The organism is Chryseobacterium sp. AG363 (genome assembly GCF_003610675.1).
GTDB lineage: Bacteria > Bacteroidota > Bacteroidia > Flavobacteriales > Weeksellaceae > Chryseobacterium > Chryseobacterium cucumeris.
Map to the genome: position 1 here is coordinate 634,386 of NZ_RAQF01000003.1, position 97,643 is coordinate 732,028.

The window sequence follows — 97,643 nt, forward strand, 5'->3', positions numbered from 1 at the left end:
TCAGGGACGGATTTTTTTATAACTATGACTTTTAAAACTCAATTAATAGAAGAGCCGGTTTGTATTTTATCAAATCGGCTTTTTTTGCATTGTACTTTCTATAATGATAAAAGATCTTCATGGGTTTTGTCTTAATAATACAGATAATCCATTCGGGGATCTTAAAGAGTCTGTGAACTAGGTTAATAATCTGATATTGGCTGGGCTTTTCATGGTGACATATGTCACATTGCTTTATTTATTTAGAATTAATAAAAACAATAATTTTGCAAAAAATTATCAGATGAATAAAGTAGTATCCTTTTCTCTGCTTGTATTGGGTGGGGTTTTTGTAAATGCACAGAAAGTTAACGATTCTATCAAAAAGTCGAAAGAAATTGATGAAGTAGAATTATTCGGTGAAAGAAAAAAGCAACCGCAAGGTTTGGAAGCAATCACAAGATTGCCTTTAAAAACCAGAGACCAGATTCAGAGTATTTCCGTAATCTCGCATAAAGTAATTGAAGACCTTGGAGGGCTGACGGTTACTGATGTAGCAAAGAATGTTCCGGGAGTAACTCAGTTCGGCAGCTATGGAGGGACCAGAGAAAGTATGTCTATCAGAGGATACAGAGGAGTACCCGTTTTAAAAAATGGAGTCCAGATGGATTCTGATTTCCGTACTGCAGGAATGCTTACCGATATGCAGGGAATAGAAAGTATTCAGATAATTAAAGGTTCTGCTGCCGTTACACAAGGAATAGGGGATGGTCTAGGCTCTGCAGGTGGAGTGATAAATGTGGTAACTAAAGTACCCAAATTTATCAACCAGACTAATGTAGGTTTCAGATATGGAAGCTGGGATTTCTATAGACCAACAGTCGATTTTCAGAGAGTACTAGATTCTCAGGGGAAAGTTGCAGTGAGACTAAATGCTGCTTACCAAAATAATAACAGCTTCAGAAGATTTATTAATACAGAACGTATTTATGTAAATCCATCTATTGCCATTCGTCCGGATGATAAAACGGAGATTGTAGTGGAAATGGATTATATGCATAACAATACAACACCAGATAGAGGAACTGTAAACCTTGCTAAAGGAGATACAGAAGCAATATACAGAATGCCAGGTAGAAAATTCCTTGGTTTTTCTACAGATAAAGCAAAGACTGAAACATTCAACTTTTCAACAACTGTTACACGAAAACTGACTGAAAAATTGAAGGTAAGAGCGGCTTATATGAGCTCATCCTATCAGACCGAAATTGTAGGTGCAGCACTGGCACCTCTAAAGAGAGATAATCCGACAGAATTCCGTAACAGAACATTAACAAGATCTGACAGGGAAGATTTAAATAAGGTATTTCAATTTGATTTTATTGGTGCTGATGTAATGACAGGGTTCATGAAACATACTTTCCAGGTAGGTTTTGACTGGAAAGAATCTAACGTTACTACAACTTCATATAAAGCAAAAGATGTTGACCAGATCAATGTTCTGAATGAAATCAACAATATCCTGCCTGCCGGAGTTAATATAGACTTATCAACAGCTAATGCAATCAATACGGTAGCTCCTACTATGGGATTAATGGCACAGGATGTTATTACGTTCAACAAATATATAAAGGCTCATTTAGGAGTTCGTTATAGCAGACTCATCGGTTCGGATAAAGAAAAAGACTACGCATGGAACCCTTCATTGGGAATTATGATTTCTCCGATTGAAAATATGAACATCTTTGGTTCCTATACAAGTACTACAGCGTTGAGAAGTTCCAATAACGTATTGTTTACCGGTGGAACTGTTGGAGCTTCCACTACAAAACAATGGGAGGCTGGAATTAAGTCCGACTGGCTGAATGAAAGATTGAGATTTAATGTAACCGTTTTTGATATCAATACGGATAATTTATCATATGAACTTCTTGATGGTGGAAACCCTACAGGGAAATATGCACTTGCAGGTAACCTAAAAAGACAAGGTGTAGAAGTGGAGTTGATAGGTAAAATTCTTCCCAACCTACAGGTAATGACCGGATGGGCCTATGTAGATGCACAGTATAAAGACAGTCCTTCATTTGTGAACGGTTCAGCACCTATTAATACTCCTAAACATTCTGCTAATGCATGGTTGAATTATAAATTCGATAAGGGGATTCTTACAGGTCTTGACGTAGGAGCCGGAATTTATTTTGTTGGAGAAAGACCGGTAGATGATTATAAACAGAAATATACCAATACAGAAAACGGTCATGTGAATGGAACCCAGCCTGGAGAAAAACCTTTTTTCATGCCGCAGTATACTACGGTAGATGCCCAAATAGGATATTCCTTCAAAAATGGATTAGGATTAAGAGGATTCTTCAATAATATTTTTGATTCCGTAGGATATAACTCTTATTTCAGAGGCGGATATATTGATCAGATCCAGCCAAGAAACTTTGCTGTACAGGTAAACTATAAATTCTAACACAAAAATTATGAAAATTAGCAGAACAGTATTCTTATTATTAATTGCCGTTGCCGGTTTAAGCTCATGTTCCGAAGAACATTTATCCGAAGAAGAACTGAAAACAGCCAGGGAAAATATTGAAAAACATTACACAAATCCCAGAAGCATATACTCATGGGGTAACATTTCTCCCTGGAAGGATCATTGGAATAATACATTTTATCCAAAACCATTTTCATCTGCTCAAATCGGAAAGAGTATGATAGCGGAAGGAAAACAAAACCTTGAAAACCGTTTTTCAGGAAAAATCAAATAATATATTTCAAACATTCATATCAATTTTAATTAGAAAACATTAAGACAGTACTATTGTCTTAATGTTTTTGTTTGTATTTATGATTCCTGATTCCTGTTAATTTTATACATTTAATCAATCTATAAGATGATCACCATGGAAAAAATGAACCATAGCTTTTTTGAGAAATTTTCAAACTGGGCTGTAAAATTTACAGGAAGTCCATATGCTTTTATAGGAGCCTTTATTATTGTAGTAATATGGGCAGTAACAGGACCTTTTTTTAATTATTCTGAAACCTGGCAGCTGGTAATCAACACCGGAACTACAATCATTACTTTTCTGATGGTATTCCTCATTCAGAAAGCTCAAAACAAAGACTCCAAAGCCATACAGATTAAACTCAATGAGCTTATTGCGGCTCACGAAAAAGCAAGCAATCGCATTGTGGATATTGAAGATCTTACAGAAGCAGAGCTGGATCAGCTTCATGTCTACTATGAAAAACTCGGTGAGCTGGCCAAAAAAGATGCGGATATCCATACGTCTCATTCCATTGATGCAGCACAGAGGAACCATGATTACAAATATGAGTTCTTTAAAAGAAAACATGAAGAATGGATACAGAAACAGGGACATAAAAAACAGAATTAAAAATTTTCTAAATATTTTTGAATATTATGGTTTTTTTTAATTCTCTTATTGGTGTTATTATGGATTTCAGTGGTTGTTTTTAATTTTTAATCTTGTTTTTAGTGTTTGTTTTAATAAATATTTACTTTTATTGAAAAAACATATGAAAGTAAAATTATTTTGTTTGCCGATATTCCTGTTAGCAATATCCGCGAATGCCCAATGGAGCAGAGGATTGCCTCAGCAGAAAATAATAAAAAAAAGTGATCATTCTGTTTATTACAAGCTTGATATTAACCAGATAAGAACACAGCTGCTAAGAGCTCCTAAAATAGGTGAAGGTTCTCCCATCACTATTAATATTCCAACTCTTGAAGGCAAAATTGAGAAATTTACAGTCAGTAGTTTTCCGGTAATGGATGAAACTTTGGCTAACAAATACCAGCTGGGATCCTATGTTGGAATTGGCGTTGATGATCCTACTAAATATATTAGATTCAGTGTTGCTCCCCATGATTTTCAGTCTATGATTATTGGTGCTGAGGGTCAATATGAATTTATAGAACCTGCAACATCTGATAAGTCTTATTATTCCGTACATGGAAAGACTAATAAAAGCGGACATGCATTTGCCTGCTCTACCAAAGAAGATAAAGAAGCTGTGGCTAATCTTGAAAAGCTTAAGAATTCTGGAGCAGCAGCAAAATCAAATAATAAAACCTTCCATACCTTAAGATTGGCCATGTCTGTTACAGGTGAGTATACTGCCTATTTTGGTGGTGTTGCTGGCGCACTGACACAGATCAATGCTACTTTATCAAGAGTAAACGGTGTATTTGAAAAAGAATTTAATCTTCATGTCAATGCGATTGATGCACCTAACCTGATATTTACTAACGCAGCTACCGATCCTTACAGTGATTCCAGCCAGATGTGTAAATGGAATTATGAGCTGATGAATACATTGCATGGAGGAGCTTATGGGGTTACAGATGCTAATTTTGATATAGGTCACTTGTTCGGAGCTTCCGGAGGAGGTGGAAATGCAGGCTGTATAGGCTGTATAGGAAGCAATGATATATCTACCACTATTGATCCAGATTGTAATAACTCCCCCTCTCCAAGTAACTATAAAGGAAGTGGGTTTACCTCGCCAGCAAATAGTGTCCCAATGGGAGATACTTTTGACATAGATTATGTAGCTCATGAAATAGGGCATCAATTGGGAGACAATCATACCTACAGTTTTAATGAAGGAACAGGCGTATGTGTGGAACCAGGATCGGGATCTACAATTATGGGCTATGCCGGAATTACAGGTAACAATACAGATGTTCAGCAAAATTCTGATGCTTATTTCCATACTGTAAGTATTGATCAGGTACAGACTAATCTTGCTGCAGTAACTGTTGATGTAGAAACACCAATCACCAATAATCCTCCTGTTGTAACCGCAATGAATACAACCTATACCATTCCTAAATCCACAGCATTTGTCTTGACAGCATCAGCAACGGATCCTGATGGAGATGCAATGACTTATTGCTGGGAACAGGTCAATTCCAGTTTATTAGCTGATGGTATTGGTAAAGCGGCAGGTACAGGTAATGGCGCTTCAGCTATAGGTAGTACATCATCTGGAGCAAACTTTAGATCCTGGGCGCCTACCACAAGTCCTACCAGATATTTCCCTAAGCTGGCAACCGTATTGGGAGGAGCTGTAAAAAATACAACAGATTTTGAAGCTGCAAGTACGGTAGCAAGAACGACTAACTTCCGCGTGACAGTAAGAGATAACAAACCAGGAGGACAGGCTCAGACTGCTTATGCTACACAAACTGTTGTAGTAGGTTCTGCAGCGGCATTTACTGTAAACACAACATCATTGACACCTAATGTGAACTCTGCAATTGCATGGACTGTTTCCGGAACAACAGCTGCTCCATATAATGTAGCTAATGTAAAAATTGATTATACAGAAGATGCGGGAGCATCCTGGAATGTCCTTGCTGCATCAGTTCCGAATAGCGGATCGGCAAACGTTTTCATCCCTGCATCTTTAGCCGGAAAAACAATTCACTTGAGAGTTTCAGCAATCGGAAATGTTTTCTATGCCGTGAAGCAGGCTACCGTGTCCAGTCTACTGGCAGTTTCTGAAGGAGAAAATGTGAAATCTGTTAAAATCTATCCAAACCCTGTAGAAGATGTATTGAATGTGATGAATGTCTCTTCCAGTGCTTCTTATGAAATTTTTAATGCTCCAGGCCAGTTGATTGCAAAAGGAACAATAGGAGAAGGCAAAATTAATGTAAGAACTCTTGTGAAAGGAATCTACTTTATTACTATTACCAATAAAGAAGAAAAGAGTACCACTAAGTTTGTAAAAAAATAATCCGGTTAACAATCAAATAAAAACCTCTGATCACTCAGAGGTTTTTTTATGGTTTATACTATCTCATAAAATAGTTGAAATAACTACAGCTTCCCATTAAGTTCTTCGTCGTTTCAGTATCAGAATACTGAGCTTTCAACTGAGCAAAATAGGTTCTGTATTTTTGGTTTTTAAGGTTGTCCATTTCCTTTTGTCTGGCATCTTCTTTTTCAGACCATTTTGGATCAGAATAATCAAAGTCTTTTGGTGCTTTCGCTTCATACTGGTAATACTTGCCCTGTTCAGCACTTGCCATCTGGAATAAGATTCTTGCTTTTTCCTCTTTATTACTGGAAAGCTTAAGTGCTTTTTGATAATAGTTTATTGACAGGTCAAAATTATCAGGTTCAATATAAGAAGTATCAAGGAAGTTTTTGTAGTAATACTTGTAAGGATTCTTTCTGTCTGTATTCCAGAAATCATATTTACCTCCGTTGCTGTTGTCGATATCCATAACAAATAATTGACGATAATATCCTAAAATAGAAGTATTGTACAATAAGTTTCCGATAAGCTGATTGGCTTTTGCCGCTTTTTCACCCGTACCGTTTCCGATCTTTTTCAATTGAATCAATGCATCTGCCAGCTCAAGTTTGTCCATTCTTGTTTTGATGAAAGGGAAATCAGTATAGTTTTCTGCTTTCATACTTTCAGTGTCAGCACTTCCGAAACTTTCCCACACATTATGTCCGAATACGAGATTTGAAATATTTTTAAATCCATTATATTCTGAAGGAGCATATTGTTTTGGAGTGATGGTTTGCCCATTCTTTTCTGTCCATTCATAATTTTGTCTTGGAATACCCGCAAAACTTTTTGCTTTTTCATAATACGCTTTTGCTTTTTCAAAATCGGCAAGTCTCATGGCTCTGTCTCCATAAATGGTATTAAAGAAGGCATCAATATTACCTACGCTGTCCATATTTTTGGCAATAATGTGCTGCTCAAATTGGGTTTTATCAGGCTTTCTGTAAAACTCTTCCACGCTTTTTACCAAACTGGAATTCGGATTGTACTGCAGATCTGAAAGTTTATTGTTCATCAGGAATGACTTTCCATCCTCTCCCTGGAGAAAATAACGGTTCGCAATGACATCTTTAAGGAAATCTGCTGTAGAAGGTACTTCACCATAATAATCGAAATTATCTGTAGTGGCTGTATCTTTCTCTACCTTTTTCTCTACAAAGTATTCTGCATAATCTTTCATCAGATGGTCTTCATAGTCTGCATCAATTTTCGGCTGGGAAACGATATCATTCAGAACTTTCATCCTTTTGATTTCCTCCAGATATTCCGGATTGGCCGTTTTAATGCCATTAAGAATTTCAGAACTTTCTTTATAGTCTTTCTTTAAAAACTTAAGATAAGCATCTGCAATCTGCCAGTATTCATCCTTAGACTTTTCTTTTGTTTTGTTTGTGAATTTTTCCAGGTCGTTAAGGAAGTCCTGTGTTTTTTCATCGTAATAATACCCTGTTCTGTTATAGAATGGAATTCTGTCCGGATTGCTGAACAGCTCATCATCACTTTGGTCTGCCTTGGCATTGTCACCTTTTTTATCAGATTTGGAACCACCGAAAAGATTTTTGAAGAACCTTACAATTTTCTGCCAGAAAGAAAGCTTTTCTTCTTTCACCTCAGTTTTGGTTGAATCTGCAGATGTACCTTTTGAGGTGTTATCCGTTGAATTTTCCTTCGTTGTTGCTTTTTGAGCCTCTGAAGTGTAGTAATAGGTAGGCAGATAGCTTCTTTCAAGCTCGTTGATACTTCTGGCAGCCATTACCTTCAGAATCTCGGAATCTGGATTGATTTCATACATCTTTTCCATCATCGGAATAGGATTGTTGAAGTCTTCATAGCCTAAAAGGAAGTAAGCCATATTTTTTTCTTCATTCGTATTGGCTCTTTTCATGATATTGCTGAAAGAGGCCGTGTCGGAAAGCTTCATCGAAACAAATGCAGATTCCTTACGGTCTTTGCTGTTCATGAATACCTGGAAGAAGTTCCAGTTGGCATCACTGTTCATTTCCAGTCCTCTTTGTGCTCCTGCCAATTGGTCCAGAGACATGAAGTACACCGTTCCTTTTAATTTGATAGGCTCTACATACGTTTTGAAAGCCTGTACTGCAGAATCGTAATTTCTTGTATAATGATTCAGACGTACCAGCTGATATCCGTAACGCTGTTTGATTTCCGGATTTCTTGCTGCATTGTACAGAGAGGTTAAGGCTGCAATTGTTTTATGGTAATCAAGAGCAGTAGCATTTTTTCTGTTGGCATCCCTGTCGTAATAGAATGAGTTTTCACTTTCTATATAATTGATGCTCATATAAGGCTCAAGATATTTGGCTTCAATCAAATAATCAATACCTTCCTTATATTTCTGGTAAAATCCGGTGCCTAGTTTTTGTAAAAGAGGGTTGGTTGGATTTCCGTTCTTTAAAGCATTCAGGTCGTTCATACTCATCTTATACACCAGATTCTGAGTTTCAGAATAGCTCAGCTGATTGTTGAAAAACTTCTTCCAGGTTTCCACATTGTCATCAGGAATCAATGCTGAGTTATATCCTCCATAAAATCTGCTTGAATAATTGTGCAGGAAGGGAAGATAAGCCTTGTCTTTGATGATGGTTTGCGTAAAAAGGTTGAAGTAATCATAATCAGGATCTGACCACGCACAGGCGTCAGATTGTGTATAGAAAAGTGATACGACCGCAAGTGAAAGAATATACTTTTTCATAGGGTGTGTAGTGTTTTTTTAGTTTTAATATTGTATGATGGTAGTGCTCTGGCAAGTATGCCTCTATCTCTAAGAGATTAAAATTTCCGGTCTGAAACAAATTTACTATCTAATTGATAATAAATAATATTAAAATGCGGGATTTTTTTCTGTAAAAATACAATGACATCGTTAAGCTGTTCTTCGGAGATTTCTTCTGCCTTTATTTTGAAACCTTTATTCAAATAACTTCCGAAGTAGAATCCGTCTTTCATGACTTCAATTTCGTGATCTGAAATTTTTTTGAAACTGGAGTTTTCCAGATCTCTTTTCGATAAGGCATTAATAAGTCTGTGTTTTCCTAAATGATTGGTAACAATTCCCCATGAATAAATGGGAAGTGCCACTTCAACATTTTTGATCGGATAATCTTCTATTTTCGAAAGATAACTTTTCAGAATATTCACATCCAGGATAGAATTTTTATCGGAGTTTTCAAGAGGTGATGAAGTAGAGTAGCACATCAGATATACTTTTCCTACGGGAGGAATTCCGGTCTGCTTTTTATCTTTCACCTGATGAAGACGAAGGGTGCAGGTAATTTCTTTTCCGGAAATTCTTTTGAGTTCTTTCAGAAATTTAAAATAATCATTTCGTGTACCGGCGGTCCAGTCACAGTCAATTTGAATTTCATTGTTGGTTTTCAGTTGATATTCTTCTGCTTTCTTCTGAATTAAAAGATAAATGCTTTCTGCCAGAAATCTGATCTCATCTGCAGAAATGCCCAGCAATGTCTGGTTGGTAATGAAAACCGTAGGAACAATCTGTTTGTTTGTCTGAAAACTTGGGGCTTTGGTGATTACTGCAACAGGTTGAAATTTCCCATTCACCTTATCTACATCAAAGAATCTGGTGTACAAATAAGGAACTGTTGCTTTATCTAATGCTTTCTTTTCTGTATTGTCAAGATTCAGTCTGGTTTTCCAGTAATAAAATGTGTAAGGATGATTCTCTTTCCTGCTGCATGATACAATAAGGAAAAGAAGAAATAGAAATAAAATTTTTAAATGTTTCATTGGTGCAAATCACCCTTCAAAATTAAAGATATTTTGGCAGAATATAAACCGTAAAATCCCGGTGATTGAACAAATGAAAGCCAATGATGTGAAGGTGAGGCGTTACAAATGTATAAAGTTTTTGCTCACGGCAAATTACAGTAGTACCTTTTTACAATTACGTGGTGGTCTCCCAACAACAAGAAAACCACCCCTGATGGAGTGGCTTCTCTCTATATATTATTGTACTACTTAAAAAATTCGCTTTCGCAGGTACAGGTTTCTTTATTGATGCTGTCAGAAGATGAGCAGCAGCCTTCAAGGTTTTTAACATTTCCCTTTTCATCGGTAAGGTAGATTTTATCTTTATCAAATTTCAGGAAAAACGTTTCCTCATATTTTTTAAAGACCACTTTCATGACCTTATTAGGAGCATATTTCCCTGCATTGATTTCTTCCGTGGTTTCTTCTCCGCTAGCCTGATTGATCTGGACATATCCAAAATATACATCACCATTATTTTTTACATCCAGATAATAATGAGGAGTACCTGTGCCGCTATATCCTTTCATGATATCAAAAGCTCTGTATCCGATAAAAGGAAGTTCTGTCTGCTGTGCCCACGTAAAAATACTGATGCACAGAATCATTATACTGAAAAACTTTTTCATAGATATTTTTTTCAAAAGTAAAGATTTTTAAGCAAAAACATTCACCGTAAAAACACGGTTGTTTAAAAGATGTGTTGTACAAAATCTCTTTCACTGAAAGTTTTTTATAACAATAAAGCCACTTCTTTTGGGAGTGGCTTTCTATAATGAGTTAAAATCAGATTAAAAAACGGTTGCCGCAAGCTGAATCCTTGCAAACTTATTGGATGGATTCCACATCGCCATCATGGATACCTGAAGGCTGTAATAATCGGTAATCTTAACAACCTTTCCGGCCTTTAGGCCTACGTTTACAATGTCAAAGCTGTTTTTGCCATTGCCATACAAAAAGGTTTTGTCGTTGAGGGCAAACCCGGCTCCTACAAATGCATCCAGATTGACTTTCTGTCCCTTAATAACAGGATAACTTGCCTGTACATAAGTAGAATATCTGTTCTTTTTGTAACTTCCATCAGCTTCCAGAATTACTTCTCCTGCATTGGCACCTCCATACAGCATGATATCAGCCTCAATATTGATTGGGAATGATGGTCCGAAAGTATAGTTGGTCCTTAAATCAATAATATGAGCAGTTCTTCTTTGTGAATAGCTGAAGATATCATCAGCAGCCACTGCAGTATTGATGTTTCGGGAGTTGTAAAGATCCCATAGCCCGATATAAAAACGTCCGTCAGAATATTGAATATAATAATTGATCTCTTTATAATGAGTGTTGTCTTTGTCATCCGCCAGTGCAGATGCTCCCCAGATTCCTACCTTCCATTTTTTCTCTGCATCCAGGGCATACGACAGATTTCCCATTACAACAGGTTTATCAGTAATGATAAGACCTCTCCATAAATGATTATTCTGAATGTTGGCTGTAAAATCAAGTCTTCCTTCTTTGGATTCCTTGGCTTCAGCACTTTCCTGTGAAAGTAGTTTTCCTGTTCCTAAAACAAGAAAGAAGATCCCTTTTAAGATTTTTCTCATCATGTGTTTTATTTTAAAAATCCATATAATATTGCTGCGATAATAGCTCCGGTAATCGGACCTACTACAGGAATCCACGCATAGCTCCAGTCACTGCTGCCTTTTACAGGCAAAATGGCATGCATAATTCTTGGGGCAAGATCTCTTGCCGGGTTAATGGCATAGCCTGTAGTTCCTCCAAGAGATAAACCAATTGCCCACACTACAAACGTAACGGGAATGGCTCCAATAGAACCTAATCCTACTTTAGCTGTTGGGTCTGCCTGTAAAGAAATACTTGGATCTGCAAAGTAGAAGACACAGAATACCAGTACAAACGTTCCGATGATCTCACTGATAAGGTTGGAAGATGTTTTTCTGATAGCCGGGCCTGTACTGAAACATGCCAGTTTTGCTCCTTCATCTTCTGTAATGGCAAAATGATCTTTATGAAACAGCCACACTAAAAATGCACCCAGCATTCCTCCAATCATTTGGGCTGCAATATAAGAGGGAACCAGGTCCCACGAAAACTTTCCTGCTGTCGCAAGACCAATGGTTACAGCCGGATTCAGATGGGCCCCACTTATTGGCCCTGCAACGGTTACTCCCACAAATACGGCCAGTGCCCATGCGGTAGTAATAACAATCCATCCGGAATTATTTCCTTTCGTATCTTTTAAGACAACATTGGCTACAACACCGTTGCCTAACAATATAAGAAGCATCGTTCCGATAACTTCTGCAATAAATGGGGTCATATAAGTTTTTTTTGATGGGTGAATTAATCTTCTATCCAGCTTTGAGCGCTTTTTACCGCTTTCTTCCAGAAGTGGGTCATTTTATCCACTTGTTCTCTGTTTAATTGAGGGTGGAAGTCTTTGTCTACAATCCATTGCTCCTGGATTTCGTCAATACTTTTCCAGTATCCTACTGCAAGTCCTGCAAGGTAGGCTGCTCCAAGAGCGGTAGTTTCCAATGTCTTTGGTCTTGTTATTTTAAATCCAAATAAGTCAGACTGGATCTGCATCAGAAGATCACTTGCAGAAGCACCACCGTCTACTCTTAATTCAAGACTTGCTCTTCCTGAATCTGCTTCCATTGCTTTTACAATTTCATATACCTGAAATGCAATCCCCTCCAATGTTGCTCTTGCAATGTGTGCATCGGTAGTTCCTCTGGTAATTCCTACAATGGTTCCGCGGGCATACTGATCCCAGTAAGGCGCGCCAAGACCTGTCAGTGCAGGTACGAAGTAAACACCACCATTATCTGGTACAGAAGCTGCCAGTTTGTTTACTTCTTCAGAAGAACGTATAAGCTTAAGACCATCTCTTAGCCATTGAATAGCAGCGCCTCCTACGAATACACTTCCTTCCAGTGCATAATTTACTTCTCCATTGATCTTCCACGCCACAGTAGTGAGAAGATTGTTCTTAGAAGAAACAGCTTCCGTTCCTGTGTTCATTAATAAGAAACATCCTGTTCCGTAAGTATTTTTCACCATTCCCGGAGTGGTACACATCTGTCCGAATAAGGCAGCCTGCTGATCGCCGGCAATACCCGCGATTGGAATTTTGGTAGAGAAAAGGGTAGTTGCTGTTTCTCCATATATTTCACTGCTTTGCTTGACTTCAGGGAGAATGTTTTTAGGAATGTCAAATAATTCTAATAAATCATTATCCCATTCTAAAGTATGAATATTAAGAAGCATTGTTCTGCTGGCATTGGAAACATCTGTGATAAACATTTTTCCACGAGTCAGTTTCCATACAAGCCATGTATCAACAGTTCCGAAACATAATTTTCCCTCTTCGGCTTTCTGTCTTGCTCCTTCTATATTATCAAGAATCCATTTCAGCTTGGTCGCTGAAAAGTAAGCGTCCAGAACCAATCCTGTTTTTTCCTTGATGGTTTCTGCATGTCCCTGATCTTTCAGTTCGTCGCAGTATTTTGAAGTTCTTCGGTCCTGCCATACAATAGCATTGTAGATAGGTTCGCCGGTTTCCTTATCCCAAACAATGGTAGTTTCACGTTGGTTGGTAATCCCGATAGCGGCAACTTCCAATCCGGAGATTCCGGCTTTTGCAATAACTTCGGCTGCTACAGAGATCTGTGAAGACCAGATTTCGTTTGGATCGTGTTCTACCCAACCCGGAGTAGGAAATATTTGTCTGAAATCTTTTTGAGATACATATTCTATTTCTCCACTGTGATTGAAGAGAATCGCTCTGGAGGAAGTTGTTCCCTGGTCTAGAGCGAGAATTAGTTTTTCATTCATGTATATAATGCTAATTTAGGTTGATAACTTTAGGTGAATAAGGAGTCAGTAAATATCCTCTTGCCAGTTCAATGAATTCATTTTCCTGCTGCTGCGCCCATTCTTCAGAATATCCTTTTTCTTCAGCAATGATTCTTGCTACGTTATGAGCGCTGTCTATCGCTGCTCTGGCATCCAGGAAAAGCAGACGTACTCTTCTTGCCAGGATATCTTCAATGGTTTCTGCCATTTCAGCTCTTACGGCCCATACCACTTCTGCTACAGTAAAGGGATGATCAGGATGGATTTTTTGAGCATAGCGCGGATTACTTTCCTGTAATTTTTTGATAGCCGGAATATCAGATCCGTACACATACAGATGATTGGTTCTGTCTACCTGTTCTGGTTTTACATTTCCGTGGATGGACATATGCTCTGTTTTTGATGGGCTATTTCCCAATCTGTGAACTTTCATGGCTTCGTTTACAGTATCTTCTGCCATTTTACGGTAAGTAGTCCATTTTCCTCCGATAATAGAAACTAATCCGGTTTCTGAAGTAATAACTTTATGGCTACGGGAAACTTCTTTGGTGCTTTTGCTTCCATCTTTAGGAGCGGCAAGCGGACGAAGACCTGCGAAAACTGATTTCACATCTTCACGGGTTGGTTTTTTAGCCAGATATTGTCTTGCTGTATTTAAAACAAAGCTGATTTCTTCTTCCAGTGCACGAGGCTCAAAGCTTTCATCCTTTAAAAGAGTATCGGTGGTTCCCACCAAGGCTCTGTCGTGCCACGGCACAACAAATAAAACCCTGCCGTCTGATGTTTTTGGAATCATGATGGCATCATCGCTTTTCAGGAAAGATTTATCCAGTACCAGGTGAATTCCCTGGCTTGGTACCACCAATTTACCATGCTTAGGGTTGTTCATATTAAGAATGTCATTCGTAAATACACCAGTGGCATTGATGACTACTTTACCATGGATCTGATATTGCTGTTTAGAAAACTGGTCTTCAGCAACTACGCCTACTACTTTATCAGAAGCATCTTTCAAAAGGTTGATTACTTTCACATAGTTAACAGCACTTCCTCCTTTTTCAATAATCGTCTGGGTAAGATTAATGGCAAGTCTGGCGTCGTCAAACTGTCCATCCTGGTAAACAACACCACTCATTAAGTGATTTTGTTCAATAGTAGGAAGCTTTTCAACGGTTTTCGCTTTGCTGATGTATTTCGTTTTACCCAAACTTAGTTTTCCCGCAAGGAAATCATAAACAGATAAACCTATCTTATAGTAGATTCCTCCCCACCATGTGTAGTTCGGAATAATGAAAGACTGATTTTTTACAATATGTGCTGCGTTCTTTGCTAAGAGTCCTCTTTCTTTTAATGCTTCTTTTACCAATCCGACATCTCCCTGAGCGAGATATCTAACTCCGCCGTGTACCAATTTGGTACTTCTGCTGGATGTTGCTTTTGCGAAGTCATGAGATTCAAGCAATAAAGTTTTGAATCCCCTGCTTACCGCATCTAATGCTGAACCTAAACCACTGGCTCCTCCTCCTATGACAATAAAGTCCCATTCTTTTACATTGGTTAACTTACTGAGTTCTTCGTTTCGTTTCATAAATGTTTCGTTTATGTTTCGTTTTCAAATATATAAATTAAAAATGAAAGCAAAAAGAAAATAAATGAAATTTTAAAATATCGGAAAAAATCGGTAATTTTGATGAAACGAATAAAATGGAAAAGGTATTACCAAGGCAGGATGAAATACTTAAAGAGCTGGATGAGAAAGGGCATGTACTTGTTCAGGATCTGTGTGAAAAGCTCAATGTTTCTTCAGTTACGATCCGAAAGGATCTGAATTATCTCGAAAGCCTGGGGCTTCTTTTCAGAAATCATGGAGGAGCAAGTAAGCAGGTAAGATATGCTTATGAAAAAAATGTGGGTGAAAAAGAAAATATCAATGTGGAAGCGAAGCAGGTTATTGCCAAAGCTGCATTATCATTGATTCACGAAAACGACTGTATTATATTGGCATCCGGGACAACCATGCATTATCTTGCCAGAATGCTTGTGAATTTCAATTCGCTTACTGTTTTAACGTCCTCACTAAGGGTGGCTATTGAGCTTTGTAACAATCCTAATATTAATGTGATCCAACTGGGAGGGGAGGTGAGGAAAAGTTCAACTTCAATCGTAGGATCCATTTCGGAAGGAATTCTCAAACAGTTTTCCTGTAATAAACTTTTTCTGGGGGTAGACGGTATTGATCTTGAATTTGGAATCAGTACCTCCAATGCGGCGGAGGCACATCTTAATCAGGTAATGATTGAGTGTGCGGATAAGACAGTCGTTTTGGCAGATTCGTCCAAACTGAATAAGAAGGGGTTTGGTAAAATTGCCTCATTGGACGAAGTGGATTATCTGATCACAGATAATGGTATCGGTGAAGAAGACCGGTCTGCGTTGGAAGAGAGAGGGGTTACGGTTATTGTAAAATAGGCTGTATTCAGCTTAATTAAATAGTTAAAAATAGAGACCGTCTGACTTCAGGCGGTCTCTATTTTAAAATAGAAATCATTTGACTTATACTTTCCAGAAAAATCTCTTTTTGTTTTTTCTTTCCGCTCCAAGTACAGTGTAGAACTTAATGGCTCTTGTATTAAAATCCGGGGTTTGCCATTGAATCATCGAGCAGCCTTCTTCTTTTGAGTGGATTTTTATTAATTCCATTATTTGTTTTCCTGTTCCGTTTCCCCTTGCATTCTCTTTTAGGAATAAGCAGTCAATATACATATAGTAACCTACATCCCAGGTGGAGAACTGTTTGAAAAATGTTGCATATCCTGTTATTTCAGTATCAGATTCTGCAACCAGACATTTTATATGGGAATCCGGATCAAGGAGGTGTTTAGCGAGCTGTTCCTTTTTGTTTTCTTCCTTAAAAAAGTTTCTTTCATAGTACGCATGGGCTTTACACAATTCAATAATGGAACTTATGTCTTTTTCTTCGGCGAATCTTATTTTCATATCTTTATGTTGCTGAATTAGCAGTCGCATGCAAAAGCGGAACCATTGGTAGGATCTGTTCCTTCTGTGGCATAGCCATCAAATTTCCACCATTCCATTCCTCCTATTAATTCCATCACCTTAAATCCTAATTGGGTCATTTTTAAAGCTCCTTTTGTGGAAGCATTACAGCCTATCCCGTCGCAGTAGCAGACATATATTTTTGACTTATCAAGGTGCCGGGTGCTTTCTTCTGTCATTTCCCGATGGGGCAGATTAATTGCAGATGGGATGTGTTCTTTGCTATAGCCATTTGGTCTTCTGGTATCTACTGCAATGTAATCTGTGCTGTTCTGAAATCCATCATATAAATCTAAAGGATCCATTTCATACATTAATTTTTTCTGGTAGAATTCAATTTGTTCTTGCATAATGTTAAATTGTTTGTAGTGCAAAGCTATGATCGGGTTTATTCTTTTCCTAAGATTGAAATTGAATGTTCTGCAGTGTTAAATGAAATATTTTCAGATAGTGTTTTTTGTTATATGATTAACTTTGCGCTATGGAAATCAAGTTTTTAAAACTTATTAAAACAATTGCGGAGGAAGGGAGTATTGCAGGTTCTTCTGAAAAACTTTTTTTGACACAGTCAGCCTTAAGCCATCAGCTTAAAGATCTGGAAATCCAGCTTGGGTTTAAAGTGTTTTACAGGGCAAGGAACAAATGGGAGCTTACTGAAGAGGGAAGTGTGCTCTACAAAACTGCATGTACGGTAATAGATAGTATCGGGAATGGTCTGAATGAGATTCAACAGATAAGAGCAGGAGCAGCGGGTACCATAAAAATCAGTACAGAATGTTACTCATTCTATCAGGGACTGCCGTTATTTATTCAGAAAATGAAAGTATTATATCCGGAGATTGAAGTGGATCTGGTATTGGAAGCGACTCATAAGCCTGTGGAAAAAATCATATCCAATGAAATTGATATTGCAGTGGTCACTTCAAAACCTGCCGGTAATAATGAATTGATCTGCATTGAGATTTTTGAGGATGAAGTTTTTGCAGTAATTCATCAGGAAAACCTTTTAAATGATACTGAATATCTTAGTGCTGAGGATTTTCGGGATGCTCATTTAATCATTCATTCTTTTCCTTTAGAAACCGTTTCTGTTTACGATCGGTTCCTTAATCCCAGCGGAATGATGCCTGTGAAGATTTCAGCAGTTCCGTTAACAGAAGTTACTTTGGAAATGGTGCAGGCCAATATGGGCATTACCTGTATGCCGAAATGGGCATTGCATTCATTCAGGCTGTCTGATGAGCTGAAATTTAAAAAAATCGGAAGTAAGGGTTTGAAAAGAAAACATTATCTGGTGGTAAGAAAATCGGATGCCGGAAAAAAATATATTAACGACTTTCTTTTAAACTTCAAAGAATATTTTCAAAATTTTGGATAGTTTTTTTTCTGAAACTGCTAAATGATTAAAAATCAAAATATTTTAGTCTAAATATTTGTCAGTTACAAAATTATTCATAAATTTGCACACTCATTTTAGGGGCGTAGTATGCCTATATCAAAAGTAGAAATTACTTCAGACTTCCGAAAAATGGTGATAAATAAAGGATAAATTTTATTATAATATAAACAATGTCAGGTATTATTGGTAAAAAAATCGGTATGACGTCTTTGTTTAACGAAGAAGGAAAAAACATTCCTTGTACAGTTATTCAAGCTGGTCCATGCTCGGTTTTACAGGTCAGAACCTTAGAAAAAGACGGTTATAAAGCTGTTCAGTTAGGTTTCGATGACAAGAGTGAGAAGAACGTTGGTAAAGCGTTAGCTGGTCATTTTAAAAAGGCTGGTTCTGCTCCTAAAGCTAAATTAGTAGAATTCTACAGAGAATTCGTTGATGAAGTAAAAGTAGGAGAAGAAGTAAAAGTTGATCTATTCGCTGAAGGTGAATATGTTGACGTAACAGGAACTTCAAAAGGTAAAGGCTTCCAGGGTGTTGTTAAGAGACACGGATTTGGAGGTGTAATGCAGGCAACTCATGGTCAGCACAACAGACTTAGAGCTCCAGGTTCTATCGGTGCTGGTTCAGACCCTTCAAGAGTATTCAAAGGGATGAGAATGGCTGGAAGAATGGGAGGTAAGCAGGTAACTGTTCAAAACCTTCAAGTGTTAAAAGTTGATCAAGAACAAAATCTTTTAGTAGTAAAAGGTGCTGTTCCGGGAGCTAAAAATTCTTATGTAATTATCAGAAAATGGAACTAGTAGTATTAAATACATCAGGAAAAGAGACCGGAAGAAAAGTAACTCTAGACGAAACAGTATTCGGAATTGAGCCAAATCAGCACGCGGTTTACTTAGAAGTTAAGCAGTATCTTGCTGCTCAAAGACAAGGTACTCATAAAGCAAAAGAAAGAAGCGAAATTACTGCTTCTACTAAAAAGCTTAAGAAGCAAAAAGGATCAGGATCTGCTAGATACGGTGATATCAAATCTCCAGTATTCAGAGGTGGAGGTAGAGTATTCGGACCAAAACCAAGAGACTACAGATTCAAATTGAACAAAGCTCTTAAGAGGTTAGCTAAGAAATCTGTTTTATCTCAGAAAATGAGAGACAACAGCATTAAAGTTTTAGAAGATGTGAGCTTTGACGCTCCTAAGACTAAAGATTTCATCAATGTATTAAATGCATTGGAACTTAACGGTAAAAAATCTTTATTCGTTCTTCCTGAAGCTAATAAGAATGTGTATTTATCTTCAAGAAACTTACCTAAAACTAAAGTAATGAACTTCAACGAGATCAGTTCTTACGATTTAGTAAACGCTGGTGAGATCATTTTCTTCGAAGGTGCAGTTGAAAAATTCCAGGAAAATTTAAAGAAATAAATCATGTCAGTTATTATTAAACCAGTTATTTCAGAAAAGGCTAATTACCTTACAGATTTAAGAGGTTCTTATTCTTTCTTAGTGAATCCTAAGGCGAATAAAATCGAGATCAAAAAAGCTGTTGAAGCAGCTTACGGTGTAAAAGTAGCAGACGTTAACACAATGATTTATGCTCCGAAGGTTTCTTCAAAATACACTAAAAAAGGTCTTCAAGTAGGAAAGACAAATAAATTGAAAAAAGCGGTAATCAAACTTGCTGAAGGTGAGGTTATCGATATTTTTGCTGTAAATTAATTATTAATTATAAATAATAGTAATGTCTGTTAGAAAATTAAAACCTATCACCCCGGGACAGAGATTCAGAATTGTAAACAATTTTGAGGAAATTACTACCAACAAACCAGAGAAATCTCTAACAGTTGGTATTAAAAAGTCAGGTGGACGTAACCAAACAGGTAAAATGACCATGCGTTACACCGGAGGTGGACACAAAAAGAAATACAGAATTATTGACTTCAAAAGAAACAAAGCAAACGTTGAAGCAACTGTAAAATCTGTAGAATACGATCCAAACAGAACTGCATTTATCGCTTTATTAGAGTACGCAGACGGAGAGAAGAGATATATCATCGCTCCAAACGGTATCAAAGTTGATCAGAAAGTAGTATCAGGAGAAAGCGTTGAACCAAACGTAGGTAACGCAATGAAATTGAAAAATATTCCATTGGGTACTGTAATCTCTTGTGTTGAAATGAAGCCTGGACAAGGTGCAATTTTAGCAAGAAGTGCTGGTTCTTCAGCTCAATTAACTTCCAGAGATGGTAAATATGCAATCATCAAGTTACCTTCAGGAGAATCAAGAATGATCCTTACTGAATGTATGGCAATGATTGGTTCTGTTTCCAACTCAGATCACCAATTAACTGTATCAGGTAAGGCTGGTAGAAGCAGATGGTTAGGTAGAAGACCAAGAACAAGAGCGGTTGTAATGAACCCAGTAGATCACCCAATGGGTGGTGGTGAAGGACGTTCTTCAGGAGGTCACCCAAGATCTAGAAACGGTAAACCGGCTAAAGGTTACAAAACTAGAAAGAAAAACAAAGTGTCTAACCGTTACATCGTATCTAAAAGAAAATAATTATGGCAAGATCACTTAAAAAAGGACCGTTCATTCATCATACTTTAGATAAGAAGGTTCAGGCAAATATAGAGTCTGGTAAGAAGACAGTTATCAAAACTTGGTCTAGAGCATCTATGATCTCTCCGGACTTCGTAGGACAAACTATTGCTGTACACAACGGGAAATCTTTTATCCCTGTTTACGTTACAGAAAACATGGTTGGTCACAAGTTAGGCGAATTTTCTCCAACAAGATCTTTCAGAGGTCATGGTGGTAACAAAAACAAAGGAAGCAGATAATCATGGGATCAAGAAAACAAGATAGTTCAATCGCAAGAAAAGAAGCTAACAAAGACGTTGTAAAAGCTTCATTAAATAATTGCCCGTCTTCTCCAAGAAAAATGAGATTAGTTGCTGATATCATTAGAGGAGAGCAGGTAGACAAAGCACTTTATATCCTAAAATATTCTAAGAAGGATGCTTCTAACAAGTTAGAGAAATTACTTCTTTCTGCTATGGCTAACTGGCAAGTGAAAAACGAAGGTGCTGACATCGAGGAAGCAAACCTTATCGTTAAAGAAATATTTGTGGATAGTGCAAGACAATTGAAGAGACTAAGACCAGCTCCACAAGGTAGAGGGTATAGAATCAGAAAAAGATCTAACCACGTTACATTAATCTTAGGTAACAAAGAAAATTAATCAAGGTATGGGACAGAAGACAAATCCAATTGGTAACAGATTAGGTATCATCAGAGGATGGGATTCTAACTGGTTTGGTGGAAACGATTATGGAGACAGAATCGCTGAAGACTACAAAATCAGAAGATACCTTGAAGCTAGATTATCTAAAGGTGGTATTTCAAAAATTTATATTGAAAGAACTTTAAAATTAGTTACAGTAACTATTACTACTGCTAGACCGGGACTTATTATCGGTAAAGGAGGTCAGGAAGTTGATAAATTGAAAGAAGAGTTGAAGAAATTGACTGGTAAGGATATTCAAATCAACATTTTCGAAATCAAAAGACCTGAATTAGATGCTGTACTAGTTGCTGATAGTATTTCTAAGCAAATTGAAAACAGAATTTCTTACAGAAGAGCTGTTAAAATGGCAATGGCAAGTACTATGAGAATGGGTGCTGAAGGTATCAAAGTTCAAATCTCTGGTAGATTAAACGGAGCTGAAATGGCAAGATCAGAATCTTTCAAAGAAGGAAGAATTCCATTGTCAACTTTCAGAGCTGATATCGATTACCACTGGGCAGAAGCTCACACTACTTACGGTAGACTAGGGGTTAAAGTTTGGATCATGAAAGGTGAAGTTTACGGTAAAAGAGAACTTTCTCCACTAGTGGGACAACAGAAAAAAGGAGGTCAGTCAGACAGAGGAAACAGAGGAGGAGACAGAGACAACAGAAGACCTAGAAAAAACAACAACAATAACAATAATAATTAAAATTTTAGATTAGAAATTTTGAATTTTAAATTACCGTTACTTTTTTAAAATTAAAAAAAATCTAAAATCTAAAATCTAAAATCTAAAATTTAGAAATTATGTTACAACCAAAAAGAACCAAATTCCGTAGAGTTCACAAGATGAAGATGAAGGGGAATGCCCAGAGAGGTAGTCAACTTGCTTACGGAACTTTTGGGATCAAAGCAACGGAAGGAGCTTGGATCACTGCAAGACAGATTGAAGCGGCTCGTATCGCTGCGACAAGATATATGAAGAGAGAAGGTCAACTATGGATCAAAATCTTCCCAGATAAGCCAATTACTAAGAAACCAGCGGAAGTACGTATGGGTAAAGGTAAGGGTGCTGTTGAATATTGGGTAGCTGTAGTAAAACCAGGTAAAATTATGTTCGAAGTTGGAGGAGTTCCTTACGAAATTGCGAAAGAAGCTCTTAGACTTGCTGCACAAAAATTACCAGTAGTTACTAAATTCATCGTTGCTAACGATTTTGTTAAACCTCTATAATCTTTGAATACAATGAAAAATGCTGATATTAAAAATTTAAGCGCGGGTGATATTCAAGCTCAATTAACTGAAGCAAAAGCTCAATATTCTAAATTGAAATTGGCTCATGCAATCAGCCCAATTGAAAACCCGATTCAAATCAGAGATTTGAGAAAAACAATCGCAAGACTAAACACTGAGTTAACTAACAAACAATAATTTCATTTTACAATGGATAGAAATTTAAGAAAAGAAAGAATCGGAGTGGTTTCCAGCAATAAAATGGAAAAAACTATTGTTGTTAGTGAAACTACAAGAGTAAAGCACCCGATGTACGGTAAATTCGTTTTGAAAACGAAAAAATATACTGCACACGACGAGAACAACGAATGCACAGAAGGTGATACAGTTTTGATCCAAGAAACTAGACCTTTGAGCAAGAGCAAGAGATGGAGATTAGTAAGAATCATTGAAAAAGCTAAGTAATAATGTTACAAACAGAATCAAGATTAAAAGTTGCTGATAACACAGGTGCTAAAGAAGTACTAGTGATCAGAGTTCTGGGAGGAACCAGAAGAAGATATGCTTCAGTTGGTGATAAAATCGTTGTTACGATCAAGGATTCTACACCATCCGGAAATGCTAAAAAAGGTCAGGTATCTAAAGCTGTAGTAGTAAGAACTAAAAAAGCAGTAAGAAGAAAAGATGGTTCATACATCAAATTCGACGACAATGCTTGTGTATTACTAAATGCAGCGGGAGAAATGAGAGGAACGCGTGTTTTCGGACCAGTTGCTCGTGAGTTGAGAGACAAAGAATATATGAAAATCATTTCATTAGCTCCTGAAGTACTTTAATTTTAAAAATTTTTAAAAGAAATGTCAAAGTTAAAAATAAAAAGAGGAGATAACGTAATCATTACTACTGGTAAGAAAGATATCAAGGGTAAGACTGGTGAAGTTATTGAAGTGATCAAGAAAGAAGGTAGAGACCCAAGAGTAATCGTTGCAGGACTTAACATCGTTAAAAAACACGTTAAGCCTTCAGCTTCTAATCCTCAAGGAGGAATTACTGAGAAGGAAGCTTCTATTCATATCTCAAACGTAGCTTTAGTTGGTAAAGACGGAAAAGCTATCAAAGTAGGTTACAAAATCGAAGGAGATAAGAAAGTAAGAATCAACAAAAAAACGGGTGAAACTTTATAATTTTAAATAACACATGGAATATATAGCAAGACCCAAAAAAGCATATAAAGAGACAATTGTTCCTGCAATGATGGAAGAATTCGGGTATAAGTCAGTAATGCAAGTACCTAAATTAGAGAAAATCGTTGTATCACAAGGTTTAGGTGATGCTACTGCAGACAAGAAAATCATTGATTATGCTGTAGAAGAGCTTACAAATATCACTGGTCAAAAGGCTGTTGGTACAATCTCTAAAAAAGACGAAGCTGCTTTCAAATTGAGAAAAGGAATGCCGGTAGGTGCTAAAGTAACATTGAGAGCTGACAGAATGTATGAATTCTTAGACAGACTTACTGCTTCTGCTTTGCCTCGTATCAGAGATTTCTCTGGAATCAAAGCTGATGGTTTCGATGGTAGAGGTAACTACAACTTAGGTATTACTGAGCAGATTATCTTCCCTGAAATCGTAATTGACAAAGTGAAAAAAATCCAAGGGATGGACATCACTTTCGTTACTACTGCGAAAACAGATAAAGAAGCTAAAGCATTATTAACTCACTTCGGTTTACCATTTAAAAAGAACTAAGAAATGGCTAAAGAATCAATGAAAGCGCGTGAGCGCAAAAGAGAAGCACTAGTTGCTAAATACGCTGCTAAAAGACAAGCTCTTAAAGAAGCTGGTGATTACGAAGGACTTCAAAAATTGCCTAAAAATGCTTCTCCTGTAAGATTACACAACAGATGTAAACTAACAGGTAGACCAAGAGGATACATGAGAACGTTTGGTATTTCCAGAGTAACTTTCAGAGAAATGGCTAACAACGGTCTTATCCCAGGAGTAAGAAAAGCTAGCTGGTAATAATCACTAGATAAAAAATCGGAACAATTAAGTTGTTCAGATACTAAAGATAAAAATATCAGACTGAAGATTTCTGACGTCTGATATTTTACTCTTCAAGTCTTTGCAAAACTGATTGTTCTTTAACCAATAATTATAAAAGAAAAATGGTAACAGATCCAATTTCAGATTTCCTAACTAGAGTAAGGAACGCACAAAGCGCAGGCCACAAAGTGGTGGAAATTCCTGCATCGAAAATCAAAAAGGAGATTACTAAGATCTTATTTGATCAAGGGTATATCTTAAACTACAAGTTTGAAGATAACGCTGTTCAAGGAGTGATCAAAATCGCTTTAAAGTATGATAAGCAAACTAACAAACCGGCTATCAAGTCTATCCAAAGAGCTTCTAGACCAGGTTTGAGACAGTACAAAGGTTCAGCTGAGCTTCCAAGAGTACTAAACGGTTTGGGTATTTCTATCATCTCTACTTCTAAAGGAGTAATGACTGACAAGAAAGCTAGAGAAGAGAAAGTAGGCGGTGAAGTAATCTGCTATGTTTATTAATTTTTAATCAGAGGAAAATGTCAAGAATTGGTAAAGCAATTATAACAATTCCAGCTGGAGTTACAATCACTGAAAATAATGGTGTAGTAACTGTAAAAGGAGCTAAAGGAGAACTTTCTCAGGAGCTTACGGCAGGAATTACTATAGAACAGAAAGATGGTGAACTTAACGTAAACAGACCATCTGATTCTAAACAACACAAAGCACTTCACGGTCTATACAGAGCGTTAATCAACAACATGATTGTTGGTGTAAGTGCAGGTTTCGAAAAGAAACTTGAACTAGTAGGGGTAGGATATAGAGCTTCACACGCAGGTCAAAAACTTGAGTTAGCTTTAGGATTCTCTCACGGTATCGTATTAGAACTTCCAGGTGAAGTAAAAGTTGATACATTGACTGAAAAAGGTAAAAACCCAATTATTACTTTAACGTCTCACGACAACCAACTTCTAGGAATGGTAGCTGCAAAGATCCGTTCTTTCAGAAAGCCTGAGCCATACAAAGGAAAAGGTGTAAGATTCGTAGGAGAAATTGTTAGACGTAAAGCTGGTAAATCTGCTTAATAAATTATAAGTATTATGGCATTAAGTAAATTAGAAAAAAGAATAAGAATCAAAAGAAGAGTAAGAGGGAAAATCTCTGGATCTTCTGAATTGCCAAGATTATCTGTATACAAAAGTAATAAGGAAATTTACGCTCAGTTAATCGACGATAAAAATGGTAAAACTTTAGCATCAGCTTCTTCAAGAGAGAAAGGTGTAGACGCTAAAGGTACTAAGACTGAAGTTTCTGCTGCTGTTGGTAAAGCTATCGCTGCTAAAGCTATCGCTGCAGGAATCGAAAGTATTGTATTTGACAGAAACGGATTCGTTTACCACGGTAGAGTGAAAGCTCTAGCTGATGGTGCAAGAGAAGGTGGACTTAAATTCTAATCATTAAATTTCGGAAAATATGTTAGGACTAGATAATATAGAAAGAGTAAAACCGGGAGGATTAGAATTAAAAGATCGTCTCGTAGCTGTTAACAGAGTAACAAAAGTAACAAAAGGAGGTAGAGCTTTCGGATTTTCTGCTATTGTTGTAGTAGGTAACGAAGAAGGTGTTATCGGTTTCGGTTTAGGAAAATCTAAAGAGGTTGCTTCTGCAATTGCTAAAGCAGTTGAAGACGCTAAGAAAAACCTTGTGAAAGTTCCTGTAATGAACCATACTATCCCTCACCAAACTACTGCAAGATACGGTGGTGCAGATATCTTCTTAAGACCTGCTTCTCACGGTACTGGATTGATCGCCGGAGGTGCGGTAAGAGCGGTATTGGAATCTGCTGGTATTCACGATATCCTTTCAAAATCTAAAGGATCTTCTAACCCTCACAACGTAGTGAAAGCTACTTTCAAAGCGTTATTAGACATCAGAAGACCTGAAGAAATCGCTAGAATGAGAGGAATTTCTCTAAGTAAAGTGTTTAACGGTTAATAATTAAAGCAATGGCAACAATTAAAGTAAAGCAAGTAAGAAGCGCTATTGGTAGAACAAAAACCCAAAAGAGAACGCTTGAAGCATTAGGATTAAAAAAACTTCACCAAGTTGTAGAGCATGAAGCTACTCCTTCCATCTTAGGAATGATCGCTGCTGTAGGACACTTACTTGAAGTTCAAAAATAATTTTATAAAAGAGAAATTAAAATGAATTTAAATAACATAAAACCTGCTGCAGGATCTACTTTCAACTCAAAGAGAATTGGTAGAGGTCAAGGTAGCGGAAAAGGAGGTACTTCAACAAAAGGTCACAAAGGTCAGAAAGCGAGAGCTGGTTATTCTCAAAAAATCGGTTTCGAAGGTGGACAGATGCCTTTACAAAGAAGATTACCTAAATTCGGATTCAAAAACGTAAACAGAAAAGAGTTTAGAGGAATTAACCTTGATACTATTCAAACTTTAATCGAGAACAAATCCATCACTGGAGATATCACGAAAGAAGTTTTAGTAGCAAACGGGATAGTTTCTAAAAACGAATTAGTGAAAATTATGGGTAGAGGAGAATTGAAATCTGCGGTTTCAATCTCTGCTGACAAATTCACTAAATCTGCTGAAGAGCTTATTGCTAAAGCAGGTGGAAAAGCAATTACCTTATAATACTTACTAATGAAAGAATTTATACAAACACTTAAAAATATTTGGAGTCTTAAAGAACTTAGAGATAAAATTCTCTTTACTTTAGGTATTATCCTTGTGTATAGATTCGCATCTTATATCTCGCTTCCTGCGATTAACCTTGCAGAGGTGGGAGATCTCTTAGAGCATTATAAAAATCAAGGCGGTAACAAGCAAGGAGCAGGTCTCCTTGGCTTGCTTTCGTCGTTTACGGGGGGAGCTTTCAGCCACGCTTCCGTAATGGCGTTAGGAATCATGCCTTATATTTCTGCTTCTATTATTGTTCAGTTGATGGGGATGGCTATTCCTTATCTTCAGAAGCTTCAGAAAGATGGAGAGTCAGGTAGAAATACATTGAACCAAATTACAAGATGGTTAACGATTGGAGTTTGTCTGGTACAGGCACCTTCTTACTTAACTTCTATTACTCAATTATTCTTACCATATGCTCAGTTCCAGTCTGCATACTATGTAGAGCCAAATTCAATTATGTTCTGGTTACCAAGTATTGTTATTTTGGTTGCCGGTTCAGTATTTGCAATGTGGCTAGGTGAAAAGATTACCGATAAAGGAATCGGAAATGGTATCTCTATCCTTATTATGGTGGGGATCCTTTCAAGATTACCTGAGGCATTCGTACAGGAGATGGCCGTGCAGAACGGAAAAGGAGGAATGGGATCTATCATGATCCTTATTGAAGTATTATTCTGGATGTTGGTTGTTCTTTTAGCAGTAATCTTATCAGTAGCTGTTAGAAAAATTCCAATTCAGTATGTAAGCAGAGCTCAAGCAAGAGGAGGTGTAAACAGAAATCTTATGCAGGGAGCAAGACAATGGATTCCATTGAAAGTAAATGCTGCTGGTGTAATGCCGATTATCTTTGCTCAGGCATTGATGTTCGTACCAGGATTATTAACAAAATTCGATGAGTCTAATACTTTTCTTGCAGGTTTCAAGAATGTTTTTAGCTGGCAGTACAACGTATTGTTTGCGCTATTAATTATTATCTTCTCATTTTTCTATACTGCGATTACAATTCCGGTAAACCAGATGGCTGATGATTTGAAGAGAAATGGAGGTTTAGTACCAAAAGTAAGACCAGGAAAAGAGACCGCTGATTATTTAGATGATATTTTATCAAAAATTACCTTGCCAGGTGCAATATTTTTATCTATCTTTGCAATCCTTCCGGCAATTGTGCATGGAACCTTTGTTCAGACAGATGCGTTTGCCCTATTTTTTGGGGGAACGTCCCTATTAATTATGGTGGGTGTAATTTTAGATACAGTTCAACAGATTAATACATATCTGCTGAACCATCATTATGATGGCTTAATGCAGTCTAAATTATCAAGAACGACTGGATATTAATTTATGGCAAAACAAAAACATATTGAACAAGACGGCGTTATAACGGAAGCACTTTCGAACGCTCAGTTCCGTGTAGAACTAGAAAATGGGCATATTCTTATCGCTCATATTTCTGGTAAAATGAGAATGCATTATATTAAACTTTTACCTGGTGATAAGGTAAAACTAGAAATGTCTCCTTATGATTTATCAAAAGGGAGAATCACATTTAGATATTAAACAAACGCCAAATGGAATCTTTAGATCTCCATTTGGCTCTTGTTAAAAAATAAATACTATCAAAATGAAAGTAAGAGCATCAATTAAAAAAAGAAGCGCTGATTGCAAAATCGTACGCAGAAAAGGTGTACTGTTCGTAATCAACAAGAAGAACCCAAAATTTAAACAAAGACAAGGTTAATTAAATTATGGCGAGAATTGCAGGTATTGATTTACCAAAAAACAAAAGAGGAGTTATCGGTTTAACTTACATTTATGGTGTTGGAAGAAGTACTTCTTCTGAAATCCTTAAAGCTGCCGGTATCAGCGAAGACAAAAAAGTCAACGAATGGAATGACGATGAATTGGCTGCCATCAGAACTTATATCTTAGAAAACGTAAAAGTTGAAGGAGAATTAAGATCTGAAGTGCAATTGAACATCAAGAGATTGATGGACATAGGATGCCAACGAGGAATACGTCACAGACTTGGATTACCTTTAAGAGGCCAGAGAACGAAAAACAACTCTAGAACCAGAAAAGGAAAGAGAAAAACTGTTGCTAACAAGAAAAAAGCTAGTAAATAATCGTTAGGAATTATGGCAAAACAAACTAAAGTAGTTAAGAAGAGAAAAGTAAAAGTTGAAGCTATTGGAGAAGCACATATTCAGGCTTCTTTCAATAACATCATCATTTCTTTAACAAATAAAAACGGAGAGGTTATCTCTTGGGCTTCTGCCGGTAAAATGGGTTTCAGAGGTTCTAAAAAGAATACTCCATTTGCTGCTCAGATGGCAGCTGAAAATTGCTCTGCTGTAGCTCACGAAGCTGGTTTAAGAAGAGTAAAGGTGTTTGTGAAAGGTCCAGGTGCAGGTAGAGAATCTGCTATCAGATCTATTCACAATTCAGGAATTGAAGTTAGCGAAATCGTTGATGTGACTCCAATGCCACACAACGGATGTAGACCACCAAAAAGAAGAAGAGTTTAATTTTTAGAATTTACCCATTATGGCAAGATATATTGGACCTAAAACTAAGATTGCTAGAAAGTTTGGTGCTGCAATCTACGGAGATGATAAAAACTTCGAAAAGAGAAAAAACCAACCGCCAGGACAACACGGTCCTAACAAAAGAAGAGGTGCTAAGAAATCAGAATATGCAGTTCAGTTAGCTGAAAAACAAAAAGCTAAATATACTTACGGTATTTTAGAAAGACAGTTTGCTAACTTATTTGACAAAGCACACAGAAGTAAAGGGGTAACAGGGGAAGTTCTATTACAACTTTGTGAATCAAGATTGGATAACGTAGTATTCAGATTAGGTTTCGCTAAAACAAGATCTGGAGCTAGACAATTAGTTTCTCACAGACACATCACTGTGAACGGAGAGATTCTTAATATCCCTTCTTACTTGGTAAAAGCTGGTGATGTAATCGCTGTAAGAGAAAAGTCTAAGTCTCTTGAAGTTGTTACCAATGCATTGGCTTCTAAGTCAAACTATGAGTGGTTACAATTCAACGATGAGAAGAAAGAAGGTACCTTCATTTCTGCTCCTGAAAGAATCCAGATTCCGGAGGACATTAAGGAGAACCTTATCGTCGAACTTTACTCTAAATAATTTTTTAATCAAATTTTTGCTCAACCCAATAATATGGCAATTTTACAATTCATAAAACCCGATAAAGTAATTTTACTTAACTCTGATGAATTTAAAGGTCAATTTGAATTCAGACCTTTAGAACCAGGTTTCGGGCTTACAATCGGTAATGCTTTGAGAAGAGTGTTGCTTTCTTCTCTGGAAGGATACGCTATTTCATCTATCAAAATAGAAGGTGTAGAGCACGAATTTTCAACTATTCCAGGAGTAATCGAAGACGTTACCGAAATTATTCTTAACCTTAAGCAGGTAAGATTAAAAGCTGCAGCAGAAGGCCAGGCTAACGAGCAGGTTGTTGCTAAAGTTTCAGGTCAAACGGTTATTACTGCTGGTGATTTAGGAAAGTCTATCAACGGATTTGAGGTTCTGAACCCAGATTTAGTGATCTGCAACCTAAACAGTGATGTAACTTTCGAAATTACTTTCAATATTGAAAAAGGAAGAGGGTATGTTCCTTCTGAACAAAATAAGTCAAACAATGCTCCTATTGGAACTATTGCTATTGACTCTATTTTCACGCCGATCAAGAAAGTACAATACAGCATTGAAAATTATCGTGTAGAGCAAAAAACAGACTACGAAAAACTTGTATTAGATATAGAAACTGATGGGTCTATCAGCCCTCAGAATGCTTTAACTGAAGCTTCTAAGATATTAATTTATCACTTCATGTTATTCTCCGATGAGAGAATCACTCTTGAAACTGAAGCTGTAAAAGCATCTATCCAGTACGATGAAGAAACTCTTCACACAAGACAACTTCTTAAGTCTAAATTAGCAGATATGGATCTTTCTGTAAGAGCCCTTAACTGTCTAAAAGCAGCTGAAGTAGAAACTCTTGGAGAACTGGTTTCTTACAGTAAGTCTGATTTGATGAAATTCAGAAATTTTGGTAAAAAATCTTTGACAGAACTAGAAGAATTAGTGCATTCAAAAGGTCTTAACTTCGGTTTCGACGTTGCAAAATATAAGTTAGACGCTGATAAATAATTAATAATGAGACACGGTAAAAAATTCAATCACTTAGGAAGAACAGCTTCTCACAGAAGTGCTTTACTTTCTAATATGGCTTGTTCTCTAATTGAGCATAAAAGAATCAACACTACTGTAGCTAAAGCTAAAGCTTTAAGAGTATATGTTGAGCCTCTATTAACAAAAGCAAAAGAAGATACTACACACAACAGAAGAGTAGTATTCTCTTACCTTCAAAATAAATTTGCGGTTGCTGAATTATTCAGAACTGTAGCTCCTAAAATCGCTGAAAGAAACGGTGGTTATACAAGAATCATCAAGACAGGATTCAGACCAGGTGATGCTGCTGATACTGCTCTTATCGAACTAGTAGATTTCAACGAGCTTTACAACCCTAATGCTGAAGAGAAAAAAGCTACAAGAAGAAGCAGAAGATCAACTGCTACTACTAAAAAAGCTGAAGCAGTAGTTGCTGATGCTCCTGTAGTAGAAGAAAAAGTAGAAGAAGCTAAAGCTGATACTACTGAAGAAAAAACTGAAGAATAATATTCATTCAGATATATATATAAACCATCCGTTTTCGGATGGTTTTTTATTTCCATAATATACTTGGATTATCCAGGGTATGATGAAAAGCATTGGTAAAGTACCCAAAAAATGTCCCTCAATTTTGAAGGACATTTTTTTTATTTAAATCTTTGTTCTTTTCAGTTCAATAATATTATTCCCTTGTTCAAGGTGAAGACTATCTCCTTTTACCCTTGCCGTCATATCATCTTTTTTGTAAATCGTTTCATCCCCTTTGGTTTCCGATTTAGGTAACGTAAATGTTTTCTTATTGCTGGTAATGGCTACTGTACTTTCCTTCGGATCATTTTTAAATACAACTTTTACTAATGTTCCGTCTGTAGCTTTATAAACAAAATCGGTTTTCTCAATTTTCTTTCCGTTGATATCTACAGTCGAAGAACTTTGTGTCACCGAATCTATTTTTCCATTATGGTCTGTAACAACAGTTTCTGAACTGTCTGTTTTGATAACGATTTTATTTCCGCTTTCACTTTTTTTACAGCTGACTACAGTTAATGCAAGCAAAGCACTTAGTGCTAAAAGACTTTTTTTCATGATTATATTATTTGATATTCAATATGATTTTATAATTTAATTTTACAAAAATCATGCCTTACAATATGAGAAAATTTAACGATTATTCATGCATATTTCTATTGTTTTTCTCTTTGAATACTAGGCTTAGCAAAAAGAAAATTTTGAAATTAAAGAGAGGCAGCACTTCTTGTCAAATGAAAAAATTCCGGAATATAGTGGAATATTGTAGCAGGTCATCAGCAGCTACTTTACATTCCTGCAATATGGCTTTAGAAAGGTAAGAACCTGATTCAGATCTTTGAGTGGATCAAATTCCATATTACAGTACGCCGAAATGATCCGTAGATTTTTAATCAGATTATGAAATAATTGTTAATTTTAAATGATTTATTGTTGTTTATTTGTTTTTATTTTTAATTTATTGTGAAATATTTAGTCGTATATTGTTTTTGGAATCAAAAATTGATTAAATTTAATAAAAACTAAAAGACTGAATCACAACTTCAAACTCAAACATTAATATTACACAAAGGTGTAATTGATTTCAAATTGTTTTCTGTTGAAATTTGCTTCAAACAAATAAAGTCATGAGCATTTCCATAGCCATAGTAGAAGACGAGAAAAACTACAACAATGCGTTGAAGAAGGTCATCGATTATCAAAAAGATATGAAAGTGATTGCTCAGTTCTTTGATGGTAATGATGCCATAACAAATCTACCCGATATTTCTCCTGACGTTGTGATGATGGATATCCAATTACAGGATATGCTGGGAATTGAAATCATAGAAAAATTACGAAAAGAAATGCCCAATACACAGTTTATCATGTGTACTAGTTTTGATGATGATGAAAAGATTTTTAATTCTTTAAAGGCAGGAGCCATGGGATATCTTGTAAAAGGAGAAAGCATGGATAAAATTCTTTCTTCCATCCGCGATGTATACAACGGCGGTGCACCTATGAGTTTTTCTATTGCAAGAAGGGTATTGAACCATTTCGAGAAAAAACTTCCGGAAATAAAAGGCTTTGATGAACTTACAGAGCGGGAAAAGGAAATCCTTGAACTTCTTTCCCAGGGACTTCTCTACAAAGAGATTGCAGATCAGAAATTCATCAGCATTGATACCGTGAAAAAACACGTCGGAAATATCTACAGAAAACTCCACGTAAACAATAAGGTGGAGGCAGTCAATAAATTTAATCAATCAAAAAACTAAGAAATCATGGAGAATTTAAATCAAACAAATCAAGAAGTACTTGATGACAATTTATCGTACAGAGAAGGCCCAATCGGGAATAAACTTGAGCAGTTAGTTGATGGGTCGGAAATGATGCCTATCAGTGAGATCCTGGCAAAAAGTTTTATTAGTAGTGCCCAAAAAGGCGTTCTGGAATTTATGGAAAATCAAGATGTGAATTTCAATGTTGGAGGTATTTACGCCGTAAAATATTCACTTTTGAAAGATATTTGCGAAATTATGAAAGAAATTAAGGCTACCTATTTAACATTCACTTTCGTACAGATAGATCCCCAGGATTACAGAGTAAGACTTACACCGTATTCTGAAAACAGGATGATATATATGGTGGCCTCTTTGCAAACACAAGGTAAAAATACTATTGATGAGAATAATTACTTTATCATTAATGTAAATCAGGAACTTTCTCTCAGTGAGCTAAAAATTTCAAATGGAAGTTTAAAAGTGTTTACAGATTTTTATCTTGAGAATGGACACAAAGTATTGACTAATTATTTAGGGCGAAACAATACATGGTATATTAGTTATCATATTGTTGATTTGATAGATACCTTGTCAAAAGATGTTTCTGATACATTTATCATCAACCTTTGCGAGATCAGTGATGTGAAGAAAGTAATTTTTGAAAATAATCTAGGGGATAGATTTCTGGAAGATCAATATAAAAAACACTTTGAAACACACGAAAAACAAATGACACTTGTTTTTAGCACTGAAAAAGGATATTACGATATGGGTTCATTATATCCGTAAAATGCTAATTCAAATAGTATATATTGCAGTACTCTTAGCGGCTACTGTAAAGTCCATAGTTTTAGCTGGAAAGAGAGGTCTTTCCAGCCAAAACTATTTTGCTGTTTTCTTATTCCTTTCACTTTGTCTGGAGCTATACGGACATTATAAAATATTTAATAAAGAATTTGACTTTGCTTATCTGTTTAATTATTACAGCATTTTTCTGATTATATTTTTTAATATATACTATGCTAAAGTCTTCCCTCAAAAGCTTAAAGTATTTTTCCTCTACGTTCTGATGGCTATACTTGTATTTATAATTCTGTTTGTAAAGTTTTATAGTGATAACTATGAAAATATATTAGGAATTTTGGTTTGCTTTTATTTTATAATTAATGTACTGGTGTGGTTTTATATCAGATTAAAAAACTTTGATGAAATAAAAATTCTAAATGACCCATATTTTTGGGTTTCCTGTGGGTTACTTTTTTGGAGCATTTTCTTTATTTTTAGATCTATCCCAATGTTTTTTCTTCAAGATAATGACCCTGGACTTTTACAAATTTTAAAAGTTATGCAGTATTGTGTTAATATCATTATGTATGGAATGTTTTATATTGCTTTAAGAAAATTTGAAAATAAAAACACGATATGAAGCAACTTCCGGATACAATAAGATTGGCCTATATTATTGCGGTTATTTTGTTAATAACCTTTGTCATCTTTATTGTTTTAATAGTTGTTCTGTATAATAAAAGACAGCTTTTTTTTATTCAACAGCAACAACTCAAAGAATCCGAACACCAAAACCAGCTTCTCCAGAAAGAACTCGAAAAACAAAAAGTGCTGGAGCAGGAGCGGGAACGTATCTCACACGATATGCATGATGATCTGGGAGCAGGAATTTCTGCATTGAAACTTCAGGCAGAATTTCTGAAACAGAAGGCTGAGAATGATGATCTGCAAAGCGATATCAATGAGCTTCTGAAAACCTCTGAAGAAATGAATATCTCCATGAGAGAAATGCTATGGAGTCTGAATTCAGGAAATGACACCTTAGGAAGCTTTATCGATTATGCCATCCTTTATAACGGAAACTTTTTGAAGAAAACAAAAATAATGATGTATTCAGAATGTGAAGATATTATAGCAGAAACACCTATTTCCACAGAAATGAGACGCAATCTTTTTCTCTGCTTAAAAGAAGCGGTCAATAACGTGTACAAACACAGTCAGGCAAATACTGTAAAACTTTCATTTTGGCAGGATGAAAATAACTTCTTTATGAAAATTTCCGATAACGGAAACGGAATTCCCGATGGACAGAAAGAAGGTAATGGCCTTAGAAATATGAAACGAAGAATGAATGAACTATCTGGTGAATGTTCTATCATATCCGAAAACCCTGGAACCTGTATTGTGTTTAAAATAGTCCTATAAATAAATTACCCTTTTGTGTAATTGACTGGTCCGTTTTTTAGAGGGAAATTTGATAGATAAAATTAAAAGCCATGAAAACTCTTATTAACGACAGTATTGGAGATTTGGAAGCTGCTTTAAAAAACAACACTGATCTTCAGGAGAAGTTCAAAACCAATCCGATAGAGGCTATTAAAAATGTAGAAATAAAAAACCCGAAAGACACAGACTATTGGATCTACAGAATTATTGTACTTATGCTCGGGTTGGCAGTCATTACCATTATAGCAGGACTTATTCTCATTGCTTACTGGAATGATGGTGCCGCTAAAGATAATCAGTTGGTTACTATTTTTGCAACTATTTCTTCGGGTGCAATAGGTGCCTTAGCCGGACTTTTATCGCCTACACCGAGAAAATAATAAAAAACTTAAAAAACGAAATGTCATGAAAGCTAAAAAAGAACTGAAATCAAGAATTGATGCAAAAGAATTATTGAGGGAGAAATTAGATGTTGTTACTGTTAAAAGTAGCGGAATGGATGTTGAATATAGAAGTAATGGTGAACCGGAAGATTTAATTTATTTAAGCGCTGCTCTTACAGGAGAAATTGTTCCAGGAAAAGTTTATGCTAAAATAGGAACAAATCGTTTCATTCTTAAAACAACGCCTACAAGTGTTGGTGTTGTTAAAGATTTAAAAGGAACGATGATAGTTATTAATTGTTCTTGTAAGGGAAAAGCAAATGTCTCTTGTATATTTACTGTGGTAATTCAGGATAGGGTTTACCATTTATCTTCCCAAACAGACAATAATGGACTTGTTGATTTTATTGTAATTATCCATTTTAATTAAACTGAGATCATGAAAACATTTTATATAGTAATATTGGTAATGCTCTCAAGCTGGTTATTGGGGCAAGAGAAAGTAAATACTGATATTTTAAGAGGGCCTGCATCTCCTGCATCAAATATCCTGAATATTGCAACCACAGAGATAAGTAAGCCTACAGATGTTTCCGATTTAATGATTGGAATTAGAAACTTTCCTATTAATTTTATAAATAATGGAGGATACTCGATAGAGGTTGCTCCTTATTGGATCTTTCCAAATAAAACAAAAAATAAGACGATTGAACAAATGTTGAATGATGATATTAAATATACTTTACCTCAAACCTTTGTTTTTTCATTTGCTGCAAGAAATGTTGATGAGTCTAAATCTTCAGATTTGCCTTCTAATGCAGTGTATACATCAATAGGAATAAAATTTTCACTTTTTAGAGGGAAGCCTGATGATAAAACGAAAGCAGATTTTAAAATTATTCAAACAAAATTAGATGAGCGTGGGGAATATATTAATCAAAATTTTGGTGAATTTCTTGCTGCTGACGACGAATATCAAAAAGCAGTTCAGTTAAGAAAGAGCTTACAGATGAATACCCCACAATACAAAGAAGCAGATGACAGGGTAAACGCAAGACTTAAAGTACTTAAGGAAGAATTTCCTAAAAAAGATAAATATCTCATTCAAAGTACGGAAGAGTTAGGTAAAACAACTTTAAAAATAACCCGTACTGGTTTCCTTTGGGACTTCGCAGGCGGAACAAGTATTCAGTTTAAAGAAAAGCAATTTGATAATTCAAGAGTTTACAATGCAGGTTTATGGACTGTTTTAGGATATGCAACTGAAAAAGCAGGAACGCCTCTTTTCCTTTTACGCTACATGTATAATCCTAAAAATGATTGGATGACTGTAGATGATTTTAAACCACAAGGTAACTTCTCAACATTTGATGCGGGCGTGAAATATGAGTATTCACCAAAAGATTCAAAATTTACAGGCAGTTTTGAGGGGCTTTACAGAAGTTTTATCTCAGGCTCCGATTTGAAACCTACATGGAAATGCGTTTTGAATTTGGATTATGCAATATTTCCTAACCAGCACCTGACACTATCTCTGGGCAAAGATTTTGACAATAGCTTCATTAAAAAAGGTAATGTTATTGCAGGTCTTTCTTTTTTAAGCGGTATCGGTACAAAACGTAAGATACAGTAATTATACAATAATATAAACAATTCTAAAGCTCCAGCATTTTATAGTGTCTGGAGTTTTTTCGTAAGATTGTTTTACCATTTTAAAAACCTGGTTCTTCACAAAGAATTTGTAGAATTATCATAATATAAATTAACTAAAATTTAACTCGGATTTATCTCAAAAAAATCCCGTGAAATGCCCCTGAAAGTTAAATTTTGATTAAATTTGTCTAAACTAAAAAAAATAAAAAATGAGTGCAATTTCTTACATAGAAGCAAGACAGATTTTAGATTCCAGAGGAAATCCTACCATTGAAGTAGATGTATTTACAGAAAGCGGGGCAATGGGCCGTGCAGCTGTACCTTCAGGAGCATCTACAGGAGAACACGAAGCGGTAGAATTACGTGACGGTGGTTCAGAATATCAGGGGAAAGGAGTTCTGAAAGCTGTTGAAAATGTAAAAGAAGTAATTGCAGAGAATTTAGTTGGACAACCGGTTTTTGAACAAAACTATATCGATCAGATTATGATTGATCTTGACGGAACGCCTAACAAAGGAAATCTTGGTGCTAATGCTATTCTTGGTGTTTCTCTAGCGGTAGCCAGAGCTGCTGCTGCTGAATTGGGAATGCCTCTTTATAAATATGTTGGTGGAGTGAATGCCAATACACTTCCGGTTCCAATGATGAATGTAATTAACGGTGGTTCTCACTCAGATGCTCCTATCGCATTCCAGGAATTTATGATTATGCCGGTAAAAGCAGATTCTTTCTCTCACGCTTTGAGAAAAGGAACTGAAATTTTCCACAACCTAAAATCGATCCTTAAAGGAAGAGGTCTTTCTACAGCAGTAGGAGACGAAGGAGGTTTTGCTCCTACTTTCAACGGAACAGAAGATGCTTTGGATACATTACTTCAGGCGATCGAAAAAGCTGGATACAAGCCTGGTGACGACATCATGTTGGCATTAGACTGTGCCGCTTCAGAATTCTACAAAGACGGAACATACGATTACAGAAAATTCGAAGGAGACAAAGGCGCTCACAGATCAAGAGAAGAGCAGGTTTCTTACCTTGCAGAATTGGCTGCTAAATATCCGATTATCTCTATCGAAGATGGTATGCAGGAAGATGACTGGGAAGGATGGAAAATGCTTACAGATAAAATTGGTGACAGAGTACAGTTGGTAGGTGACGATTTATTCGTAACAAACGTAGACAGATTATCAAGAGGAGTAAAAGAAGGTATTGCCAACTCAATCCTTGTAAAAGTAAATCAGATCGGTTCTCTTTCTGAAACAATGGCTGCTGTACAAATGGCTCAGAATAATAAATTCACTTCAGTAATGTCTCACAGATCAGGAGAAACTGAAGATTCTACAATTGCTGATTTGGCGGTAGCAATGAACTGTGGACAGATCAAAACAGGTTCAGCGTCAAGATCAGATAGAATGGCAAAATACAACCAGCTATTGAGAATTGAAGAAGCTTTAGGTGAAACTGCAATTTTCCCAGGGTTGGAAGCTTTTAAAATCAAAAGATAATTAATCGAATTTATAAATAACGGCAAGCGAAATTTTTAGTTTGCCGTATTTTATGGAAAGTGGTATATTTAAAAAAAATAAATAAATAATGTCAGACAACAAAGTAATATTGAATTACGACGGTAATTCATATGAATATCCAATCGTGGATAGTACTATCGGAGACAGAGGGATTGATATTTCAAAATTAAGAGACCAGACAGGTTTAATCACTCTGGATTTAGGTTACAAAAATACAGGAGCTACTATTAGCGACATCACTTACTTAGACGGAGATAAAGGAGAATTATTCTACAGAGGTTATCCAATCGAGCAGATTGCTGAGAAATCTAACTTCACTGAAGTAATGTATCTTTTATTACATGGAGAATTACCTACTCAGGATCAGTTTACTTCATTCGACAACAATATTAAAAAATATAACTTCATCGCAGACGAAATGAAAAAGATCATTGATGTTTTTCCTCGTTCTGCTCACCCTATGGGAGTTTTATCTTCTTTAACTTCTGCATTGACAGCTTTCAACCCGAAAGCAGTGAACGTAAACTCTAAAGAAGAAATGGATCACGCAGCTGAGCTGATGATCGCTAAATTCTCTCATCTTTGTGCCTGGACTTACAGAAAAACTCAGGGCTTACCATTAAACCACGGTGATAACAACCTGAACTACGTAGAGAACTTCTACAAAATGGCATTCAGATTACCAAACGCTGATTTCGAAATCGATCCGGTAGTAGTAAATGCTTTAGATAAATTATTAATCCTTCACGCAGACCACGAACAAAACTGTTCTACTTCTACAGTAAGAATGGTGGGTTCTGCTCACACAGGTCTTTTTGCTTCTATCTCTGCTGGGGTATCTGCACTTTGGGGCCCACTTCACGGTGGTGCTAACCAGGCGGTAATCGAAATGCTTGAACTAATCGAAAAAGATGGTGGTGATGTATCTAAATATGTTGCTAAAGCTAAAGATAAGGCTGATAATTTCCGTCTAATGGGATTCGGACACAGAGTTTACAAAAACTTCGACCCAAGAGCGAAAATCATCAAGAAAGCTGCTGACGATATCCTTACTGCATTAGGTATTCAGGATAAAGCTCTTGACATTGCAATGCAGTTAGAAAGAGTTGCCCTTGAAGACGAGTACTTCGTAGAAAGAAAACTATATCCAAACGTAGACTTCTACTCAGGTATCATCTACAGAGCATTAGGAATTCCTACAGAAATGTTTACTGTAATGTTTGCGTTAGGAAGACTTCCAGGATGGATTTCTCAGTGGAAAGAAATGAGACTGAAAGGAGACCCGATTGGAAGACCAAGACAGGTGTACCAAGGTGCTCAGGAAAGAAACTACATCGACATCGCAAGCAGATAATATTTGCTTACAATATAAAAGAATCCCAAAGCAAGCTTTGGGATTCTTTATTTTTACAACTTATTCAGTAATAGCTAAAGCCGTAATAAGATCATTCTTCGTTCGGAAATGAAAATTCAGCATTACCGGACTTCCATCAAAAGAACCTGAAATATTAATTCTTAAAACAGTTGTATTATCATTCACCGAAAAATCTTTTACCTCAAACAAGGTTTTGTATTCACTATTGGATTTTTCATTCCATTGTCTTATTTCTTCTTTTCCCGTGTATATTTTTCCTTCATCAAATACGGATGCCTGTTCAGAAAAACAGTTAGAGAAAGAAATACTGTCAAAAAGTTCCTGTGCCTTCAAGAATTCCTGTAAAATGTTAGGTAAGTTCATACTGTTATTTTTAAATGATTAAACAGTTGGAATAGTGCCGCCATCTATTACATATTCGGTTCCGGTTAGATATTGTGCCCGTGGAGAAACTAAAAACCCAACAAACTCTGCAATATCTTCTGGCTGGGCGGGTTTACCAATGGGAATTCCACCCAACGCATCCATGACACTTTGAGTAGCCTCTTCTATTGACGTTTCTGAACTTTCAGCAATACGTTCCATCATTCGGATGGCAGATGAGGTCATGATCCAACCTGGAGAAACAGTAAGAACACGAACTCCCTTTGGAGAAACTTCTTTTGATAAACCTTTACTATAGTTGATCAGTCCGGCTTTGGCAGCAGCATACGGTAATGTAGAATCAAATAAAGGCAGCCTTCCCTGAATGGAGGCAATATGAATAATCACTCCCGTTTTTCGTTCCAGCATTTGCGGCAGAAACCCTCTGTCTAAACGAACGGGTGCCAATAAATTGGTCTGAATTGTATTTTCCCAGTCTTCATCACTCAAAACAGAGAAGCCGCCACCAGGCGTCTCTGAACCACCCAATGTATTAATTAAAATATCAAGCTTGCCAAAAGTAGACAGTACTTCTCTTACCAGCTTTTCAGTACCTTTTGCCAGGCTGAGATCTCCTGAAATAAAATGAAATTGATTATTCATCTCTTCAGGCTGATTTCGTGCAGTGATAATTACAGTAGCACCAGCAGTAAGTAATCTTTCGGCAATAGCTTTTCCGGTTCCTTTTGTTCCTCCGGTCACCAAAGCAATTTTACCTGATAATTCGTTGTTGAAATGAAATGATTCTGTCATGATTTCTTTTTTGTACAAATTTCAGGAGTATGACCGGCTCTTACAAGTACGGTCTTACGAATCACATAGGGATAAATTAATCCCCTATTGAGATCTCATCTCATTGTGTTACATTTGTTTTATGTACGAAAGAAAAATCTTACCCAATCTGAATTGCGGTCTTGATCTGATTGCTGAAGTGCTCTATGGCAAATGGAAGATTCGTTTGCTGTGGTTTATCAATGAAGGATTTCAAAGGCCAAGTGAATTACAACGGAAAATTCCTGATGCTTCCCGCAGAGTATTGAATGTTCAGTTAAAAGAACTTGAAGAACATGATCTTGTCACTAAGAAAATTTATCCTGTTGTGCCGCCAAAAGTAGAATACAGGCTTACGGAATTCGGACAGACGTTGATTCCGGTAATTGCCACATTAGGGAAATGGGGTGATGATCATGAAGAACGCTTACGGATATTGATATTGAGAAGGCTTGAAAACTTGTCACAAAGTGAGAGAAACAATACCTGATATTAGCTTTTTTGATTTAACATCAGGTGAAAAAGTCTATACAATAGGAGAAGAAAACCTGCTTTCAAAAGCAGGTTTTCGTTTTTTTATTATGGACATTGGCATCTGTCACATGTCCAGATATAACAGTTTCCTGCATCATCCCATTCGCAGCATCTTCTGCCAGTGGAAATCGGAGCGCCTCCCATTACAGATTTTTGTTGATCTCTTCCTAATTTTTGTGCGTTTTTCAGCACCGGATTGTTTTTGTTCATGACTTTGATTTTTGGTGTTAATAGTTAAGTTTTATGATCTATAATTTCGCGAAAATTATATCACTAATATAGGAAATTAAATAATATAATTATCTGTTTTTTTGTTCTTATGTAGATGGAAAATAGTAAGTTGTAGATGTTTTTGGGACTATTCACTGCAGTTGGCTGAACTGACAAGGAAATTTTGTTGAAGGGTGTTGATTTTAGAAATCAAATTTAATACATAAAATAATCCAAAAGTTTTACAGGTAGAGACCTTTACTTATATTTGTAGTATTGCATAAATCTTTATGAGACTAAATATTAAAAACGAAACGGGCAGGCTGAAGTCAGTAGTTTTAGGCCAGCCTAATTCATTGGGACCAGTTCCCACACTAGAGGAAAGTTATGACGCAAAGTCATATTACTCAATCGAACACAACATTTATCCTAAAGAAGAGGATATTATCAATGAAATGAACGCTTTTGAAGCGGTTTTAAAAAAGTATGATGTTGAAGTTCTGCGTCCTAGTATCATCAAAGACTACAATCAGGTTTTTTCAAGAGATGTAGCCTTTGTCATTGATGACAAGATGATCATTTCCAATGTGATTGCAGACAGAGCAGACGAACAGGAAGCCTACAAAAGTGTTTTTGAAAAAGTAGCATGGAGAAAAATTATTAATCTTCCCGAAACCGCGCATATTGAAGGCGGAGATGTAATTGTATGGAATGACTTTATTTTCATCGGAACCTGCTTCAGCGAAGATTACAGAAACTATAAAACGGCAAGAACCAACGAGTATGCCATAGAAATCTTAAAAGAATATTTTCCTAAGAAAAGAATTATCGATCTGGAATTGAAGAAAAACGATAAAGTTCCGTTTGAAGGGATTCTGCATCTGGATTGTACATTTAATCCTGTGGGAGAAGACAAATGTATCATTTATAAAAACGGCTTCGTAGACGAAAGTGATTACCGTTTAATCATCGATATTTTTGGAGAAGAAAACTGCTTCCACATCAATGATGAAGAAATGTTTGAAATGTTTCCGAATATTTTCTCTATTTCTCCTGATGTAGTAGTTTCAGACAAAGCATTCACAAGAATGAATGACCATTTAAGAAACGAGTGGGGAATGACCGTTGAAGAAATTCCTTACAGAGAAATTTCCAAAATGGGAGGTTTATTGAGATGCTCTACAATGCCGCTTGTGAGAGAATAATGGAGTGGGAGAGTTTTAGTGTTTAAGAGTGGAGGAGTTTTAGAGTCTGAGCGTTAGAGTGTTGGTGGGTTTGAATATTTGTTTAAATTTAAAAAAATATTTGGGTATGTCGACAATTAAATTTCATCAGGACTTAAAAGTTTATCAACAATCATTTGAAACAGCACAGTTGATTTATGAACTCTCAAAATCCTTTCCAAAAGAAGAACTTTACTCACTTACAGATCAGATAAGAAGATCATCAAGATCTGTAACGTCAAATATTAGTGAGGCTTGGGGGAAAAGAAAATATGAAAAATCCTTCATCGCTAAGCTTACAGATTCGGAGGGAGAAGCGAGAGAAACCCAAACATGGCTTCAGTTTGCCTTTGCCTGCCATTATATGAATGAAGAGCAATATAATAATTTGCACAACAAGTATAACCAAATAATAGGGATGTTAGTTAAAATGATGAGCCAGTCAGAAAAGTGGTGTTCATTTTCTTCGGTGAATAAAGAAGATAATAATTTGTAAAACGCTGTTCAGACTCTCAAACTCTTATACGCTAATACCCTCAAACTTATAAAAAATGCAGACAACAGATACCGTATTAATGATAGAACCGATTGCATTCGGTTACAACGCTGAGACAGCAAAAAATAATTATTTCCAGGTTGAGCAGACCGGTTCTGATATCCAGTCAAAAGCGTTGGCTGAGTTCAACACCTTTGTTGGAAAACTAAGAGAAAAAGGAATCAATGTGATCACCATAAAAGATACATTAGATCCCCATACTCCAGATTCTATATTCCCAAACAACTGGGTAAGCTTCCATAAAGATGGGAAGGTGGTTTTATATCCGATGTTCGCCTCCAACAGAAGAGTGGAAAGAAGAGAAGATATTATTGAAAGTATCCAGGAGCAGGGATTTGAAGTAGTTGAGGTGGATGACTGGTCTTTTTCTGAAACTCAGGGACATTTCCTGGAAGGAACAGGAAGCATGATTTTCGATCATGATAATAAAATTGCATATGGTTCTGTTTCTTTGAGACTGGATGAAAAACTGTTCAGAGAATTCTGTACCAAATACGGATTTGCTCCCGTTGTTTTCCATTCTTTCCAGACGGTAGGAACAGAAAGACTTCCTATCTATCATACCAATGTAATGATGTGTGTAGCAGACCGATTTGTGGTAATCTGCCTTGACTGTATCGATGATGAACTGGAAAGAGAAAAAGTAGTGGAAACGATTAAAGGCTCAGGAAAAGAAATCATCGAAATTTCTGAAGAGCAGATGCAGCAGTTTGCAGGAAATATGCTTCAGGTTCAAAACAAAGAAGGCGAGAAGTTCCTGGTGATGAGCCAGACAGCCTATCAGTCTTTATCTTCAGAACAGGTAGCCGCTATTGAAAAATACTGCGAAATTATCTATTCAGACCTGAATACTATTGAAGTAAATGGTGGAGGAAGCGCAAGATGTATGCTTGCTGAGGTTTTTCTTCCAAAAAAATAATATATTTACCAAAAAAATTAATTGAACCCATTATCAAGTAAAGGTTTACATATTCTTCTGACTTTGGAAACAGAGTCAGAAGATTTGTTATTAGACAGCAAAGGTTTTCTGACGTTTACAGAAGATATTCTGAAAACTAAAGATGTAGAAATTGTAGGAGTAACCAATCATATTTTTGAAAATGAGAGTTTTACTTCTGCAGTAATCCTGAAAGAGTCTCACCTTTGTATCCACACGTGGCCGGAATTTAAACAGCTTACTTTTGATGTTTTCCTTTGTAATTATACGCAGGACAATACCAAAAAAGTAGAGCAGATTGCAGATGAAGTAGTTCAGTATTTTAAAGCTAATACCATTCAGAAACACAAAATTTACAGATAAAATGCACTATGTCTGCCCAGCATGCGAATCAGAAAATACATTAGATCTTAATTTTCCTATCGAGGAATATGTTTGTAAAACCTGCTCTCACCTCATTGATGTAGCAGGAAATAAAAAGATTAAACATTTGAAAGTACCTACAGAAAATGTTGTCTTGGATGTAGGACAGAAAGGAAATATTGATGGAGTAGAGTATACAGTCGTTGCAATTACTGTCAAAAAATACGGAAACAGTATTTTCTGGCGGGAGTATTCTTTAAAAGACAGCAAAGGAAATGATGCTTTCCTGAGTGAGAGTGATGGACATTGGGTTTTCCTGATCTCTATGCATCCTGATGATTTTAAAGGCAAAGATTCTAAATTACCTACCTATGCCGGGCGAACATATCGCTGGTACGAAAATACTCCATGCACTATTTATGCTGCTGCCGGCTTTTTTGACGAACACATTGATTTCAGCGTTGCGACCTACAAAGAATATGTCAACGGAACCCGTATGATCTCTCAGGAAAAGACCGCTAAGAAAAGCCAGTATTTTTATGGAGTTCACATTTCAAAACATGATGTTAAAAGAGCTTTTAAAATAGCTCACATGCCGTATTATACAGGAGTCGGAATTGTCCAGCCTTATTATTTTGATATGAAACAGGCGGTGAACATTTTTTGCGTGGGCGCATTAATGATATGTCTGCTTCAGCTCTACGTGTATATCTCACGAACTAACGAAACTGTTTTTGCGGAGACCATCAATTTTGCTGATGTAAAAGACAAAGAAATGGTCAGCAAAAGTTTTACCCTTTCAGGAGGTTCTGCACCATTAAAAGTGAATGCATTTTCAGGTGTTGATAATTCCTGGGCTAATGTTCAGTTGAGTCTTGTGAATGAAAAGACTAATGAAATTGTCTATACCTCAAAAGATATCGAACAATATCATGGGTACGAAGATGGAGAAAGTTGGTCAGAAGGAAGTCAGTCTGAAGAATTTAACCTTTGTGGAGTAAGCTCGGGACAATATCACTTTCTTATTTCAGCAGAAAAGGAAGGATCTTTATTACCTGTATTTTCCGGTCTTCAGTCACCGGATTCAAGGATATTAATCTCCAGGGATAAATCAGGAACAGTAGAGGTAACCGATATCTATAAAGGGCAACCTATCACTTTCATAGACGGAAAGACTTTAGAAAAAGATACAACAGAATTAGGTAAACTGGTGAAAGCTTCCTTTGGAACTTCAAAAATAGATTCTCTTATCAATACAGAAGGGTTAAGACTCACTACAGATCCTATTTCAAACAATACCTATATACAGCTCAAAGCGACCTGGCTTCCTGTTTCATTCTGGAACTTCGGATTCATTTTATTCATAATGATTGCAATCTTTGTCGCCATGTGGATAGGAAAACATTTCTTTAATGTGAATAAATGGAAGAATAGTTCAAACACCCCTTATCCTGCAAATGATAACTAATATTACCAATTACATAAGACAAAACTGGATACTCTGCTTGATCGGAGGGTTTTTCATGACCTGGTTTGTATACCTTACCTATCAGGGAAATGAGGTCTGCGACTGTGCCAAAACAGAAACATACCGCGACGGAACTACAAGAAGTCATTCCAGAGTGGGATTTTACAGATACTATCACAAATAAAAATATAAAAACTATGGACAACATCAATTTCTTACCCATACTAAACTCGGTTCTTTACTCATTTTTAGGAATCGCTATTCTGCTGGTGTGCTATTTCGTTATTGAAAAGCTTACCCCGGAAAAAACATGGCATGAGATCGCTCAGAATAAAAATATAGCACTGGCTATTGTTTTCGGAGCATTTATCATCGGAATTTCAATGATTATAAGCGCGGCAATTCATGGATAAGAAGAGGATTCCTCTTGAGCTGCTTTTATTGTTTTCAGTATTCGTCATTGCTACATGTGGATTGATTTATGAGCTGGTGGCAGGAGCTCTGGCGAGCTATCTTTTAGGAGACTCTGTAAAGCAGTTTTCTTTCATTATCGGAGTGTATCTCTTTTCAATGGGAGTAGGTTCCTATCTTGCGAAATTCATCAAAGGAAATCTTATTGATAAATTCATTGAGATCGAAATCCTGGTGGGAATCGTAGGGGGAATCAGCTCTGTAGTGCTGTTTATTTTATTTAATACACTCGCACACTTTGAAAGCGTTTTATATCTTTTCGTCTTTTTCACGGGATGTCTCGTCGGAGTAGAAATTCCGCTTTTGATGAACATTTTGAAAGACAGAGTTCAGTTTAAAGATTTAGTTTCAAACGTCTTTGCGTTCGATTATATCGGAGCTTTATTGGCATCGATTCTTTTTCCATTGGTTTTGATTCCGAAATTAGGAATTGTAAAGACACCTTTGTTTTTTGGATTGATCAATATCTCTATTGCGATATTCCTGTGCTATTATCTTACAAAGGAATTATCAAAACCCCTTTCCCTCAAAGTAAAATCTATCGCGGCATTTGCATTCTTGCTGGGACTTTTCTTTTTTTCAGATACGATTCTGTCTTATTCTGAAGAAAAACTATATGGCGAAAATGTGGTTTATACTAAAAGTTCACCTTATCAAAGAATCGTTTTAACGAGGAATACGCACGAATTCCGTTTATATTTAAATAATAACTTACAGTTTTCTTCAACGGATGAATACCGTTACCATGAAGCTTTAGTACATCCTGCTATGTCGATGGCAAAAAACATTGATAATGTCCTGATTTTGGGAGGAGGTGACGGCTTCGCAGCCAGAGAAGTATTGAAATACAAAGACGTTAAAAAAGTAACCCTGGTGGATCTTGATGGTGAAATGACTCAGTTTTTCAAGACCAATGAAACCATGCGCAGGCTGAACCAGAATTCTTTTTCCAATCCAAAAGTAGAAATCATCAATAAAGACGCTTACATATGGGTAAAAGACAGTAAAAAGAAATTTGACGTTATCATCATAGACTTTCCTGATCCGTCCAATTATAGCTTAGGAAAACTCTATTCCCTGCAGTTTTATAAAGAACTGGAGAAGCTGACAACGCTTGATACGAAAATTGTGGTTCAGACCACATCTCCATATTTTGCTCCGAAATCTTTCTGGTGTATTGAGAAAACAATCAATCAGATTTTTCCTTTCACAGCAGCGTATCATACCTATGTTCCGTCTTTTGGAGAATGGGGATTTTCGATGGCTTCATTTGAGCCCGTCAACAACAGAGTTTACAGAAAGCTTCCCGGCTTAAAATACTATGATTATAACTTTTCACAGATGTCTTATTTTAATAAAGATATGAAAGTGAAAGATGTAGAAGTTAACCGTCTGGACAACCAGATATTAGTCCGTTATTTCGATGAAGAGTGGGGGAAAGTACAGTAGAAAGGATTTTCTTACAACTATATTTTTAGGTAGCCTTATGCTTCCCTTTTTGCAGTATTGCGGAAAGAAAGTAAAAGTTTTGCTGTTGAAAATTACCGGGACAAACCATGTTCTTGGTCACAAGTTATGGGCAAAAGATTTTCCACAGTTTTCAGAAGTTATCCACACAAAATATCTTATAGTGGGTGGTGGGATTTCCGGACTTTCTGCATGTAGATTTTTTAACCAGAATAATGAACAGGATTATCTTCTCCTTGAAATGGAAAACCATCTGGGAGGAAATTCTTCCAACGGACAGAATTTATTTTCAAAATTTCCTTTAGGTGCCCATTATTTACCTTTACCTAATAAGGAAAACGTAGAAATAATAGATTTCCTGAAAGAATGTAAAATCTGTCTGGGAACAGAACAAAACGGGGAACCCATTCTTGATGAATACCAAATGACTTTTCCACAGCAGGAAAGACTTTTCTATAAAAACTCATGGCAGAATGATATTGTGCCTCAGAGAGGTATTTCAAAAACAACACAACAAGAGCTTACCCGTTTTTTTAAGCTGATGGATGAGCTTCGTGTAAAGAAAGACACTGAAGGAAGATATTGGTTCGCCATTCCCGTACATGATTCCAGTAGAGATGATGAGGTGGTAAAACTTGAAAAAGTAATATTCAAAGATTGGCTCAAAGAAAATAACTATCATTCAGAGGAACTTCTCTGGCTGTTGGATTATTCCTGCAGAGACGATTTCGGATTGGGAATTGACTATGTTTCAGCATGGGCAGGTATCCATTACTTTGCCGGAAGAAAAAACAACTGGAGCACGAAATATAAAGATCAGGTATTCACATGGCCGGAAGGAAATGCAAGACTGGCAAACCATTTTTCAAAATATACAGAGGGAAAACACATGCCAGAAAACTTAGTTTTTGATGTGAAAATCAATGATAGAGTTGAAGTATTGAGTTTTGATAATGCTCAAAAGAAAACTAAAAAGATCATTGCAGATAAAGTACTGTTTGCAACCCCGCAATTTGTGAATGAAAGAATTTTTAATCAAAAAAGAGCATCATCATTCCATTATGTGCCGTGGCTTTTAACAACGATTACGTTAAAGAATGAATTTGGAGGAGATGAAGAGCTGGCCTGGGATAATGTGATCTACGGGACTTCCGGATTGGGGTATATTTTTGACCAGCATCAGAATCTGAACCAGATTATAGGTGAAAAAGTAATTACCCACTATAAGAGTTTTTCAACTGCAGATTGCAAAAAAGCGAGGAAAAAGCTGTATGCCATGAAAGAATCTGAACTTAAAACTTTAGTTTTGGATGATTTGAAGAAAGCCCATCCATTGATAGAAGATTTCATTCTGGAAATCCAGTTTCATAAAATAGGACATGCAATGATTGCTCCGGTTCCCAATCAGATTTTTGGTGAAGAAACTCAAAAAGCGAAAGGGTCCATAGAAGGGAAAATTTTCTTTTCCCACTCTGATCTTTCCGGAATATCCATTTTTGAAGAAGCCTTTTATCAGGGAATCCGGACTGCAGGACAAATGATACAATGATACAATGAAACAGCCGTGGATACATAACGTAAAAACAGACTGGTGGTTTATTCTATCACCACCTTTCCTTGTATTGCTTGTTATTTTTCTTTTTCAGAAACAGATTCAGGGGCTGGAAAATCATTATTCCTTTTACACATGGCTTTTTCTGATCGTTTTTGTGGATGTAGCTCACGTATATTCTACGCTGTTCAAAACGTATTTCGTAAAGGGAGAAATACAGAAAAATAAATGGCTTTATCTCGGAATTCCTGCGGTAAGCTGGATTTTAGGGATTATCCTTTTTCAATTTGGAAGTCTTACATTCTGGTCGGTACTGGCATTGGTAGCCGTTTTTCATTTTATACGCCAGCAATATGGTTTTATGAGAATTTACGCCCGCTTTGAACCGAATAACTGGAGCAAAAGAATAGATGAGGTGGCTGTTTATTCTGCTACCATTTATCCGATGTTATACTGGTTTAAAACTCCTCGTGCCTTTACGTGGTTTGTCGATAACGAATTTGACTGGCTTCAAAATCTTCCGGATTATATTCCGTTCATTACAATAACCTATTTTGCCATTCTGATCATCTGGATTATTAAAACTGTAATTGAAGCTTTTAAAACAAAGAATATTAACGTTCCGAAAACAGCACTGATCACCGGAACTTTTCTTTCCTGGTATTTTGGGATTGTCTATTTTAACAATGATCTTTTGTTTACTTTTCTGAATGTGATTTCTCACGGAATTCCCTATATCGCATTGATCTACATCCGGGAAATACAACAAAAAGAAAATCATCAGCTGAACAGGATGCAGATTTTTAAATCTTTTTCAGGAATCTTTTTGTTTATAGGAGTTCTTTTAAGCTTTGCTTTCATGGAAGAATTTTTGTGGGAAACTCTGGTATGGAATGAACATTTTTCCTTGAATGTGATTATTTCAGAAAAATTATTACAGTTCCTTGTTCCGTTGTTAGTTGTTCCGCAGCTTACCCATTATCTTCTGGATGGCTTTATTTGGAGAAAACCCAAAAAAGTTGCCTAACTTTGTCTTAATCTTTAAAATCTAAAAATGAGACAATATTTTCTGTCACTGGCAATTTTTCTAGGAATGATTGTAGGTGCTCAGCAGAAAACATTCTGCAATCCCATCAATATTGATTATGGGTATACTCCGTTTGAAGTCTTTTCAAAACAAGGGAAACATCGTGCTACAGCAGATCCGGTAATTGTTAATTTTAAAAATAAACTGTTTCTTTTTTCTACCAACCAGGAAGGATACTGGTATAGTGATGATATGCTGGACTGGAAGTTTGTGAAAAGAAAGTTTTTAAGAGATAATAAATACATCCATGATCTTAATGCTCCTGCGGTATGGGCGATGAAAGACACTCTATATGTATATGGTTCTACCTGGGAACAGGATTTTCCGATCTGGAAAAGTACAAACCCCACCAAGGATGATTGGAAAATTGCAGTGGATACTTTAAAAGTGGGAGCTTGGGATCCGGCGTTCCATTATGATGAAGATAAAAATAAACTCTATCTGTACTGGGGTTCAAGTAATGAATGGCCATTGCTGGGAACAGAGATGAAAGTAAAAAATCTTCAGTCTGAAGGTTTCGTTAAGCCCATTATTAAACTAAAACCTGAAGATCACGGCTGGGAACGCTTCGGAGAATACAATGACAACGTTTTTCTTCAGCCTTTTGTAGAAGGGGCATGGATGACAAAACACAACGGAAAATATTATATGCAGTATGGCGCTCCGGCAACAGAATTCAGTGGATACTCGGATGGAGTGTATGTGAGCAAAAGTCCTTTGGAAGGGTTCGAGTATCAACAACATAATCCATTCTCTTATAAACCGGGAGGTTTTGCCAGAGGAGCAGGCCATGGAGCTACGTTTGAGGACAATTACAAGAACTGGTGGCACGTTTCCACAATTTTTATTTCTACTAAAAATAATTTTGAAAGAAGGCTGGGAATATGGCCGGCCGGCTTTGATAAAGATGATGTGATGTACTGTAATACGGCATATGGCGATTATCCTACTTACCTTCCGCAATATGCACAGGGCAAAGATTTTACGAAAGGTCTTTTTGCCGGATGGATGCTGTTGAATTATAATAAACCGGTTCAGGTTTCATCTACTTTGGGAGGGTATCAGCCCAACTATGCTGTAGATGAAGATATCAAAACGTACTGGAGTGCCAAAACCGGAAATTCCGGAGAATGGTTTCAGACAGATCTGGGAGAAGTTTCTACCATCAATGCCATTCAGATCAATTATGCAGATCAGGATGCCGAGTTTATGGGGAAAACCTTTGGGAAAATGCATCAGTACAAAATCTATGGTTCCAATGACGGGAAAAAATGGAGTGTGATTGTGGATAAAAGCAAAAACACTAAAGATGTTCCTCACGATTATGTAGAACTTGAACAACCTGCAAAAGCCCGTTTCCTTAAAATGGAAAATCTGAAGATGCCAACAGGAAAATTTGCATTAAGCGGCTTCAGAGTGTTTGGAAAAGGAGCAGGGAAACAGCCTGCTAAAGTGGAAGGGTTTGTTCCTCTGAGAGCTGATCCAAAGAAATATGGTGAAAGAAGAAGTATCTGGATGAAATGGCAGCAAAACCCTGAAGCGGATGGTTATGTAATCTATTTTGGAAAGACTCCCGATAAATTGTATGGAAGTATTATGGTCTACGGAAAGAATGAGTATTTCTTTACAGGGGCAGACAGAACAGATGCATACTATTTCCAGATTGAAGCTTTTAATGCGAATGGCGTTTCTGAAAGAACGACTGTTGTAAAATCAGAATAGATTAAAGTAAAATATAAAAAATGACACGTTTTGAAAAATCAGGACGTGTTATTTTTTGTCTGTTTTCTTGAGAAATGTTTCTATTTTATTGATAAGAAATTGATCATTTGGGTGTTTATCCCAGTCCAGATGTCCGCCATTGAATGAATAAGACTCACGGAAGATATGTTTTTTATTTAAAACAGAATCTAAGATTTTCTCTTGTGAAGACGGGATAACACGATCCGAATTTCCATAGTAAGATAAAGTAGGAGGAGAGTTTTCATTGATCCATTTCACAGGGCTTGCGAAATCTATTCTGGAAGTTTCAGAATCCACTACACGAGGATCTACAAGTCTTCTTTCCACAAAGGAATATTCCTGATAGTTTTTAAAACCCCGATCTGAAAGGTCTGCAGGACCAACAATATTAATTACAGCTTTTACTTTTTTATCTGTATCCAATTTATAAGCATACAGCATGGATAAATGGGCTCCGGCACTGTTTCCCAATAATATCAGCTTGGGACTGTACCCAAGCTTTTTTTCTAGGAAGGCGGAAACATATTTAATATCATTTATCTGATTGGGTAAGCCATAATGAGTTTCTGATGTCAGTCTGTAATTCATATTGACAAAAATATGATCAGGAAATTTCTGCATCATAGAGAGTGTGAAAAAGGTAAGCTGCGATTTATCTCCAGCCCTCCAGCCTCCACCATGAATTATAATAAAAACATCCTTTTCTTTGTTTGTTCGTGTAGATGGAATATAAAGATCCATAACCTGCTCTGGATTGTTTCCATAGTGAATATTTTCCTCCTTATCAAAGTGGATATCTTTGCCAAGCTTTATCTTTTTTTCTTTGCAGGCCGTCCACAGAAAAAGGAGGCTAAGGCAAATTAAAATAACTCGTATGTGTTTTTTCATAGCTATTAAATATAAAAAAATCCGCTGAAAAAAATCAGCGGATATCGTAAGAATAATTGAATATGAAGAAAGATAATTCTTTATCTGGTTCTGCTTTTAATAGCATCTGAAGCACCCTCGATATCTCTTACCTTTTTGATTTTCTGATTTCCGAAATTATACGTAAGACTTACGATTAAGCTTCTGTTGTAGCGGTTTTGGTGGACATAATTATAATTTCCGTTTTCCTGAAAGTCCTCAATTTTAACGATGTTGGTATTCAATACATCATTTACATTCACTGCAAACGTCCAGTCGTTCCACATTTTCTTAAGGCTAAGATCTAAACTCATCAGGTTTTTCAATGAACCAAGCTCAATCTGTTGCTTATCTACGAAGAAGTAATTAAGTCCGAAGAACCATGTTTTCTTTTTATCAAGACGAACGGTGTTGTTGGTTTGGATCAAAAGACTGGTAGAATTGGTTTTATTGGTGTATGTAATAAATTTTCCACTGGGCCCTTTTTCATCTTTGAATCTGTCTCCTGTTGTAGGATCAGTATCAAGGCTTCCATTGTTAATATTATGCTGTACACCGATATTGAAATTGGTTGTCCAGTATTGCTTGAAAAATGACTTTTGAACACCTACCATTGCGGACATTTCCTGTTTATTCCCAAAATTGGTTCTGATATATCTTAATGCCGGGTTTTCGCCTTCCTTTCCAGCCGGTGATACCGGATATCCCTGAAGTGGTACCTGCGTAATTACATCCTGAATGTAGGAATGGTTTAAAATCAGGAAATAGGAATTTTTGAACATATAAGTAAGCTCCTGATTATAGGTAGAAGATGCCTTTACGAACGGGTCATTCTGAGTATAATTATCATCTGTAAGAATGTTCCTTACCGGATTAAGTTCCCAGAAACTAGGTCTTCTCATTCTGCTGGAGAAGGAATAAGAGATATTGTTTTTATCATTAATTGCATAATTCAGACTTAGATAGGGAAGAAGGTTTTTATAATTTCTTTCAATTCTTCTAAGAGCTTCTGTGGGAGCGTTGTCAGAAGTTCCAAGACTGTTGGTGATCTCATATCGGGCACCTATTTTTCCGGAAAGTTTGTCGGAAATCTTTTTCTCAACGGTAAGATAAATTCCGTAGATGTTTTCATCATAGATAAAATGGTTGGGTCTTGAATCCGGAGCTTTTACAGGATTAAAAGAATATGTTATGTTTTTAGAATCGTTATCTGTCTTAGTCTTATTATAATTTCCGCCTATAGATACAGTCAGATCATTTTTAAACTTTTGATTATAATCCACCATTCCGGAGAAATTATTAATAATCTGAGGAAGATCCTGGAATACCTGTGTTTTTATTTTTCCTACTTTTCTGTTGATATCCGAAGCAAAGGTCTGGTTATCTGTGGACTGGAATCTTCTGTAGTTGAGGTAGGCTGCATTTACATTCAGTTTACTTCCCAATGAATCTGTTTTTAATTCATAATTTAAATTCACAGAATTGTTATAAGATCTTGAATCTTCCCGGTTTTTAGACCACGTATATTCCGTATTTGTTTTTTTTATGGTATTAAATAAATCTACCGTTGAATTATAACTTTTATTAGCCCATGTATTCCATGATAATGCGAGATTGCTTTTATCATTCAGTTGATAATCAATATTCAGATAGCCACCGATGTTTTTATTCGGATCATCAACATCTCCTACGGATTCATTAGAAGTTTTGGCAGTACCATTTCTTAAAGTATAGGTCTGTGGTTCAATATTTTCACCCCCGCTAAGACTGGCACTTACTCCCAGTTTATTTTTTCTGTAGTTAGCCGAGAAACTCGCCTGGCTCCCATTATACTTATTGGTAGTGTTAGACATTCTCATATTTCCATTGAGACCATCACTCATTTTTTTCTTTAAAACGATATTGATGATTCCATCAGATGATTCTACCTGATACTCACTTCCCGGAACGGTAATCACTTCAATTTTCTGGATATTTTCTGCCGGAGTATTTTTCAGAAACTGAACTAAAGATTCAGAGTCCATATTGCTTTTTCTTCCGTTGATATAAATGAGGGCATTATTTTTCCCTGCTATTTTCAATGTTTTATCATCCGTTGAAGATAATAATGGGGTCTGCTTCAAAAGATCAAAAGTGGTATTTCCCTTTGCAACAGGAGATGCTGCTACATCATATACAAAACGATCGCTTTGCTTTTTGAAAACCTGTTTTGTGATGGTAACTCCTTCTATGTTTTTTGTTTTTGCCGTATCAGCTTTCTTTTCCTGCGCAAATGCACAAGTACTGAATACAATGGCCATTGACAAAATTATACGTTTCATGTTGTTTTTATTTAAGAGTGGATTTAGTGTATAAGTTTTATAAATTAGGTTCTGGATTTCACAGCATCGTTAGCTGATTTCATTTCCCTTGCTTTTTTCAGTTTCTGATTTCCGAAATTATAAGTAACTCCGATGCTCATTAACCTTGGATAATTGAAGTTGGTGATATTATTATATTTTCCGTTAGGCTGTACTCCTTTAATACTGTAGAAGCTTTGATTGAATAAGTCACTCACTTCCGCTACAATCGTCCAGTCTCCAGCGATTTTTTTCAGACTGAGATCGAAGCTTTGTCTTGCACCTATCATTCCTCCTTCCATTGCAGTCTGGCTGGCAAAGAAGTAATTCACTCCCAGGAACCAGTCTTTTTTAGAAGAAAGTCTGATGATATTATTGAGGGTTGCAGACATATTGTAGTTTTTGACATCAATGATGTAAGGATCTACTACTTCAGTTTCTCCCGGAACGGGCATAGAAGTTGGGTCTTCAAATACTCCGCCTTTGTAGGTAACATAACCTAAATTGACAGAATAGTTGGTTGTCCATATATCTTTAAACCAGGATTTGTTCATTCCAAGAGTTAGAGCAATCTCCCTGTTTTTTCCATAATTGGTTCTGATATATCTTAAGAATCTGGTAGTTTCCATAATCGGATTTCCTTTGATGTCCTTTATGATTTTCCCCTCAGAATCTTTTTTAGGAGCTGTTACAGTTCCTTGTAATGGAATCAGGTCTGAGGCTGCTGCATCCTCCACCATATTAAAACTAAGATTGGCATAGAATGCATTTTTGTACATATAATTGATTTCCTGATTATAGTATTTGGAAGCGAGTATAAATGGATTGTTCTGCGTATAATTGGTTGGAGTAAAGTAGGTTCTTGAAGGATTCAGTTCCCAGAATCTGGGTCTTCTAATTCTGCTGGAAAAAGTATAGCTCAGATTATGATCGGAATTGATGGCGTAATTTAAATTCAGATAAGGCAGAAGGTTGTTGTAATTTCTTTCAAATCCTGTTTTATCCACAATATCGCCTGTACTTCTGGTCATTTCGTAACGGGCTCCTATTTTTCCGGATATCTTCTCCGTTAATTTTCTTTCATAATTCAGGTAAATCCCAAGTATATTTTCTTTATAAATGAAGTGATTGGTCTGGTTGGGATCGATGATAAATTGTCCGTTTTTTAATTTATCCTGTTTGGTGTCGTTATCTGTATTGGTGTGGTTATAACTGATTCCCATTAACCATGTTGCTCCTTTAGCCGTTTTTTTCAGATAATCAATATTGGCAGCGTAGTTGTTGATGATTTGGGGTACTGCCTGATGTAATGCTGAATATTTGTTGATTGTATCATTCGTTAAAGGAAAACTTTCATTGAAACTTACTTTATCCCTGTTGAACCATAAGTAAGAAATGTTGGATGTAAGTTTACTTCCCAGAGAATCTGTTTTCATCTCATAATTCAAATTGAAAGAATGATTTCTTGTTTGTGCATCCTCGTTGTTGACAGTTCTGTTATTTAATACTCCGTTTTGCCAGTTGGTAATATCCAGTACAGAATTGAAACTTTTATTGTATCTCATGTTGTAGGAAAATCCAAGACTGTGTTTTTTATTGATTTCATAATCAACATTGAATCCTCCACCAAAATTTTTGTTAGGATCATCATTAAACCCAAAAGACTCATTTCTGAAAGTAGGATCACCGTTGGACAGCGTATATCTTTGTCTGTCTGTCCAGCTTCCCGTTCTGAAATTAGAATTACCGGACCATTTTCCCTGTCTGAAATTAAAAGAAGCTCCCGCATTGGGATTATTGTAATAAGCCTGCTCGTTCTGCATTTTCAACGTTCCGTTATAGCCGTTGTTTTTGCTTTTTTTCATGACAATATTAATAACGCCTTCTTTAGATTCAACCTGAAATTCACTTCCGGGAACTGTAATGACTTCAATTTTCTGGATGTCTTCAGACGGAGTAGACTTGAGCATTTCAATCAATGCCTCAGAATCCATATTGGTTTTTTTATTGTTGATATAAATGACTGCATCATTTTTTCCCAAAATCTTCAGCGTTTTTCCGTCTATGCTGGAAATCATCGGTGTTTGTTTCAAAAGATTAAAGGTGTTGGTTCCTTTAGCGATAGATGAAGAAGCTACATCGTATACCAAACGGTCACCCTGCTTTTTGAAAACCTGCTTCTTGAGATTCACTGCATCAATAGCATTGACTTTCAAACTATCTTTTTTCTGCTGGGCAGTGATAAGTCCACCGAAAAATAGTGCTGCAATAAGAATTTGAGTCTTCATGATTATTCTTTTTTAATTAATAGCTTGTATGGTTTGTTATTTAACATTACAAAGATATATAATAAATTTAGTATTATGCAATACAAAGTACTTAAAAATATTTTTTAATCATCGCAATTGATTGATTGTCAGTTGATAAAAATTTAGTTTAAAATATTGATTGCTTGATCTTTCTGTATAATAAGACAAATAAATGATGCTAAATGTTACATCAATGAAAGAAATTATGAGAGATTTTTAATTAATACCTGGAATTTATTCCCATTAGTTCAGGAGTTATGCTTCACACAAAGGCATATGTGAATCGGGGTTGTAATAGCTGTAAAAATAAAAAAGGACCGAAAAGGTCCTTCATTATATTGTTTATTCTCTGTCGAATCGGGCAAGCTTTTTATCTACCCAAACCGTTGCAAAGGGGAAGAATGCAGATAATAAGGCAAAAACAAAATCTTCATCATCCCAATTATAAATTTTTCTGGCAGGAAGGCAGAGTAAAAGGTAAAGGGTAAAAAATAAACCATGTAAACTACCAATAACACTGATGAAGATGATAGAGTACAAATTTTCATCATACCGGATCCAGATCATCGCAACACCATACAACAAAAGACATGAAATGGCCTCCGCAAGACAAATTTGCTTAAACCATCTGATGATTTTTTCCTGAGAATATTTTGAGAATATTTTTTCGATGAAGTCCATTTCTTAAATTATGAGGTGAGAGATAAAAGGTAAGAGTCTTTCTCTTGCTTTTAATTTTAGCCTCTCATTTCCAATATGCAAAATTACTTATAAAAACTACTACCATCCAAATAGTCAAAAACTTCTGGTGGCAGCATAGGTCTTACATTTTTACCATCCTTTATCATATTACGGATTTCTGTAGCTGAAAGCTCTATTATCGGTGCTTTTACCAGAGAGATATTTTCATGCTGTAAATATTCGGAATCTTTTTTCTCACCTTCAAATACTCTTGGGTAAACAATAATATGATGATTTTTGATCAGGATATCAGCATTTTTCCATTTGTGAAGGCTTTTCAGATTATCTTCTCCCATGATCAGACTGAAAGAATAATCAGGATATTTCTCATGCAGATACGTTAAGGTATCAATAGTATAACTTGGTTTCGGAAGAGAAAACTCCACATTGGAAGCTCTCATATTAGGATAATTCTTTACCGCAAGCTGTACCATATCAAGTCTGTTATGGTCATTGAGTAAAGATTTTTTGTCTTTAAAAGGATTTTGAGGACTTACTACAAACCAAAGTTCATCCATATCAGAATTTTCCAGAATATAATTAGCCAGAATAAGATGCCCGATATGAATAGGATTGAATGATCCGAAAAATAAACCGATTTTTTTCATGTGCTATTAAGAAGCTAGGTCGTAGGAATTAGGGGTTAGGGAGTTTGAAGTTTTGTGATTATAGCATTCAACATTTTTGATATTTCGGAGGTTTTTTCAATTAGAATTTTAAATTTTTCAGAACTAAGGTAACTTAAATTTTTTGAAATAATCAATTGGGTTTCCAGCTCAGCACAGCTACCTCTTGCAATTTTCAAAAACTGAAGATAATCGCTGGTAGATCTTCTGGAATGTCCTTCAGCAATATTGGACGGAACTGAAATTGACGCTCTTCGAATCTGGCTAGTAAGTCCATATAGTTCTTCTTTTGGAAAAATAGTGGTCACTGAATAGATTTCAGTAACGAGATCTACAGATTTGTTCCAGACAATTAATTCCATATAATTTCCCATATGTATTTCCCTATTCGTTGATTACTAAATCGTAATCACTATTTCTTACTCTCTAAATTTTACATCCTTGATATTAAGATAATGAGTGACATTGCCTTTCCAGTGATTTTCTTCCAGGGTAAAAGCAAGATCAAAGTTTTTATTTTTAAAATCGTCAACAAACTGTCCCAGCTTGAACCCGACACATTCAATATTTCGTCCTGTAGATTCCTGTTTGATATAAAACTTCAGATGATTATTATCTTTTCCCATTGTTTTTACATAGCCGGAAAGTTTCTGATCCGTTAGTGTAAAAATAGGTTTCATATTATGCGGTCCAAATGGAGCCAGTTTTCTGTGGAAATTGATAAACTCTCTGTTGATTTCATCTACTTTAATCTCTGTATCAATCGTAATAGAAGGTTCTTTCTGATGATCTTTGATTTTTTCCGAAACAATTCTTTCAAATTTTTCCTTGAAAGCATCAAATTTATCCTTCTCCATCGAAAGTCCGGCCGCAGCATGGTGTCCCCCGAATTTAAGAAAATATTCAGAACACATATCAAGAGCTTCGTGTACGTCAAAATCAGAAACAGATCTTGCGGAAGCTACCATTTCCCCGTTATTACCATCAGTAAAAACAAGTGTAGGTTTATAATAGGTTTCAATAAGCCTTGAGGCTACAATACCAATTACTCCTTTATTCCATTCAGGATGATAAACGATCGTAGTATGCTTGGTTTCCTGCTGGGATTCTATGATCTGATTCAGGGCAGAAAGAGTGGAATTCATATCCAGTTCACGCCTTTCATCGTTGAGGTTCATGATATCATTCACAATCTGATTGGCATGTTTCAGATTATCAGAAACCATAAGCTCTACAGCTGCCTTACCATGGGAAATTCTTCCGGCAGCATTAATTTTAGGAGCGATTTCAAAAACAATATTGGAAATTTCAAAATGAGAAAGCTTATCCTCAGGAATCAATAATCTTAAACCAAGATTTCTGGTCTTTCTGAGGGTTTTTAATCCCATTTTAGCCAGAACCCTGTTTTCTCCTGTCATCGAAACAATATCTGCAGCAATGGAGATTGCCAGAAGATCTGTCAGCTCAAATAATTCTGCTTCCGGTAATTTATAAATGGTATTAAGTCCCTGACAAAGTTTAAAACCAACGCCACATCCTGACAATTCCTTGAAAGGATATCTGCAGTCACTTCTTTTAGGATCAAGTACAGCCGCAGCATTAGGAATCTCTTCACCCGGAAGGTGATGGTCACAGATAATAAAATCGATGTCCAGATTACGGGCATAGTTGATCATATCAAGGGCTTTGATTCCACAGTCCAGAGCAATGATTAACGAAAAACCATTTTCTTTGGCGAAATCAATTCCTTCGGTGGAAATTCCATATCCTTCAGAATTTCTATCCGGAATATAATAATCCAGATATTTTTTCTCAACAATTTTGCTGAGATAAAGGTACATCAAAGCAACAGCTGTGGTTCCGTCCACATCATAGTCACCATATACCAATATTTTTTCTCCATTTTCAATGGCGGTGGCAATACGCTCTACAGCCTTTTGCATGTCTGCCATTAAAAACGGATTGTGTATATCGTTAAGGTTAGGTTTGAAGAATTCTCTGGCCTTTTGATAATTGTCAATTCCCCTTAGAACGAGGATTTTAGATTCAAAAGTACCAAAACCAAGTGACGAACTTAGTCTGTCAACAACTTCCTCATCGGGTTCAGGCTTGTAAATCCATTTTTGACTCATTTCACAAAAATAAGGAAAAAAGTTCTAAAAGCGTCTTTAAAAATCAGCAAATTAGATTTTAAAATAGGTGGCATAAGGATGAGAAAATTGATACTTGTTAGTTAAATTGATCAGAATAATTATATTTTTATTCATTTTAAAAATGATCTCTGTAGGAAAATTATATTCATTCAAACTATATGTATCACACGTTTCTATGATTGTTTTGTTTAAAATAAACGGTAAGAACTTTCGGGTTTCTTTCTAATAATAAAAAAATAACATTCAATGCGGATATTAGGAGAATTTTTGACTTAGTAATTGTTAAAAAATGTTATCTTCGTGCTCCAAATTTTAAATGACTATGAAAAAAATTATGCTAAGCCTTATGTCATTTGGGGCTATGTATTCGATCAATGCACAGAAGATTAACCTTGGAAAAGCTGCCGGGATGGTTTCAAATGGTGCAAAAGCCTTAACATTTACCAACGAAGATGCTATTAAATTATCCAAAGAATCAGTAGACTGGATGGATAAAAACAATCCTGTAGCAGGACCTAAAGATCCATATACTGTGAGACTGAACAAGCTGTTTGGAAAACATAAATCTCAGGATGGTCTGAACCTGAATTATAAAGTTTATAAAGTAAAAGATATCAATGCGTTTGCCTGTGCTGACGGAAGTGTACGCGTATTCTCTTCATTAATGGATATCATGACTGATAATGAATTGCTTGCTGTAATCGGACATGAAATTGGCCATGTAAAGAATCAGGATACCAAAGATGCTATGAAATCAGCCTATCTGAAGGCGGCTGCATTAGATGCTGCATCATCAGCTTCGTCAGCCGTAGCTACCCTTAATGAAAGCCAGGTAGGAAAGATGGCGAATGCCTTTTTAGATGCTTCGCACAGTAAAAAGCAGGAGTCTGAAGCAGATACTTATTCATATGACTTTATGAAAGCTAATAAATATGATGTAGTAGGTGCTTATACGGCTTTTAAAAAATTAGCTTTACTTTCAGAAGGAAGTACACAGACTAATTTTGAAAAAATGTTCAACTCTCATCCCGACAGCAACAAAAGAGCAGAATCTATCAAAAAGAAAGCAGAGAAAGAAGGTTTATGGAAAGATCCGGGAACTGTAGCGTTACCCACTGCTAAATTGACGAAATAATTATTTTATTTATTGTTTAAACGAAAATACCTCAAAGCATTGCTTTGAGGTATTTTTATATAAATTTTAATGCTGTTCTGATTAAGAATACATTTTTTCTCTTAATTCTTTTACCTTTTTATCAGCAAGGTATTCGTCATAAGTCATTTCTCTGTCAATGATTCCGGTAGGAGTCAGTTCAATGATTCTGTTACAGACTGTTGAAAGCATTTCGTGGTCATGAGATGCCAGTAAAAGATTTCCTTTGAAGTTAGATAAAGAGTTGTTCAAAGTTGTGATACTCTCAAGGTCTAAGTGGTTGGTAGGTTCATCCAATAAGAGAACATTCGCTTTCTGAAGCATCATTCTACTGAACATACATCTCATTTTTTCACCTCCGGAAAGTACTTTACAAGATTTCAAAGCCTCATCTCCTGAGAACAGCATTCTTCCTAAGAATCCTCTTACGAATTCTTCGTGACGCTCTTCATCGTTCTTTGTAAACTGTCTCAACCAGTCAACCAGGCTTAGGTCTTCCTGGAAGAAGTTGGTGTTGTCCAAAGGCATGTGAGACTGATTGGTAGTAACTCCCCATGCAACCGTACCTTTATCCGCTTCAACATTTCCAGCCAGAATTTCGAAAAATTCTGTAATGGCTAAAGAGTTTTTGGAAAGTACAGCTACTTTATCTCCTTTTTTAAGATTTAAATCAACATTAGAGAATAATAATTCTCCGTCTTTTGTTTTCTCAAGACCTTTTACATCAAGGATCTGATCTCCTGCTTCTCTCTCCATTTCGAAAATAATAGCAGGATATCTTCTTGAAGAAGGTTTAATATCGTCAATATTTAATTTGTCGATCATTTTCTTTCTTGCAGTTGCCTGTTTTGCCTTAGCAACGTTAGAGCTGAAACGTGCAATGAAATCCTGAAGTTCTTTTTTCTTCTCTTCAGCTTTCTTGTTGGCCTGAGCTCTTTGTCTTGTTGCCAATTGAGAAGCCTGGTACCAGAAAGAATAGTTACCTGTATATAGGTTAAGCTTAGAATAATCAAGGTCACCAATATGGGTACAAACCGTATCAAGAAAGTGACGGTCGTGAGATACAACAATTACCGTGTTTTCATAATCAGCAAGGAAGTCTTCCAGCCATGAGATGGTGTCAATGTCAAGGTCGTTGGTAGGCTCATCCAGAATCAATACATCAGGGTTTCCGAAAAGTGCCTGAGCCAAAAGTACTTTTACTTTGTCTTTGTTCTCAAGTTCACTCATCAGCTGCCAGTGCATATCATCCGTAATTCCTACGTTAGAAAGCATAGTCTGAGCATCAGATTCGGCAGTCCAGCCACCCATCTCATCATAAATTACACCTAATTCTCCGGCTTTAATACCGTCTTCGTCAGAGAAATCTTCCTTTGCGTATAACGCATCCATTTCCTCTTTTATCTCAAATAATTTCTTATTACCTCTTAAAACAGCTTCAAGAACCGTAAATTGATCGTATGCAAAGTGATCCTGCTCCAAAACTGACATTCTTTTCCCTGGTTCCAGAGATACATGCCCTGTTGTAGGATCCTGCTTTCCTGTTAGTATTTTCAGGAATGTAGACTTTCCCGCACCGTTTGCTCCGATGATCCCGTAGCAGTTTCCTTTGGTAAACATAATATTTACCTCGTCAAAAAGAACTCTTTTCCCGAATTGTAAAGATAAGTTAGATACTGTTAACATATAGTTTTGTAAATTTGGCGCAAAAATACGAAAAGAATTTGGGTATTTTGTAATAATATAATAGTCAAGTTTTTAAATGTATGGTATTTTTTATATATTTCATTAACGAAATTTTAAAATGATGAAGATTGAGAAAACAGTTAGCATATTAAATAAGAGAGCCCGTTTTGAATATGAAATTCTCGAAGAATACGAAGCCGGAATGGTTTTGACGGGTACGGAAATAAAATCTTTACGTTCATCCAAAGCATCCATTACAGAATCCTTCTGTCAGTTTATTGATGGGGAATTGTACATCATCAACATGATGATTGATGAGTATAAATTGGGAACTTTTTACAATCATAAAACAAAAAGGGAACGGAAATTGCTCTTGCACAAAAAAGAATTACAAAAACTTGAAAAAAAGTTAAAGGATGCCGGGAACACCATAATACCTTTAAAATTATATATCACTGACCGAGGGAAAGCAAAGGTGCTGATAGCGCTTGGTAGAGGGAAAAAACTTTTCGATAAAAGAGAGGCGATAAAAGATAGAGAAAATAAACGGAACCTCGACAGAATATTAAAGAAAAGTTAAAAATCATTTGAAAAACTTTGTATATAAAGAAAAATTATATTTATTTTGCATTATCAATTATTTAATCATTTAATTCTATGAAAAATCTAAAATTAGGAATTTCAGCATTGGCGCTTACTGTTGCCTCTACTGTTTTCGCACAGACTACCAACAATCCGTGGTTAATCGGAGTTGGTGCTCATGCTGAAAACCACGTAGCAGCAAGAGGTAACTTCAGTAATACGTTCTCTGCTAACAATTTGACAAAAAGTATGTTCAATGTGAACAACTTTTCTATTACACCTCCACTATCTAAGTTAACAGTTGCTAGAAACGTTGGAAAAGGTTTAGTAATTGACTGGCAAACTTCTGTTGGAAATGTTGAAAACAAAAGATTCAACATGGGGAAAGAATTTTTCCTAATGACAGGTCTTGGTTTCCAGGCTCACGCTGCAGGTCTTTTATGGAACGAAGAATCTTGGTTTGATCCATATTTAAGAGTTGGTGCTAACTACTTAAGACATGATTATACAGCTCTTACTTTCCCTAGAACATCTGTTGACGCTAACGGTAACGCAATCGAAACTGTAACAAACGGTAAGGATGGTAACGAAAATGGTAAAGCTAATCACTTTACTGTAGCTACAGGTGCTGGTGCTAACTTCTGGGTAACTAAGAACTTCGGTCTTGGTATTCAGGGAGATTATGTATCAACTCCAGGTGATAAATCTACTGTTGCTAACTTCTGGCAAGCTTCTGCTTCTATCTTATTCAGATTTGGAAACAGAGATAGAGATAAGGATGGTATCCTAGATAAAGATGACCTTTGTCCAGATACTCCAGGTTTACCAGAATTCCAAGGATGTCCTGATACTGACGGTGACGGAGTTCCAGATAAAGACGATCAATGTCCAGAAGTGGCTGGTCCAGTTGAAAACAACGGATGCCCTTGGCCAGATACTGACGGTGACGGTGTAATCGATAAAGATGACGCTTGTCCTACAGTAGCAGGTCCTGCTGAAAACAACGGTTGTCCTTGGCCAGATACTGACGGTGATGGTATCTTAGATAAAGATGACGCTTGTCCTACTGTTCCAGGTCTTCCTGAATACAACGGATGTCCTAAGCCGAAAGAAGTAACAGCAACTGATGTTGAAAAGAACCTTAAGAGCGTATACTTCGATTTCAACAAAGCTACAATCAAGCCTGAATCTAAAGGAGCTTTAGATACTGCTGCTGAAATCATTAAGAAAGATGGAGGTAGATTCCTATTAGTTGGTGAAACTGACAAAAAAGGAAGTGATGCTTACAACTTGAAATTATCTAAAGAAAGAGCTGCTTCTGTAGTTGCTGCTTTAGATGCGAGAGGTGTAGATATCAACGCATTAAAATCAGTAGGTATTGGAGAGCAAAATGCTAAAGTTGCAGAATCTGCTTCTGATGCTGAAAGACAAGCTGATAGAAAAGTAACTGTTAGATACATTGGTGATGACAGTGAGTGGAACAAATATCAGAAATCTGATGTTGTAGCTCCAGCGAAAAAAGCTACTAAGAAAGCTACTAAAAAAGCTCCAGCTAAGAAAAAAGCTGCTGCTAAAAAGAAAAAATAATTAATTTTTCTAAATAATGAATACCTCCAATTTGATTGGAGGTATTTTTTTTTTGTGGACTTTTGAGTAATTTTGTTGGAAATTTAAAAATTAAAATGGGAAGAGCATTTGAATATAGAAAAGCTTCTAAAATGGCCAGATGGGACAAGATGGCTAAAACATTCTCTAAAATTGGAAAAGATATTGCTTTAGCAGTGAAAGCTGGCGGAACAGATCCGGAATCCAATCCTGCATTGAGAAGATGTATCCAAAACGCAAAAGGGGCGAATATGCCTAAGGATAATGTTGAAAGAGCAATTAAGAAAGCAAGTGGTGCAGATGCAGAAAACTATGAAGAAATCACTTATGAAGGTTATGGGCAAGGTGGTGTTGCTTTTTTTGTAGAATGTACTACGAACAACACTACAAGAACTGTAGCTAATGTAAGAGCTGTTTTCAATAAATTTGACGGTAACCTTGGGAAAAATGGTGAGCTGGCATTTATCTTCGACAGAAAAGGTATTTTCACAATAGATTTAGCCCAGATTAAAATGGATTGGGATGATTTCGAAATGGAAATGATTGATGGAGGTGCAGAAGATGTGGAAAAGGATGAGGAGGAAGTAATGATCACTACAGCTTTTGAAGATTTCGGTTCTCTATCTCACAAATTGGATGCGCTTGGAATTGAAGCAAAAAGTGCAGAACTTCAGAGAATTCCAAACAATACAAAAGAAGTAAATGCAGAACAGTTCAAGGCTAATATGAAAATGCTTGAGCGTTTCGAAGAAGATGATGACGTGCAAAACGTTTACCACAATATGGAAATCACAGAAGAGCTGATGAACTCTTTATAAAAAATAACATAGCATTCATATACAGTTAATTTTCAATTAGTTTCTTTGTACAAAACTATGAAAAGAAACGTTGAATTAGTTGTTATATCGGATGTTCATTTGGGAACTTATGGATGTAAGGCTAAAGAATTGTTGAGATACCTCAATTCTATCCACCCTAAAACATTAGTTTTAAACGGTGATATTATTGATATCTGGCAGTTTAAAAAGTCTTACTTCCCTAAACCTCATTTGAAGGTAATCAGAAAGATTCTTTCACTGGCTACCAAAAACACAGATGTTTATTACATTACAGGCAATCATGATGAAATGTTCCGTAAGTTCACAGATTTTGAACTGGGAAAACTTAAAGTTTGTAATAAAATCTGTCTGAACATAGATCAGAAAAAAACCTGGATATTTCACGGTGATGTTTTCGATGCATCCGTCCAGCATTCCAAATGGATCGCCAAACTCGGCGGAAAAGGTTACGACCTCCTTATTATTATCAATAATGTTGTAAATTGGTTCTTAGAAAAAATGGGTAGAGAGAAATACTCGTTTTCCAAAAAGATCAAAAACAATGTGAAAAAAGCAGTAAAATATATCGGTGATTTTGAACTTACTGCTTCTGAGCTGGCCATTGACAATCATTATGATTATGTCGTTTGCGGACATATCCATCAACCGCAGATCCGTGAGGTTGTTAATAAAAAAGGATCTTGTACTTATTTGAATTCTGGTGACTGGATTGAAAATCTGTCCGCTTTAGAATATCATGATAAAGAATGGAAGATTTTTTATTACGATGAGCATAAGCATTTGCTGAAAGATGATGAAGCTGAAGAAATTCCGGAAATGGATAATTCTGCTCTTTTAAAAATTGTAACCAACTTTTCCTAAATGAAGGTTTTGTATGCATTCCAGGGTACTGGAAACGGACATGTTGCCCGAGCACAGGAAATTATTCCTCTTCTCAAAAAACATGTGTCTGTTGATACCTTGATCAGTGGGCACCAGTCGCAATTAAAGGCTGATTTTAATATTAATTTTCAACATAGAGGTATTTCTCTTCTTTATAATAAAACAGGCGGTTTATCCTACCGAAAAACATTTACAGAAAATAAATTCTTTGAAGCTGTTAAAACCATCAGAGAACTGGAGCTGTCACAATATGATTTGATTATCAATGATTATGAACCTTTGACAGGTTGGGCTTCCAAACTGAAAAAACTTCCCATGATAGAACTCAGCCATCAGGCTTCCATGAGTTTTGTGGAAACACCCAAACCAGAAAAAAAAGATTTTCTGGGAGAAATGATTTTAAAATATTACGTTCCCAGCCAAAGAAAAATCGGTTTTCATTTTGAAAATTATCATCCGCAGATAAAAAAACCTGTAATCAGGAGAAAGATCAGAAATCTGAACCCTTATAAACAGGGATATTATCTGGTCTATCTTCCCAGTTTTGCAGATGAGAATATCATTAAGGTTTTAAGAAAAATTCCCGTGGAGTGGAAAGTGTTTTCAAAATACAGTAAAGTACGCGTAAAGGTAAAAAATGTGGAAGTGTTTCCTATTGATGAAAGCCAGTATCTGAAATACTTTGAAGGCTGCGACGGAATTTTGTGCAATGCAGGTTTTGAAACTCCGGCAGAAGCATTATTTATGGATAAGAAGCTATTTGTGATTCCCATCCACAATCAATATGAGCAGGAATGCAATGCATGTGCTCTGGATAAAATGGGAATTCCCAATTCCAAGGTGTTAAATCTTCAGGAAATAATGGAATGGGTAGCATCAGATCATCATCTCAAAGTAGATTATCCGGATGATATTGAAGATATCCTGGTAAACGAGGTTTTAATTCTTTAAAAAGATATCGGCCACATCACTCATTCTCATCATCACAGACCTTGCATACGAACAGTGCGGGTATACTTTCCAATTGTTTTCTCTGGCAAATTTAATGGCTTCTTCCACAAGGAATTTTCCCATTCCTCTTCCTTCAAATTCCGGGTGTACCAAAACAAAAGAGATAATCAGTTTATTATCTTCAGGGAAAATGGTATAGGTAAGTCTTCCTACTTCTTTTGTTTCATTATTTAAAGTAAGAACACCGCCATTTCCGGATTTATTGTTTTCAAATTTCATGATTCAGGACTTTATTCTTCAATATACAAAAATTACACCGAGCTTTGCATATGCAATAAGCAATAAGCTTCACGGTTAATTTTTAAATGTTTTTAAATTGATAACCATTCACTTGCGAAGCAAAATTGACCATAGATCTACCTAATTATCTTTCCCTGTATAATAGTTGTAGTCTTTGATAATCACATTGATAAACTGCCTTTCCGTCATTTTCGTAGGATCTATTTCCAGTTTCAGAATGCTTTTGATTTTTTCGGATAGTTTATTGATGATCTGGCGGTCATCAACTTTCAGAGCTTTGGTATAATTATCTTTGATGATTCTCATATCATTATCACTCAAAGCAATTACCTGAGGGAAAGAAGGAACATAATTTTCATGGATATTCTCCAGGATTGTATGAGAAATATTAATGTTGTTTTTTAGAGAGATAACGGCCGTTCCGGAAGCAATGTCACCCAAACGCTGATTATTTTTAGAAACAATCATAGAAATAATTCCTACTACTCCGGCAAATGAAACATCTACAATTCTGAAAACCCACCGGATCATATAATCTGCGAAGCTCGCCTGATAACCGTCAATTTTCACTACTTTTATTTTCATGAGTTTTTTACCGGGAGTCTGACCTTCCATTAAACTTTCCAATACAAGAGGATAAATATAAACAGGAAAGGTAAGAACAATATAGACAGCCCGTATCGACCAGCCGTCAAGACCATCCAGAAGATATCCCAAATCAAGAATATTGAAGAACAGATACAGGATAATAACCACGTAGGCAATTCTGATCAGGAGATCAATAATGAAGGCAAGCATCCTTTCTCCTACGCCTGCAATATTAAAATTAATATTTACATTTTGTGAGGTATTTATCGCAATTTGAGACATATTTTTTATTATTTTAGCCTTAATAATTATGAGAGAAGTTTATTTCATTAAACAAAATAAAGAAAAATGGTTGGGAATCGAACAGGTTATTCAAGGGAAAATAAAAAAAAATCCTGATGACCTGTCCTCATTGTATATAAATCTGATCAATGATCTGTCTTTTGCCCAGACTTATTATCCCAAAAGCAATACTACTGTTTATCTGAACCATTTATCTGCCCAGATTTTTCAGAAAATTTATAAAACAAAAAGGGTAGAGGAGAACAGGCTGGTTTACTTTTTCAAAACTGAAGTTCCGTTGCTGATGTATCAATACCGGAGATATCTGATGTATGCCTTTCTCTTTTTCATTTTGTTTACATCAATAGGAGTGCTTTCTGCCATTTATGATAAAGGCTTTGTGAATATTATACTAGGGGAAGGGTATGTGAATGAAACGATCGAAAATATTAAAAATAATAATGCCGTAGGCGTTTATCAGAGCGGAAGCACTTGGGGAAGCACCATCGGAATTATCTTTAATAATATTCAGGTTGGAGCAAAATTATATATTTACGGAATTGCCGGGGGAGTGGGAACATTGTTCGCATTGCTTTCGAATAGTGTGATGCTGGGAGCTTTTCAATATTTCTTCTATGATTACGGAGCATTGAAAGACAGTGCAAGAGGAATATGGCTTCACGGGGTTTTTGAAATTTTTGCTATGGTAGTAGAAGCAATGTGCGGATTGATTCTGGGCGCGTCTATTTTATTTCCAAGAACATTTTCAAGATTTAACTCGTTTAAAAAAGGATTTAAAGATTCATTTAAAATATTTTTAAGTACTGTCCCTTTCACTATTTGTGCAGGGATTATAGAAGGATATGTCACCAGACATGCATTGAAGATGCCTTTAATTTTAAACCTTATCATCATTTTTGGCTCACTTGCAATTATTGGATACTACTATTTTGTTTATCCTTCTGTTGTTTACAAAAAAACTAATAAACACATCAATGATACAATTTTATAAAAAAAGAGATTTTGGAACTTTCATCAGTGACAGTTTCAATTTTTTCAAATTATACGGAAAGAATTATTTCAAAAACTATATTCTGATCAATGGCCTGCTTTTGATCTTAATGATTACTGTTGTTATCTTCGGATATAAGGAACTGTTTTCACAGATATTCGGATCTAATCTTGGCGGTGAAACCTATTATTTTGAACAGTATTTTTCAGAAAATTCCGGAATGCTGATCACAGTAGGATTACTGACTTTCCTGCTTTTCATGATCCTGATGATTGTCAATTATCTGTATCCTGTTTTTTATTTAAAAAGAATTGCACAGGGAGCAGAAAAAATAAAGACTGATGAAATTCTCGGCGACTTTAAAAACAATGCCGGAAGAATTGGAAAACTATGTCTGGGAATGATCTTTATCGTTACTCCGGCAATCTTATTTGTAGTAGGTTTTTCTTATATCCTGATTTTTATTATTATCGGATTGTTTTTGATCCTGCTTCTTTATCCAACGATATTTAATTTTACTACCTTTCTGATGTATGATTATTTTAATTCGGACAGAGGTTTCTGGGGAAGCTTGAGCTATGCTTTACGTTCTCAGTTTTCTTACCCGAATGGAAGTGAAAAATCACCATACTGGAAATATTGGGGATCTGCATTTGTGATGTTTATTATTATGTATATGATAACATCTATGTTCACATTTATCCCTATGATGTTCTTTTACGGATCCCTGCTTACTTCTACACCGGACGGAAATTTTGAGCAGAATCCTTTTACCGGAGCTGCCGGAATTGTATTTTTTGTATTCTATGGATTTTCTATGTTATTTTCATTTTTTCTTTCAAACCTGATGTATGTGAATGCAGGACTGATGTATTATGACAGCAGAACAGATCTTCACCAGAAAGTAGAATTGGCAGAAATAGATACGATTGGAATCAATGAATAAAATTATTTTTTTCATACTGCTTTTTTTCTCACTTGGGCTGGTTCATGCTCAGGATGATAATTCCGATTCTGATGATCTGGTAGATTCACTATACACCACCGGACATTACAGAAATATGCTGCGTGCGGATTCTGTGCTGATGAAAAATCCGGTATCGGAGAATGAGGTGTATCCGAAAACATTCAAAGAAAATATTCCGTCAAGATATAAAGGAAATGAATTTGACTATTCCGTATCAAAACCGAGAGAATCTTTCTTTCAAAAGCTGATGCGAAAAATCAATCAGATTATACAGAGTATTTTTGGAGAAACAGCGTTCACTAAATCGGCAGAGCTGACCACGATCATTATTCGTCTGTTTGCAATTATTCTTGTAGGTTTTCTGTTGTATTTTATTATTAAATATATTATGGGAAAAGACGGGAATTTTATTTTTGGTAAAAAAAATAAAAAACTGGATCTCAATGTACAGGAACTTCATGAGAATATCCATGAAATCAATTTCCCTGAAAGTATCGCGAAATTTGAACACGCAGGAGATTATCGTTCCGCAGTTCGGTATCAATTCCTGTTTGTTCTTAAAAAACTGAGTGACAAAAAATTGATCAACTGGAATCCGGAAAAAACCAATAAGGACTATGCCTCAGAGTTAAAAGCTCATCATCTGAAGGGTGACTTCTCCAATCTGTCTTATATTTTTGATTATGTATGGTATGGTGAATTCAGAATTGAAGAAGAGAGCTATCAGAAATTTAAAAATCAGTATCAGGCATTTAAACCATAACTATAGTAACCATGAACAAAACTTTCAAAACATATGCTGTAATTTTCGTCATTGTGATGATTATTTTGGCGTTGCTTGAAGTTAACAAAAAAGAAACGACAGACTGGCGGAAGAATTTTGATATCAATGAGAAGTCTCCGTTTGGACTGTTTGTTTTTAATAATGAAGCGAAATATCTTTTTAAAAATAATCTTAAGAAGATTGAACAGGTTCCTTATGAATATTACAGCCAGCACAAAAAGGGAGCTCACAATATTGTAGTCATTGAAAATAACCTTGACGGTGAGTCATGGAAAAAAATTCTGTCTCAGATATCTGAAGGTTCGGATGCATTTCTGATGGTAACCCGCATGCCTAAAGAAATTTCTGATAGTATCGGATATTACGATTCTGAGATCTCTTTTGAAGAAGAAAATGTCCTGAAACTTACCGATAAAAAATTTCAGAATGATTTTATTAAATTAGATAAATTTCCATCGGGCAGAGGATTTTCCTTTATCAAACCTAAAGTGGAAGTACTGGGGAAAACAGTTGAGAAGAAGAATACAGATCAGGCCAATTTTATTAAAGTAAAGTTTGGTAAAGGATATATCTATGCTCATACAGAACCTCTTTTCCTGACGAATTATTATCTTCTGAAACCCGGCAATGTAAAATATGCACAGGATGTGTTTTCATATCTTCAGGATAGAGAAACCCTTTGGTTCGTATCCAACAAAAGTTCTGAATCACGCTTTTTCATGAGATTTATATTGTCAAATCCACCTTTAAAATATGCATGGTGGGTATTTTTAGGAGGACTTATTCTTTTTATCTTTTTTAATGCAAAAAGGAAACAGAGGATAGTTCCTGTAGAAGAGCCATTAAGAAATACTTCCCTGGATTTTGTGAAAAGCATTGGAAATCTGTATCTTCAGGAAGGCGATTTTCATGATATGATGGCCAAGAAGGCACAGTATTTTCTGAACAAAGTGAGAATGGATCTGTTGATAGATACTCAGAATTTAGATGAAGAGTTTGCAAAAAAATTACATCTGAAAACTGGTAAACCCTTAGAAATGATCAGTGAAGCAATAGTACTTATCAAAAAAGCCCAGGATCCTTACGCCAGTGTTATGAAGGAAGATCTTACAAGGATCAATAAGCTCCTTGATGAAATACTTAAATAATATAACAATAGAATAACCTAACCATATAACAGTTTTTCAATGCTAAAATGTCTGTTCGTTAGAACACATATAATTGTAGATAGTCATTGTTAAACTAGCAAATTAAAATTATTATGGAAAACTTTGATAACCCGAATATAGAAAACCAAAGCGCTATCAATCTTAACAAACAGGAAGAGCAATTTCAGTCGAGAATTGATATGATTGAACTTCGTGCGAGTTTAGAAAAAGTAAAATCTGAGATCGGAAAAGTAATTGTAGGACAGGAAAAAATGATTGAACATCTTTTGGCTGCATTACTTTCAAACGGACACGTGCTTATTGAAGGAGTTCCGGGAGTAGCAAAAACAATCACGGCAAAATTATTAGCCAAAACCATTGATGTAGGATTTAGCAGAATTCAGTTTACTCCGGATCTGATGCCTTCCGATATTTTGGGAACTTCTGTATTCAACGTGAAAAACTCAGAATTTGAATTTAAAAAAGGACCTATCTTTTCCAATTTCATACTGATTGATGAGATCAACAGATCGCCGGCAAAAACGCAGTCTGCCCTATTTGAAGTAATGGAAGAAAGACAGATCACGATGGACGGTACACGGTATGCGATGGATGAACCTTTCCTTGTTATCGCTACACAAAACCCTATTGAACATGAGGGAACGTACCGGCTTCCGGAAGCTCAGCTGGACCGTTTTCTATTCAAAATCAATGTAGGATATCCTAATCTTGAACAGGAAATTGCGATCATTAAAAATCAGCACGAAAGTAAAAAAGAAGATAAAACAGAAGGAATCAATCGTGTCATCAGTGCAGAGCAGTTGAAAAACTATCAGCATCTGGTAAAAGAAATCATTGTGGAAGCACAGCTGATGGAATATATTGCTAAGATTATCATCAATACCAGAGAAAATCAGTTCTTATATCTGGGGGCTTCTCCAAGAGCTTCACTCGCACTTCTGACAGCTTCCAAAGCGTTTGCTGCACTAAGAGGAAGAGATTTTGTAACCCCTGAAGATATTAAAGAGGCAAGCTATGCTGTTTTAAGGCACAGAGTAATCGTTTCTCCCGAAAGAGAAATGGAAGGTCTTAGCGCAGATGAAATTATCCGTCAGATTTTAGAAGGAATAGAAATACCGAGATAGGGTAGTAGAAAGAGGGGCTTGAATCATCATTACTAAAACCTTTCATCTGCAACCTGCCACCTAACCAATGAAAAACTTATACATCAATACACGTTTCTTTTTTACACTCATCGCAGTGGGGATCCTGTATGTCCTTGCATTTTTCTTTCCGGTGATGATGTGGGGAGCCCATCTTGCACTGTTGATCTGTTTTCTTGCGGCAATGGTAGATTTTCTGTTGCTGTTTAATCAAAAGAATGCCTTACAGGTTCAGAGAATTTTGCCTGAAAAATTGTCCAACGGAGATGAGAATTTTGTAAAAATCGATATTAAAAATAATTACAGCTTCACCATAGCCACTAAAATTATTGACGAAATTCCGTTTCAATTTCAAAAGAGAGATTTTCTGATTGAAAAGCAGATCGCTTCTGGAGGCAATACATTTTTTCAATACACATTAGAGCCTAAAGAAAGGGGAGAATATCATTTCGGAGGACTGAATGTGTATGCATCATCACCTTTGGGATTCATCTCAAAAAGATTTATTTTCCAGAAAGATGCTATGCTTCCTGCCTATCCCTCTTTTATTCATCTCCGAAAATATGAGCTGATGGCTATTCAGAGTGAATTTTTATTGGGTGGAATCAAGAAAGTCAGAAAGCTGGGACACACCATGGAGTTTGAGCAGATCAAAGAATATGTTCCCGGAGATGATATCAGAACGATCAACTGGAAAGCAACTTCCAAGACCAACAGACTCATGGTAAACCAGTTTCAGGATGAAAAATCACAGCGTATTTTTATGTTGATCGATAAAGGAAGAACCATGAAAATGCCGTTCAATGGATTAAGTTTACTGGATTATTCCATCAATGCAACCATGGCACTTTCTCATATTATTTTAAGAAAAGGAGACAGAGCGGGAATGATGACTTTTTCCAAGAAAGCTGAAAATAAAATTGCTGCCGATAATAAATCCGGACAGTTGAAGAAAATCTCTGAAGCGCTTTATAATATTAAAACCGATTTCTTCGAGAGTGATTTCAACCGTTTGTATCAGGATGTAAAATATTCCATCAGTCAAAGAAGCTTAATTCTGCTTTTTACCAATTTTGAAACTCTTGACGGATTGAACCGACAGTTGAAATATCTTCGCGGAATTGCTAAAAATCACTTGCTGGTAGTGGTATTCTTCAAAAATTCAGAACTGCAGACGTTGATCAACAAAAATCCTGAAAATATGCAGGAAATTTATGATGAAATTATTGCTGAAAAATTTGAATTTGAAAAGAAACTGATCATCCAGGAACTTCGTAAATACGGAATTTATACCGTATATACCCTTCCGGAAAATTTGAATATCGATGTTATCAATAAATATCTGGAGATAAAAGCGAGAGGAATTTTATAAAATATTTTAAATACAAATCAAAAAATAGAATGGAACTAAAAGAAAAGGCAGGTGCGCTGTTGAAAATAGCTGCCTTAAATGAAGGTGCAAAAGAATATATTCTTAACAATCCTGAGCTCTTTAAACTCTTACTGAAAGCAGCTAAAAGATATATAGGAGGCGAAAAAATGGAAGAAGCGATTGCCACTGCTAAAAGAATTAATGATAAAGGACTTCCAACTTCACTAGAGTTTATGGGAGAAAGTACCCGTTCCGTGGAAGAAGCAGAATCAGTAACTCAACATTTTTTTGATTTGATTAATAAAGTGAAAGAAGAGAATATCAATTCTATCATTTCTTTGGATTTATCACATATTGGTCTTGCAATTGATAAGGATCTTGCTTATAATAATTTAATGTCATTAGCAGAATCAGCTTACAAAAAAGATATTGAAATAGTGATTAGTGCAGAGGGTATTGATAGAACTGATGATATTATTAATACCTTTTGTAAAATATCGCCTGATTTTCCAAATGTTGGAATTACCCTGCAGGCATATTTAAACCGTACTCCAAAAGACCTTGAACGGATATTGAATGAAACACAAGGGAAAATAAGAATTGTAAAAGGTGCTTTTGCTGTTCCTCCGGGACATGCTGTAGAGAGAGGAAAACATTTAGATGATTTATATATTAAATATATTGAAACTCTTTTCCTTAAAAACAGGAAATGTTCTGTTGCTACCCATCATAATATCGTTCAGAATAGAGTTAAAGAGCTCATTGAACAATATGATATTCCAAAATCTAAATATGAATTTGAAATGTTACTGGGAATACAGGAAGATCTGTTGAATGAAATCTATAAAGAAGGTTACCCGTGCAGGCAGTATATTGTGTATGGTGATGAATGGTATCTGTACATGTGTAACCGCATTGCAGAAAATCCGGATAATCTTTTTCAGGCTATGGTTGATATCATGTCTTAGCCTGAGGTTTACTCCATAAAGTTTTTTATATTTGAATAAGAATATAAAAAGAAATCTGAAATATAAACCCGTACAATGAAAATTACACTCAACAGAATAAACGACGATTTTTTATTTGAATGTACAAACTCACAAGGAAATTCTATCCTTTTAGATAATACTTCCCAGCCGGGAGCCAAAGGAGTTTCCCCAATGGAAAGTGTACTGATGGCTGTAGCAGGCTGTAGCGGAATTGATGTGGTGTCTATTCTGAAGAAGCAACGTCAGGAAATTAAAAGCTTTCAGGCAGAAGTAGAAGGCGAAAGAGTGCAGGTAGAAGATGCAAAACCTTTTAAATCGATTAACGTTAAGTTCCTTTTGGAAGGAGAAATTGATCCTAAAAAAGCATTAAAGGCTGCAGAACTTTCTTTTGAAAAATACTGCTCTGTATCAAAAACGTTAGAACCGAATGTAGAAATCGGATACGAAGTGTATGTGAACGGAGAAAAAATTTAATCTCTTACATAAAATAGTAAAAAGCCGGATGAAACATCCGGCTTTTATATTACTCATTACCAATTCCTCATTGCTTATTAAAAGGTGAGTCTTGGTTTTATCAGTTTTGCCACTGTAGCTGTCCATCCTGTTTGGTGGGAAGCACCCACACCACGGCCATTATCTCCATGAAAATATTCAAAAAATGTAATATAATCTCTGAAGTGTTCATCATAATTGAACTTTGGATTACCTCCGTTGAAAGCTCTTTGTCCATGTTCATCCTTTAAAAATAGAGAGCAGAGTCTTTTACTTATATTTTGAGCCACTTCATCAAGATTTCTTTTATCACCACTTCCTGTGGGAAGTTCTACTTTCAGACTATTTCCATAGTAATAATGGAAGCGCTGCAGACTTTCAACAATCAGAAAATTGATCGGAAACCAAATTGGACCGCGCCAGTTGCTGTTTCCGCCAAACATACGGCTGTCACTTTCTGCAGGTGTATAGTAGACTATATTTTCAGACCCATGTACAGAGAAGACAAAAGGATTTTCCTCATATACCTTAGACATGGCGCGGATTCCGTAAGAACTCAGGAATTCATTTTCATCAAGCATTCTGGTCAGAACCTTTGTCAGTCTGTTTTTGCGGAGGATACTCATAAGGTGTTTTCGGCCTTGTCCTTCCTCATCCCAGTGAGAAACCAGTTTGGTCAACTCCGGCTTGTTCTTTAAGATCCACTCCATTCGGGTTCTGAAATTCGGCATCTTTTCCAGTAAGCGGTGGTCAACAATCTCAACAGCGAACATAGGAATCAAACCCACAATACTTCGTAATTTTAAAGAAACACTGTCTCCATTTCCTAGCTGTAGGACATCATAGAAGAATCCGTCTTCTTCGTTCCAAAGCCCTTTCGTTCCTTCGCCCAGGTTTTCCATAGCTTCAGCGATATAAAGATAATGCTCAAAAAACTTGATGGCCATATCTTCATATACCTGATAATACTGGGCAAGCTCCATTGCAATACGCATCATATTCAATGCATACATGGCCATCCAGCTGGTTCCGTCTGCCTGTTCAAGATGCTGTCCGTCCTTTAGTTCCATATTCCGGTCAAAAGCTCCGATATTATCGAGACCAAGAAACCCTCCACCAAAGATATTTTTTCCGTTTTTATCCTTTCGGTTCACCCACCAGGTGAAATTAAGAAGCAGTTTCTGGAAAACTTTCTCTAAAAATAATAAATCCGGTTTTCCGTTAGCTTTTTCATCAATTTTGAAAACACGGAAGCATGACCAGGCGTGTACCGGCGGGTTCACGTCACTCATATTCCATTCATAGGCTGGAAGCTGTCCATTAGGATGCATGTACCATTCCTTAGTAAGGAGCAAAAGTTGTCCCTTGGCAAATTCCGCATCGATGATGGAAAACGGAACACAGTGAAATGCCAGATCCCATGTGGCATACCATGGATACTCCCATTTATCGGGCATAGAAATAATATCCTTATTATGGAGATGATTCCATTCCGTATTTCTTACATATTCGTTGAAATTTCTTGGGGCTTCAAAGTTGGGATCACCTTTCAGCCATTTTCCAATATTGTAATGATAGAACTGCTTATTCCAGAGAAGTCCTGCAAAAGCCTGTCTCTGAACATTTCTTTCATCTTCGTTAACGGTATCATTTTGAATTTCTTTATAAAATTCTTCAGCTTCAGCCTGTCGCGTATTGAATATTTCATCAAACTTTTCAAAAGGCTCATCAGCTTCAGCCGGGCATAATCTGAATTCAAAAACTTTGGATTCTCCGGCACCAATAAGCTCATCAATCAGAAAAGAAGCTTTTGTCCCTTTCTTTGCGGGATTTATCGTATTCGTTTGATGGATAATAAAATGATTGATTCCATCTTTGAAATATGTATTTTCACCTGCAGGAGCCCCATAAAGCTTAGAATTATTGGTTTCATTATCACAAAATACACTTTGTGCATTGGTATTTCGGGAATAAAGCTTCTTGATCGAAATACTGTCGTGTTCAATGTTGATACTTCCGTCATAAGAAGCATTGACTTCTGCTTTATAGGTATTGTATCCCCATTTCCAGTTGTTTCTGAACCATATAGTGGGCGCTACCAAAATAGGTGCTTCATGCTGACTCCGGTTACAGACCGTTACTCTGGCAAGAATATCATTGTGATCGGCCTTGCAATATTCAATGAAAATATCAAAATATTCATCATTATCGAAAATTCCGGTATCGAAAATTTCATATTCCGGTTCCTTTTTACTGCGTCTTCCGTTTTCTGCAACAAGGTCATCGTAAGGAAATTCATTGATCGGATATTTATACACCATTTTCATATAGCTATGAGTAGGTGTATTATCCAGATAATAAAAGATTTCTTTGATGTCTTCCCCATGATTTCCCTGAGGATTGCTCAACCCAAAGAATCGTTCCTTTACCATTTTGTCTTTCTTGTTCCAGAATGAAAAAGCAAAACACAAAAGCTGCTTTATATCAGAAATTCCGGCAATACCTTCTTCTCCCCATCGGTAGGCATAGCTTTCTGCATTATTATGGTTGGTAAAATTCCAGGCATTCCCGTTCGGGCTATAATCTTCACGTACATTTCCCCACTGCCGGTTGCTTACATAAGGTCCCCAGTTTTTCCATTTGGTATCTTGTAATCTATCTTTTTCGGCGGTCATATCTCATCACTTTTCCATACGAAGTTAGTTTTTTTGAGAAGTAATTCCAATTTTTTTCATCTGAATAATTATTAATATACTCTTGGAATACTTGTATTTAAGGGCTTTTTTAAATATTAAAATAATTTTTTTTTGAAATTAAAAGAAAAGAACTACCTTTGCACCATTCGTTCATTCAAATATTGAAAATGTTATCAAGAAAGGTTGAGGGATTAGACCCTATGAAACCTTAGCAACCCTTTGCGCAAGCAAAGAAGGTGCTACGTTCTACCAAATAATTTTGGACAGATAACTCACTGAAGTTCTTTTCAGCCATTTCCTGTGGCATTTTCAATTGTATTAAAATTTAATAGAATTGAAAACAGAACTAAACTATATTAATCTTACGTATCAAACTCATTCCCAAAAGGAATACCATATCCCGTTGAGCTATCAGCTCTTTGGGAAAGATCTGTTTACAGCCCCTGTCATTTTAATCAACCATGCTCTTACCGGAAATTCAAACGTATCCGGAGAAAAAGGCTGGTGGAAACAGCTGGTGGGAAAAAATCAGATTGTTGATACTGATCAATATACCGTTCTGTGCTTCAACATACCAGGAAACGGATATGACGATTTTTTAATTGAAGACTATGAAGACTTTACTCCTTCAGATATCGCAGCGATATTTTTGAAAGGACTTGAAGCGTTACATATCAAAAATTTATATGCCATTATCGGAGGCTCTTTGGGAGGAGGAATTGCCTGGGAAATGCTTGCCCAGCAGCCGGATCTTGCTGAGATTTTTATTCCTATTGCCTGCGATTACAGAACGCACGACTGGCTTCATGCACAGTGTCTGGTTCAGAAATTTTTATTAAATGATAAAGAAGAACCATTACAGAAAGCAAGAATTCATGCCATGTTGTGCTACAGAACACCGCAGTCGCTCAATGACAGATTTCAAAACCAATATAACCAGGACAAACAACGCCTGGAATCAGAAGACTGGCTGGTTTATCATGGTAACGCACTAAACGAAAGGTTTAGTTTAAAGAGTTACAAACTGATGAATCATCTCTTGATGAATATAAATGCTACTGATACAGCACTGGAGAACATACAGGCACGAATGCACATGATCTCCGTAGATACAGATTTATTTTTCCCGGCTTCTGAAATCCGAATGTGTTTTGAAAACTTAAAAGAGAAAAATAAAGATGTTTCTTATCACGAGATCCAATCTATACACGGGCATGATGCCTTCCTAATGGAATATCAACAATTAAATAATATCATTAAAAACATTTTATAGAAGTAATGAAAAATGCTAACGAAATAAAATTTTTGAAGAACAGATCAATCGTTAAATTTGAAGGAGAAGATTTCCTGGGAGAAATCGGGATTGACGGACGAATTTTTAAAGCGCTTACTTTGGCGCGTATCAGTGTAGGAGTAATCTCTCAACAGGCCGTAGAAAACGGAATTTCTATCCTGGTTCATGAAAATGATGCAGAGAAAGCAGTGGCTTGTCTTATTGATGAATTCGAAGCAGAAAGAAAGTCAGGAAAAGTTTCCCAAATATATAGTATCAATAATGTTTCTGTGATTGGTTTTGTTGCAGAAGATTTCAATAAAGTTTTTGCAGAACTTGCCAGAAACAATGTTTTTCCATTGCTTTTGAACCAGGTAGCAGGAGAAAACAGAGTCAATATCGTTGTGACGTCTTCACAGGATGAAAAAACAAGAAACATCATAGAATCTGAAATTTTCAAAAAGCCAAAGACCGTTCATCTGGCCATTATTGGCCATGGAAACGTAGGGAAAACCTTGATAGAACAAGTACTTGAATCTGCAGAAGAGATTAAAAAACGCAAAAAAATAGACCTTAAAGTCGTTGCGGTAGCCAATTCAAAAAAAATTGCCTTCAACAAAAAAGGATTTGATGCCCATTGGAATGATGAGGTTTTAACAGCAGAGCATCCATCTAATGTTGAAGAGTTAATTAATTTCTCTAATGAAAATCAACTGGAGAACCTGATTGTTGTGGATAACACGGCAAGCAAGGATTTTGTTAAAAACTATCACGCTTTGGCAGAAAACGGGTTTGATCTGGTTTCTTCCAACAAAATTTTCAATACCCTTCCGATTGAAGAATACAGAAAACTAAGATATACGTTGAATAAAAACAACAGACGGTATTTGTATGAAACCAATGTAGGAGCTGGTTTACCGTTAATTGACACCATCAAGTTATTACACCTTTCAGGAGAAAATATCACAAGAATCAAAGGGGTATTCTCAGGAACACTGAGCTATGTTTTCAACAATTTTTCTTTAAGAGATGATAAATTTTCAACCATCATCAATGAAGCTTTGGAAAAAGGATACACCGAACCGGATCCAAGAGAAGACCTTTCAGGAAATGATGTGGCAAGAAAATTATTGATTCTGGCAAGAGAATTAGACTTAATCAATGAATTTGATGATATCAGCATTCAAAATCTGGTTCCTGAAAATTTACTTGAAGTTTCAAAATCAGAATTCCTTTCAAGACTAGAGGAGCTTGACGAAGAATACCAGAAAATAAAAGAAAACCAGGAACCCGGACATGTATTGAGATATGTAGGTGATCTGCACGGAGATTTACAGAAAGATAAAGGTGAACTGGATGTAAAACTGGTTTCTGTTCCTGCAACTTCAGCATTGGGACAACTGAAAGGTTCAGACTCCATCTTTGAAATCTACACAGAAAGCTATGGAGAAAATCCAATCGTGATTATGGGAGCCGGAGCTGGTGCAAAGGTAACCGCAAGAGGAGTATTCGGAGATATTTTAAGAGTAAGTGAAACAAAATAATATTTAATGTAACAATCTAATAATGTACCAGTTTACCAATAATTGGTGTCGTTATTCTGAGCAAAGCGAAGATTTTAATTGGTACATTGTTAGACTGCTATTTTGGTAAATTAATTAAAACTATATGGAAAATTTTGAAACATCAGCAATAAGAACCCAGACGGAAAGAACTCAGTTTGATGAGCATTCTACGCCGCTCTATCTTACCTCCAGCTTTATATTTCAGGATGCAGAAGATATGAGAGCAAGCTTTGCAGAAGAAAAACCAAAAAACTTATACAGCCGTTTCTCTAATCCAAACGTAACCGAGTTTACAGATAAGATCGCTAAAATGGAAGGTGCAGAAGCAGGATATGCCTTTGCAACAGGAATGGCAGCCATCTATTCTACATTTGCAGCATTGTTAAACGCTGGAGATCATATTGTAAGCTGCCAGTCAGTATTCGGGTCTACCCACACTTTGTTTACCAAATATTTCCCGAAATGGAATATTGAAACCTCTTATTTCAAAGCAGAAGATGCAGCGAATGTGGAGCAATACATCAAACCTAATACAAAGATCTTATACCTTGAAACTCCTACCAATCCCGCTATTGAAATTCTGGATCTTGAGTTTTTCGGTCAGATCGCCAAAAAGCATAATCTTATATTTATTGTAGATAATTGTTTTGCAACACCTTACCTTCAGCAGCCTATCAAATATGGTGCAGATATTGTGGTACACTCAGCAACGAAACTGATTGACGGACAAGGAAGAGTTTTAGGAGGAATAGCGGTAGGAAAAGAAGACCTGATCAGAGAAATTTATCTTTTCGCAAGAAATACAGGTCCTGCATTGTCTCCTTTTAATGCCTGGGTATTATCAAAAAGTTTAGAAACATTGGCGATCCGTGTAGAAAAACACTGTGAGAATGCCTTGAAAGTAGCGGAGTTTTTAGAAAGCCATCCTAATGTTGAACTGGTAAAATATCCATTCCTGAAATCCCATCCTAGTTATGAAGTCGCCAAAAAGCAGATGAAACTCGGAGGAAATATTGTGGCGTTTGAAATAAAAGGGGGAATAGAAGGAGGAAGAAACTTTTTAGATAAGATACAAATGTGTTCATTGTCTGCTAATCTAGGTGATACAAGAACGATCGTTACGCATCCGGCTTCTACAACGCATTCCAAATTATCAGACGAAGAAAGAAATGAAGTAGGGATTACTGCAGGACTGGTACGTTGCTCAGTAGGACTGGAAAATGTAGAAGATATCATTGCAGATTTAAAACAAGCTTTGGATTAATTCAAATAGCAACTGGTTTTAGCCAAAATAGATTAAAATGAAAAATTCAGAACAATTATATAAAGCTTTATCCGAAAGAATTTTAATTCTTGACGGAGCGATGGGTACCATGCTTCAGAGATACAAATTCGAAGAAGAAGACTACCGTGGAGAGCGTTTTAAAGACTGGGAACATCCGGTAAAAGGAAATAATGACCTGCTTTCTCTGACACAGCCACAGGCGATTGAAGAAGTTCATAAGAAATATCTGGAAGCCGGAGCTGATATTATTGAAACCAATACATTTTCAGGAACTACCATTGCGATGGCAGATTACCACATGGAAGATCTGGTATACGACCTGAACTATGAGTCAGCAAAAATTGCCAGAAAAGCCTGTGATGAGTATACTGCGAAAAATCCAGACAAACCGAGATTTGTAGCAGGATCTATCGGACCTACAAACAGAACAGCAAGTTTAAGCCCTGATGTGAATGATCCGGGATACAGAGCCATCACTTTTGAAGAATTGAGAGTAGCTTACAAACAGCAGTGTGAAGCTTTGTTGGATGGGGGTTCAGACATCCTTCTGGTAGAAACCATCTTTGATACTTTGAATGCAAAAGCTGCTTTATTCGCTATTGATGAACTGCAGGACGAAAGAGGAATTGAGATCCCGATCATGGTTTCAGGGACCATTACCGATGCCTCCGGAAGAACTTTGAGCGGACAGACCGCAGAAGCTTTTCTGATCTCAGTTTCCCACCTGAATTTATTAAGTGTAGGTTTCAACTGTGCATTGGGAGCAGATCAGCTGACTCCTTATCTTGAAACACTGGCTCATAATTCAGAATTCTATGTTTCAGCATATCCGAATGCCGGTTTACCGAATGCTTTTGGAAAATATGACGAAACTCCGGAAGATATGGCAAGGCAGATCAAAGAATATGTAGAGAAAGGATTAATCAATATTATAGGAGGATGCTGTGGTACAACGCCTGAACATATTAAAGCGATTGCTGATCTGGTAGAAAAATATGAGCCAAGGAAATTGAAGAAATTTGTATGATTTGATAGATTTTTTAAATTAAAATCAAGAATAAAGGCTGAAATATTAATATTAACTTTAAGTAAACCACAAAGTTATAAATATGGAAAAGCCAATTTACTTAAAAGATTCCGAGGATGTCAGATTATTTAATGAGCTGAGAAAGAAAGTGAACCAAAGAGTAGAAGCCATTTCTGAAAACAGAGATATCTACATTCAGATCAAAGCGGTACTACTTCCACTGATCTATATAGGTTTATATATTCTGGCTGTTCTTAATGCCGAAAAGCATTGGATCTATATTCTGAGTTTTGTTTTAATGGGAATCTCTCTGGTTTTAATTTATTTAAACTTAATCCACGAAGCGGCCCATAATAACATTTATAAGAGTAAAAGATTAAACGGGCTGGTTCTTCACATTTTTGACTTTGTAGGCGCCAATTCATATATCTGGAAAAAAAGACATATCGCAAGCCATCACGCCTATCCGAACGTAGATGGATGGGATACGGATATCGAACAGAGCGGACTGCTTTTAATTGTACCGTGGATTAAAGCGAAAGGAGTACAGAAGTATCAGGACAAGTTTTTCTTTTTAGTCTATCCGTTGTATTTGTTCAATTGGATGTTTATAAGAGACTTCAGAGACTTTTTTGATAAAGAAAGGGTGATTTTAAAAACCCAGGGAAAGATACCCACCATTGAAAAAGTAAAAATGATAAGCTATAAGCTGTTCTATTTCTTTTATCAGATTGTGGTTCCTGTAGTGTTCTTTAAAGTATCAATAGGATTGGCTTTAGGAGCGTGGTTTTTACAGGTGATATCAGCAAGTATTTTTGCATTGTTTGTTTTACTGCCTTTGCATCCGCTTCCTGATAATGCTTTTCCAAAATTAAATAAAGAGAATGGTCTGCCGTTTAGCTGGCTTCGCCACCAGCTGGAAGTAACCAATGATCTCAAAGAAAATAACTGGTTTGTAAGAAATGTGTTGGGAAATTTCAATTTTCACGTTGCTCACCATCTGTTTCCCAATTACAGTTATATGTATTATAATGAAATTACAGAGGAGATTGAAAAATTTGCTAAAGAACATGGTTTAGCATACAAAAGATTTCCGCTGATTACAGCTTTAAGTAAGCATAGGGATTTATTGAAGCAGAATGCCAATAATGCCTACTATATTTTAGAAGAATAAAATGAAGTATTTAAGATTATCAGGCCTCGAGCCTCTTATCATAACCCCGGAAAGTAATTTCATCAACGTTGGTGAAAGAACAAATGTTGCCGGATCCAAAAAGTTTTTAAGACTGATTAAAGAGGAGAAATTCTCTGAAGCCTTAGATATTGCCCGCCATCAGGTAGAAGGAGGTGCCCAGATTCTGGATGTTAACTTTGATGATGGGTTGATCGATGGAAAAGCATCGATGATCAAATTCCTGAACTTAATTGCCTCTGAACCGGATATTGCAAGAATCCCGATTATGGTAGATTCTTCCAAATGGGAGATCCTTGAAGCAGGTCTTCAGGTAGCTCAGGGAAAATGTGTCGTGAATTCCATTAGCTTAAAAGAAGGCGAGGAAGAATTTATCAAACATGCCAAGGCCATCAAAAGGTATGGTGCAGCTGTCATTGTAATGGCATTTGATGAGGTAGGACAGGCAGACAGTTTTGAACGAAGAATTGAAATTTCAAAACGTTCCTATGATATTTTGGTGAACCAGATTGGCTTCCCCGCAGAAGATATCATTTTCGACTTAAATATCTTTCCGGTAGCAACTGGAATGGATGAGCACAGAAGAAATGCCATCGATTTTATTGAAGCGACACGCTGGGTAAGACAAAACCTTCCTTACGCATCCGTGAGTGGAGGAGTGAGTAATGTTTCTTTCTCTTTCCGTGGAAATGATACGGTGAGAGAAGCCATGCACTCTGTATTCCTGTACCATGCGATTCAGGCAGGAATGAACATCGGTATCGTGAATCCGGCAATGCTGGAAGTGTATGACGAGATCAATAAAGAATTACTGGAGCTTGTAGAAGATGTCATCCTGGATAAAAGAGAAGATGCTACAGAAAGACTTCTCGACTATTCCGAAAAGCATAAATCAGTTAAGAAAGAAAAAACTGAAGACTTAGAATGGAGAAACAATCCATTGCAGGAAAGAATTACCCATGCTTTGGTAAAAGGAATAGACCGTTTTATTGAAGAAGATGTAGAAGAAGCAAGACAATTGGCAGAAAGACCGCTACATGTTATCGAAGTTAATCTGATGACCGGAATGGGAGTCGTAGGAGATTTATTCGGTAGCGGAAAAATGTTCCTTCCTCAGGTAGTGAAGTCTGCAAGGGTAATGAAAAAGGCAGTAGCCTATTTGCAGCCCTTTATTGAAGCAGAAAAAGACGGAACAAAACCTGCCAACGGAAAAATATTAATGGCAACCGTAAAAGGAGATGTTCATGATATAGGCAAAAACATTGTGAGTGTCGTTTTAGGTTGTAACAACTATGAAATTGTTGACCTTGGAGTAATGGTTCCCGCCGAAAAGATTATTCAGACTGCCATTGAAGAAAAAGTAGATGTTATAGGATTAAGCGGACTGATTACCCCAAGTTTGGATGAAATGGTGTACATCGCTTCAGAATTAGAAAGACAAAATTTGGATTTCCCTCTATTAATCGGCGGTGCTACAACGTCAAAAGCACATACCGCAGTCAAAATAGATTTAAAATATAAAAATGCCGTCGTTCACGTAAATGATGCTTCAAGAGCGGTAAACGTTGTAAGCTCATTGCTGGGTGACAGAAATAAAGAATATGTTTCGGATTTAAAGAACGACTACTCTGATTTCAGAGAAAAGTTTCTGAACAGACAGGTGGATAAAGATTATGTTTCCATTAAAGAAGCAAGGGAAAATCAATTTAAAATTGACTGGGAAAATGAAGAAATTTTCACACCGAATAATCTCGGAATAAAAGTAATTGAAAATCAGGATCTGAGAGAGCTTCTTCCTTTCATCGACTGGTCTCCGTTTTTCAGAAGCTGGGATCTTCACGGAAAATACCCGAATATTCTGGAAGATGAGGTGGTAGGAGCTCAGGCAAAAGAACTGTTCAAAGATGCTCAGGTCATTTTGAATAGAATTCTGGATGAGAAACTTTTAACCGCAAAAGCCATCTTCGGAATCTTTAAGGCCAATTCCAATGAATCCGATGATATTTTAATTTTTGATGAAAATAATAATGAGCAGGCAAAGTTTTTAACCTTAAGACAGCAGGCTCAGAGATCAAAAGGAAAAGACTATCTCGCACTCAGTGATTTTATCGCCCCTCAAAGTTCAGGAAAAACCGATTATGTAGGAGCATTCTGTGTAACCACCGGATTTGGTACCGATGAACTGTCCACGGAATACGAAAAAGCCAATGATGATTATAATTCCATCATGGTAAAAGCTCTTGCAGACCGTTTTGCAGAAGCTTATGCAGAATTTTTGCACAAAAAAGTAAGAACAGAATATTGGGGATATGCCAATCAGGAAAACTTAAGCAATGAAGAATTGATTGCCGAAAAATATAAAGGAATCCGTCCCGCCCCAGGTTATCCGGCTTGCCCGGACCATCTGGAAAAGAAAACCATCTGGGACCTTTTAAAAGTAGAAGAGAATACTGGGGTTTTCCTTACAGAAAGCCTTGCCATGTTCCCTACAGCATCTGTTTCCGGATATTATTTCGGAAGCCCGCATGCCAAATATTTCGGATTAGGAAAAATAACAGAAGACCAGCTTGAAGATTATGCAGCAAGAAGAGGTTGTAGCATCCAGGAAGCGAAAAAATGGTTGTCACCCAATTTAGCAGATTAACATTGACATGAAGATAACAGAACACATTAAAAACGCAAATGGAAAAACTTTATTCTCCTTAGAAGTTGTTCCGCCACAAAAGGGAATAGGTATTGAAGACCTTTATACCAATATAGATCCGTTGATGGAGTTCAAACCTCCTTTCATTGATGTGACCACATCCAGAGAAGAATACATTTATCTGGACAAAGGAAATGGTTTGATGGAGCGTCGTATTACAAGAATGCGCCCCGGAACACTGGGGATTTGTGCTGCCATCCAGCATAAATACAATGTTGATACAGTACCACATCTTCTTTGCGGAGGTTTTACAAAAGAAGAAACAGAATATCTGCTGGTAGACTGTATGTATCTTGGGATAGATAATGTAATGGCCTTAAGAGGGGACGCCATGAAAGGACATCAGTATTTTGAACCTACTCAGGGAGGACACGCTAGTGCAATGGATCTTGTCAACCAGATTAATGATCTGGGAAGGGGAAAATATCTTCATAACGAAGAACAGGTTTGTGATGAACTGAACAAATTCTGCATCGGTGTTGCTGGATATCCCGAAAAACATATGGAAGCGCCCTCCATGAATTATGATCTGAAGTGGCTGAAGCAAAAAGTAGATGCCGGAGCAGATTATATCGTTACCCAGATGTTTTTTGACAATAAAAAGTATATTGAATTCGTTCAGAAAGCAAGAGAAATGGGAATAATGGTTCCAATTATTCCGGGAATCAAACCTATTGCCACTAAGAAGCACTTGAAAATCCTGCCACAGGTATTCAAAATAGATCTTCCAGAAGAACTGATCAATGAGGTGGAGAATGCAAAAAATAATGAAGCGGTAAAACAGATCGGAATAGAATGGTCTATTGCTCAGTGTAAAGAACTTTTGGACTTTGGAGTTCCTGTTCTCCACTTTTACTCAATGGGAAAAAGTGATAACATCAAAAAAGTAGCCGGTGAGCTATTCTAATAAAAGTACCAAAATGAAGGAACCCTGCTGTAAAAAGCAGGGTTTTTATTTTTTGAAATCTGATACAGAATTAATTTAAAAGATAAAATAAATAAAGCCATGGGCTATACACCCGCTTAGAAAGAATCAACTTTGTTGATTCCATCTTTCCTTCCTTAAAAATAAACCTCCTAATTCCAGCTTCCGTCATCCTTACTCTAAAGACCAGTATGTCTCTCAAAATCCTTACTCCTGTCAAATAAATATCGATAAGTAGCCAACTTTCGGGTAACCGTAGTTTCAAGAGCTTCTGCAATCTTAATCATTTTAGGATTAAAATCACCAATCCACTGAAGTTCCGTAATTGTAAAATCCGTATGTTTTCTTAAATGTTGAGTTCCTTCCCAGATCATATACCCGTCAATACCTTTCTTTTGCCATTCCGGGACAACACCGAAAACGAGACCCACCATTTTTTCATTCTTCTTAAAACGTTTTAACAACAAAAACTTGAGCTTTTGAAAAATCCCGAATTTCCCGTTCAGGTATTTAAACCACTGGTTGAGATCAGGAATATTGATCCACATCGCAATCGGTTTTCCGTTTTCGTATACAAACCAGGAGATATGCTCGTTGATGATAGGTTTCATGGTGTTGAACATCTTCAGAACTTTTGCTTCTTCCAGATGCTTTCCTTCTCCATGAGATGCCCATGCTTTATTATAAATCTCTGTAAAATCCTTTGCAAACTTCGGCAGATTATGCTTTTTCATAGGTTGGGCTGAGACCGCAGGGTTTCTTCTGTTCTTTTCATGTGCAATGGTAAAGATCCTCGAAACTTCTGCAAAAACAGGTCTGGTAAAACATAGCTGCTCAAAATAAATCTGAAACCCATAATTCTCAAAAAGATCTTTGTAATAAGGGAAGTTATAATTCATCCCAAACAAAGGTTCTATGAAACCTTCAATCAGCAGACCCCAGAATTTATCCCGTTCCCCAAAATTGATAGGTCCATCCATCGCCTCAATTCCTTTTTCCTGAAGCCAGTTTTTACAATGATCAAAAATAAAATTAGCCGTTTCCTGATCATTAATACAGTCGAAAAAACCCATTCCTCCCGTAGGCTGCTTTTGCTCATAACAGCTGTTTACAAAAACAGCTACTTTCCCAACGGTGCTGCCATTCTTTTTAAACAGAAACCTCTTACATTCTCCGTTTTTAAAGAATTTATTCTTGGCAGGATCAAAAATTTCCTCAATATGTTTATCTAAAGGGCGGATATAATTTTTGTCGTGTTCATAAAGGCGGGCCGGGAATTCCAGAAATTCCCTTTTATGGAGATGGTTTTGTACTTCTTCGACAATAATCATATGTTTTTTTATCAGAAATGGCTATAAAAGATAATGTTTTTCATCTTATTTGAAATAGAGAAAAAGATATTATCCGTATTTTTGCTGCAAATTAAATAAAAATGGTTGATTTTACTGATAACGACGATGATATTTTCACTGGAAAAGAACATACGCCTATAAGGGAAGATGCTTTTGATAAATCGCCACAGGAAAAAATTGAAAAAATTACTGAGCTTTTTGGCGAGATCATGGAAACGCTGGGAATGGATATGACAGATGATTCTCTGAAAGACTCTCCAAGACGTGTTGCCAAAATGTATGTGAACGAGATCTTCGGAGGACTTCTTCCTGAAAACAAACCAGGAATCTCCACTTTCTCCAACAAATACAAATACCGCCAGATGTTGGTAGAAAAGGATATCACCGTATATTCTTTCTGTGAACACCACTTTTTACCCATCATAGGAAGAGCGCATGTTGCTTATATTTCCAATGGAGAAGTAATCGGTCTTTCAAAAATTAACAGAATTGTAGATTACTACGCGAAAAGGCCACAGGTTCAGGAAAGACTTACCATGCAAATTGTAGATGCTTTGAAAGAAGCTTTGGGAACGAAAGATGTGGCATGTATCATTGATGCAAAACACCTTTGTGTAAACTGCAGAGGAATAAAAGATACGGCAAGTTCTACCATTACTGCAGAATTGAGTGGTATTTTCAGAACAAACCCTATTACAAGACAGGAGTTCTTACACTACGTAGGAAGCCATGCAAAACTGGATTAATAAACAATGAACTACCAGATTCTTAGAAATATTATCGATGCCGAGCTTCAGAGATTTCAAAATATCACTGAAGAAGAATGGTCATATAGAAGTTCTTCAGAAAAATGGTCCAAAAAAGAAATTATTGGCCATCTTTGTGACAGTGCTTTTACAAATATCCGTAGATTTGTTGTGACACAATATAAAGAGAACGAAAATATTGTATATGATCAGAATTTTTGGGTAAAAGCTCAGAACTATCAGAATGTTCCTACTTCAGATCTTATTGACCTGTGGAAATCTTTGAACTATCAGATTGTTCATATCGTAGAAAATATCCCTGACGAAGCATTACAGAGAACCTGTGATACGACCAAATCAGAACCACGGATCTATACATTGGAGTTTATTATCGATGATTATGTAGATCATCTGCAGCATCATTTAAAAGCGATTTAATTATGATAAAATTTAAAAAAGTTTCAGATAAGATCTTTATCACGACAATTATTTGTTGTGACAAAAGTAATTTTTAACTCAATTTTGAATCTTTAAAATCATTAAATCTTTTAACTTAAAAATAAATGCAATTAAAAATATATAACTCGCTTACAGCAGAAAAAGAAATATTCAAACCTATCTTAGAAGGAAACGTCGGAATGTACGTCTGCGGACCTACTGTGTACAGCAATGTACATTTAGGCAATGTAAGAACTTTCCTGTCTTTCGATTTTATCTACCGTACCCTGATGCATTTGGGATATAAAGTAAGATATGTAAGAAATATTACTGATGCAGGTCACCTTACCGATGATGGAAATGTTGATAACGACAGATTCGTAAAACAGACCAGACTTGAAAAACTGGAGCCTATGGAAATTGTACAGAAATACACCGTAGACTTCCACAAAGTCCTGGATATGTTCAACTTACTTCCTCCAAACATCGAGCCTACTGCTACAGGACATATTGTAGAGCAGATCGAGTTAACTCAAAAACTAATTGAAAGAGGATTTGCTTACGAAAGCAACGGTTCAGTGTATTTTGATGTTTTGGAGTACAACAAAAGAGGGCTGAATTATGGTGAGCTTTCAAAACGTAACATAGAAGAGCTTTTCGCCAATACCAGAGACCTTGACGGACAGGGTGAAAAGAAAAACCCACAGGATTTTGCATTGTGGAAAAAAGCATCCCCAGCTCACATCATGAGATGGAATTCCCCGTGGGGAGAAGGTTTCCCGGGATGGCATCTTGAATGTACTGCAATGAGCACAAAATATCTTGGTGAAACATTCGATATCCATGGAGGAGGAATGGATCTTAAGTTTCCTCACCACGAATGTGAGATTGCACAGGGGAAAGCCTGCAACGATGCAGCTCCGGTAAATTATTGGATGCACACCAATATGCTGACGATGAATTCTCAGCGTATGAGCAAATCTACAGGAAACTATATCCTTCCGATGCAGTTGGTTACAGGAGATAATGACTTCTTTGAAAAACCTTTCCATCCTTCAATTGTACGTTTCTGCTTCCTGCAGGCACACTACAGAAGCGTTCTGGATATTTCAAATGATGCCATGATAGCGAGTGAAAAAGGATTCATCAGATTAATGGAAGCAGTGAAAGTATTGAATTCTATTACCGCTGATGACACCAAACAATCCGGTTTCAGCCTAAAAGAATGGAAAAATAAAGCATATGAAGCGTTAACAGACGATTTCAATTCGCCAATCCTGATTGCTCACCTGTTTGAAGCAGTGAAATACATCTTTGCTTTGAATGATGGTAAGGAAACAATCTCAACAGATGATCTTGAAGATTTGAAAACTACACTCAATGCCTTTATCTTTGATGTTCTTGGACTCCAGACCGTAGAAGAAAATAACAATGAAAAGCTGGATCAGACCCTAAAAGTTTTGATCGAATTGAGAAACCAGGCAAGAAAATCCAAAAACTTTGAACTTTCAGACCAAATCAGAGATAAACTGCTTGCAGAAGGTATCGAATTAAAAGACGGAAGAGACGGAACATCATACGTTCTGAACTAGAAAATATAACTTCGTTTTATCCCCATTCCGTAGGAGTTACTTATTATAAGGATTCTTACGGAATGTTTTTTATCCCTTCTAGAGAATATATCCGTATTTCAGATTATGTCTCTTTGTGCTTCACTTCCCCTCTCTAAAACTCTCTTACCAACTCACACTCAACTCTCCAATTTTTTCAGGAGCTATTTCCTGCTATCCATTCATACTCCTCGCGCCCGTGCACACCAACGCTGTCACCCTGAGCGAAGCCGAAGGATCTCCCCACCAAAAATCCACCCACCCTCCGACGCAAGCTGCGGGGTAACCATTGCTATCAGGGCTAGGGTAGGAGCCGTTAATGATGAATGATGAATGATGAATGATGAATGATGAGGTTCGGGTTATTGAGTTTCAGGGTTCGGGTTTCCAGATAGAAAAGGAATATTGGTATTGAAATTTCATATTGCAGAATTCTATGTAAACATATTATTGAGTATAAATCCCTATTCCCATTGTATCATTCCGCAGGAATCCAAATTCTTTACAAGAGCGCTTGTAAGTTGGCAGGATAATATCTGAGGTCTTTTAGCAGTTAGTATTAGCCATGTCATGCTGAGCTGAGTCGAAGCATTATAATTAATTACGGGTACAGGAGTTAAATCTTATTGTTCTATATAATATATAATATACTCTTCAGTCTACGTCGAAGAAAGTCAGCTCTCTAGTCTAGTCTCTCTATTATATAATATATACTTTATTTGACCATAATCACCCCCCACCCCCGCATCCCGCACCCCGAATCATACCTCTCTCCCCCTCAAACACTCAAACACTCAAACTCTCCCACACTCTCACCCCGATCTTCCAAACAAATGTTTACAATTTTTCCCCCTGCTACCCAGTCCTTTAGCGGCAAATATTACAAAACAGTAAAATTTATGTTAAATAAACTTGTTTTGCGTTGTATGAAGTTACTATCTTTGCCCCACTGAAAAACGAAAGACATTCAGTAGCGCAGAAGAGCCTTTAGATGGGCAGAAACGATATTACTTCCAAAAAGAGACGGACGAAAAAAAAACTTTAAAACTTTTTGTAAAAAAAGTTGCCAGTTTAAAAAGAGTTTGTATCTTTGCAGTCCCAATTAGAGGGAGCGCAGGAGTAGAGAGATTGAGGTTTTGAGAAGGATTAAGGTTACTTAAAAAACTTTAAAATTTTCTTCAAAACATTTGGTCATTAAAAAATAAAGTTTTACTTTTGCACTCGCAAATACGGAGCGACACTGACAGAGAGATTGCTTCGTTAAAAAGCGAAAGA

At 36.4% G+C, this 97,643-nt stretch carries 104 protein-coding genes and 1 riboswitch; of the genes, 80 read left to right on the forward strand and 24 right to left on the reverse strand.

The annotated features are described in order from the left end of the window. The first annotated feature begins 283 nt into the window (after positions 1-283). From DEU39_RS15780 to DEU39_RS24830, 5 genes are all read left to right on the forward strand, one after another. Complete coding sequence (locus tag DEU39_RS15780) at positions 284-2,455, forward strand: TonB-dependent siderophore receptor (RefSeq protein WP_120232656.1); 2,172 nt, start codon at positions 284-286, stop codon at positions 2,453-2,455. A gap of 10 nt (positions 2,456-2,465) precedes the next feature. After that, positions 2,466-2,753, forward strand: a complete 288-nt coding sequence (locus DEU39_RS15785; protein ID WP_120232584.1) for a hypothetical protein — start codon at positions 2,466-2,468, stop codon at positions 2,751-2,753. A 126-nt stretch (positions 2,754-2,879) separates the two neighbouring features. Then, positions 2,880-3,386: a low affinity iron permease family protein gene (locus DEU39_RS15790; protein WP_394361131.1), complete on the forward strand. Its 507-nt coding sequence runs from the start codon at positions 2,880-2,882 to the stop codon at positions 3,384-3,386. A gap of 142 nt (positions 3,387-3,528) precedes the next feature. Then, the gene (locus tag DEU39_RS15795) at positions 3,529-5,757 is read left to right on the forward strand and encodes a zinc-dependent metalloprotease (RefSeq protein WP_120232585.1); all 2,229 of its coding nucleotides are present in this window, start codon (positions 3,529-3,531) and stop codon (positions 5,755-5,757) included. Between the two features lie 342 nt (positions 5,758-6,099). Then, positions 6,100-6,252, forward strand: a complete 153-nt coding sequence (locus DEU39_RS24830) for a hypothetical protein (RefSeq protein ID WP_082798777.1) — start codon at positions 6,100-6,102, stop codon at positions 6,250-6,252. A 2,361-nt stretch (positions 6,253-8,613) separates the two neighbouring features. On the opposite strand, the gene DEU39_RS15805 is transcribed toward DEU39_RS24830, so the two are convergent. From DEU39_RS15805 to DEU39_RS15830, 6 genes are all read right to left on the reverse strand, one after another. Then, a complete protein-coding gene (locus tag DEU39_RS15805) occupies positions 8,614-9,591 on the reverse strand; it encodes a hypothetical protein (RefSeq protein ID WP_120232586.1) in 978 nt (325 codons plus the stop codon). Between the two features lie 227 nt (positions 9,592-9,818). Beyond that, positions 9,819-10,241 (reverse strand): hypothetical protein, encoded by a 423-nt coding sequence (locus DEU39_RS15810; RefSeq protein ID WP_120232587.1) that lies wholly within the window; start codon positions 10,239-10,241, stop codon positions 9,819-9,821. A 162-nt stretch (positions 10,242-10,403) separates the two neighbouring features. Continuing rightward, the gene (locus DEU39_RS15815) at positions 10,404-11,216 is read right to left on the reverse strand and encodes a hypothetical protein (protein WP_120232588.1); all 813 of its coding nucleotides are present in this window, start codon (positions 11,214-11,216) and stop codon (positions 10,404-10,406) included. Positions 11,217-11,221: 5 nt separating this feature from the next. After that, on the reverse strand, positions 11,222-11,953 hold the full coding sequence (locus DEU39_RS15820; protein WP_120232589.1) for an MIP/aquaporin family protein: 732 nt from the start codon (positions 11,951-11,953) through the stop codon (positions 11,222-11,224). A gap of 23 nt (positions 11,954-11,976) precedes the next feature. Then, the gene (gene glpK / locus DEU39_RS15825; RefSeq protein WP_120232590.1) at positions 11,977-13,473 is read right to left on the reverse strand and encodes a glycerol kinase GlpK; all 1,497 of its coding nucleotides are present in this window, start codon (positions 13,471-13,473) and stop codon (positions 11,977-11,979) included. A 10-nt stretch (positions 13,474-13,483) separates the two neighbouring features. Continuing rightward, positions 13,484-15,082 (reverse strand): glycerol-3-phosphate dehydrogenase/oxidase, encoded by a 1,599-nt coding sequence (locus DEU39_RS15830; protein WP_120232591.1) that lies wholly within the window; start codon positions 15,080-15,082, stop codon positions 13,484-13,486. A gap of 116 nt (positions 15,083-15,198) precedes the next feature. Here DEU39_RS15830 and DEU39_RS15835 point away from each other — a divergent pair, with 116 nt between their 5' ends. Then, positions 15,199-15,963, forward strand: a complete 765-nt coding sequence (locus DEU39_RS15835) for a DeoR/GlpR family DNA-binding transcription regulator (protein WP_120232592.1) — start codon at positions 15,199-15,201, stop codon at positions 15,961-15,963. Between the two features lie 84 nt (positions 15,964-16,047). Here the strand turns inward: DEU39_RS15835 and DEU39_RS15840 are convergent, their stop codons facing one another. After that, positions 16,048-16,491, reverse strand: coding sequence for a GNAT family N-acetyltransferase (locus DEU39_RS15840; protein ID WP_120232593.1), 444 nt, complete (start codon positions 16,489-16,491; stop codon positions 16,048-16,050). Between the two features lie 17 nt (positions 16,492-16,508). Further along, positions 16,509-16,901 (reverse strand): rhodanese-like domain-containing protein, encoded by a 393-nt coding sequence (locus DEU39_RS15845; RefSeq protein ID WP_120232594.1) that lies wholly within the window; start codon positions 16,899-16,901, stop codon positions 16,509-16,511. Positions 16,902-17,032: 131 nt separating this feature from the next. Here DEU39_RS15845 and DEU39_RS15850 point away from each other — a divergent pair, with 131 nt between their 5' ends. The 29 genes from DEU39_RS15850 to rplQ all read left to right on the forward strand — a co-directional run bounded on the left by DEU39_RS15850 (position 17,033) and on the right by rplQ (position 31,928). Next, complete coding sequence (locus DEU39_RS15850) at positions 17,033-17,929, forward strand: LysR family transcriptional regulator (RefSeq protein WP_120232595.1); 897 nt, start codon at positions 17,033-17,035, stop codon at positions 17,927-17,929. 191 nt (positions 17,930-18,120) lie between these two features. Beyond that, the gene (gene rplC / locus DEU39_RS15855) at positions 18,121-18,747 is read left to right on the forward strand and encodes a 50S ribosomal protein L3 (protein ID WP_002983195.1); all 627 of its coding nucleotides are present in this window, start codon (positions 18,121-18,123) and stop codon (positions 18,745-18,747) included. Continuing rightward, positions 18,738-19,367 (forward strand): 50S ribosomal protein L4, encoded by a 630-nt coding sequence (rplD, locus tag DEU39_RS15860; RefSeq protein ID WP_034694672.1) that lies wholly within the window; start codon positions 18,738-18,740, stop codon positions 19,365-19,367. The genes rplC and rplD overlap by 10 nt, the downstream gene beginning before the upstream one ends. Before the next feature lie 3 nt (positions 19,368-19,370). After that, positions 19,371-19,661 carry a 50S ribosomal protein L23 gene (gene rplW / locus DEU39_RS15865; protein WP_002983204.1) on the forward strand — a complete coding sequence of 97 codons (291 nt, stop codon included), beginning with the start codon at positions 19,371-19,373 and terminating at the stop codon, positions 19,659-19,661. A 22-nt stretch (positions 19,662-19,683) separates the two neighbouring features. Continuing rightward, on the forward strand, positions 19,684-20,505 hold the full coding sequence (rplB, locus tag DEU39_RS15870; protein ID WP_027381305.1) for a 50S ribosomal protein L2: 822 nt from the start codon (positions 19,684-19,686) through the stop codon (positions 20,503-20,505). A 2-nt stretch (positions 20,506-20,507) separates the two neighbouring features. Further along, the gene (rpsS, locus tag DEU39_RS15875) at positions 20,508-20,786 is read left to right on the forward strand and encodes a 30S ribosomal protein S19 (RefSeq protein ID WP_002983209.1); all 279 of its coding nucleotides are present in this window, start codon (positions 20,508-20,510) and stop codon (positions 20,784-20,786) included. A 2-nt stretch (positions 20,787-20,788) separates the two neighbouring features. After that, positions 20,789-21,187 (forward strand): 50S ribosomal protein L22, encoded by a 399-nt coding sequence (gene rplV / locus DEU39_RS15880; protein WP_002983214.1) that lies wholly within the window; start codon positions 20,789-20,791, stop codon positions 21,185-21,187. 7 nt (positions 21,188-21,194) lie between these two features. Further along, entirely contained in the window at positions 21,195-21,944 is a 750-nt protein-coding gene (gene rpsC, locus DEU39_RS15885) for a 30S ribosomal protein S3 (RefSeq protein WP_034694675.1), read from the forward strand. A 98-nt stretch (positions 21,945-22,042) separates the two neighbouring features. Further along, positions 22,043-22,468: a 50S ribosomal protein L16 gene (rplP, locus tag DEU39_RS15890; protein ID WP_034694677.1), complete on the forward strand. Its 426-nt coding sequence runs from the start codon at positions 22,043-22,045 to the stop codon at positions 22,466-22,468. Positions 22,469-22,480: 12 nt separating this feature from the next. Next, complete coding sequence (gene rpmC / locus DEU39_RS15895) at positions 22,481-22,666, forward strand: 50S ribosomal protein L29 (protein WP_034694678.1); 186 nt, start codon at positions 22,481-22,483, stop codon at positions 22,664-22,666. A gap of 12 nt (positions 22,667-22,678) precedes the next feature. Next, positions 22,679-22,933, forward strand: a complete 255-nt coding sequence (rpsQ, locus tag DEU39_RS15900) for a 30S ribosomal protein S17 (protein WP_027371715.1) — start codon at positions 22,679-22,681, stop codon at positions 22,931-22,933. 2 nt (positions 22,934-22,935) lie between these two features. After that, positions 22,936-23,304, forward strand: coding sequence for a 50S ribosomal protein L14 (gene rplN / locus DEU39_RS15905; protein WP_002983226.1), 369 nt, complete (start codon positions 22,936-22,938; stop codon positions 23,302-23,304). A 21-nt stretch (positions 23,305-23,325) separates the two neighbouring features. Further along, positions 23,326-23,652, forward strand: coding sequence for a 50S ribosomal protein L24 (rplX, locus tag DEU39_RS15910; protein WP_029297774.1), 327 nt, complete (start codon positions 23,326-23,328; stop codon positions 23,650-23,652). Between the two features lie 13 nt (positions 23,653-23,665). Then, positions 23,666-24,217 carry a 50S ribosomal protein L5 gene (gene rplE / locus DEU39_RS15915; protein ID WP_062673609.1) on the forward strand — a complete coding sequence of 184 codons (552 nt, stop codon included), beginning with the start codon at positions 23,666-23,668 and terminating at the stop codon, positions 24,215-24,217. Positions 24,218-24,220: 3 nt separating this feature from the next. Further along, positions 24,221-24,490, forward strand: coding sequence for a 30S ribosomal protein S14 (gene rpsN / locus DEU39_RS15920; protein ID WP_002983233.1), 270 nt, complete (start codon positions 24,221-24,223; stop codon positions 24,488-24,490). A gap of 146 nt (positions 24,491-24,636) precedes the next feature. Beyond that, positions 24,637-25,035 carry a 30S ribosomal protein S8 gene (rpsH, locus tag DEU39_RS15925; protein ID WP_002983236.1) on the forward strand — a complete coding sequence of 133 codons (399 nt, stop codon included), beginning with the start codon at positions 24,637-24,639 and terminating at the stop codon, positions 25,033-25,035. A 17-nt stretch (positions 25,036-25,052) separates the two neighbouring features. After that, on the forward strand, positions 25,053-25,598 hold the full coding sequence (rplF, locus tag DEU39_RS15930) for a 50S ribosomal protein L6 (protein ID WP_034694687.1): 546 nt from the start codon (positions 25,053-25,055) through the stop codon (positions 25,596-25,598). Between the two features lie 15 nt (positions 25,599-25,613). Next, positions 25,614-25,967, forward strand: coding sequence for a 50S ribosomal protein L18 (rplR, locus tag DEU39_RS15935; protein WP_034694689.1), 354 nt, complete (start codon positions 25,614-25,616; stop codon positions 25,965-25,967). A 19-nt stretch (positions 25,968-25,986) separates the two neighbouring features. Then, positions 25,987-26,508 carry a 30S ribosomal protein S5 gene (gene rpsE, locus DEU39_RS15940; protein WP_002983245.1) on the forward strand — a complete coding sequence of 174 codons (522 nt, stop codon included), beginning with the start codon at positions 25,987-25,989 and terminating at the stop codon, positions 26,506-26,508. A gap of 11 nt (positions 26,509-26,519) precedes the next feature. Then, complete coding sequence (rpmD, locus tag DEU39_RS15945) at positions 26,520-26,696, forward strand: 50S ribosomal protein L30 (protein ID WP_027371710.1); 177 nt, start codon at positions 26,520-26,522, stop codon at positions 26,694-26,696. A 21-nt stretch (positions 26,697-26,717) separates the two neighbouring features. Next, positions 26,718-27,167, forward strand: coding sequence for a 50S ribosomal protein L15 (rplO, locus tag DEU39_RS15950; RefSeq protein ID WP_062673611.1), 450 nt, complete (start codon positions 26,718-26,720; stop codon positions 27,165-27,167). Positions 27,168-27,176: 9 nt separating this feature from the next. Continuing rightward, positions 27,177-28,556 (forward strand): preprotein translocase subunit SecY, encoded by a 1,380-nt coding sequence (secY, locus tag DEU39_RS15955; RefSeq protein ID WP_062673613.1) that lies wholly within the window; start codon positions 27,177-27,179, stop codon positions 28,554-28,556. A 3-nt stretch (positions 28,557-28,559) separates the two neighbouring features. Then, on the forward strand, positions 28,560-28,775 hold the full coding sequence (gene infA, locus DEU39_RS15960; RefSeq protein WP_027381317.1) for a translation initiation factor IF-1: 216 nt from the start codon (positions 28,560-28,562) through the stop codon (positions 28,773-28,775). Between the two features lie 64 nt (positions 28,776-28,839). Continuing rightward, positions 28,840-28,956, forward strand: a complete 117-nt coding sequence (rpmJ, locus tag DEU39_RS15965; protein ID WP_007839480.1) for a 50S ribosomal protein L36 — start codon at positions 28,840-28,842, stop codon at positions 28,954-28,956. 7 nt (positions 28,957-28,963) lie between these two features. Beyond that, positions 28,964-29,341 carry a 30S ribosomal protein S13 gene (gene rpsM / locus DEU39_RS15970; protein ID WP_034694696.1) on the forward strand — a complete coding sequence of 126 codons (378 nt, stop codon included), beginning with the start codon at positions 28,964-28,966 and terminating at the stop codon, positions 29,339-29,341. A gap of 12 nt (positions 29,342-29,353) precedes the next feature. Next, entirely contained in the window at positions 29,354-29,743 is a 390-nt protein-coding gene (rpsK, locus tag DEU39_RS15975) for a 30S ribosomal protein S11 (RefSeq protein ID WP_034694697.1), read from the forward strand. Between the two features lie 19 nt (positions 29,744-29,762). Further along, positions 29,763-30,371 (forward strand): 30S ribosomal protein S4, encoded by a 609-nt coding sequence (gene rpsD / locus DEU39_RS15980; protein WP_062673615.1) that lies wholly within the window; start codon positions 29,763-29,765, stop codon positions 30,369-30,371. 33 nt (positions 30,372-30,404) lie between these two features. Further along, positions 30,405-31,400 (forward strand): DNA-directed RNA polymerase subunit alpha, encoded by a 996-nt coding sequence (locus DEU39_RS15985; protein ID WP_062673617.1) that lies wholly within the window; start codon positions 30,405-30,407, stop codon positions 31,398-31,400. A 6-nt stretch (positions 31,401-31,406) separates the two neighbouring features. Beyond that, the gene (rplQ, locus tag DEU39_RS15990) at positions 31,407-31,928 is read left to right on the forward strand and encodes a 50S ribosomal protein L17 (protein ID WP_062673619.1); all 522 of its coding nucleotides are present in this window, start codon (positions 31,407-31,409) and stop codon (positions 31,926-31,928) included. Between the two features lie 144 nt (positions 31,929-32,072). Here rplQ and DEU39_RS15995 read toward each other — a convergent pair whose 3' ends face one another. Continuing rightward, positions 32,073-32,507, reverse strand: a complete 435-nt coding sequence (locus DEU39_RS15995; protein ID WP_062673620.1) for a hypothetical protein — start codon at positions 32,505-32,507, stop codon at positions 32,073-32,075. Positions 32,508-33,076: 569 nt separating this feature from the next. Here DEU39_RS15995 and DEU39_RS16000 point away from each other — a divergent pair. From DEU39_RS16000 to DEU39_RS16040, 9 genes are all read left to right on the forward strand, one after another. Then, positions 33,077-33,709, forward strand: a complete 633-nt coding sequence (locus DEU39_RS16000; RefSeq protein ID WP_120232596.1) for a response regulator — start codon at positions 33,077-33,079, stop codon at positions 33,707-33,709. 6 nt (positions 33,710-33,715) lie between these two features. Further along, positions 33,716-34,504, forward strand: a complete 789-nt coding sequence (locus DEU39_RS16005) for a hypothetical protein (protein ID WP_120232597.1) — start codon at positions 33,716-33,718, stop codon at positions 34,502-34,504. 1 nt (position 34,505) lies between these two features. Next, on the forward strand, positions 34,506-35,141 hold the full coding sequence (locus DEU39_RS16010; RefSeq protein ID WP_147367599.1) for a hypothetical protein: 636 nt from the start codon (positions 34,506-34,508) through the stop codon (positions 35,139-35,141). Next, positions 35,138-35,926 (forward strand): sensor histidine kinase, encoded by a 789-nt coding sequence (locus tag DEU39_RS16015; RefSeq protein ID WP_120232599.1) that lies wholly within the window; start codon positions 35,138-35,140, stop codon positions 35,924-35,926. The genes DEU39_RS16010 and DEU39_RS16015 overlap by 4 nt, the downstream gene beginning before the upstream one ends. Before the next feature lie 71 nt (positions 35,927-35,997). Beyond that, entirely contained in the window at positions 35,998-36,327 is a 330-nt protein-coding gene (locus tag DEU39_RS16020; RefSeq protein WP_114819956.1) for a hypothetical protein, read from the forward strand. A 25-nt stretch (positions 36,328-36,352) separates the two neighbouring features. Then, positions 36,353-36,760: a hypothetical protein gene (locus tag DEU39_RS16025; RefSeq protein ID WP_120232600.1), complete on the forward strand. Its 408-nt coding sequence runs from the start codon at positions 36,353-36,355 to the stop codon at positions 36,758-36,760. 9 nt (positions 36,761-36,769) lie between these two features. Further along, positions 36,770-37,963 (forward strand): hypothetical protein, encoded by a 1,194-nt coding sequence (locus DEU39_RS16030; protein ID WP_120232601.1) that lies wholly within the window; start codon positions 36,770-36,772, stop codon positions 37,961-37,963. A gap of 229 nt (positions 37,964-38,192) precedes the next feature. After that, entirely contained in the window at positions 38,193-39,485 is a 1,293-nt protein-coding gene (gene eno, locus DEU39_RS16035) for a phosphopyruvate hydratase (RefSeq protein WP_034694712.1), read from the forward strand. Between the two features lie 88 nt (positions 39,486-39,573). Then, positions 39,574-40,860 (forward strand): citrate synthase, encoded by a 1,287-nt coding sequence (locus DEU39_RS16040; protein WP_047427632.1) that lies wholly within the window; start codon positions 39,574-39,576, stop codon positions 40,858-40,860. Between the two features lie 60 nt (positions 40,861-40,920). On the opposite strand, the gene DEU39_RS16045 is transcribed toward DEU39_RS16040, so the two are convergent. Together DEU39_RS16045 and DEU39_RS16050 are read right to left on the reverse strand one after the other, a co-directional pair. Further along, the gene (locus DEU39_RS16045) at positions 40,921-41,244 is read right to left on the reverse strand and encodes a nuclear transport factor 2 family protein (RefSeq protein ID WP_120232602.1); all 324 of its coding nucleotides are present in this window, start codon (positions 41,242-41,244) and stop codon (positions 40,921-40,923) included. Between the two features lie 18 nt (positions 41,245-41,262). Further along, positions 41,263-42,057 (reverse strand): SDR family oxidoreductase, encoded by a 795-nt coding sequence (locus tag DEU39_RS16050; RefSeq protein WP_120232603.1) that lies wholly within the window; start codon positions 42,055-42,057, stop codon positions 41,263-41,265. Between the two features lie 121 nt (positions 42,058-42,178). Here DEU39_RS16050 and DEU39_RS16055 point away from each other — a divergent pair, with 121 nt between their 5' ends. After that, on the forward strand, positions 42,179-42,565 hold the full coding sequence (locus DEU39_RS16055; RefSeq protein ID WP_062673639.1) for a winged helix-turn-helix transcriptional regulator: 387 nt from the start codon (positions 42,179-42,181) through the stop codon (positions 42,563-42,565). Between the two features lie 89 nt (positions 42,566-42,654). On the opposite strand, the gene DEU39_RS24455 is transcribed toward DEU39_RS16055, so the two are convergent. Next, complete coding sequence (locus DEU39_RS24455) at positions 42,655-42,819, reverse strand: hypothetical protein (RefSeq protein WP_156121335.1); 165 nt, start codon at positions 42,817-42,819, stop codon at positions 42,655-42,657. A gap of 290 nt (positions 42,820-43,109) precedes the next feature. On the opposite strand from DEU39_RS24455, the gene DEU39_RS16060 reads away from it, so the two are divergent. From DEU39_RS16060 to DEU39_RS16110, 11 genes are all read left to right on the forward strand, one after another. Continuing rightward, positions 43,110-44,024, forward strand: a complete 915-nt coding sequence (locus DEU39_RS16060; protein ID WP_062673641.1) for a dimethylarginine dimethylaminohydrolase family protein — start codon at positions 43,110-43,112, stop codon at positions 44,022-44,024. Between the two features lie 106 nt (positions 44,025-44,130). Continuing rightward, positions 44,131-44,538 (forward strand): four helix bundle protein, encoded by a 408-nt coding sequence (locus DEU39_RS16065; RefSeq protein WP_183037429.1) that lies wholly within the window; start codon positions 44,131-44,133, stop codon positions 44,536-44,538. A 55-nt stretch (positions 44,539-44,593) separates the two neighbouring features. Next, entirely contained in the window at positions 44,594-45,517 is a 924-nt protein-coding gene (gene ctlX, locus DEU39_RS16070) for a citrulline utilization hydrolase CtlX (protein WP_062673645.1), read from the forward strand. A gap of 21 nt (positions 45,518-45,538) precedes the next feature. Beyond that, the gene (locus tag DEU39_RS16075; protein WP_062673647.1) at positions 45,539-45,898 is read left to right on the forward strand and encodes an S-adenosylmethionine decarboxylase family protein; all 360 of its coding nucleotides are present in this window, start codon (positions 45,539-45,541) and stop codon (positions 45,896-45,898) included. A 1-nt stretch (position 45,899) separates the two neighbouring features. Beyond that, positions 45,900-47,366, forward strand: coding sequence for a DUF4178 domain-containing protein (locus DEU39_RS16080; RefSeq protein ID WP_120232605.1), 1,467 nt, complete (start codon positions 45,900-45,902; stop codon positions 47,364-47,366). Then, positions 47,356-47,550: a hypothetical protein gene (locus DEU39_RS16085; RefSeq protein ID WP_183037430.1), complete on the forward strand. Its 195-nt coding sequence runs from the start codon at positions 47,356-47,358 to the stop codon at positions 47,548-47,550. The genes DEU39_RS16080 and DEU39_RS16085 overlap by 11 nt, the downstream gene beginning before the upstream one ends. A gap of 13 nt (positions 47,551-47,563) precedes the next feature. Beyond that, positions 47,564-47,779 (forward strand): DUF350 domain-containing protein, encoded by a 216-nt coding sequence (locus DEU39_RS16090; protein WP_062673653.1) that lies wholly within the window; start codon positions 47,564-47,566, stop codon positions 47,777-47,779. Next, positions 47,772-49,286 (forward strand): polyamine aminopropyltransferase, encoded by a 1,515-nt coding sequence (locus DEU39_RS16095; RefSeq protein WP_120232606.1) that lies wholly within the window; start codon positions 47,772-47,774, stop codon positions 49,284-49,286. The genes DEU39_RS16090 and DEU39_RS16095 overlap by 8 nt, the downstream gene beginning before the upstream one ends. Positions 49,287-49,323: 37 nt before the next feature. Beyond that, entirely contained in the window at positions 49,324-50,853 is a 1,530-nt protein-coding gene (locus DEU39_RS16100) for an NAD(P)-binding protein (protein ID WP_228436802.1), read from the forward strand. 4 nt (positions 50,854-50,857) lie between these two features. Further along, a complete protein-coding gene (locus tag DEU39_RS16105) occupies positions 50,858-51,883 on the forward strand; it encodes a hypothetical protein (protein ID WP_120232608.1) in 1,026 nt (341 codons plus the stop codon). A 27-nt stretch (positions 51,884-51,910) separates the two neighbouring features. After that, positions 51,911-53,665 (forward strand): discoidin domain-containing protein, encoded by a 1,755-nt coding sequence (locus tag DEU39_RS16110; protein WP_062673661.1) that lies wholly within the window; start codon positions 51,911-51,913, stop codon positions 53,663-53,665. A gap of 48 nt (positions 53,666-53,713) precedes the next feature. On the opposite strand, the gene DEU39_RS16115 is transcribed toward DEU39_RS16110, so the two are convergent. The 7 genes from DEU39_RS16115 to recJ all read right to left on the reverse strand — a co-directional run bounded on the left by DEU39_RS16115 (position 53,714) and on the right by recJ (position 62,739). Next, on the reverse strand, positions 53,714-54,574 hold the full coding sequence (locus DEU39_RS16115; protein WP_120232609.1) for an alpha/beta hydrolase: 861 nt from the start codon (positions 54,572-54,574) through the stop codon (positions 53,714-53,716). A gap of 80 nt (positions 54,575-54,654) precedes the next feature. Then, complete coding sequence (locus tag DEU39_RS16120; protein WP_120232610.1) at positions 54,655-56,913, reverse strand: TonB-dependent receptor domain-containing protein; 2,259 nt, start codon at positions 56,911-56,913, stop codon at positions 54,655-54,657. A gap of 44 nt (positions 56,914-56,957) precedes the next feature. Continuing rightward, positions 56,958-59,219, reverse strand: coding sequence for an outer membrane beta-barrel family protein (locus DEU39_RS16125; protein ID WP_120232611.1), 2,262 nt, complete (start codon positions 59,217-59,219; stop codon positions 56,958-56,960). 363 nt (positions 59,220-59,582) lie between these two features. Then, positions 59,583-59,921, reverse strand: coding sequence for a DUF3817 domain-containing protein (locus DEU39_RS16130; RefSeq protein WP_062673669.1), 339 nt, complete (start codon positions 59,919-59,921; stop codon positions 59,583-59,585). 83 nt (positions 59,922-60,004) lie between these two features. Then, on the reverse strand, positions 60,005-60,589 hold the full coding sequence (gene nadD, locus DEU39_RS16135) for a nicotinate (nicotinamide) nucleotide adenylyltransferase (protein ID WP_120232612.1): 585 nt from the start codon (positions 60,587-60,589) through the stop codon (positions 60,005-60,007). A gap of 35 nt (positions 60,590-60,624) precedes the next feature. After that, positions 60,625-60,969 (reverse strand): four helix bundle protein, encoded by a 345-nt coding sequence (locus DEU39_RS16140; protein ID WP_253297030.1) that lies wholly within the window; start codon positions 60,967-60,969, stop codon positions 60,625-60,627. 57 nt (positions 60,970-61,026) lie between these two features. Beyond that, positions 61,027-62,739: a single-stranded-DNA-specific exonuclease RecJ gene (recJ, locus tag DEU39_RS16145; protein ID WP_120232614.1), complete on the reverse strand. Its 1,713-nt coding sequence runs from the start codon at positions 62,737-62,739 to the stop codon at positions 61,027-61,029. A gap of 343 nt (positions 62,740-63,082) precedes the next feature. Here recJ and DEU39_RS16150 point away from each other — a divergent pair, with 343 nt between their 5' ends. Continuing rightward, positions 63,083-63,895, forward strand: coding sequence for a M48 family metalloprotease (locus DEU39_RS16150; protein ID WP_120232615.1), 813 nt, complete (start codon positions 63,083-63,085; stop codon positions 63,893-63,895). 81 nt (positions 63,896-63,976) lie between these two features. On the opposite strand, the gene DEU39_RS16155 is transcribed toward DEU39_RS16150, so the two are convergent. Then, the gene (locus DEU39_RS16155) at positions 63,977-65,599 is read right to left on the reverse strand and encodes an ABC-F family ATP-binding cassette domain-containing protein (RefSeq protein ID WP_034694751.1); all 1,623 of its coding nucleotides are present in this window, start codon (positions 65,597-65,599) and stop codon (positions 63,977-63,979) included. A gap of 121 nt (positions 65,600-65,720) precedes the next feature. Here DEU39_RS16155 and smpB point away from each other — a divergent pair, with 121 nt between their 5' ends. The 5 genes from smpB (at position 65,721) to DEU39_RS16180 (ending at position 70,458) form a co-directional block, all read left to right on the forward strand. Beyond that, on the forward strand, positions 65,721-66,179 hold the full coding sequence (gene smpB / locus DEU39_RS16160; protein ID WP_034694839.1) for an SsrA-binding protein SmpB: 459 nt from the start codon (positions 65,721-65,723) through the stop codon (positions 66,177-66,179). Positions 66,180-66,256: 77 nt separating this feature from the next. Further along, positions 66,257-67,768: an OmpA family protein gene (locus DEU39_RS16165; RefSeq protein ID WP_120232616.1), complete on the forward strand. Its 1,512-nt coding sequence runs from the start codon at positions 66,257-66,259 to the stop codon at positions 67,766-67,768. Positions 67,769-67,863: 95 nt separating this feature from the next. Further along, positions 67,864-68,604 carry a YebC/PmpR family DNA-binding transcriptional regulator gene (locus DEU39_RS16170; protein WP_034694756.1) on the forward strand — a complete coding sequence of 247 codons (741 nt, stop codon included), beginning with the start codon at positions 67,864-67,866 and terminating at the stop codon, positions 68,602-68,604. 57 nt (positions 68,605-68,661) lie between these two features. Continuing rightward, complete coding sequence (locus DEU39_RS16175) at positions 68,662-69,486, forward strand: UDP-2,3-diacylglucosamine diphosphatase (RefSeq protein WP_120232617.1); 825 nt, start codon at positions 68,662-68,664, stop codon at positions 69,484-69,486. Beyond that, positions 69,487-70,458 carry a glycosyltransferase family protein gene (locus DEU39_RS16180; RefSeq protein ID WP_120232618.1) on the forward strand — a complete coding sequence of 324 codons (972 nt, stop codon included), beginning with the start codon at positions 69,487-69,489 and terminating at the stop codon, positions 70,456-70,458. On the opposite strand, the gene DEU39_RS16185 is transcribed toward DEU39_RS16180, so the two are convergent. Together DEU39_RS16185 and DEU39_RS16190 are read right to left on the reverse strand one after the other, a co-directional pair. Further along, entirely contained in the window at positions 70,447-70,737 is a 291-nt protein-coding gene (locus DEU39_RS16185; protein ID WP_120232619.1) for a GNAT family N-acetyltransferase, read from the reverse strand. The two genes, DEU39_RS16180 and DEU39_RS16185, sit on opposite strands and share 12 nt — an antisense overlap. Positions 70,738-70,878: 141 nt before the next feature. Beyond that, positions 70,879-71,628, reverse strand: a complete 750-nt coding sequence (locus DEU39_RS16190) for an RDD family protein (RefSeq protein WP_120232620.1) — start codon at positions 71,626-71,628, stop codon at positions 70,879-70,881. Between the two features lie 28 nt (positions 71,629-71,656). On the opposite strand from DEU39_RS16190, the gene DEU39_RS16195 reads away from it, so the two are divergent. The 8 genes from DEU39_RS16195 (at position 71,657) to DEU39_RS16230 (ending at position 79,537) form a co-directional block, all read left to right on the forward strand. Beyond that, positions 71,657-72,640, forward strand: a complete 984-nt coding sequence (locus DEU39_RS16195; RefSeq protein WP_062673688.1) for a stage II sporulation protein M — start codon at positions 71,657-71,659, stop codon at positions 72,638-72,640. Then, on the forward strand, positions 72,624-73,586 hold the full coding sequence (locus tag DEU39_RS16200) for a DUF4013 domain-containing protein (RefSeq protein WP_120232621.1): 963 nt from the start codon (positions 72,624-72,626) through the stop codon (positions 73,584-73,586). The genes DEU39_RS16195 and DEU39_RS16200 overlap by 17 nt, the downstream gene beginning before the upstream one ends. Then, a complete protein-coding gene (locus tag DEU39_RS16205; RefSeq protein WP_062673692.1) occupies positions 73,579-74,370 on the forward strand; it encodes a hypothetical protein in 792 nt (263 codons plus the stop codon). The genes DEU39_RS16200 and DEU39_RS16205 overlap by 8 nt, the downstream gene beginning before the upstream one ends. 11 nt (positions 74,371-74,381) lie before the next feature. After that, positions 74,382-75,539 (forward strand): hypothetical protein, encoded by a 1,158-nt coding sequence (locus tag DEU39_RS16210; protein WP_120232622.1) that lies wholly within the window; start codon positions 74,382-74,384, stop codon positions 75,537-75,539. A gap of 113 nt (positions 75,540-75,652) precedes the next feature. Further along, the gene (locus DEU39_RS16215) at positions 75,653-76,684 is read left to right on the forward strand and encodes an AAA family ATPase (protein WP_183037431.1); all 1,032 of its coding nucleotides are present in this window, start codon (positions 75,653-75,655) and stop codon (positions 76,682-76,684) included. Positions 76,685-76,751: 67 nt separating this feature from the next. Further along, on the forward strand, positions 76,752-78,074 hold the full coding sequence (locus DEU39_RS16220; RefSeq protein WP_120232623.1) for a DUF58 domain-containing protein: 1,323 nt from the start codon (positions 76,752-76,754) through the stop codon (positions 78,072-78,074). A 29-nt stretch (positions 78,075-78,103) separates the two neighbouring features. Beyond that, the gene (locus DEU39_RS16225; RefSeq protein ID WP_120232624.1) at positions 78,104-79,042 is read left to right on the forward strand and encodes a proline dehydrogenase family protein; all 939 of its coding nucleotides are present in this window, start codon (positions 78,104-78,106) and stop codon (positions 79,040-79,042) included. A gap of 75 nt (positions 79,043-79,117) precedes the next feature. Next, positions 79,118-79,537, forward strand: a complete 420-nt coding sequence (locus tag DEU39_RS16230; protein WP_062673700.1) for an OsmC family protein — start codon at positions 79,118-79,120, stop codon at positions 79,535-79,537. Positions 79,538-79,614: 77 nt separating this feature from the next. Here DEU39_RS16230 and DEU39_RS16235 read toward each other — a convergent pair whose 3' ends face one another. Continuing rightward, complete coding sequence (locus tag DEU39_RS16235; RefSeq protein ID WP_120232625.1) at positions 79,615-82,230, reverse strand: MGH1-like glycoside hydrolase domain-containing protein; 2,616 nt, start codon at positions 82,228-82,230, stop codon at positions 79,615-79,617. Positions 82,231-82,418: 188 nt separating this feature from the next. After that, a riboswitch (SAM riboswitch) is annotated at positions 82,419-82,525 on the forward strand. Positions 82,526-82,585: 60 nt separating this feature from the next. Between DEU39_RS16235 and DEU39_RS16240 the strand changes: the two genes are divergently transcribed. The 7 genes from DEU39_RS16240 (at position 82,586) to metF (ending at position 92,204) form a co-directional block, all read left to right on the forward strand. Beyond that, positions 82,586-83,524 (forward strand): alpha/beta fold hydrolase, encoded by a 939-nt coding sequence (locus DEU39_RS16240; RefSeq protein WP_120232626.1) that lies wholly within the window; start codon positions 82,586-82,588, stop codon positions 83,522-83,524. A gap of 5 nt (positions 83,525-83,529) precedes the next feature. Further along, positions 83,530-85,068 (forward strand): ACT domain-containing protein, encoded by a 1,539-nt coding sequence (locus DEU39_RS16245; RefSeq protein ID WP_120232627.1) that lies wholly within the window; start codon positions 83,530-83,532, stop codon positions 85,066-85,068. Between the two features lie 124 nt (positions 85,069-85,192). Continuing rightward, positions 85,193-86,353 (forward strand): O-succinylhomoserine sulfhydrylase, encoded by a 1,161-nt coding sequence (locus DEU39_RS16250; protein WP_120232628.1) that lies wholly within the window; start codon positions 85,193-85,195, stop codon positions 86,351-86,353. 37 nt (positions 86,354-86,390) lie between these two features. Next, complete coding sequence (locus DEU39_RS16255; RefSeq protein WP_062673710.1) at positions 86,391-87,401, forward strand: homocysteine S-methyltransferase family protein; 1,011 nt, start codon at positions 86,391-86,393, stop codon at positions 87,399-87,401. An 82-nt stretch (positions 87,402-87,483) separates the two neighbouring features. Further along, positions 87,484-88,575 (forward strand): fatty acid desaturase family protein, encoded by a 1,092-nt coding sequence (locus DEU39_RS16260; RefSeq protein ID WP_120232629.1) that lies wholly within the window; start codon positions 87,484-87,486, stop codon positions 88,573-88,575. A gap of 1 nt (position 88,576) precedes the next feature. Beyond that, positions 88,577-91,237 carry a methionine synthase gene (gene metH / locus DEU39_RS16265; RefSeq protein WP_120232630.1) on the forward strand — a complete coding sequence of 887 codons (2,661 nt, stop codon included), beginning with the start codon at positions 88,577-88,579 and terminating at the stop codon, positions 91,235-91,237. Between the two features lie 7 nt (positions 91,238-91,244). Then, positions 91,245-92,204: a methylenetetrahydrofolate reductase [NAD(P)H] gene (metF, locus tag DEU39_RS16270; protein ID WP_120232631.1), complete on the forward strand. Its 960-nt coding sequence runs from the start codon at positions 91,245-91,247 to the stop codon at positions 92,202-92,204. A gap of 197 nt (positions 92,205-92,401) precedes the next feature. On the opposite strand, the gene DEU39_RS16275 is transcribed toward metF, so the two are convergent. Further along, the gene (locus DEU39_RS16275; RefSeq protein WP_120232632.1) at positions 92,402-93,553 is read right to left on the reverse strand and encodes a hypothetical protein; all 1,152 of its coding nucleotides are present in this window, start codon (positions 93,551-93,553) and stop codon (positions 92,402-92,404) included. 101 nt (positions 93,554-93,654) lie between these two features. On the opposite strand from DEU39_RS16275, the gene folE reads away from it, so the two are divergent. The 3 genes from folE to cysS all read left to right on the forward strand — a co-directional run bounded on the left by folE (position 93,655) and on the right by cysS (position 96,350). Further along, a complete protein-coding gene (gene folE, locus DEU39_RS16280) occupies positions 93,655-94,320 on the forward strand; it encodes a GTP cyclohydrolase I FolE (protein ID WP_034694807.1) in 666 nt (221 codons plus the stop codon). Between the two features lie 6 nt (positions 94,321-94,326). After that, a complete protein-coding gene (locus DEU39_RS16285) occupies positions 94,327-94,758 on the forward strand; it encodes a DinB family protein (RefSeq protein ID WP_062673720.1) in 432 nt (143 codons plus the stop codon). Positions 94,759-94,883: 125 nt separating this feature from the next. Continuing rightward, positions 94,884-96,350: a cysteine--tRNA ligase gene (gene cysS, locus DEU39_RS16290; protein ID WP_120232633.1), complete on the forward strand. Its 1,467-nt coding sequence runs from the start codon at positions 94,884-94,886 to the stop codon at positions 96,348-96,350. Positions 96,351-97,643: the final 1,293 nt, after the last annotated feature.

Excerpts from the sequence above, each read along its gene's own strand:
- rplD (WP_034694672.1), top strand. The coding sequence starts at position 18,738 with ATGGAACTAGTAGTATTAAATACATCAGGAAAAGAGACCGGAAGAAAA.
- DEU39_RS16100 (WP_228436802.1), top strand. The coding sequence starts at position 49,324 with ATGCTTCCCTTTTTGCAGTATTGCGGAAAGAAAGTAAAAGTTTTGCTG.
- rpmJ (WP_007839480.1), top strand. The coding sequence starts at position 28,840 with ATGAAAGTAAGAGCATCAATTAAAAAAAGAAGCGCTGATTGCAAAATC.
- DEU39_RS15815 (WP_120232588.1), bottom strand. The coding sequence starts at position 11,216 with ATGATGAGAAAAATCTTAAAAGGGATCTTCTTTCTTGTTTTAGGAACA.
- DEU39_RS15780 (WP_120232656.1), top strand. The coding sequence starts at position 284 with ATGAATAAAGTAGTATCCTTTTCTCTGCTTGTATTGGGTGGGGTTTTT.
- rpsS (WP_002983209.1), top strand. The coding sequence starts at position 20,508 with ATGGCAAGATCACTTAAAAAAGGACCGTTCATTCATCATACTTTAGAT.
- rplN (WP_002983226.1), top strand. The coding sequence starts at position 22,936 with ATGTTACAAACAGAATCAAGATTAAAAGTTGCTGATAACACAGGTGCT.
- ctlX (WP_062673645.1), top strand. The coding sequence starts at position 44,594 with ATGCAGACAACAGATACCGTATTAATGATAGAACCGATTGCATTCGGT.
- DEU39_RS15785 (WP_120232584.1), top strand. The coding sequence starts at position 2,466 with ATGAAAATTAGCAGAACAGTATTCTTATTATTAATTGCCGTTGCCGGT.
- DEU39_RS16245 (WP_120232627.1), top strand. The coding sequence starts at position 83,530 with ATGAAAAATGCTAACGAAATAAAATTTTTGAAGAACAGATCAATCGTT.
- rplX (WP_029297774.1), top strand. The coding sequence starts at position 23,326 with ATGTCAAAGTTAAAAATAAAAAGAGGAGATAACGTAATCATTACTACT.
- DEU39_RS16020 (WP_114819956.1), top strand. The coding sequence starts at position 35,998 with ATGAAAACTCTTATTAACGACAGTATTGGAGATTTGGAAGCTGCTTTA.
- rpsM (WP_034694696.1), top strand. The coding sequence starts at position 28,964 with ATGGCGAGAATTGCAGGTATTGATTTACCAAAAAACAAAAGAGGAGTT.
- recJ (WP_120232614.1), bottom strand. The coding sequence starts at position 62,739 with ATGAGTCAAAAATGGATTTACAAGCCTGAACCCGATGAGGAAGTTGTT.
- DEU39_RS16175 (WP_120232617.1), top strand. The coding sequence starts at position 68,662 with ATGAAAAGAAACGTTGAATTAGTTGTTATATCGGATGTTCATTTGGGA.
- rpmD (WP_027371710.1), top strand. The coding sequence starts at position 26,520 with ATGGCAACAATTAAAGTAAAGCAAGTAAGAAGCGCTATTGGTAGAACA.
- DEU39_RS16250 (WP_120232628.1), top strand. The coding sequence starts at position 85,193 with ATGGAAAATTTTGAAACATCAGCAATAAGAACCCAGACGGAAAGAACT.
- DEU39_RS16260 (WP_120232629.1), top strand. The coding sequence starts at position 87,484 with ATGGAAAAGCCAATTTACTTAAAAGATTCCGAGGATGTCAGATTATTT.
- DEU39_RS15995 (WP_062673620.1), bottom strand. The coding sequence starts at position 32,507 with ATGAAAAAAAGTCTTTTAGCACTAAGTGCTTTGCTTGCATTAACTGTA.
- DEU39_RS16190 (WP_120232620.1), bottom strand. The coding sequence starts at position 71,628 with ATGTCTCAAATTGCGATAAATACCTCACAAAATGTAAATATTAATTTT.
- DEU39_RS15985 (WP_062673617.1), top strand. The coding sequence starts at position 30,405 with ATGGCAATTTTACAATTCATAAAACCCGATAAAGTAATTTTACTTAAC.
- rplQ (WP_062673619.1), top strand. The coding sequence starts at position 31,407 with ATGAGACACGGTAAAAAATTCAATCACTTAGGAAGAACAGCTTCTCAC.
- rplF (WP_034694687.1), top strand. The coding sequence starts at position 25,053 with ATGTCAAGAATTGGTAAAGCAATTATAACAATTCCAGCTGGAGTTACA.
- DEU39_RS16105 (WP_120232608.1), top strand. The coding sequence starts at position 50,858 with ATGAAACAGCCGTGGATACATAACGTAAAAACAGACTGGTGGTTTATT.
- rplV (WP_002983214.1), top strand. The coding sequence starts at position 20,789 with ATGGGATCAAGAAAACAAGATAGTTCAATCGCAAGAAAAGAAGCTAAC.
- DEU39_RS15820 (WP_120232589.1), bottom strand. The coding sequence starts at position 11,953 with ATGACCCCATTTATTGCAGAAGTTATCGGAACGATGCTTCTTATATTG.
- rplE (WP_062673609.1), top strand. The coding sequence starts at position 23,666 with ATGGAATATATAGCAAGACCCAAAAAAGCATATAAAGAGACAATTGTT.
- DEU39_RS16195 (WP_062673688.1), top strand. The coding sequence starts at position 71,657 with ATGAGAGAAGTTTATTTCATTAAACAAAATAAAGAAAAATGGTTGGGA.
- DEU39_RS15835 (WP_120232592.1), top strand. The coding sequence starts at position 15,199 with ATGGAAAAGGTATTACCAAGGCAGGATGAAATACTTAAAGAGCTGGAT.
- DEU39_RS16180 (WP_120232618.1), top strand. The coding sequence starts at position 69,487 with ATGAAGGTTTTGTATGCATTCCAGGGTACTGGAAACGGACATGTTGCC.
- DEU39_RS16185 (WP_120232619.1), bottom strand. The coding sequence starts at position 70,737 with ATGAAATTTGAAAACAATAAATCCGGAAATGGCGGTGTTCTTACTTTA.
- rplB (WP_027381305.1), top strand. The coding sequence starts at position 19,684 with ATGTCTGTTAGAAAATTAAAACCTATCACCCCGGGACAGAGATTCAGA.
- DEU39_RS16275 (WP_120232632.1), bottom strand. The coding sequence starts at position 93,553 with ATGATTATTGTCGAAGAAGTACAAAACCATCTCCATAAAAGGGAATTT.
- DEU39_RS16040 (WP_047427632.1), top strand. The coding sequence starts at position 39,574 with ATGTCAGACAACAAAGTAATATTGAATTACGACGGTAATTCATATGAA.
- DEU39_RS16235 (WP_120232625.1), bottom strand. The coding sequence starts at position 82,230 with ATGACCGCCGAAAAAGATAGATTACAAGATACCAAATGGAAAAACTGG.
- DEU39_RS16000 (WP_120232596.1), top strand. The coding sequence starts at position 33,077 with ATGAGCATTTCCATAGCCATAGTAGAAGACGAGAAAAACTACAACAAT.
- eno (WP_034694712.1), top strand. The coding sequence starts at position 38,193 with ATGAGTGCAATTTCTTACATAGAAGCAAGACAGATTTTAGATTCCAGA.
- rplP (WP_034694677.1), top strand. The coding sequence starts at position 22,043 with ATGTTACAACCAAAAAGAACCAAATTCCGTAGAGTTCACAAGATGAAG.
- DEU39_RS16095 (WP_120232606.1), top strand. The coding sequence starts at position 47,772 with ATGGATAAGAAGAGGATTCCTCTTGAGCTGCTTTTATTGTTTTCAGTA.
- DEU39_RS16220 (WP_120232623.1), top strand. The coding sequence starts at position 76,752 with ATGAAAAACTTATACATCAATACACGTTTCTTTTTTACACTCATCGCA.
- rpsC (WP_034694675.1), top strand. The coding sequence starts at position 21,195 with ATGGGACAGAAGACAAATCCAATTGGTAACAGATTAGGTATCATCAGA.
- DEU39_RS16215 (WP_183037431.1), top strand. The coding sequence starts at position 75,653 with ATGGAAAACTTTGATAACCCGAATATAGAAAACCAAAGCGCTATCAAT.
- DEU39_RS16055 (WP_062673639.1), top strand. The coding sequence starts at position 42,179 with ATGTACGAAAGAAAAATCTTACCCAATCTGAATTGCGGTCTTGATCTG.
- DEU39_RS16050 (WP_120232603.1), bottom strand. The coding sequence starts at position 42,057 with ATGACAGAATCATTTCATTTCAACAACGAATTATCAGGTAAAATTGCT.
- DEU39_RS16285 (WP_062673720.1), top strand. The coding sequence starts at position 94,327 with ATGAACTACCAGATTCTTAGAAATATTATCGATGCCGAGCTTCAGAGA.
- nadD (WP_120232612.1), bottom strand. The coding sequence starts at position 60,589 with ATGAAAAAAATCGGTTTATTTTTCGGATCATTCAATCCTATTCATATC.
- DEU39_RS16120 (WP_120232610.1), bottom strand. The coding sequence starts at position 56,913 with ATGAAACGTATAATTTTGTCAATGGCCATTGTATTCAGTACTTGTGCA.
- DEU39_RS15805 (WP_120232586.1), bottom strand. The coding sequence starts at position 9,591 with ATGAAACATTTAAAAATTTTATTTCTATTTCTTCTTTTCCTTATTGTA.
- DEU39_RS15795 (WP_120232585.1), top strand. The coding sequence starts at position 3,529 with ATGAAAGTAAAATTATTTTGTTTGCCGATATTCCTGTTAGCAATATCC.
- cysS (WP_120232633.1), top strand. The coding sequence starts at position 94,884 with ATGCAATTAAAAATATATAACTCGCTTACAGCAGAAAAAGAAATATTC.
- DEU39_RS15830 (WP_120232591.1), bottom strand. The coding sequence starts at position 15,082 with ATGAAACGAAACGAAGAACTCAGTAAGTTAACCAATGTAAAAGAATGG.
- DEU39_RS16015 (WP_120232599.1), top strand. The coding sequence starts at position 35,138 with ATGAAGCAACTTCCGGATACAATAAGATTGGCCTATATTATTGCGGTT.
- DEU39_RS16030 (WP_120232601.1), top strand. The coding sequence starts at position 36,770 with ATGAAAACATTTTATATAGTAATATTGGTAATGCTCTCAAGCTGGTTA.
- DEU39_RS15850 (WP_120232595.1), top strand. The coding sequence starts at position 17,033 with ATGGAAATCAAGTTTTTAAAACTTATTAAAACAATTGCGGAGGAAGGG.
- DEU39_RS16010 (WP_147367599.1), top strand. The coding sequence starts at position 34,506 with ATGCTAATTCAAATAGTATATATTGCAGTACTCTTAGCGGCTACTGTA.
- DEU39_RS15810 (WP_120232587.1), bottom strand. The coding sequence starts at position 10,241 with ATGAAAAAGTTTTTCAGTATAATGATTCTGTGCATCAGTATTTTTACG.
- DEU39_RS15845 (WP_120232594.1), bottom strand. The coding sequence starts at position 16,901 with ATGCAAGAACAAATTGAATTCTACCAGAAAAAATTAATGTATGAAATG.
- DEU39_RS16150 (WP_120232615.1), top strand. The coding sequence starts at position 63,083 with ATGAAAAAAATTATGCTAAGCCTTATGTCATTTGGGGCTATGTATTCG.
- rpsQ (WP_027371715.1), top strand. The coding sequence starts at position 22,679 with ATGGATAGAAATTTAAGAAAAGAAAGAATCGGAGTGGTTTCCAGCAAT.
- DEU39_RS24455 (WP_156121335.1), bottom strand. The coding sequence starts at position 42,819 with ATGAACAAAAACAATCCGGTGCTGAAAAACGCACAAAAATTAGGAAGA.
- rpsN (WP_002983233.1), top strand. The coding sequence starts at position 24,221 with ATGGCTAAAGAATCAATGAAAGCGCGTGAGCGCAAAAGAGAAGCACTA.
- DEU39_RS16225 (WP_120232624.1), top strand. The coding sequence starts at position 78,104 with ATGGAACTAAAAGAAAAGGCAGGTGCGCTGTTGAAAATAGCTGCCTTA.
- DEU39_RS16255 (WP_062673710.1), top strand. The coding sequence starts at position 86,391 with ATGAAAAATTCAGAACAATTATATAAAGCTTTATCCGAAAGAATTTTA.
- DEU39_RS15790 (WP_394361131.1), top strand. The coding sequence starts at position 2,880 with ATGATCACCATGGAAAAAATGAACCATAGCTTTTTTGAGAAATTTTCA.
- metF (WP_120232631.1), top strand. The coding sequence starts at position 91,245 with ATGAAGATAACAGAACACATTAAAAACGCAAATGGAAAAACTTTATTC.
- DEU39_RS16155 (WP_034694751.1), bottom strand. The coding sequence starts at position 65,599 with ATGTTAACAGTATCTAACTTATCTTTACAATTCGGGAAAAGAGTTCTT.
- DEU39_RS16110 (WP_062673661.1), top strand. The coding sequence starts at position 51,911 with ATGAGACAATATTTTCTGTCACTGGCAATTTTTCTAGGAATGATTGTA.
- DEU39_RS16125 (WP_120232611.1), bottom strand. The coding sequence starts at position 59,219 with ATGAAGACTCAAATTCTTATTGCAGCACTATTTTTCGGTGGACTTATC.
- rplR (WP_034694689.1), top strand. The coding sequence starts at position 25,614 with ATGGCATTAAGTAAATTAGAAAAAAGAATAAGAATCAAAAGAAGAGTA.
- secY (WP_062673613.1), top strand. The coding sequence starts at position 27,177 with ATGAAAGAATTTATACAAACACTTAAAAATATTTGGAGTCTTAAAGAA.
- rplW (WP_002983204.1), top strand. The coding sequence starts at position 19,371 with ATGTCAGTTATTATTAAACCAGTTATTTCAGAAAAGGCTAATTACCTT.
- rpsE (WP_002983245.1), top strand. The coding sequence starts at position 25,987 with ATGTTAGGACTAGATAATATAGAAAGAGTAAAACCGGGAGGATTAGAA.
- infA (WP_027381317.1), top strand. The coding sequence starts at position 28,560 with ATGGCAAAACAAAAACATATTGAACAAGACGGCGTTATAACGGAAGCA.
- DEU39_RS16090 (WP_062673653.1), top strand. The coding sequence starts at position 47,564 with ATGGACAACATCAATTTCTTACCCATACTAAACTCGGTTCTTTACTCA.
- smpB (WP_034694839.1), top strand. The coding sequence starts at position 65,721 with ATGAAGATTGAGAAAACAGTTAGCATATTAAATAAGAGAGCCCGTTTT.
- rpsH (WP_002983236.1), top strand. The coding sequence starts at position 24,637 with ATGGTAACAGATCCAATTTCAGATTTCCTAACTAGAGTAAGGAACGCA.
- DEU39_RS15840 (WP_120232593.1), bottom strand. The coding sequence starts at position 16,491 with ATGAAAATAAGATTCGCCGAAGAAAAAGACATAAGTTCCATTATTGAA.
- rplO (WP_062673611.1), top strand. The coding sequence starts at position 26,718 with ATGAATTTAAATAACATAAAACCTGCTGCAGGATCTACTTTCAACTCA.
- folE (WP_034694807.1), top strand. The coding sequence starts at position 93,655 with ATGGTTGATTTTACTGATAACGACGATGATATTTTCACTGGAAAAGAA.
- DEU39_RS16210 (WP_120232622.1), top strand. The coding sequence starts at position 74,382 with ATGAACAAAACTTTCAAAACATATGCTGTAATTTTCGTCATTGTGATG.
- DEU39_RS16060 (WP_062673641.1), top strand. The coding sequence starts at position 43,110 with ATGAGACTAAATATTAAAAACGAAACGGGCAGGCTGAAGTCAGTAGTT.
- DEU39_RS16065 (WP_183037429.1), top strand. The coding sequence starts at position 44,131 with ATGTCGACAATTAAATTTCATCAGGACTTAAAAGTTTATCAACAATCA.
- rpsD (WP_062673615.1), top strand. The coding sequence starts at position 29,763 with ATGGCAAGATATATTGGACCTAAAACTAAGATTGCTAGAAAGTTTGGT.
- metH (WP_120232630.1), top strand. The coding sequence starts at position 88,577 with ATGAAGTATTTAAGATTATCAGGCCTCGAGCCTCTTATCATAACCCCG.
- DEU39_RS16115 (WP_120232609.1), bottom strand. The coding sequence starts at position 54,574 with ATGAAAAAACACATACGAGTTATTTTAATTTGCCTTAGCCTCCTTTTT.
- rpmC (WP_034694678.1), top strand. The coding sequence starts at position 22,481 with ATGAAAAATGCTGATATTAAAAATTTAAGCGCGGGTGATATTCAAGCT.
- DEU39_RS16140 (WP_253297030.1), bottom strand. The coding sequence starts at position 60,969 with ATGGAATTAATTGTCTGGAACAAATCTGTAGATCTCGTTACTGAAATC.
- DEU39_RS16005 (WP_120232597.1), top strand. The coding sequence starts at position 33,716 with ATGGAGAATTTAAATCAAACAAATCAAGAAGTACTTGATGACAATTTA.
- DEU39_RS16230 (WP_062673700.1), top strand. The coding sequence starts at position 79,118 with ATGAAAATTACACTCAACAGAATAAACGACGATTTTTTATTTGAATGT.
- rplC (WP_002983195.1), top strand. The coding sequence starts at position 18,121 with ATGTCAGGTATTATTGGTAAAAAAATCGGTATGACGTCTTTGTTTAAC.
- DEU39_RS16200 (WP_120232621.1), top strand. The coding sequence starts at position 72,624 with ATGATACAATTTTATAAAAAAAGAGATTTTGGAACTTTCATCAGTGAC.
- rpsK (WP_034694697.1), top strand. The coding sequence starts at position 29,354 with ATGGCAAAACAAACTAAAGTAGTTAAGAAGAGAAAAGTAAAAGTTGAA.
- DEU39_RS16130 (WP_062673669.1), bottom strand. The coding sequence starts at position 59,921 with ATGGACTTCATCGAAAAAATATTCTCAAAATATTCTCAGGAAAAAATC.
- DEU39_RS16205 (WP_062673692.1), top strand. The coding sequence starts at position 73,579 with ATGAATAAAATTATTTTTTTCATACTGCTTTTTTTCTCACTTGGGCTG.
- glpK (WP_120232590.1), bottom strand. The coding sequence starts at position 13,473 with ATGAATGAAAAACTAATTCTCGCTCTAGACCAGGGAACAACTTCCTCC.
- DEU39_RS16025 (WP_120232600.1), top strand. The coding sequence starts at position 36,353 with ATGAAAGCTAAAAAAGAACTGAAATCAAGAATTGATGCAAAAGAATTA.
- DEU39_RS16080 (WP_120232605.1), top strand. The coding sequence starts at position 45,900 with ATGCACTATGTCTGCCCAGCATGCGAATCAGAAAATACATTAGATCTT.
- DEU39_RS16045 (WP_120232602.1), bottom strand. The coding sequence starts at position 41,244 with ATGAACTTACCTAACATTTTACAGGAATTCTTGAAGGCACAGGAACTT.
- DEU39_RS16165 (WP_120232616.1), top strand. The coding sequence starts at position 66,257 with ATGAAAAATCTAAAATTAGGAATTTCAGCATTGGCGCTTACTGTTGCC.
- DEU39_RS16085 (WP_183037430.1), top strand. The coding sequence starts at position 47,356 with ATGATAACTAATATTACCAATTACATAAGACAAAACTGGATACTCTGC.
- DEU39_RS16170 (WP_034694756.1), top strand. The coding sequence starts at position 67,864 with ATGGGAAGAGCATTTGAATATAGAAAAGCTTCTAAAATGGCCAGATGG.